Annotated in this window: 105 protein-coding genes, 1 tRNA gene, 1 pseudogene and 1 riboswitch (2 of these 108 only partly in view); of the genes and pseudogenes, 72 read left to right on the top strand and 35 right to left on the bottom strand. The window is 72.2% G+C overall.

Features of this window, described 5'->3' with window-relative positions; translation table 11 throughout:
• Together K8Z49_RS29530 and K8Z49_RS29525 are read left to right on the top strand one after the other, a co-directional pair.
• On the top strand, positions 1–602 hold the 3' portion of the coding sequence (locus K8Z49_RS29530) for an Fpg/Nei family DNA glycosylase (RefSeq protein ID WP_024934700.1). 262 nt of this gene lie to the left of the window's left edge; the window shows 602 of its 864 coding nt (coding positions 263–864); its start codon lies beyond the left edge, outside the window; it ends in the stop codon at positions 600–602.
• 110 nt (positions 603–712) lie between these two features.
• The gene (locus K8Z49_RS29525) at positions 713–1,546 is read left to right on the top strand and encodes a hypothetical protein (RefSeq protein ID WP_412515765.1); all 834 of its coding nucleotides are present in this window, start codon (positions 713–715) and stop codon (positions 1,544–1,546) included.
• Positions 1,547–1,650: 104 nt separating this feature from the next.
• Here the strand turns inward: K8Z49_RS29525 and K8Z49_RS29520 are convergent, their stop codons facing one another.
• Positions 1,651–2,112, bottom strand: a complete 462-nt coding sequence (locus K8Z49_RS29520) for an SSI family serine proteinase inhibitor (protein ID WP_111832801.1) — start codon at positions 2,110–2,112, stop codon at positions 1,651–1,653.
• A gap of 46 nt (positions 2,113–2,158) precedes the next feature.
• On the opposite strand from K8Z49_RS29520, the gene K8Z49_RS29515 reads away from it, so the two are divergent.
• From K8Z49_RS29515 to K8Z49_RS29500, 4 genes are all read left to right on the top strand, one after another.
• The gene (locus tag K8Z49_RS29515; RefSeq protein ID WP_024934702.1) at positions 2,159–2,494 is read left to right on the top strand and encodes a rhodanese-like domain-containing protein; all 336 of its coding nucleotides are present in this window, start codon (positions 2,159–2,161) and stop codon (positions 2,492–2,494) included.
• A gap of 83 nt (positions 2,495–2,577) precedes the next feature.
• Positions 2,578–2,694, top strand: a riboswitch (TPP riboswitch).
• Positions 2,687–4,033 (top strand): purine-cytosine permease family protein, encoded by a 1,347-nt coding sequence (locus K8Z49_RS29510; protein ID WP_412515764.1) that lies wholly within the window; start codon positions 2,687–2,689, stop codon positions 4,031–4,033. It overlaps the preceding riboswitch by 8 nt.
• A gap of 77 nt (positions 4,034–4,110) precedes the next feature.
• Positions 4,111–6,111: a PAS domain-containing protein gene (locus K8Z49_RS29505; RefSeq protein ID WP_412515763.1), complete on the top strand. Its 2,001-nt coding sequence runs from the start codon at positions 4,111–4,113 to the stop codon at positions 6,109–6,111.
• Between the two features lie 368 nt (positions 6,112–6,479).
• Positions 6,480–7,028, top strand: coding sequence for an ATP-binding protein (locus K8Z49_RS29500; RefSeq protein WP_021595916.1), 549 nt, complete (start codon positions 6,480–6,482; stop codon positions 7,026–7,028).
• 169 nt (positions 7,029–7,197) lie between these two features.
• On the opposite strand, the gene K8Z49_RS29495 is transcribed toward K8Z49_RS29500, so the two are convergent.
• The gene (locus tag K8Z49_RS29495) at positions 7,198–8,406 is read right to left on the bottom strand and encodes an arginine deiminase (protein ID WP_412515762.1); all 1,209 of its coding nucleotides are present in this window, start codon (positions 8,404–8,406) and stop codon (positions 7,198–7,200) included.
• Between the two features lie 52 nt (positions 8,407–8,458).
• Here K8Z49_RS29495 and K8Z49_RS29490 point away from each other — a divergent pair, with 52 nt between their 5' ends.
• The 4 genes from K8Z49_RS29490 (at position 8,459) to K8Z49_RS29475 (ending at position 12,836) form a co-directional block, all read left to right on the top strand.
• Positions 8,459–9,727, top strand: coding sequence for an MFS transporter (locus tag K8Z49_RS29490; protein WP_412515761.1), 1,269 nt, complete (start codon positions 8,459–8,461; stop codon positions 9,725–9,727).
• Positions 9,728–10,110: 383 nt separating this feature from the next.
• Complete coding sequence (locus K8Z49_RS29485) at positions 10,111–10,272, top strand: hypothetical protein (RefSeq protein ID WP_412515760.1); 162 nt, start codon at positions 10,111–10,113, stop codon at positions 10,270–10,272.
• Positions 10,273–10,611: 339 nt separating this feature from the next.
• Positions 10,612–11,793 carry an elongation factor Tu gene (tuf, locus tag K8Z49_RS29480; protein ID WP_412515759.1) on the top strand — a complete coding sequence of 394 codons (1,182 nt, stop codon included), beginning with the start codon at positions 10,612–10,614 and terminating at the stop codon, positions 11,791–11,793.
• 161 nt (positions 11,794–11,954) lie between these two features.
• Positions 11,955–12,836 (top strand): endonuclease/exonuclease/phosphatase family protein, encoded by an 882-nt coding sequence (locus tag K8Z49_RS29475; protein ID WP_075022913.1) that lies wholly within the window; start codon positions 11,955–11,957, stop codon positions 12,834–12,836.
• A gap of 221 nt (positions 12,837–13,057) precedes the next feature.
• Here K8Z49_RS29475 and K8Z49_RS29470 read toward each other — a convergent pair whose 3' ends face one another.
• The 3 genes from K8Z49_RS29470 to K8Z49_RS29460 all read right to left on the bottom strand — a co-directional run bounded on the left by K8Z49_RS29470 (position 13,058) and on the right by K8Z49_RS29460 (position 15,509).
• Positions 13,058–14,608 (bottom strand): long-chain-fatty-acid--CoA ligase, encoded by a 1,551-nt coding sequence (locus tag K8Z49_RS29470; protein WP_412515758.1) that lies wholly within the window; start codon positions 14,606–14,608, stop codon positions 13,058–13,060.
• An 88-nt stretch (positions 14,609–14,696) separates the two neighbouring features.
• The gene (locus K8Z49_RS29465; protein WP_021598954.1) at positions 14,697–14,867 is read right to left on the bottom strand and encodes a hypothetical protein; all 171 of its coding nucleotides are present in this window, start codon (positions 14,865–14,867) and stop codon (positions 14,697–14,699) included.
• Positions 14,868–14,918: 51 nt separating this feature from the next.
• Entirely contained in the window at positions 14,919–15,509 is a 591-nt protein-coding gene (locus tag K8Z49_RS29460; protein ID WP_111832805.1) for a hypothetical protein, read from the bottom strand.
• Positions 15,510–15,641: 132 nt separating this feature from the next.
• Here K8Z49_RS29460 and K8Z49_RS29455 point away from each other — a divergent pair, with 132 nt between their 5' ends.
• On the top strand, positions 15,642–16,355 hold the full coding sequence (locus K8Z49_RS29455; RefSeq protein WP_024934708.1) for a response regulator transcription factor: 714 nt from the start codon (positions 15,642–15,644) through the stop codon (positions 16,353–16,355).
• Entirely contained in the window at positions 16,352–17,467 is a 1,116-nt protein-coding gene (locus tag K8Z49_RS29450) for a sensor histidine kinase (RefSeq protein ID WP_024934709.1), read from the top strand. Before K8Z49_RS29455 ends, K8Z49_RS29450 begins: the two co-directional genes overlap by 4 nt.
• 27 nt (positions 17,468–17,494) lie before the next feature.
• On the opposite strand, the gene K8Z49_RS29445 is transcribed toward K8Z49_RS29450, so the two are convergent.
• Positions 17,495–17,848 carry a hypothetical protein gene (locus K8Z49_RS29445; RefSeq protein ID WP_021596906.1) on the bottom strand — a complete coding sequence of 118 codons (354 nt, stop codon included), beginning with the start codon at positions 17,846–17,848 and terminating at the stop codon, positions 17,495–17,497.
• 201 nt (positions 17,849–18,049) lie between these two features.
• On the opposite strand from K8Z49_RS29445, the gene K8Z49_RS29440 reads away from it, so the two are divergent.
• The 3 genes and pseudogenes from K8Z49_RS29440 to mptB all read left to right on the top strand — a co-directional run.
• A complete protein-coding gene (locus K8Z49_RS29440) occupies positions 18,050–18,385 on the top strand; it encodes an STAS domain-containing protein (protein ID WP_024934710.1) in 336 nt (111 codons plus the stop codon).
• 120 nt (positions 18,386–18,505) lie between these two features.
• Complete coding sequence (locus K8Z49_RS29435) at positions 18,506–19,237, top strand: glycosyltransferase family 2 protein (protein ID WP_021596904.1); 732 nt, start codon at positions 18,506–18,508, stop codon at positions 19,235–19,237.
• Positions 19,238–19,527: 290 nt separating this feature from the next.
• Positions 19,528–20,178, top strand: a pseudogene (gene mptB, locus K8Z49_RS29430) (polyprenol phosphomannose-dependent alpha 1,6 mannosyltransferase MptB); the annotation flags it as partial.
• Between the two features lie 427 nt (positions 20,179–20,605).
• Here mptB and K8Z49_RS29425 read toward each other — a convergent pair.
• On the bottom strand, positions 20,606–22,834 hold the full coding sequence (locus K8Z49_RS29425; RefSeq protein WP_033330728.1) for a hypothetical protein: 2,229 nt from the start codon (positions 22,832–22,834) through the stop codon (positions 20,606–20,608).
• 54 nt (positions 22,835–22,888) lie between these two features.
• On the opposite strand from K8Z49_RS29425, the gene K8Z49_RS29420 reads away from it, so the two are divergent.
• From K8Z49_RS29420 to K8Z49_RS29390, 7 genes are all read left to right on the top strand, one after another.
• Positions 22,889–24,220: a glycosyltransferase 87 family protein gene (locus K8Z49_RS29420; RefSeq protein ID WP_244938817.1), complete on the top strand. Its 1,332-nt coding sequence runs from the start codon at positions 22,889–22,891 to the stop codon at positions 24,218–24,220.
• Positions 24,220–24,678: a DUF4446 family protein gene (locus K8Z49_RS29415; protein WP_024934714.1), complete on the top strand. Its 459-nt coding sequence runs from the start codon at positions 24,220–24,222 to the stop codon at positions 24,676–24,678. The genes K8Z49_RS29420 and K8Z49_RS29415 overlap by 1 nt, the downstream gene beginning before the upstream one ends.
• A gap of 78 nt (positions 24,679–24,756) precedes the next feature.
• Positions 24,757–25,695 carry a prephenate dehydratase gene (gene pheA, locus K8Z49_RS29410; RefSeq protein ID WP_021596898.1) on the top strand — a complete coding sequence of 313 codons (939 nt, stop codon included), beginning with the start codon at positions 24,757–24,759 and terminating at the stop codon, positions 25,693–25,695.
• A 78-nt stretch (positions 25,696–25,773) separates the two neighbouring features.
• Positions 25,774–26,487 carry a DsbA family oxidoreductase gene (locus tag K8Z49_RS29405; RefSeq protein ID WP_412515757.1) on the top strand — a complete coding sequence of 238 codons (714 nt, stop codon included), beginning with the start codon at positions 25,774–25,776 and terminating at the stop codon, positions 26,485–26,487.
• A 22-nt stretch (positions 26,488–26,509) separates the two neighbouring features.
• Positions 26,510–27,310, top strand: a complete 801-nt coding sequence (locus K8Z49_RS29400; RefSeq protein ID WP_024934716.1) for a class I SAM-dependent methyltransferase — start codon at positions 26,510–26,512, stop codon at positions 27,308–27,310.
• A gap of 52 nt (positions 27,311–27,362) precedes the next feature.
• On the top strand, positions 27,363–28,622 hold the full coding sequence (gene serS / locus K8Z49_RS29395; RefSeq protein WP_075022910.1) for a serine--tRNA ligase: 1,260 nt from the start codon (positions 27,363–27,365) through the stop codon (positions 28,620–28,622).
• A gap of 63 nt (positions 28,623–28,685) precedes the next feature.
• Complete coding sequence (locus tag K8Z49_RS29390; RefSeq protein ID WP_021596895.1) at positions 28,686–29,489, top strand: Cof-type HAD-IIB family hydrolase; 804 nt, start codon at positions 28,686–28,688, stop codon at positions 29,487–29,489.
• Positions 29,490–29,532: 43 nt separating this feature from the next.
• Here the strand turns inward: K8Z49_RS29390 and K8Z49_RS29385 are convergent, their stop codons facing one another.
• Positions 29,533–30,075: a bacterial proteasome activator family protein gene (locus K8Z49_RS29385; RefSeq protein ID WP_024934717.1), complete on the bottom strand. Its 543-nt coding sequence runs from the start codon at positions 30,073–30,075 to the stop codon at positions 29,533–29,535.
• Between the two features lie 13 nt (positions 30,076–30,088).
• Positions 30,089–31,045 (bottom strand): NAD(P)H-quinone oxidoreductase, encoded by a 957-nt coding sequence (locus K8Z49_RS29380; RefSeq protein WP_021596893.1) that lies wholly within the window; start codon positions 31,043–31,045, stop codon positions 30,089–30,091.
• Positions 31,046–31,217: 172 nt separating this feature from the next.
• Here K8Z49_RS29380 and K8Z49_RS29375 point away from each other — a divergent pair, with 172 nt between their 5' ends.
• From K8Z49_RS29375 to K8Z49_RS29340, 8 genes are all read left to right on the top strand, one after another.
• Positions 31,218–33,422 (top strand): AAA family ATPase, encoded by a 2,205-nt coding sequence (locus K8Z49_RS29375; RefSeq protein ID WP_412515756.1) that lies wholly within the window; start codon positions 31,218–31,220, stop codon positions 33,420–33,422.
• A gap of 115 nt (positions 33,423–33,537) precedes the next feature.
• Positions 33,538–33,999 carry a hypothetical protein gene (locus K8Z49_RS29370; RefSeq protein ID WP_143118644.1) on the top strand — a complete coding sequence of 154 codons (462 nt, stop codon included), beginning with the start codon at positions 33,538–33,540 and terminating at the stop codon, positions 33,997–33,999.
• The gene (locus K8Z49_RS29365; RefSeq protein ID WP_412515755.1) at positions 33,996–34,955 is read left to right on the top strand and encodes a hypothetical protein; all 960 of its coding nucleotides are present in this window, start codon (positions 33,996–33,998) and stop codon (positions 34,953–34,955) included. The genes K8Z49_RS29370 and K8Z49_RS29365 overlap by 4 nt, the downstream gene beginning before the upstream one ends.
• Positions 34,952–35,899: an AAA family ATPase gene (locus tag K8Z49_RS29360; RefSeq protein WP_021599940.1), complete on the top strand. Its 948-nt coding sequence runs from the start codon at positions 34,952–34,954 to the stop codon at positions 35,897–35,899. Before K8Z49_RS29365 ends, K8Z49_RS29360 begins: the two co-directional genes overlap by 4 nt.
• A 2-nt stretch (positions 35,900–35,901) precedes the next feature.
• The gene (locus K8Z49_RS29355) at positions 35,902–37,686 is read left to right on the top strand and encodes a magnesium chelatase (protein WP_177287807.1); all 1,785 of its coding nucleotides are present in this window, start codon (positions 35,902–35,904) and stop codon (positions 37,684–37,686) included.
• Between the two features lie 2 nt (positions 37,687–37,688).
• Complete coding sequence (locus K8Z49_RS29350) at positions 37,689–38,936, top strand: CHAT domain-containing protein (RefSeq protein WP_412521191.1); 1,248 nt, start codon at positions 37,689–37,691, stop codon at positions 38,934–38,936.
• On the top strand, positions 38,933–42,823 hold the full coding sequence (locus tag K8Z49_RS29345) for a tetratricopeptide repeat protein (RefSeq protein ID WP_412515754.1): 3,891 nt from the start codon (positions 38,933–38,935) through the stop codon (positions 42,821–42,823). The genes K8Z49_RS29350 and K8Z49_RS29345 overlap by 4 nt, the downstream gene beginning before the upstream one ends.
• 2 nt (positions 42,824–42,825) lie before the next feature.
• Positions 42,826–43,260 (top strand): hypothetical protein, encoded by a 435-nt coding sequence (locus K8Z49_RS29340; RefSeq protein ID WP_075022905.1) that lies wholly within the window; start codon positions 42,826–42,828, stop codon positions 43,258–43,260.
• Between the two features lie 17 nt (positions 43,261–43,277).
• On the opposite strand, the gene K8Z49_RS29335 is transcribed toward K8Z49_RS29340, so the two are convergent.
• The 5 genes from K8Z49_RS29335 to K8Z49_RS29315 are packed head-to-tail and all read right to left on the bottom strand — an operon-like array spanning position 43,278 to position 50,383.
• Positions 43,278–44,594: a hypothetical protein gene (locus K8Z49_RS29335; protein ID WP_412515753.1), complete on the bottom strand. Its 1,317-nt coding sequence runs from the start codon at positions 44,592–44,594 to the stop codon at positions 43,278–43,280.
• A gap of 4 nt (positions 44,595–44,598) precedes the next feature.
• Complete coding sequence (locus K8Z49_RS29330; protein WP_111832815.1) at positions 44,599–45,408, bottom strand: protein phosphatase 2C domain-containing protein; 810 nt, start codon at positions 45,406–45,408, stop codon at positions 44,599–44,601.
• The gene (locus tag K8Z49_RS29325; RefSeq protein WP_021598241.1) at positions 45,405–46,247 is read right to left on the bottom strand and encodes a hypothetical protein; all 843 of its coding nucleotides are present in this window, start codon (positions 46,245–46,247) and stop codon (positions 45,405–45,407) included. Before K8Z49_RS29325 ends, K8Z49_RS29330 begins: the two co-directional genes overlap by 4 nt.
• 18 nt (positions 46,248–46,265) lie before the next feature.
• Positions 46,266–48,407, bottom strand: coding sequence for a PQQ-binding-like beta-propeller repeat protein (locus K8Z49_RS29320; protein ID WP_412515752.1), 2,142 nt, complete (start codon positions 48,405–48,407; stop codon positions 46,266–46,268).
• Positions 48,404–50,383 (bottom strand): PQQ-binding-like beta-propeller repeat protein, encoded by a 1,980-nt coding sequence (locus K8Z49_RS29315; protein ID WP_412515751.1) that lies wholly within the window; start codon positions 50,381–50,383, stop codon positions 48,404–48,406. The genes K8Z49_RS29320 and K8Z49_RS29315 overlap by 4 nt, the downstream gene beginning before the upstream one ends.
• Positions 50,384–50,664: 281 nt before the next feature.
• On the opposite strand from K8Z49_RS29315, the gene K8Z49_RS29310 reads away from it, so the two are divergent.
• The 3 genes from K8Z49_RS29310 to K8Z49_RS29300 all read left to right on the top strand — a co-directional run bounded on the left by K8Z49_RS29310 (position 50,665) and on the right by K8Z49_RS29300 (position 51,404).
• The gene (locus K8Z49_RS29310; protein WP_181663400.1) at positions 50,665–51,024 is read left to right on the top strand and encodes a signal peptidase I; all 360 of its coding nucleotides are present in this window, start codon (positions 50,665–50,667) and stop codon (positions 51,022–51,024) included.
• Between the two features lie 78 nt (positions 51,025–51,102).
• Positions 51,103–51,194: transfer RNA gene (locus tag K8Z49_RS29305), tRNA-Ser, on the top strand.
• A gap of 45 nt (positions 51,195–51,239) precedes the next feature.
• A complete protein-coding gene (locus K8Z49_RS29300) occupies positions 51,240–51,404 on the top strand; it encodes a hypothetical protein (protein ID WP_021598366.1) in 165 nt (54 codons plus the stop codon).
• Between the two features lie 3 nt (positions 51,405–51,407).
• On the opposite strand, the gene K8Z49_RS29295 is transcribed toward K8Z49_RS29300, so the two are convergent.
• Positions 51,408–52,157, bottom strand: coding sequence for a M15 family metallopeptidase (locus tag K8Z49_RS29295; RefSeq protein ID WP_024934793.1), 750 nt, complete (start codon positions 52,155–52,157; stop codon positions 51,408–51,410).
• A 154-nt stretch (positions 52,158–52,311) separates the two neighbouring features.
• Here K8Z49_RS29295 and K8Z49_RS29290 point away from each other — a divergent pair, with 154 nt between their 5' ends.
• Positions 52,312–52,734, top strand: coding sequence for a hypothetical protein (locus K8Z49_RS29290; RefSeq protein WP_021598364.1), 423 nt, complete (start codon positions 52,312–52,314; stop codon positions 52,732–52,734).
• A 28-nt stretch (positions 52,735–52,762) separates the two neighbouring features.
• On the opposite strand, the gene K8Z49_RS29285 is transcribed toward K8Z49_RS29290, so the two are convergent.
• Complete coding sequence (locus K8Z49_RS29285) at positions 52,763–53,221, bottom strand: MarR family winged helix-turn-helix transcriptional regulator (protein ID WP_021598363.1); 459 nt, start codon at positions 53,219–53,221, stop codon at positions 52,763–52,765.
• A 140-nt stretch (positions 53,222–53,361) separates the two neighbouring features.
• Between K8Z49_RS29285 and K8Z49_RS29280 the strand changes: the two genes are divergently transcribed.
• The 3 genes from K8Z49_RS29280 (at position 53,362) to K8Z49_RS29270 (ending at position 56,318) form a co-directional block, all read left to right on the top strand.
• Positions 53,362–54,372 carry a pirin family protein gene (locus K8Z49_RS29280; protein WP_021598362.1) on the top strand — a complete coding sequence of 337 codons (1,011 nt, stop codon included), beginning with the start codon at positions 53,362–53,364 and terminating at the stop codon, positions 54,370–54,372.
• A 285-nt stretch (positions 54,373–54,657) separates the two neighbouring features.
• Positions 54,658–55,851: an ATP-binding protein gene (locus K8Z49_RS29275; RefSeq protein WP_024934792.1), complete on the top strand. Its 1,194-nt coding sequence runs from the start codon at positions 54,658–54,660 to the stop codon at positions 55,849–55,851.
• Positions 55,852–56,141: 290 nt separating this feature from the next.
• Positions 56,142–56,318: a hypothetical protein gene (locus K8Z49_RS29270; protein ID WP_412515750.1), complete on the top strand. Its 177-nt coding sequence runs from the start codon at positions 56,142–56,144 to the stop codon at positions 56,316–56,318.
• Positions 56,319–56,357: 39 nt separating this feature from the next.
• Here K8Z49_RS29270 and K8Z49_RS29265 read toward each other — a convergent pair whose 3' ends face one another.
• Together K8Z49_RS29265 and K8Z49_RS29260 are read right to left on the bottom strand one after the other, a co-directional pair.
• On the bottom strand, positions 56,358–57,173 hold the full coding sequence (locus K8Z49_RS29265; RefSeq protein WP_021598359.1) for a MauE/DoxX family redox-associated membrane protein: 816 nt from the start codon (positions 57,171–57,173) through the stop codon (positions 56,358–56,360).
• 6 nt (positions 57,174–57,179) lie between these two features.
• Positions 57,180–58,106, bottom strand: a complete 927-nt coding sequence (locus K8Z49_RS29260) for a hypothetical protein (protein WP_024934791.1) — start codon at positions 58,104–58,106, stop codon at positions 57,180–57,182.
• Positions 58,107–58,376: 270 nt separating this feature from the next.
• Here K8Z49_RS29260 and K8Z49_RS29255 point away from each other — a divergent pair, with 270 nt between their 5' ends.
• From K8Z49_RS29255 to K8Z49_RS29245, 3 genes are all read left to right on the top strand, one after another.
• Positions 58,377–58,865, top strand: coding sequence for a SigE family RNA polymerase sigma factor (locus tag K8Z49_RS29255; protein WP_024934790.1), 489 nt, complete (start codon positions 58,377–58,379; stop codon positions 58,863–58,865).
• A 320-nt stretch (positions 58,866–59,185) separates the two neighbouring features.
• Complete coding sequence (locus tag K8Z49_RS29250; RefSeq protein ID WP_412515749.1) at positions 59,186–60,808, top strand: long-chain fatty acid--CoA ligase; 1,623 nt, start codon at positions 59,186–59,188, stop codon at positions 60,806–60,808.
• A gap of 206 nt (positions 60,809–61,014) precedes the next feature.
• The gene (locus tag K8Z49_RS29245) at positions 61,015–62,616 is read left to right on the top strand and encodes an RNA polymerase sigma factor (RefSeq protein WP_412515748.1); all 1,602 of its coding nucleotides are present in this window, start codon (positions 61,015–61,017) and stop codon (positions 62,614–62,616) included.
• Between the two features lie 4 nt (positions 62,617–62,620).
• On the opposite strand, the gene K8Z49_RS29240 is transcribed toward K8Z49_RS29245, so the two are convergent.
• Positions 62,621–63,391, bottom strand: coding sequence for a MerR family transcriptional regulator (locus K8Z49_RS29240; protein ID WP_250359200.1), 771 nt, complete (start codon positions 63,389–63,391; stop codon positions 62,621–62,623).
• Positions 63,392–63,453: 62 nt separating this feature from the next.
• Here K8Z49_RS29240 and K8Z49_RS29235 point away from each other — a divergent pair, with 62 nt between their 5' ends.
• The 3 genes from K8Z49_RS29235 (at position 63,454) to K8Z49_RS29225 (ending at position 66,356) form a co-directional block, all read left to right on the top strand.
• Positions 63,454–64,440, top strand: coding sequence for an adenylate/guanylate cyclase domain-containing protein (locus K8Z49_RS29235; RefSeq protein WP_021593558.1), 987 nt, complete (start codon positions 63,454–63,456; stop codon positions 64,438–64,440).
• A gap of 6 nt (positions 64,441–64,446) precedes the next feature.
• Complete coding sequence (locus K8Z49_RS29230; protein ID WP_075022897.1) at positions 64,447–66,021, top strand: N-acyl-D-amino-acid deacylase family protein; 1,575 nt, start codon at positions 64,447–64,449, stop codon at positions 66,019–66,021.
• A 119-nt stretch (positions 66,022–66,140) separates the two neighbouring features.
• Positions 66,141–66,356 (top strand): hypothetical protein, encoded by a 216-nt coding sequence (locus tag K8Z49_RS29225; protein ID WP_021593555.1) that lies wholly within the window; start codon positions 66,141–66,143, stop codon positions 66,354–66,356.
• Between the two features lie 40 nt (positions 66,357–66,396).
• Here K8Z49_RS29225 and K8Z49_RS29220 read toward each other — a convergent pair whose 3' ends face one another.
• On the bottom strand, positions 66,397–66,855 hold the full coding sequence (locus K8Z49_RS29220; protein WP_075022896.1) for a MarR family winged helix-turn-helix transcriptional regulator: 459 nt from the start codon (positions 66,853–66,855) through the stop codon (positions 66,397–66,399).
• A 119-nt stretch (positions 66,856–66,974) separates the two neighbouring features.
• Between K8Z49_RS29220 and K8Z49_RS29215 the strand changes: the two genes are divergently transcribed.
• Positions 66,975–67,775 (top strand): SAM-dependent methyltransferase, encoded by an 801-nt coding sequence (locus K8Z49_RS29215; protein WP_075022895.1) that lies wholly within the window; start codon positions 66,975–66,977, stop codon positions 67,773–67,775.
• A 30-nt stretch (positions 67,776–67,805) separates the two neighbouring features.
• Here K8Z49_RS29215 and K8Z49_RS29210 read toward each other — a convergent pair whose 3' ends face one another.
• The gene (locus K8Z49_RS29210; protein WP_021593552.1) at positions 67,806–68,402 is read right to left on the bottom strand and encodes a helix-turn-helix domain-containing protein; all 597 of its coding nucleotides are present in this window, start codon (positions 68,400–68,402) and stop codon (positions 67,806–67,808) included.
• 95 nt (positions 68,403–68,497) lie between these two features.
• On the opposite strand from K8Z49_RS29210, the gene K8Z49_RS29205 reads away from it, so the two are divergent.
• A complete protein-coding gene (locus K8Z49_RS29205; protein ID WP_021593551.1) occupies positions 68,498–69,142 on the top strand; it encodes a class I SAM-dependent methyltransferase in 645 nt (214 codons plus the stop codon).
• A 16-nt stretch (positions 69,143–69,158) separates the two neighbouring features.
• A complete protein-coding gene (locus K8Z49_RS29200; RefSeq protein ID WP_075022893.1) occupies positions 69,159–70,742 on the top strand; it encodes an MFS transporter in 1,584 nt (527 codons plus the stop codon).
• A gap of 20 nt (positions 70,743–70,762) precedes the next feature.
• Here the strand turns inward: K8Z49_RS29200 and K8Z49_RS29195 are convergent, their stop codons facing one another.
• The gene (locus tag K8Z49_RS29195) at positions 70,763–71,788 is read right to left on the bottom strand and encodes a saccharopine dehydrogenase family protein (RefSeq protein ID WP_412515747.1); all 1,026 of its coding nucleotides are present in this window, start codon (positions 71,786–71,788) and stop codon (positions 70,763–70,765) included.
• Positions 71,789–71,886: 98 nt separating this feature from the next.
• Here K8Z49_RS29195 and K8Z49_RS29190 point away from each other — a divergent pair, with 98 nt between their 5' ends.
• On the top strand, positions 71,887–72,861 hold the full coding sequence (locus K8Z49_RS29190) for a helix-turn-helix domain-containing protein (protein ID WP_412515746.1): 975 nt from the start codon (positions 71,887–71,889) through the stop codon (positions 72,859–72,861).
• A 104-nt stretch (positions 72,862–72,965) separates the two neighbouring features.
• Positions 72,966–73,934, top strand: coding sequence for a helix-turn-helix domain-containing protein (locus tag K8Z49_RS29185; RefSeq protein ID WP_021593547.1), 969 nt, complete (start codon positions 72,966–72,968; stop codon positions 73,932–73,934).
• Between the two features lies 1 nt (position 73,935).
• On the opposite strand, the gene K8Z49_RS29180 is transcribed toward K8Z49_RS29185, so the two are convergent.
• Complete coding sequence (locus K8Z49_RS29180; RefSeq protein WP_111832824.1) at positions 73,936–74,457, bottom strand: ATP-binding protein; 522 nt, start codon at positions 74,455–74,457, stop codon at positions 73,936–73,938.
• Positions 74,458–74,686: 229 nt separating this feature from the next.
• Here K8Z49_RS29180 and K8Z49_RS29175 point away from each other — a divergent pair, with 229 nt between their 5' ends.
• The 7 genes from K8Z49_RS29175 (at position 74,687) to K8Z49_RS29145 (ending at position 79,757) form a co-directional block, all read left to right on the top strand.
• The gene (locus tag K8Z49_RS29175; RefSeq protein WP_412515745.1) at positions 74,687–75,763 is read left to right on the top strand and encodes a winged helix DNA-binding domain-containing protein; all 1,077 of its coding nucleotides are present in this window, start codon (positions 74,687–74,689) and stop codon (positions 75,761–75,763) included.
• A 96-nt stretch (positions 75,764–75,859) separates the two neighbouring features.
• Positions 75,860–76,858: an RNA polymerase subunit sigma-70 gene (locus K8Z49_RS29170; RefSeq protein ID WP_075022890.1), complete on the top strand. Its 999-nt coding sequence runs from the start codon at positions 75,860–75,862 to the stop codon at positions 76,856–76,858.
• Between the two features lie 4 nt (positions 76,859–76,862).
• The gene (locus K8Z49_RS29165; RefSeq protein WP_412515744.1) at positions 76,863–77,135 is read left to right on the top strand and encodes a hypothetical protein; all 273 of its coding nucleotides are present in this window, start codon (positions 76,863–76,865) and stop codon (positions 77,133–77,135) included.
• Positions 77,132–77,560 (top strand): DUF6069 family protein, encoded by a 429-nt coding sequence (locus K8Z49_RS29160; protein ID WP_412515743.1) that lies wholly within the window; start codon positions 77,132–77,134, stop codon positions 77,558–77,560. The genes K8Z49_RS29165 and K8Z49_RS29160 overlap by 4 nt, the downstream gene beginning before the upstream one ends.
• Before the next feature lie 97 nt (positions 77,561–77,657).
• Positions 77,658–78,377 (top strand): DUF4386 domain-containing protein, encoded by a 720-nt coding sequence (locus K8Z49_RS29155; protein WP_412515742.1) that lies wholly within the window; start codon positions 77,658–77,660, stop codon positions 78,375–78,377.
• A 32-nt stretch (positions 78,378–78,409) separates the two neighbouring features.
• The gene (locus tag K8Z49_RS29150) at positions 78,410–78,796 is read left to right on the top strand and encodes a VOC family protein (RefSeq protein WP_021593540.1); all 387 of its coding nucleotides are present in this window, start codon (positions 78,410–78,412) and stop codon (positions 78,794–78,796) included.
• A gap of 130 nt (positions 78,797–78,926) precedes the next feature.
• Positions 78,927–79,757, top strand: coding sequence for an LLM class flavin-dependent oxidoreductase (locus K8Z49_RS29145; protein ID WP_412515741.1), 831 nt, complete (start codon positions 78,927–78,929; stop codon positions 79,755–79,757).
• Between the two features lie 93 nt (positions 79,758–79,850).
• On the opposite strand, the gene thiL is transcribed toward K8Z49_RS29145, so the two are convergent.
• Both thiL and K8Z49_RS29135 read right to left on the bottom strand, forming a co-directional pair.
• On the bottom strand, positions 79,851–80,918 hold the full coding sequence (thiL, locus tag K8Z49_RS29140; protein WP_412515740.1) for a thiamine-phosphate kinase: 1,068 nt from the start codon (positions 80,916–80,918) through the stop codon (positions 79,851–79,853).
• Between the two features lie 34 nt (positions 80,919–80,952).
• Positions 80,953–81,624 (bottom strand): hypothetical protein, encoded by a 672-nt coding sequence (locus K8Z49_RS29135; protein ID WP_412515739.1) that lies wholly within the window; start codon positions 81,622–81,624, stop codon positions 80,953–80,955.
• Between the two features lie 134 nt (positions 81,625–81,758).
• Between K8Z49_RS29135 and K8Z49_RS29130 the strand changes: the two genes are divergently transcribed.
• Positions 81,759–82,550 carry a hypothetical protein gene (locus tag K8Z49_RS29130; RefSeq protein ID WP_412515738.1) on the top strand — a complete coding sequence of 264 codons (792 nt, stop codon included), beginning with the start codon at positions 81,759–81,761 and terminating at the stop codon, positions 82,548–82,550.
• On the top strand, positions 82,543–83,172 hold the full coding sequence (locus tag K8Z49_RS29125; protein WP_111832827.1) for a class I SAM-dependent methyltransferase: 630 nt from the start codon (positions 82,543–82,545) through the stop codon (positions 83,170–83,172). The genes K8Z49_RS29130 and K8Z49_RS29125 overlap by 8 nt, the downstream gene beginning before the upstream one ends.
• Positions 83,173–83,178: 6 nt before the next feature.
• Here the strand turns inward: K8Z49_RS29125 and K8Z49_RS29120 are convergent, their stop codons facing one another.
• Positions 83,179–83,682: an HIT family protein gene (locus K8Z49_RS29120; RefSeq protein WP_021593534.1), complete on the bottom strand. Its 504-nt coding sequence runs from the start codon at positions 83,680–83,682 to the stop codon at positions 83,179–83,181.
• A 364-nt stretch (positions 83,683–84,046) separates the two neighbouring features.
• Here K8Z49_RS29120 and K8Z49_RS29115 point away from each other — a divergent pair, with 364 nt between their 5' ends.
• Positions 84,047–84,541 carry a MarR family winged helix-turn-helix transcriptional regulator gene (locus K8Z49_RS29115; protein WP_021593533.1) on the top strand — a complete coding sequence of 165 codons (495 nt, stop codon included), beginning with the start codon at positions 84,047–84,049 and terminating at the stop codon, positions 84,539–84,541.
• Between the two features lie 134 nt (positions 84,542–84,675).
• Positions 84,676–85,188 (top strand): SgcJ/EcaC family oxidoreductase, encoded by a 513-nt coding sequence (locus K8Z49_RS29110; RefSeq protein ID WP_161790999.1) that lies wholly within the window; start codon positions 84,676–84,678, stop codon positions 85,186–85,188.
• 4 nt (positions 85,189–85,192) lie between these two features.
• Here K8Z49_RS29110 and K8Z49_RS29105 read toward each other — a convergent pair whose 3' ends face one another.
• A complete protein-coding gene (locus K8Z49_RS29105; protein WP_412515737.1) occupies positions 85,193–86,059 on the bottom strand; it encodes a helix-turn-helix domain-containing protein in 867 nt (288 codons plus the stop codon).
• Positions 86,060–86,162: 103 nt separating this feature from the next.
• Here K8Z49_RS29105 and K8Z49_RS29100 point away from each other — a divergent pair, with 103 nt between their 5' ends.
• Complete coding sequence (locus tag K8Z49_RS29100) at positions 86,163–86,594, top strand: VOC family protein (RefSeq protein ID WP_181663403.1); 432 nt, start codon at positions 86,163–86,165, stop codon at positions 86,592–86,594.
• A gap of 20 nt (positions 86,595–86,614) precedes the next feature.
• On the opposite strand, the gene K8Z49_RS29095 is transcribed toward K8Z49_RS29100, so the two are convergent.
• Positions 86,615–88,159, bottom strand: coding sequence for a hypothetical protein (locus tag K8Z49_RS29095; protein ID WP_412515736.1), 1,545 nt, complete (start codon positions 88,157–88,159; stop codon positions 86,615–86,617).
• Positions 88,160–89,155: 996 nt separating this feature from the next.
• Here K8Z49_RS29095 and K8Z49_RS29090 point away from each other — a divergent pair.
• Complete coding sequence (locus K8Z49_RS29090; RefSeq protein ID WP_021593528.1) at positions 89,156–90,457, top strand: hypothetical protein; 1,302 nt, start codon at positions 89,156–89,158, stop codon at positions 90,455–90,457.
• Between the two features lie 114 nt (positions 90,458–90,571).
• On the opposite strand, the gene K8Z49_RS29085 is transcribed toward K8Z49_RS29090, so the two are convergent.
• Positions 90,572–93,367 carry a BTAD domain-containing putative transcriptional regulator gene (locus K8Z49_RS29085; RefSeq protein WP_412515735.1) on the bottom strand — a complete coding sequence of 932 codons (2,796 nt, stop codon included), beginning with the start codon at positions 93,365–93,367 and terminating at the stop codon, positions 90,572–90,574.
• 133 nt (positions 93,368–93,500) lie between these two features.
• Here K8Z49_RS29085 and K8Z49_RS29080 point away from each other — a divergent pair, with 133 nt between their 5' ends.
• The gene (locus K8Z49_RS29080; RefSeq protein ID WP_021593526.1) at positions 93,501–94,109 is read left to right on the top strand and encodes a dihydrofolate reductase family protein; all 609 of its coding nucleotides are present in this window, start codon (positions 93,501–93,503) and stop codon (positions 94,107–94,109) included.
• A 30-nt stretch (positions 94,110–94,139) separates the two neighbouring features.
• Here the strand turns inward: K8Z49_RS29080 and K8Z49_RS29075 are convergent, their stop codons facing one another.
• On the bottom strand, positions 94,140–94,742 hold the full coding sequence (locus K8Z49_RS29075; RefSeq protein WP_111832834.1) for a response regulator transcription factor: 603 nt from the start codon (positions 94,740–94,742) through the stop codon (positions 94,140–94,142).
• Entirely contained in the window at positions 94,739–95,947 is a 1,209-nt protein-coding gene (locus tag K8Z49_RS29070) for a sensor histidine kinase (protein ID WP_412515734.1), read from the bottom strand. Before K8Z49_RS29070 ends, K8Z49_RS29075 begins: the two co-directional genes overlap by 4 nt.
• Positions 95,948–96,053: 106 nt before the next feature.
• On the opposite strand from K8Z49_RS29070, the gene K8Z49_RS29065 reads away from it, so the two are divergent.
• The 8 genes from K8Z49_RS29065 (at position 96,054) to K8Z49_RS29030 (ending at position 106,476) form a co-directional block, all read left to right on the top strand.
• Positions 96,054–96,473, top strand: coding sequence for a hypothetical protein (locus tag K8Z49_RS29065; protein WP_024934783.1), 420 nt, complete (start codon positions 96,054–96,056; stop codon positions 96,471–96,473).
• Positions 96,466–97,032 carry a hypothetical protein gene (locus K8Z49_RS29060; RefSeq protein ID WP_075022875.1) on the top strand — a complete coding sequence of 189 codons (567 nt, stop codon included), beginning with the start codon at positions 96,466–96,468 and terminating at the stop codon, positions 97,030–97,032. The genes K8Z49_RS29065 and K8Z49_RS29060 overlap by 8 nt, the downstream gene beginning before the upstream one ends.
• 97 nt (positions 97,033–97,129) lie before the next feature.
• Positions 97,130–97,402 carry a hypothetical protein gene (locus K8Z49_RS29055; RefSeq protein ID WP_021593521.1) on the top strand — a complete coding sequence of 91 codons (273 nt, stop codon included), beginning with the start codon at positions 97,130–97,132 and terminating at the stop codon, positions 97,400–97,402.
• A 238-nt stretch (positions 97,403–97,640) separates the two neighbouring features.
• A complete protein-coding gene (locus K8Z49_RS29050; protein ID WP_412515733.1) occupies positions 97,641–98,990 on the top strand; it encodes a carotenoid oxygenase family protein in 1,350 nt (449 codons plus the stop codon).
• Positions 98,991–99,506: 516 nt separating this feature from the next.
• Positions 99,507–103,100: a helix-turn-helix domain-containing protein gene (locus tag K8Z49_RS29045; RefSeq protein ID WP_412515732.1), complete on the top strand. Its 3,594-nt coding sequence runs from the start codon at positions 99,507–99,509 to the stop codon at positions 103,098–103,100.
• 341 nt (positions 103,101–103,441) lie between these two features.
• Entirely contained in the window at positions 103,442–104,812 is a 1,371-nt protein-coding gene (locus tag K8Z49_RS29040; protein ID WP_075022872.1) for an MFS transporter, read from the top strand.
• Positions 104,813–104,887: 75 nt separating this feature from the next.
• Positions 104,888–105,898 carry a cyclase family protein gene (locus K8Z49_RS29035; protein WP_412515731.1) on the top strand — a complete coding sequence of 337 codons (1,011 nt, stop codon included), beginning with the start codon at positions 104,888–104,890 and terminating at the stop codon, positions 105,896–105,898.
• A 152-nt stretch (positions 105,899–106,050) separates the two neighbouring features.
• A complete protein-coding gene (locus K8Z49_RS29030; RefSeq protein ID WP_412515730.1) occupies positions 106,051–106,476 on the top strand; it encodes a hypothetical protein in 426 nt (141 codons plus the stop codon).
• A gap of 59 nt (positions 106,477–106,535) precedes the next feature.
• Here the strand turns inward: K8Z49_RS29030 and K8Z49_RS29025 are convergent, their stop codons facing one another.
• Together K8Z49_RS29025 and K8Z49_RS29020 are read right to left on the bottom strand one after the other, a co-directional pair.
• The gene (locus K8Z49_RS29025; protein ID WP_075022869.1) at positions 106,536–106,751 is read right to left on the bottom strand and encodes a DUF397 domain-containing protein; all 216 of its coding nucleotides are present in this window, start codon (positions 106,749–106,751) and stop codon (positions 106,536–106,538) included.
• Positions 106,752–106,852: 101 nt separating this feature from the next.
• Entirely contained in the window at positions 106,853–107,719 is an 867-nt protein-coding gene (locus K8Z49_RS29020) for a helix-turn-helix domain-containing protein (RefSeq protein ID WP_412515729.1), read from the bottom strand.
• Positions 107,720–108,527: 808 nt separating this feature from the next.
• Between K8Z49_RS29020 and K8Z49_RS29015 the strand changes: the two genes are divergently transcribed.
• Entirely contained in the window at positions 108,528–109,091 is a 564-nt protein-coding gene (locus tag K8Z49_RS29015) for an RNA polymerase sigma factor (RefSeq protein ID WP_021591814.1), read from the top strand.
• Between the two features lie 7 nt (positions 109,092–109,098).
• Here the strand turns inward: K8Z49_RS29015 and K8Z49_RS29010 are convergent, their stop codons facing one another.
• Positions 109,099–109,731, bottom strand: a complete 633-nt coding sequence (locus tag K8Z49_RS29010) for a hypothetical protein (protein ID WP_021591813.1) — start codon at positions 109,729–109,731, stop codon at positions 109,099–109,101.
• Positions 109,732–110,588: 857 nt separating this feature from the next.
• On the opposite strand from K8Z49_RS29010, the gene K8Z49_RS29005 reads away from it, so the two are divergent.
• Positions 110,589–110,843 (top strand): DUF397 domain-containing protein, encoded by a 255-nt coding sequence (locus tag K8Z49_RS29005; RefSeq protein ID WP_021591812.1) that lies wholly within the window; start codon positions 110,589–110,591, stop codon positions 110,841–110,843.
• Between the two features lie 136 nt (positions 110,844–110,979).
• On the opposite strand, the gene K8Z49_RS29000 is transcribed toward K8Z49_RS29005, so the two are convergent.
• Positions 110,980–112,120: the 3' portion of an AMP-binding protein gene (locus K8Z49_RS29000; protein ID WP_412515727.1), read on the bottom strand. The gene runs 380 nt beyond the window's last position; 1,141 of the gene's 1,521 nt are visible here — the last part of the coding sequence; its start codon lies off the right edge, out of view; the stop codon is at positions 110,980–110,982.

Raw genomic sequence — 112,120 nt, 5'->3', positions numbered from 1 at the left:
CCGTCCGGCCCGGCGGCAAGAACCCGCTCGCGCTGCGCGTCCACCTGGACGACGGCTCGGGCTTCGACCTGACCGAGGCCGGGACGAAGAAGGGGCTCGCCGTCTACGTCGTCCGCGACCCGGACGACGTGCCCGGCGTGGCCTCGCTCGGCCCCGACCCGCTGGACGACGCGTTCACCGTCGAGGCGCTCGCCGGGATCGTCGGAGGGAAGCGCAACCAGATCAAGGGCCTGCTGCGCGACCAGAAGGTGATCGCCGGCATCGGCAACGCCTACTCCGACGAGGTCCTGCACGTGGCGAAGATGTCGCCGTTCAAGATGGCGTCGTCGCTCACCGGGGAGGACGTCGCCGTCCTGCACGAGGCGATCGTCACCACGCTGCGGGACGCGGTCGAGCGCTCGCGCGGCCTGGAGGCGCAGGACCTCAAGGGCGAGAAGAAGACCGGCCTGCGGGTGCACGGGAAGGCCGGCCAGAAATGCCCGGTCTGCGGCGACACGATCCGCGAGGTGTCGTTCGCCGACTCGGCGCTCCAGTACTGCCCCACCTGCCAGACGGGCGGCAAGCCGCTCGCCGACCGCCGCATGTCCCGCCTGCTCAAGTAGCCCGCCCGCCGGCCCGCCCCGGCATTCCGCGCGAAGGCCCCATGCCGGGAGAGAACGGCGGCGTATCGTGGCGCGAGACGATCACGCCTCTCGCCGTCCCAGGAGCCGCCATGGGCTACCCGCCCCACCCCGCGCAGCCGGGCCCGGGTGGGCCGTACGCCCCTGGCCACCCGTCCCCTCCCGCCGCCCCCGCGCACCCCTACGCGCCCAGCGCGCCGCCGCCCGCGCACGGGTATCCGCCCGGCGGCCACCCCCAGCAGGGCGGATACCCCCACCAGGGCGGCTACCCGGCACCGCAGGCGCCGCCCGCGCATCCCGGGCCGCCGATGCCCCCGCAGCAGCCCGCCGACCTGTACGGCTCGCCCATCCTCGTCTACGACCAGCCGGCGCAGTTCTTCTCGACCGAGGCGAACTACACGATCTGGAGCCCGCAGGGGCAGCCCGCCGCCTACGTCCGCGAAGAGGGCGTGAGCGGCGCCAAGAAGGCGCTGCGCGTGATGAGCCAGGGCAACCAGAACAAGGCCGAGCGGAAGCTGTCGGTCTTCCGTGCGGACGGCATGCCGTACTTCGCCTTCTACAAGCCGTACGGGTTCATGGGGACGCCCATGATGAAGGTGCTCACGCCGCACGGCGGCCTCTTCGGGCACCTGCGCAAGCGGGCGATGCGCGGGTGGGAGATCCTCGACCCGCACGAGCGGCAGATCGGGTACTACGAGCTGCTCAGCGGCCGGATCACCGACTGGCAGCAGCGGGAGCTGGCCCGCATCCAGCGCGGTTTCGCGGGCATGGGCGAGTACCTGTCGCAGGTGTTCACGGGAGCGGACCGGTACGTCCTGCGCATGCACGTCCAGCTCCAGGAGCCGATGCGGACGCTCGTGCTGGCGTGCCCGCTCGCGTTCGACACGGCCGTCTCCCAGAACCGCAGCATCGGCGGCCTTTTCTAGAACGACCTGTTCGAGAACGGATCAGGGCCCGGCCGGACGGCCGGGCCCTGATCGTTCGTGAACGAGACCGGAACGGGGATGGCTCGTTCGGCGGATGTGTGGTGTCAGCGCACCTTCGGCACGCTGCCGAAGAGCGGGCCGACCTCGGTCCAGCGGTGCAGCTGGCAGCCGTCGGCGCGGGTGAACTGGGTGTCGATCTCCTTCCCCTGCCAGGTGCCCTTGACCGTGGCGATCTCCGGACCGCCGTAGATCTTGGTGCACATCTGGTTCTCGGGGACGGGCTTGAAGGGTTCCTTGACCTTGGTGAGGGCCGCGCAGGCGTCGGCGGCCTTGGGATGGGTGCCACCCGGTGGCTCGCAGGTCAGCTTCCAGGTCTTGGCGGGTGCCTCCTTCGAGGCCTTGACCTCCACGGTGAGTGTGTCCGCCGGCGTGCCGGACGGCTGCACGGACGTCGTGCCCGAAGGCTTGTCGGCGGGGTTTCCGTTGGCCTGTTCGTCGCCGCAGGCGGCCAGAGACAGGAGCGTGGCCAGCCCGGGCGCCGCGAAAAGGAGCGTCCGATACCGCATGCGTGATTCGACGCAGGGGGGCTTCGCGCGGTTCCATGGGGGTGTGATGAATTTCGGGGAAGACGTGCCGGCCGTGGTCGCCGCCGACGTCCCGCAGGACGGTTACCTCGTGGACGTGCGTGAACAGGACGAATGGGACGCGGGTCACGCGCCCGAGGCGGTCCACATCCCCATGGGGCAGCTCGGCGATCGCGCCGGGGAGATCCCGCGCGACCGGGAGGTCTACGTGATCTGCCGCTCCGGCGCGCGGTCCGCGCAGGTCACGGTCGCGCTGAATCAGGCGGGCTGGCTGGCCAGGAACGTCGACGGGGGCATGAAGGGGTGGGCCGAGGCGGGACGCCCGATGGAGGGCTCCGGGAACGGCGAGCCGTACGTCGCCTGATCCGCGGCGCCCGAGCCGGGTCGCGCGATTAAAGCCCTATGCACTCTTTTGGGCGATTGTTGGGGGTTGTACGATCGGGGCCGACCGAAACCCGCGGGAGCTCGGGCCACAGCCGGGCTGAGAGGGCGGCCTTCCAGGCGTCGCCGACCGCATGAACCTGTCCGGGTAATGCCGGCGTAGGGAGTGTGTGCCGTGACGTCCGACGTCGAGAAGCGCTCCGATGGCGCGCGTCCGCAGAACGAGGTCCCCTACACCCTCGACGAACCCGCCCCGAAGGTCCTCGGATTCTGGGACCAGAGCGCCTTCTGGGCCAACCTCGGCGTCAGCCTCCTGGCCTTCTCCGGCGCCTACACCGTCCTCGCGCCGGACGCCGACGGCCGTCCCACCATCTCGATCATGGCGGGCATCGTCGCGATGGCCGCCGGCACGATCCTCGGCGGGCTGATGCTCGGCCTCGCCGCCGTCCCGGGCACCCGCACCGGCCAGCCCGCGATGGTGCTGCTGCGCGGCCTGTTCGGCGCGAAGCTGTCGTACGCGCCGACCGTCCTCAACATCGCCCAGCTGGTCGGCTGGGGGACGTTCGAGCTGATCGTCATCGCGGACGCGGCCCGCGAGCTGTGGGACGGGGTGCCCCGCTGGGGCTACGTCGTCGCCGCCGGCGCGATCACGACGGTGCTGACGGTGTGGCCGCTCGGCTCGGTGCGGCTGCTGCGCCGGTACGTGACGGTCGCCGTGGCGGTCGCGCTCGTCTACTTCTACGTCCAGCTCCTCCGCGAGCCGATCCCCGACCTGACGCAGGGGTCGTGGGGCGGCTTCTGGATCGGCGCGGACGCCGCGCTGGCGGTGTCGATCTCCTGGGTGCCGGTCGCCGCCGACTACACCCGGCACGCCAAGACCGAGCGCGGGGCGTTCGGCGCCGCGGCCGTCGGCTACTCCGTCACGCAGATCGTCGCCTATGTCCTGGGCCTGCTCGCGCTGGCCCTGGTCGCGGGCGACTCCAGCAAGGTGTTCGACCCGTTCCTGGGCGCCACGCTCGGGGTGGTGTTCTTCGCGGTGTTCGTGCTGCGCGAGGCGGACCAGTCGTTCGCCGACACCTACTCCACGGCCGTGTCGATCCAGAACCTGTTCCCGCGCGCGGACCGCCGGGTGCTGAGCGTCGGGCTCGGCGCCGGGATCACCGTCCTCGCGCTCGCCCTGGACATCGGCGACTACGCGGGCTTCCTGTCGCTGATCGGGTCGGTGTTCGTGCCGATGCTCGGCGTCCTCGCCGCCGACTTCTTCCTCGGCCGCCGGGCGCGGGGCGGCTGGGACGTCTCGCGCACGGCGCCGTCCCGCTGGGGCATGATCGCCGCCTGGGCGGCCGGGTTCGTCGTCTACCAGCTCATCAACCCCGGCACGGTCGAGCGCTGGGCCGGCCTCTGGCGGGACGTCCAGGAGGCGCTGCACTTCACGCCGCAGAGCTGGATGAGCGCTTCCCTGCTGTCGTTCCTGGTCGCCGGGCTCGCGGCCCTTCTCATCGGCAGGCTTACCAAACGGTAAGGTTTGCGTGTGTGGAGGGGCGCCGAAGAAACTTTCGGCGCAAGTTGCCCGGCGTCGGGCCGGAGTCCGGTGGCACGATGACAGACGTGTACGAGCACGTCCACGATCCCATCGCGCGCGCGGTCATCGAGAGCGCCGCCGACGCGATCGTGGCCGTGGACCGGCGGCACCGCGTCACGGTGTGGAACCCGGCCGCCGAGCGCATGTTCGGCTGGAGCGCCGCGGACATGGTCGGGCGCGTCCCGCCGATCGTCCCGGACGAGCTGAAGGCCGAGCACAACGCCGTCCAGGAACGGCTCCTCACCCGCCGGGCCGGCGACGGCGGGCAGATCTCGATCGCGACCCGCCGGTTCCACCGCGACGGGCGCCTCATCGACGTGCGCATCGACACCAGCCTGCTGAAAGACCCGGACGGGACGCTGCTCGGCTGGGTCGGGGTGTACCACCCGGTCGAGGACGACGAGATCGTCCAGCACCGCATGACCGAGCGGGCGCGGCTGGTCCGGCGGCTCAACGACATCGTCGCCGACCTCAACGCCGAGCTCGACCTCGGCATCGTGCTCGACCGGATCACCGCCGCGCTGATCGAGCTGACCGGGGCCGACGCGGGCGGGTTCGTCCGGATCGAGGGCGACCGGCTGCGGCTGGTCAGCATGTCCGGGCTGCCGGAGCGGATGCGCGGGCGGTCCGCCGAGCTGCGGCCGAGCCTCGTCGGGGAGCTGCTGCGGTCGGGCAAGACCGTCAAGCTGGCGACGGGCGAGCGGCGCCTCGGCGACCTGATCTGGTCGGAGCTGCCCGGCCTGCACACGATCGCGCTCGGGCTCTCCTACCTGCAGAACCGGCCCTACGGCGCGCTGTACGCGCTGTTCTCCGGGCGCAAGGTCGGGCACACCGAGCTGGAGCTGCTGGAACTGCTCGCCGGGCACGCCGGGGTCGCGGTCGGCAACGCCGTCGCCTACGCGGAGGTCGTCCGGCAGCGGGCGCACGAGCGCGCGGTGATCGACTCCAGCGCGGACGGCATCGCCGTGCTCGACCACGACCTCGTCGTCCGGCACTGGAACCCCGCCGCGCACACCCTGACCGGCATCCCGCCGGAGGAGGCGATCGGGCGCCCGCTGCCGTTCGACATGCCGGCCCTCGGCGAGATGCTGACGTTCCGGCTGGAGTCGGGCACCTGGCTGAACGTGCTGGCCGCCGAGATCGAGGAGACCGGCGAGCTGGTCGTCGACTTCCGCGACGTGTCCGAGGCCAAGGCGCTGGAGGAGGCGAAGGACCTGTTCCTCGCCACCACCAGCCACGAGCTGCGCACCCCGATCACGGTCGTGCAGGGGTTCGCGTCCACGCTGGTCAACCGGTGGGACGAGATGGCCGACGGCGACCGCCGCGCCGCCGTCGCCACCATCGCCGAGCGCGCCCAGTCCCTCGGGCGCCTGGTCGAGCATCTCCTGCTCGGCTCCCGCGCGGGCGCCGACGAGCTGGCCGTGACGATCGAGGCGTTCGACCTGACCCGGGTGCTGGAGGGCGTGGTGGCCGGGTTCCGGTCCCTGTCGCCGCTGCACCGGGTCGAGCTGGACGTCGAGCCGGGCCTGCCGCCCTGCCGGGGGGACGCGATGGCGACCGACATCGTCCTCGGGCAGCTGCTGGAGAACGCGTTCAAGTACTCCCCGGACGGCGGGACGGTCAGCGTCCGCGCCCGCCGCGAGGGCTCCCGCATCGTCGTCACCGTGACCGACGAGGGGATCGGCATCCCGGACGGCGACCACGAGCGGATCTTCGAGCGGTTCGTCCAGGGGGACGCGGGGGACCGCCGCCGGTTCGGCGGGATCGGGCTCGGGCTGTACATCGTCCGGCGGCTGACGGAGGCGCAGGGCGGCACGATCTCCGCCCATCCGGCCGGACGTGAGGCATCTCACACTGAATCCGGGCACGGCGCGATCAACGGGACGGGCGGCGCCGAGCCGCCCGAATTGGACCGCGCCACCCGGCTGCTCCCGGTCGCGGAGCGGCGCGGACCCGCAGGTGGCGCGCGTGCGGGCGAGGGCACGTGCATGCGCCTCGTCCTGCGCGCAGCGGGGTGAGCGGCGGTTACTTACCGTAAGGACACTCCGTCCCGGGTGGCCCGGTGAGACCGGCGTGACCAGGGCTTTCGGCGGTCTCGGCGGATGGCAGGCTGGCCTGGTGCGGGAAAGTGCGGTGTCTTCGGGGTGTGACGGACGAAACGTGTGCGTGAGGAGTAAGTCCGCCGTTGGCTGGATAGATCCATGGATGGTTGCCGTTGGTGACGAAGGTCCGATCCGGGGGTGATCACCGTGACCGGATGGCCGGTGACTCGTTGTGCAGGTGGTGAGCCGAGGCGCCCGGGTTTCCGGACAGGGCCAACAGGGCATTTCGGTCGTATCGGGAGAGCGACGACGGGCCGCGTCCGAGTGAACGGAACCACGGGGAGGTGAGGGCATCGAGCGTCGTACTGCTGCCGCACGCGCCGTCCAGCGTCGCGGTCGCCCGTAAGCGCCTCAGCTCGGAGCTGGCCGACTCGGGGGTCTACGAGTCCATCGTCGACGACGCCAGCGTCATCGTCAGCGAGCTGATCAGCAATGCCCTCCGGCACGCCCGCCCGCTGCCGTCCGGCCAGGTCAGGGTCTGCTGGCTGCGCCGCGGTGACCTGCTCGAACTGGAGGTCAGCGACGGCGGCGCGATGACCGAGCCGCGCCGGGGTCCGGGCACCCTGTCCTCGCTCGGCGGGCGCGGTCTCGGCATCGTCGAGGCCCTGTCCGAAGGGTGGGGGGTGCGTCACGAGGACGGCTCCACCACGGTCTGGGCCGTGCTGCGGGCCCCAAGGTCGCCGGACGCGCACGGTGTGTCCGCCGCCCCCGCGGGCAGCCACTCCGCCATGCCCGATCTCTCCGCTTTCCCGGACCTCCTGGACGACCCGAACGACGACCTCGGCACCGATTCGAGGAATGAAGTAGCTCCAAGTAGGGCATATCCGGCATAGAGCGACCCTGCCTGGAAGGAACCCCGCCCGACCTTGTATGGTCCTCACCAACGCTCGCGGCGCTGTCGTGCCCCCGTCGACACCGCCCCGGCGTTGAGTGGTTCTTTCCGGTGTGCGATGCCCTGCGGCTCGCACACCGGGAAGAACGCAAAGCCCCCTTCGCCCCCGGTCAGGCCGGTGTGTCGCGGAGGATCGGGCACGACATGCAGCGCGGACCGCCCCTCCCGGTACCCAGCTCGCTGCCGCTGATCCTGATGACCTCGATACCGGACGCCTCCAGTTGGGCGTTCGTCTCGATGTTGCGTTCGTAGGCGACGCACAGGCGGGGAGCGACGGCGAGGGTGTTGTTGCCGTCGTCCCACTGCTCGCGCTCGGCGGTCACGGGGTCCAGGCCCGTGTCGATGACCTTCAGGCGGTCCAGGCCCATCGCCTCCGCCGCGGCGTCCAGGAAGGGACGCGGCTCGGTCACGCGCAGGTCGCCGTCCATCAGGGTGACCGTGTGGGCCGTCAGGGAGTGCGCCACCGGCGGGTACATGACGACCGTGTCCACGTCGACCATCGTGCAGACGGTGTCGAGGTGCATGGTGGCGCGCTCCTGCGCGATCGGCACCGCCAGGACGGTGTGGGCGAGACCGGCGCCGATCACCTGGCGGGCCAGCCGCTCCACGCCCGCCGGCGTCGTGCGCTCCCCGGTGCCCACGGCGATCACCCCCGGACAGAGGAGCAGGACGTCCCCGCCCTCCAGATGTTCGAGGGACGGCGTGTACACCGGCTCCACCCCCGCGAACCGCGGATGGTGCGCGTAGACGAGGCCGGTCAGGGCCGACTCGCGCCGGCGGGCCTCCATCGCGAGGCTCGTCACCGCCACGCGGTCGCCGATCCAGGTGCTGTTGTCGCGCGTGAACAGCAGGCCCGGCAGCGGGTCGATGATGAAGTCCTGCGTGTCCATCAGCCGGTAGACCAGGCCGTGCCCGGCCTTCAGCTCCTCGTGCGCGAGCCCGGCGATCAGCGTGTGCGCGAGGTTCTCCGGGTCGAGGCCGCGCAGGTGGTCCGCGACGACGCGGCGGAGCTGGTCGCCGAGGCGCAGGTCGACGACGGCGTCCGCGATCGCCTGCTCCCGGGCGGCCCCGTACTCCAGCGCGTCCTGCAGCAGCTCCGTCACGTACAGGACCTCGACGCCGCGCGACCGCAGCGCCTCGGCGAACGCGTCGTGCTCCTCCTGCGCGCGGCCCGCCCACGGGATCGCGTCGAACAGCAGCTTGTCGCTGTTGCGCGGAGTGAGCCGCTTCAGCTCCGCGCCCGGACGATGCAGCAGGACGGTCCGCAACCGTCCGACCTCGCTGGTGACCCGGTGCTCGTGCGTCTTCGCTGCCGTCACCCTCCGAAGTCTAGGCGGCGAGCGCCCGCACCCGCTGTGCCACCATGCCTAGGTGATCGGCAGATCCGCGGCCCTGCCGCTCCACCTCACGTCGGCCACGATGCTGCGCGTGTCCGCGGAGGGCGTCGCGACCGCGCTGGTCCTGACCGTCGAGGCGCGGACCGGGAACGCCGCCACCGCCGGCTACCTGCAGACCGCGATGACGCTGCCGTACGTCCTCAGCGGCCCGGTCATCGGCGACGCGCTGGACCGGGTGGGACGGCCCCGCCGCGCCGCCGTCGCCCTCGCCGCCTGCTACGCCGTCGCGACCGCCGCCTTGCTGCTGACGGCGGGCCGGTCGCCGCTCGCCCTGGCGCTGCTGATCGCCGCCGTGATCGGCTGCACCGAGCCGATCGTCGTCGCACTCACCAGCCTGCTGCCCCGGTTCGTCCCGGCCGGACGGCTCTCGCGCGCCTACGGCCTGGAGGCGTCCAGCTACAACCTCGCCGGGATCGCGGGTCCGGGGCTGGCCGCCGGGGTGGCCGCGCTGGCCGGAGGCGAGTACGCCGGCACCGCGGTCGTGGCCGTCGGCCTCCTCGGCCTCCTGACCCTCCCGCTGCTCCCGTTCCCGGGCCCCTCCGCGGGCGCGGCCGGCGCCCTCCCGGCCGAGGCCACCGCCGCCACGGGCGCCGCGGCCGTCGGCGCCAAGGCCGGGCCGCGCGCGGCGGGGACGCTCTCGGTGATCACGGGCGGGCTGGTGGTGCTGGCCGGGGGCCGGGTGCTGCGGGCGCTGACGGTGGCGACGACGCTCGCGTGGATGGGCTTCGGCGGGGTCGCGGTCACGGCGGTGCTGCTGGCCGAGCACATCGGCGGCCCGCCCAGCGCGGGCGGCCGGCTGCTGGTGGCGATGGCGGTCGGCTCGCTGATCGGGTCGCTCGCGTCCAGCCGCTGGCTCACCCCGAAGCACGCCGAACCGGTCATGATCGCCGGGCTCGTCGCGTTCGGCGCGTCCCTGGCCGCCCTCGCCGTGACGCCGTCCCTGCCCTGGGCGACCGCGGCGTTCGTCGCGGCGGGCGTCTCCGAGGGACCGGTGTTCGCGGCCACGCTCATGCTCCGCCAGCGCGAGTCCCCGCCCGACCGGCTCGGCCAGGTCAACACGACGGGCGGCAGCCTCAAGATCGGCGCGTCCGCCCTCGGCGCCGCCCTCACCGCCGCGTTCGCCGACGCGGTCGGCCCCGTCGGCCTGGTGCTCGGCATAGCCGCCTTCCAGTTCGCAGGCGCCCTCGCCGGCCTGCTCCTCCTCCGCGTCCCCGCAGGCGAGAAGCCCGCCGAGGACCCGTAAAGCCGACGGACCCACGAGCGCCCGGCCGGACAGGAGGAGGTGACACGCCCACAACCGAGAGGCCACCCCATGCCGCCCCCAACCGCTCCTCGCCCGGCCACGCGAAGAGCCCCGCCGCCTCGCAAGCCTGACGGGGCTCGCGCATCGCGGTGGGCGAGGCCGGGCGACGCTTGCCCGGTGTCCGCGCATCGCCCAGACCTACGGCGTAGCGCACGCCACTGCGGCGCGTGCCGTCCAGGAACTCACGGCGCGCGGTGCAGTGGTCGCGGTACCCGGACGCGGGACGTTCCTGGCGGACGCGGACGAAGGCAAGTAGCCCCGCACTACGGGCCCCAGACACACGAGAGGGCCCAGGCCGTAGCGCGGTCGGCCCGTGCTCGGCGTTGGCTCCGATCGACCGGCCCTACCTCGGCGCTCTGCTCGACCTTCTCGCGGGCCAGGGCGAGGGCGACCGGCAGTGGGAGGCGGCGTCCGACCTGATCGACCGCTTCCTGGGCACCCGCACCGTCATCGCCGGCACGGCCACCCGCCGGGCCCACCGTTGACCACGACCCAGTCCAGCGCCCTGCTGCGCACCGCGATCGTCGACCGGGCGCTCCGCCCCGGCCCGGAGGCGACCCCGTCCGGCTGCTGACCGGACGGAAAATCGGTCGACTTCCACCGGGGGCGACCGTAATGTCCGAGGCATGTTCCTCGCAGCCGGCACCCGGACGCTCGCAGGCCACGGCCTGCTGAGCGCGGTGCCGGCTGCCCTCTCGGCGGCGGCAGCGAACGCGGCCTTCGACGGCCTGCGAAGCTGACCCCTCTCCGTCCCACCCTCCGGAGAACCAGCGGAGGGGGGTGGTCCAGCGGTTCTCACCGGATCCACCAGTGAGGACAAGACCATGGCCAAGCAGCTGTACGAGCGCGACAAGCCCCACCTCAACATCGGCACGATGGGGCACGTCGACCACGGCAAGACGACGCTGACCGCCGCGATCACGAAGGTGCTCGCGGAGCGCGGGCTGGCGTCCGCGGTGCCGTTCGAGCGGATCGACCGCGCCCCGGAGGAGCGCGACCGAGGCATCACGATCAACGTCGCGCACGTCCAGTACGCGACCGCGACCCGGCACTACGCGCACGTCGACATGCCCGGCCATGCCGACTACGTGAAGAACATGATCTCCGGTGCCGCGCAGGTGGACGGGGCCGTCCTCGTGGTGTCCGCGCAGGACGGGGCGATGCCGCAGACGCGGGAGCACATCGTCCTCGCGCGGCAGGTCGGCGTCGGGCACGTCGTGGTGGCGCTGAACAAGGCCGACATGGTCGAGGACACCGAACTCCTCGACCTCGTCGAGCTGGAGGTGCGGGACCTGCTCTCGGAGTACGGGTTCCCCGGCGACGAGATCCCGATCGTCCGCGTGTCCGGGCTCCGGGCGCTGGAGGGCGACCCGTACTGGACGGCCCGCATCGTCGACCTGCTCGACGCGATCGACGCCTACGTGCCCGTTCCGGCGCGGGTGCTCGACCGGCCCTTCCTGATGCCGGTCGAGAGCGTCCTGACGATCACCGGGCGCGGCACCGTCGTGACCGGGGTCGTCGCGCAGGGCTCGATCCGGCTCGGGGAGGCCGTCGAGGTCGTCGGGCTCGGCGAGACCTTCGGCACCGTCGCGACCGGGCTGGAGACGTTCGGCCGCACGATGGACCACGCGGAGGCCGGCGACAACACCGCCATGCTGCTGCGCGGCGTCAAGCGGGACCAGGTCCGGCGCGGCCAGGTGATCAGCGCGCCGGGCGCGATCCGGCCGCACCTGCGGTTCCGGGCGCGGGTCCGGGTGCTGACCGCCGCCGAGGGCGGGCGGTCCAGGCCGTTCTTCCACGGGTACCGGCCGCAGTTCCACTTCCGCACCACGGACGTGGTCGGCGGCATCGACCTCGGCGAGGGCGGCATGGCGCCGCCCGGCGACTCCGTCGAGATGGCGGTCGAGCTGGGCAAGCCGGTCGCGATGACCGAGGGGCTCGGCTTCGCCATCCGCGAGGGCGGCCGGACGGTCGGCGCCGGCACGGTCACGGCGCTGCTCGACTAGCGAGGAGGGCCCGGCGGGATCACCCGCCGGGCCCTTCCGCCGGTCCCGGGTAAATTCTTCCGGCCGCGGTGACCGAGCGGTCGCGAACGGCTGGCGGAAGCGATCTTGATGTGGTGGGATTCCGGCATCACCCCCGCAGATCCCCCATTTCTGGAGAACGTGTGCGATCTCCCCGCGCCCTGATTCCCCTGCTCTCGGTCTGTGCGGCCGCCGCGGTCGTGACCGCCGCCGCCACCGGCGCCAGCATCGAGGGCCTTCCGGGCGGCGGTGGAGGTCCCGCCCACGCCGACGGGGCCGCCCCCCGCCCCGCCGCCGTGACGATCACCGCGATGAGCTGGAACGTCTGCGGCGGGCCCGGCTGCCCGTCCGGCGCCGCGCCCGCCGGGGCCGCGAAGGACATCGTCCAGCGGATGCGGGCGACCGAGGTCGGCGGACGGAAGGTCAGGACGAACGCCGTCCTCCTCCAGGAGGTCTGCGAAGGGCAGCTCCGCACCGTCAAGAAGGCCGTGTCCGGCTGGAGCTGGGCGTTCGCCCCGTCGCCCGGCGGCGGGACGTGCGCGGACGGGCAGGGCGACGTGGGCCTCGCCATCGGCACCGACGCGGAGCTCACCGAGCACGGGCAGACCAAGCTCCCCGCGCCCGCCGGCCACTCCCGCATCGCGCTCTGCGGCGAGGTCCCGTCCTGGAAGACCCGCGTCTGCGTCACCCAGCTCGGCACGTCCGAGGACGCCCAGTGGCGCCGCAAGGAGGCCGGAACCCTGGCCACGCTCGCGGGCAAGGGCCGCGTCCTGATCGGCGGCGACTTCGCCGACGCCCCCGACAGCCCCGCCCTCGACCCCCTGTACGCCGCCTACGCCGAATGCGACCAGACCGGCTCGTCCCGGACGGGCGCCAAGACCCGGCAGAACTGGCAGGGCACCGCGGTCGAGAAGACCGACTACCTCTTCATCGGCAAGTCGGCCTCGGTCTCCTGCACCGTCCCCACCGCCGACACCAAGTCCTCCGACCACCGCCCCCTCTCAGCAGTAATCCGCTACCCCTGACGCACCCACCAGAAATTGGGCAGGCGGGGGCGCACTGACCCCAGCCACCGCCTCAGCCGTCAACGACCCCAAGTGTCGCGATCGCGTCCGAAGGCAGATTCGAGCGAAGCGAGAATCTGATCGCGCAGCGAGCCGCAAGGCGAGCCGGAGCGATGCCGGCGATCGCACGTTTTTGTGGGGGTCGCGGCGCCCCGGGCGCCGCGACCCCCACAAAAACAAAACTAAACAGCCCGGTCCCGGCCCTGCCAGTAGGGGGCGCGGAGGTCGCGCTTGAGGATCTTGCCGGTGGGGTTGCGGGGGATCTCGGTGCGGCGCTCGACCGAGGTGGGGCACTTGAAGTGGGCCAGCCGCTCGCGGCAGTAGTCGATGATCTCCTGGTCGGAGAGGTCGCCGGACACCACGACGATCGCCTTCGGGGTCTCGCCCCACTTGTCGTCGGGGACGCCGATGACGGCGCAGTCGGTGATGTCGGGGTGGCCCATCAGGACGTTCTCGACCTCGGCGGGGTAGATGTTCTCCCCACCGGAGATGATCATGTCCTTGACGCGGTCGTGGATGTAGAGGTAACCGTCCTCGTCGAGGTAGCCGGCGTCGCCCGTCCGGAACCAGTTGTCCTCGGAGAGGGCGGTCGCGGTGGCGTCCGGCATGCCCCAGTAGCCCTTCATGTTCTGCGGCGTCCGGCAGAGGATCTCGCCGACCTGCCCCGGGGGCAGCTCCTCCTGCGTGGCCGGGTCGACGATCTTGAGGGTGGTGGTGGCGTTGGGGAGGCCGGCGCTGCGCAGCCGGTGCGCGTTCGGGCCGCCCGGGTCGTGGTCCTCGGGCGGCAGCATCGTGATCGCGCCGGTGACCTCCGTCAGCCCGTACACCTGCATGAACCGGGTCCCCGGCAGCATCGCCATGGAGCCGCGCAGGACGTCCTCGCTGATCGGGGACGCGCCGTACAGCATGAGCTTCAGGCTGGACAGGTCGCAGGCGGCCACCTCCGGGATCAGCTGCATGAACTGCAGCAGCACCGGAACCAGGAAGATGTGCGTCACGCCGTGCCGCTCGATGCCCTGCGCGATCAGGGTCGGGTCGGGTTCGCGGGCGATGACGCCCGTGAGGCCGTTGTAGACGGTGGAGACGGTGAGCACGTTGCCGGCCACGTGGTACATCGGCATCGCGACCATGAGCACGGACGACTCGTCGATGTCCCACACGTCGGTGGTCACCGCGAGCGCCGCCAGGAAGTTGTCGTGCGTGAGCATGACGCCCTTGGGCAGGCCCGTGGTGCCGGACGAGTAGAGCTGGACGAACACGTCCGCGGTGTCGGGCTCGTGCTCGGGCACGGTCTCGGGGGCCGTGTCGATCCAGGCGGCGTAGTCCTTGTGGGCGTCGGATCCGCCGATGACGACGGTGTGGGCGGTGTGCTCCAGCTTGCCGGCGATCGCGTCCAGGACTGGGACGAACTCGGGCCCGACGATGAAGACCTTCGCCTGCGCGTTGTTGACGATGTAGGCGACCTCGTCGGGCGCGAGCCGGTAGTTCACCGGGACCTGCACGGCGCCGATCCGGGCGGCGCCGAAGAGCTGCTCGGCGTATTCCAGGGAGTTCTTGTCCAGAATGGCGACCCGGTCGCCGGTGCCGACACCCGCGGCGGCCAGCGCGGCGGCGACCCGGTCGACGCGCCGGTCGAAGTCGCCGTAGGTGATCTCGGTGTCGCCCGCGATGTAGGCGACGCGATCGGGATGGGCGAGCGCGCGTTCGCGCAGCACTCCGTCAAGACCTGGCACGGTGGGCCCCTTTGCTGGATGACCGCCTGGTTGTTCCGGCATCATGCGGTGACCGGCGACACCGCGGCAAGGGGATCGGGCCGCTTACCTAGTGGCTTTTGGACATCTTGGACACGGCGGTCACGGCGAGTACCACCACGACGGCGATGAGTCCGATGAAGAAGAAGAACTTCAGCATCGAGAGGATCGCGCCGACGACGGTGAAAAGCAGCCAGACCGCGAGAATGACGCCCACGATGGTCAGAATCGTCTTACCCATGACTCCACCGTAAGCGTTCCTCGCGCGGCGGTCATCACCCTGGGGAACGACCTAGGCCCCACCGTGCGGCGGAGTCCATCCCGGAGGCGCACCAGGGGCGGAACCCTGACCCGGCCCCGGCTGGTACGGCGGCGCCGGAGGCTGTCCCGGGAAGGGCCGATGACCGGGGCCCGGCTGCGGGAAGGGCGCGCGGGTGGGCCCGGTGCCGCCGGCGACCATCGCGACCCGCAGCCCGGCGACGGCACCGGCCACCAGCGGCGCCAGCAGGTCCCACGCGTGGAAGCGCGGTTTCAGCACCGCGGTGATGTAGCCGCCGCTGAAGGAGGCGTTGTGGGTCGCCCCATAGAGAAAGACGCCGAGCCGGGTGCCGACGTAGAGCGCGACGAGCGCGGAGACGGCCGCGACGATCGGGGCGGCCGGGCCGCGGGGGCGGGTGAGGACGAGCCCGGCGGCCGTGAGGACCCCGACGACGACGCAGTGCAGCGCGTAGTAGGCGGTAGACGTTCGGAACTCCGCCAGGAACGGAGACTGGTAGATGCCGGCGAACGTCAGGATCACGCCGATGCCCGTGGCGACCGCGCCGCCCACGAGGACGAGGGCGATGGTGCCGGCGACGGGGGTCGCGGGACGCGTCTGAGACATCGGGCCATTAAACCGGCGATCGGGTGCTCACGCAGGTCAGCAGGTCAGAGCGGCCCCCGGGGCATTCCTTACAGGGTGGTGACGGAATGGGCGGGGCGGGGGGCGGCGCCTTAGCGTGAAGGGGTGAACTCCGTGTCCCATGCCGGCCGCGTCCTGGTGGTCGACGACGACCCGACGGTGGCCGAGGTCGTCGCCCGGTACCTGGCCCGCGACGGGCACGAGGTCGTCTGCGTCGCCGACGGCCGGACCGCCCTGCGCAAGGCCGTCGACCAGCAGCCGGACCTCGTCGTCCTCGACCTGATGCTGCCGGGGATGGACGGCCTGGAGGTGTGCCGGCGGCTCCGCGAGACCTCGACCGTCCCGATCGTGATGCTCACCGCCCTCGGCACGGAGACCGACCGGCTCGTCGGGCTGGAGACCGGCGCCGACGACTACGTGACCAAGCCGTTCAGCCCGCGCGAGCTGGCGCTGCGGGTCCGGTCGGTGCTGCGCCGGGCGCGCGGGGCGCTCGTCCCGACCGGCCCGTCCGGGCCGCTGCACGACGGCGACCTCCTCGTGGACGTCAGCGCCCACGAGGCGCTGCTGCGCGGCGACCGGCTCGCGCTCACGTCCCGCGAGTTCGACCTGCTGGCGTTCCTGATGCGCCACCCGCGGCAGGCGTTCACCCGCGACGAGCTGCTCGAACGCGTGTGGGACTGGACGTTCGGCGACTCGTCCACGGTCACCGTCCACGTCCGCCGGCTCCGCGAGAAGATCGAGGACGACCCGACCACGCCGCGCCGCATCGTCACCGTCTGGGGCGTCGGCTACCGGTACGAGCCCGCGGAGCCCGGAGGCGACCGATGATCCCGTTCGAGGACCTCCTCTGGGTGATCTTCTACGCGGCGGTGGCCGCCCTCGTCGTCGCGGGGCTGGCGCTCGGCGTGCTGTACGCGCTGCGCGGACACTCGGTCGCCACGCAGCTGATCGTGGTCGGCGCCGCGACCGTGCTGGCGACCATCTCCGGCATCCTCGTGATCTCCTTCATGATGCTGCTGAACGATCACGACCGGTCGGTGGTGCTCGCCGTCGTGACGTCCGCCGGGCTGGTCGCGATGGCGGTGTCGGTGCTGCTCGGCCGCCGCCTGGTCGCCGCGAACCGCGTGCTGGTCGAGGCCGTCCGCGCCGGCCGGTTCCGGCGGCCGGCCGCCCACCTCCCGGCCGAGCTGGCCGAGCTGTCCCGCGAGCTGGAGGCCGCCTACGACCGGCTGGCCGCCGCGCACGAACGCGAGCAGGCCCTCGAAGCGAGCCGCCGCGAGCTGGTCGCGTGGGTGAGCCACGACCTGCGCACCCCGCTGGCCGGGCTGCGCGCGATGGCCGAGGCCCTGGAGGACGAGGTCGTCGCCGACCAGCGGACCATCAACCGCTACCACGGCCGCATCCGCGTCGAGGTGGAGCGGCTGACCGAGATGGTGGACGACCTGTTCGAGCTGTCCCGCATCCACGCGGGGGCGCTGCGCCTGTCCCGCCGCCGCGTCGGCCTCGCCGACCTGGTCGCCGAGGCGGTCGCCGGCGCCGAGGCGCTGGCCCGCGCGAAGGGCGTCCGGCTGCACGGCGACGTCCGCGCGGGCCTGCCCGTCCAGGTCGACGCGGGCGAGCTGGGCCGCGCCCTGCGCAACCTCGTCGTCAACGCGATCCGGCACACCCCGAGCGACGGCGCGGTCGAGATCCTCGGCGAGGTCCGCGGCGGCGAGGCCCGGGTGACGGTGGCCGACGCCTGCGGCGGCATCCCGGAGGACGACCTGCCGCGCGTGTTCGACGTCGCCTTCCGCGGCGAGGCGGCCCGCACCCCCGGCGGCGGCGCCGGCCTCGGCCTCGCCATCGCCCGCGGCATCGTCGAGGCCCACGCGGGCGAGATCGGCGTCGCCAACGAGGGCCCCGGCTGCCGCTTCGAAGTCCGCCTCCCCCTGACCGTCTGAGGAACGGCGGAGCGAGGCGGCGCCGGATCAGTGGTCGAGGGCTTCGGAGATGGCTCGGTAGGTGGGGCAGGGCCAGCGGGACATGCAGGCGCGGCAGCGGCGGATGGGGCGGTCGGGGTCACTGGTGATGCCGCCCGCCTCCTGCGGGCGGTGCAGGTCGATGAGGCGCAGGCCGAGGTCGGCGAACGCGATGACCTCCTCGCGGGCCCCGGAGAGGAAGGCGAGGTCCTCGCGCGACAGGCGCGTGCGGACCGGGACGAAGCCGTTCTTGTTCACCAGGCGCGAGAGGACCTGCGTGGACGTCCGCCACGTGCTGGACTTCGCCGAGCGCGCCCGGATCGTCTCCAGGCGTTCGCGGAGTTGGACATGCCGCTGTTGCACCCGCTCAGCCTCTCCTACTCCGGACGTCCGCGCGAGGCGAACCCGCGAGTTCGGCCGAACCGGGGATCACGGCATCACGGTGGGTAGTTCTCAAAGCGTACGGGGCTGGCAAGGCGGCGACACGCCCCGGAATCGCCCACGGGGCAGGGGACTTGGCGAACCGTCTGGCCCCGTGGCCGTGAGCGAGATAGTGTGCCGGACGTGGAGCTAAACGTTTCGACCGCATCTCAGGGAGGTCACGCCGTCGTCACGGCGACCGGTGAACTCGACCTGTACACCGCGCCCAAGCTGCAGGCGGCCCTCGCGGCACTGCTGCGCGAGGAGATCGACCGCATCGTGGTCGACATGAGCGGCGTCGAGTTCTGCGACTCGACCGGCATGAACGTGCTGCTCGCCGCCATGAAGCGGCTCAAGGAGCAGGGCGGCTCGCTGGAGCTCGCCGCGCCGCGCCCGGCCGTGAAGCGCATCCTGCAGGTCACCGGGCTCGACACCGTCTTCACCGTGACCGACGCCGCGCCCGTCCTGGACGCCGGCTGATCCGCGGCCGCCCCGGCGGGTGAACGCCGGGGTTCGCCGCGCGATCCCGCGGGGAAACGGCCCGGATCGTTCCGGGTGCCGTGCGGCATCGCGCGCCCGTCCCCGACTACGATCGCGGATATGCAGGACGTAGCGGTATGCATCCCGGCCAAGGACGAAGCCGACCGCATCGCGGCCACGGTCAAGGCCGCCCAGGAACTGCCCGGAGCCGACCTCGTCGTGGTGATCGACGACGGCTCGTCCGACGGCACCGGGCGGGTGGCGCGCGAGGCGGGCGCCCGGGTCGTGCGGCACAGCCGCAACCGCGGCAAGGGCGCCGCGATGGAGACCGGCGCCGAGGCCGTCCGGCTCCTGGACGAGGGCCGCGACCAGCCCCGCCACCTGCTGTTCCTGGACGCCGACCTCGCCGAGACCGCCGGCGGGGCGGCGCCGCTCGTCGAACCCGTCCGGGCCGGTGAGGCCGACATGACGATCGCGGTGTTCACCACGACGGTGAAGCTCGGCGGGCACGGGTTCGTCGTCCGGCTGTCCCGCGACGGGATCCGCCGCGCCACCGGCTGGGAGGCCACCGCCCCGCTGAACGGGCAGCGCTGCCTGACCCGGGCCGCGTTCGACGCCGCGCTCCCGCTCGCCGCCGGCTTCGGCGTGGAGACCGCGCTGACCGTCGACCTGCTGCGCAAGGGCTTCCGGGTGGCGGAGGTGGAGGTCCCGCTCGCGCACCGCGCCACCGGCACCGACTGGCGCTCCCAGCTGCACCGCGCCCGGCAGTTCCGGGACGTGGCCAGAGCGCTCGCCGTGCGCGAACCGGCGGTGGCCAGGAGGCTGGACCGCCTGCGCGGCAGCCGCCGGTGACCCGTCTCGGAACGGGCGGGCTGTGCGGGCTCGGAACCGGCGTCGCGTGCTTCGCCGTCACCGCCCTGCTCGGCCCGTCGGTGTTCCAGCCCGAGCTCGAGGGCCCCCGCCGCGAGCCGCCGTACGCGCTGGACGTCCACCCGTCCCCGTACCTGGTGATCGGCCTCGTCGTCGCGGGCATCGTGGCGAGCACGGTGGGGCTCGGCCTGTGCTTCGCCGCCGTCCGCCGGGGCTGGCGCGTGCGGCCGCTGCCGCTGGTGCTGGCCGGGATCGCGGCGGCGGTCGCGTTCATGGTCATGCCGCCGGTCGGGTCCACCGACCATCTGAACTACGCCTCGTACGGGCGGATGGCGGCGACCGGCCACGACCCCTACCGGACGAGCGCCGACGACCTGCCGAAGGACCCGGTCGCCGGGGCGCCCGAGGAGTGGCGGACGACGCCGTCGGTGTACGGGCCCATCGCCACGGGCGGGCAGGCGTTCGCCGCGTGGCTCGGCAGCGGCTCGGTGCGGCTGACCGTGTTCGTCCTGTCGGTGCTGAACACGGTCGCGTTCGCGGCGACCTCGCTGATCCTCTACCGGACGTCCAGGAGCGAGGAGCGGCGGCTCCGCACGGCGCTGCTGTGGACGTGCAACCCGCTCGTGCTGTTCCACCTGATCGCGGGCGCGCACAACGACGTCCTCGCCATCGCGCCGATGGTGGCCGCGCTCGCCGTCGCCGGCGGCCGGACGAGCTGGGCGCGCGGTCTCGCGGCCGGCGCGCTGGCCGGCATCGGCACGGCGATCAAGCTGCCCGCCGCGCTCGTCGCGGGCGGCCCCGCCTGGGCGCTGCTCCGCGAGACCTGGACCGAGCGCCGGTGGCGCCCGATCGGGGCGCTGGTCGCGCTCGTGGCGGGCGGCGTGGCCGTCACGGCGCTGTCGTACGTGCTCGCCGGACCGCACGCCCTCGACCAGGTCCGCGAGGCGAGCAATATGGTGTCGTTCGCGACGCCCTGGCATCTGGTGGACGAGTCGCTCGGCCGCGGCTCGCAGCGCGACGTCATCAAGCTAGGCGCGATGCTCCTCGGCCTGGCGCTGTTCCTGCTGCTGTTCCGCGCCCTGCCGAAGGACGACCTGTCGCCGGACGCGGGGGCGACGGCGCAGGACGCCGAGAACCGCCGCGTCGCCGTCGCGATCGTCCTCGCGTGGCTCCTCGCCGCCCCCTACGCGCTGCCCTGGTACGACGGGTTCGGCTGGGCGCTGCTGGCGCTGCTGCCGTGGACGCGGATCGACTGGATCCTGCTCGCGCACACCGCCGCGCTCAGCCTCGCCTACCTGCCCGCCCGCGCGCCCGCCCGGATCCGGCTGCCGGACGACCTGGAGTGGCTGTTCACCGTCGTTCGGCCGACCGTCGTTCCGTGGACGCTGCTGGCGATCCTGACGGCCCTGGTGGCGGCGTGTCTGCGTTCCTCAGGTCGATCTCCAGCGACCGGAGCCCGGCCGCGAGCATCAGCGGGGTCGCCAGGCTGAACGACACCGACAGGATCACCACGCCGGAGTCGTTCACCAGCGTGCCGATGACCCCGACGGTGAGCGCGCAGATCAGCGCCGGGCGCATCGTCAGGCTGTGCTCGTAGGCGCCCTGCAGCAGCGACACCCGCCACCGCGTCGGCCGCGCCAGGACGAAGAACAGGAACACCACCGCGGCGGCGAGCGCCAGCGTGTACGGCCAGTACCCGAGGCTGTTCAGCATCGCGTCGAACTTGCGGGTGACGACGCCCCAGGCGTCCCCGTCCATGAGGTCCTGCCAGAACCGGCCGAGGTGCGTCGGGTTGTCGCTGCGCGCGTTCAGGTAGGAGATGAACAGCACCAGGACCGCGCCGGCCACGAAGAAGACGCCGAGCCGGGGCGCCGAGACGCGCTTGCCGGCGACCATCAGGCCGAGCATCGCGAACGCGGGGACCATGGCCAGCACGCCGCCGAAGTCGCTGCCGAACGCCGGGAGCCCGTCCACCGCGACGGCGAACGCGCCGATCACGGCGACGATCCCGACCGCGACGGCCTTGCGCTCCTTGCGCAGCGGGTACTCCGTCAGCCACGCCGCCGTCAGGATCGAGGCGACGGCGAACAGCGAGAACGCCTGGTTGCCGAAGCCGTAGAACCGTCCGGCGACGAGGGCGGTGTAGCCCATCAGCGTGTTGAGCTGGAGGGACGAGCCAGTCATCACGTCCAGCGCGAGGACCAGCGCCGTCACCCCGGTGATCACCAGCCCGGGGACGACCGCGGAGCGGCGCCACGGGCCCGCGAGCGCCACGCCGGTCAGCAGCCCGGCGAAGCCGAGGACGGTGCAGATCAGCACGGGCGTCGGCGCCTCGGCCCGCCACCACGGCAGCAGCCCGGCGAGGAACGACGCGCCCGGCGCCGCCCCGCCCAGCAGCGCTATCACCCGGGTACCGCCCAGTATCCGCGCCCGCGAGCGGCGGTCGCCGCCGAGGCGGCGCAGCGCGATCACCGCGACCCCGTACAGGACGAGCTGCGTCGCGAACAGCACCCAGTAGAACGACGTCTGGACGGTCCGGATCGCCTGCGCCGCGACATCCTCGTCCATGAGCGCGTCGACCCGCTCGTGCGTGGACGCCTCCGACGGCTGCGACCGCCACGCCGACCCGACGGCCTGCTTCGGCTGCTTCACCCCGAGCAGCTTCAGCGTCGTCGCGGTGAGGTCGGTCAGCGTGACCAGGCCGTCCTGGCGGGTGGCGCCGGAGGTCATGTAGCCGGGCTCGAAGCCGGGCCCCGTGGCGATCGCGACGCGCAGGTGCGGGTCCACGCCGATGTCGGACAGGCCCGCGACGAGGACGTTCGTGCCTTCGGGGAGCCCGGTCACGACCTGGGCGACGCGGCGGTCCGCGGCGGCCGCCGCGGCGGCGCGCTTGCGGTCCGACAGCGGGACCTGGTCGCCCTTGGGGTCGACGCCGGCGTTGATGTAGGCGCGGAACAGGTCGTCGACGTCGACGGCGGCGAGCGGGCACCGCGCCCAGTCGGCCGCGGTGACCTTGCCCGGGGACTCGACGTAGCGGTCCACGCGCCCGCCGCCGTTGCCGGCGCCGAACACCGCGCCGGGCCCGACCGCCGTCGTGCAGCCGCCCGCCTCGTGCACCTCGTCGCCGAGCAGCCCGATCTGGGCGTGGTAGTTGGTGCCCGCGTTGTCGCTCTTGATCGCCGGCCAGCCGGCGGCGATGGCGCCGCCCGGCGGCGGGGCGCCGGTGGGGGAGTCCTGGCCGGGCAGGATCGGCGCGGACGGCAGCGCGCAGTCGCCGTGCGGCAGCCGGGACCGCTGCCCGGCCGACAGCGTCAGCCAGCCGTCCGTCGGGCACGTGTTCACCCGCGTCGTGCGGACGCTGAGGCCCGCACCCGCCCCCTGCGCCGTCAGGCCCCACAGCGCCGGGGTGTTCTCCCGGGTGACGTCGCTCCACATCAGCCCCGGCACCCCGATGATGACCACGCGCCCGGTGGGCGCGGAGCCGGCCTCCGCGTGGGCCGCGGCCGGCCAGATCGCGCCGGTCAGAACGGTGACGAGGGTCGCGAGGAACATTGCGATCTTCGTTCCCCGGGGTGTCATGGCGTTCAGGTTACAAGAGCCCCACCATCGGGTAGGGGTCGTATCCTGCGTGCTGTGGACGGTCTCATGGCGCGCGATGCCGGCGAAACCCGCGGCGAGGCCGCCCCCGCCGCCCCCCGGCGGGGCCCGCTCGATCTGATCATCGTCCTGGCCGGCGTCGTGGTGGCCGTGGCCGCCGTCACGCCGATCGTGGTGCGCTGGCTCGGCAATCCGCCCGACCAGCGGCTCGTCGACCTGGAGGTCTACCGGGAGGGCGGCCGGGCGGTCCTGCGCGGCGCGCCGCTGTACGACTTCCTGACGCAGCCCCCGCAGCTGCTGCCGTTCACCTACCCGCCGATCGCAGCCGTCCTCGCCGTCCCGTTCACCCTGCTGCCCTGGCGTGCCGCGCAGTGGGCGTGGACGGGGCTGATCTACGTGGCCCTCGCGATCGTCGTCTGGTACGCCTTCCGCGACCTCATCCGCCGGACGGGACGCTGGGCGCCGCTCACCGCCGGCGTGCTCTTCGCGGCGATGGCGTGGCTCGACCCCGTCCGCGACCAGGTCCGGTTCGGGCAGGTCGGGCTGTTCCTGCTCGCCATGTGCCTGGCCGACTGCTGCGCCCGCACGGCCCGCTGGCCGCGCGGGGCGCTGGTCGGGCTGGCGCTGGCGATCAAGTTGGTGCCGGGTGTCTTCCTCGTCTACTTCCTGATCACCGGCCGGCGGGAGGCGCTGGCCAACGCGGTGCTCACGGCGGCCGCGGCCACGCTCGCCGGGTTCGCGCTGCTGCCGTCCGACTCGTCCGGCTTCTGGTTCGGCGCGCTGTTGCAGGGCGGTGACCGGACGGGCGCGGTCGACGGCACCACCAACCAGGCGATCCACGGGATCGTCGCCCGGATCCTGGACGAGGGGCCGGCCCGGACGTTCGTGTGGCTGTCGTTCGCCCTGGTCGTCGCCTGCTTCGGGTTCGCGTGGGCCCGCCGCGCGACCCTCGCCGCCGATGCCGCGACCGGGACGGACTCCGCCAGCCTGCTGCTCGCCGGGGTCGCGATCGTCGGGCTGCTGTCCGTCGTCCTGTCCCCTGTGGGGTGGATTCACCACCTTGTCTGGATGATCGCGGTGGTCGGCGCTCTGGCCGGTGATGGGCGGGACACGCGAAGATGTCTGTTCGCGTGCGGGCTCTGGCTCCTCTTCCTGTTCCCGATCCCGTGGTGGGCGCGCGCGCTGATCGGCCCGGACCACTCCATGGTCTCGGTCTTCGCGGGCTCGGTCCTGCGCGACACGTTCGGCATCGCCGCGCTCGTGTCCATCCTGGCGCTCGGCACCTGGCTCGTGAAACGGCTCGATCCGGTCACCAAGCCCGAGGATCCTTCGCAACAGCAGGTCGGGATGGGTACGCTCAGCTCGTGATGCTTGTCGCGGTGGCCGTCGCGGGCCTGGTCGCCGGGGTCGCGGGGCTGTCCATCGCAGTTGTCGCGCACAACCGGGTCAACCAGGTCGTCGACGAGTGCGGGGAAATGCTGAGGCGCCAGCTCCAGGTGGCGAGCGGGTCGGTCGACGAGCGCGCGCTGCGCGATCTCGCCATCGTCCACTACGACGCCCTCAAGGAGATGTCGGGACACCGCTCGTTCTCGCTCGCCCTGATCAACGCGGTCGGGGACGGGGTCATCGTCAGCTCCATCAACGGGCGGACCGAGACGCGCACCTACGCCAAGGCCGTCCAGGCGGGGCACGCCGTCGAGACCCTCTCCCCCGAGGAGAACCAGGTCCTGCGCGCGGCCCGGCTCGGAAAGGGCCCGGTCGTCTCGATGGACGACCCGCTGCCCGACTTCGGCAACGGCGACCGCACCCCCACGGCCCGCGCCTGACCCGCGGCCGAGTACTGGGCTTTACGGACCGGGAAGTAAACTCAGCCATCTCGCGAAACACACCACCCGGGGGACTCCGTGACCGCAGACGGCAGGACAGCGCGCTACGCCTACCTGGGTCCGCGGGGCACCTTTACCGAGGCCGCGCTCCACACCCTCCCGGGCGCCGCGGACGCCGAGCACGTCCCGTGCGCGACCGTTCCGGCCGTCCTCGAAGCCCTCCGCAACGGGGAGGCCGACACCGCGGTCGTCGCGCTGGAGAACTCCGTCGAGGGCTCGGTCCCGACGACCCTCGACGAGCTCGCCACCGGCGAGCCCCTGCAGATCGTCGGCGAGATCCACCTGCCGGTCTCGTTCGCGCTGCTCGTCCGTCCGGGCACCGCGCTGGACGACATCAAGACCGTCGCGTCCCACCCGATCGCGCAGCCGCAGTGCCGCCGCTGGCTGCTGGAGAACGTCCCGGACGCCGAGTGGCGCGCCGCGACGTCCAACGCCGAGGCCGCCCAGCACGTCGCCGACGGCCACTACGACGCCGCCCTCGCCGGCGCGTTCGCGGCCCCCCGCTACGGGCTGTCGATCCTCGCCGAGGACATCCACGACGTCGCCGACGCGGTCACCCGGTTCGTCGTCCTGCACCGCCCCTGCACCCCGCCGCGGCCCACCGGCATGGACAAGACGACCGTCGTCGCGTTCATCGGCGAGGACCACCCGGGCGCGCTGCTGGAGATCCTCACCGAGTTCTCCGTCCGCGGCATCAACCTGACGCTGATCCAGTCCCGCCCCACCGGCGCGGGCCTCGGCTCGTACCTGTTCTGGATGGACTTCGAGGGCCACGTCGCCGACGCCCGCGTCGGGGAGGCCCTGATGGGCCTGCGCCGCGTCTGCTCCGACGTCCGCTTCGTCGGCTCCTACGCCCGCGCCGACCAGGTCCGCCCGGAGATCCGCCGCGGCACCCACGACACCGACTTCACCGAGGCCGCCGCCTGGGTCGACGCCATCCGCACCGGCCACGCCTGAGCCGCCGGAAACAGCCGCCGGAAATCAGACGGCACGGACGCTTGTTGCACGGGGCACGTCCCCGAGAAAGGTGTTCCCGTGCGCGTTGAGATCTGGTCCGACGTCGTGTGCCCCTGGTGCTACCTCGGCAAGCGCCACTTCGAGCGGGCGCTGGAGGGTTTCGAGCACCGCGACCGGGTCGAGGTGATCCACCGGTCCTTCCAGCTCGACCCGTCGTTCCCGCACGGCGAGACCGTGGACGTGGCCGACATGCTGGCGGACAAGTACGGCATGACCCGCGACCGCGCGGTCGAGATGAACCGGCAGATGGAGGAGCGCGCCGCGGCGGCCGGCCTGGAGTACAACCTGGAGGGCGGCCGCGCGGGCAACACCGCCGACGCGCACCGGCTGATCCACCTCGCGGGCGAGCGCGGCGTGCAGGACGCGGTCGTGGAGGCCCTCTTCAAGGCCCACTTCACCGACCGGCGCTCGGTGTTCGACCACGACTCGCTGGTGGAGATCGTGACCGAGGCGGGACTGGACGCCACGGAGGCGCGCGAGGTGCTGACGTCCGGGAAGTTCGCCGAGGAGGTGGACGCCGAGTACCGCGCTGCGCGCGATATCGGAGCGACGGGCGTGCCCTTCTTCGTCGTCGACCGCCGCTACGGCGTCTCGGGCGCCCAGCCCACGGAGACCTTCACGCAGGTCCTGGACCAGGCCTGGGCGGAAGCGAACCCGACCCCGATCATGGTCGGCGACCAGGCCGAAACTTGCACCGACGACACCTGCGCGGTCCCCCCGCCCACCCGGTAAGCCCCTGGGTTACGCTGCGCCGATGGACTTCGATCTCTACGAGCGGGAGTTGTGGGCCGGGCGGGCGCCCGCGTATGAGCGGGGATTCGCGCACGTCACGCGGTACATGGTCGAGCCGCTGCTGGACGCGGCCGGGGTGGCGGGCGGGACGCGGTTCCTCGACGTGGGGACGGGCCCGGGGTTCGTGTCGCGGGAGGCGGTCCGGCGCGGCGCCGAGGTGTCGGCGCTGGACGCGGAGCCGGGCATGGCGGAGACGGCGGCCAGGAACGTTCCCGGGCTGGACGTGCGGGTCGCCGTCCTGCCGGAGGTGCCGTTCGGCGACGGGACGTTCGACGCGGTCGCCGGCAACTTCGTGATCAACCATGTGGGGGATCCCGGCGCGGCGCTCGGTGCGCTGCGGCGGGTGCTGCGCGAGGGCGGGCGGCTGGCGCTGACCTGCTGGGTGATGCCGGGCAGGGGCGCGCTCGCGATCGTCCGGGAGGCGATCGAGGCGGCCGGGGTGCCGTGGCCGGACGACATTCCGGAGCCGCCGTTCCTGCGGTACGGGGAGCCGGCGGCGTTCCGGCGGCTGGTCACCGAGGCGGGGTTCGCCGAGGTCGCCGTCGAGGAGGTGACCTGGGAGCACGTCGTCGACCCCGAGGAGTGGTGGGAGACGGGCGCGCTGTCCCGGGTCGGCACCAACGGCGTCATCGTCGGGCGGCAGGACGCGGCGACCGTCGCCCGCATCAAGACCGAGTACGACCGGATCGTCTCCGCGTACGCGGTGCGGGACGGCGAGGTCGCGCTGCCCGCGCACGCGCTGCTGGCCAGCGGGGTCCGCTGAGACAGCGGATATACGCGCGCGGACGAGGTTCCGGCCCGGTAGCCTCGGGTCTGTGATTGACCTGCGAGCTCTTCGAGAGGATCCCGAGCGGCTGCGCGCCTCGCAGCGCGCCCGCGGTGAGGATGACGCCGTCGTCGGCAAGCTGATCGACCTGGACGGGAGGCGCCGCTCGGCGCTGACGTCGTTCGAGCGGCTGCGCGCGGAGCAGAAGAGTTTCGGCAAGTCCGTGTCCAAGGCGCAGGGCGACGAGCGGCAGGCGCTGCTGACCCGCGCGAAGGAGCTCGCGCAGCAGGTGAAGGAGCGCGAGGCGGAGGCCGACCGGCTCGGCGAGGAGCTGGACGCGCTGCTGAAGAGCGTCCCCAACCTGATCGAGGACGGCGCCCCGCCCGGCGGCGAGCAGGACTTCGTCGTCCTGGAGCACGTCGGCGAGCCGACCACGTTCGACTTCGAGCCCAAAGACCACCTGGAGCTGGGCGAGAGCCTCGGCGCGATCGACATGGAGCGCGGCGCGAAGGTGTCGGGCGCGCGGTTCTACTACCTGACGGGCGTGGGCGCGCGGCTCCAGTACGCGCTGCTGAACCTCGCCATGGAGCAGGCCGTCGCGAGCGGGTTCGTGCCGATGTACCCGCCGGTGCTGGTGAAGCCGGAGGCGATGGAGGGCACCGGGTTCCTCGGCGCGCACGCGGCGGAGGTGTACCACCTGCCGCAGGACGAGCTGTACCTGGTGGGCACGTCGGAGGTCCCGCTCGCCGCGTACCACATGAACGAGATCATCGACGAGCTGCCGCGGCGGTACGTCGCCTGGTCGTCGTGCTTCCGCCGGGAGGCCGGCTCCTACGGCAAGGACACGCGCGGCATCATCCGCGTCCACCAGTTCGACAAGGTGGAGATGTTCTCCTACTGCGACCCGGCCGACGCGCACGCCGAGCACCTGCGGCTGCTGGAGTGGGAGAAGGAGATGCTCGCCAAGGTCGAGATCCCGTACCGGGTGATCGACGTGGCGGCCGGCGACCTCGGCTCCAGCGCGGCCCGCAAGTACGACTGCGAGGCGTGGGTGCCGACGCAGAACACCTACCGCGAGGTCACCTCGACGTCCAACTGCACCGAGTTCCAGGCGCGCCGCCTGGCGGTCCGGCACCGCGACGCGGACGGCCGGAACCAGCCGGTCGCGACGCTGAACGGGACGCTCGCGACGACCCGGTGGATGGTCGCGATCCTGGAGAACCACCAGCGGGCCGACGGGTCGGTGCGGGTGCCGGAGGCGCTGCGCAAGTTCCTCGGGCAGGACGTGCTGGAGCCGGTCAAGCGCTGACCCGCGGGCGGGCGGTCCGCGCGGTGTCGCCTAGGGTGTGTCCCATCTGCCCAGGAAGGTGACATGACCAAGTCCGCACCGCGCGTGATCGCCACCGACCTCGACGGGACGATCGTCCGCTCCGACGGGACGATCTCCGCACGGACCGTCTCCGCCCTCTCCCGCGTCGAGCGCGCCGGCTCGATGCTGGTCATGGTCACCGGCCGGCCGCCGCGCTGGATGACCGACATCGCCGCGGCCGTCGGCCATCGCGGTGTCGCGATCTGCGCGAACGGGGCCGTCCTGTACGACCTGCACACCGAGGCCGTCCTGCGGGCCGACGAGATCCCGCCGGACGTGCTGGCGGAGACGATCGGGCGGCTGCGCGGCATCTCGCCGGAGCTGCGGTTCTCGGTGGAGTACCCGGACGAGTTCGTGTACGAGGCGCGCTACGAGATGGGGCGCTGGGACGCCCGGAAGTTCGGCGGCCGGCCCGTCGACGACGGGGAGCTGGTGAGCCGCGCCGGCACCAAGCTGCTCGCGTTCCACCCGGACGCCGACCCGGACACGTTGTCGGAGAAGGCGACCCAGGCGGTCGGCGACCTCGTGACCGTCACGCACTCGTCGGGGCGCGGGCTGCTGGAGATGAGCGCGATGGGCGTCACCAAGGCCAGCGCCCTCGCGGCCCTGTGCACCGAGCAGGGCATCGCGGCGTCGGACGTCACCGCGTTCGGCGACATGGTCAACGACCTGCCGATGCTGAGCTGGGCGGGCACCTCCTACGCCGTCGCGAACGCGCATCCGCTCGTGCTGGCGGCGGTGACGCACCGGACGTCCCGCAACGACGACGACGGCGTGGCCGAGGTCCTGGAACGCCTCTTCCCATGACGACGGCCGCACCCCCGTTCGCGGGGTGCGGCCGGGGGACGTGTCACAGGTAGGGGCCGGACGACCGAGGACCGGGCTTCTGCTGCTCCTCCTCGCCGCCGGGCATCATCCCGGCGGGCAGGGCGCGGCGCATCTGCTCCAGCTGCGCGCGGGCCGCCATCTGCTGGGCGAACAGCGTCGTCTGGATGCCGTGGAAGAGGCCTTCCAGCCAGCCGACGAGCTGCGCCTGCGCGATCCGCAGCTCCGACTCGCTCGGCACCGTGCCCTCGGTGAACGGCAGCGACAGCCGTTCCAGCTCCTCGACCAGCTCGGGCGCGAGGCCGTCCTCCAGCTCCTTGATGGACGACTTGTGGATCTCCCGCAGCCGGGCCCGGCTCGCCTCGTCCAGCGGGGCGGCCTTGACCTCCTCCAGGAGCTGGCGGATCATCCCGCCGATCCGCATGACCTTCGCCGGCTGCTCGACCATGTCGGTCACCGACTTGCCCTCGGACTCGCCCTCACCGCCGCCCTCGACGGCGATGCCGTTCGGGCCGAGCACGAGCACCTGCGGTTCCTGTCCAGACTTGTTCTTCGAAGGCTCGCTCATAATCCCCCCATACTCACACGGTCAGCAGGATCTTGCCGACGTGACCGCTCTCTTCGAGCAGCCGGTGCGCGCGGGCCGCGTCCGCGATCGGGATCCGCCGGTCGACGACCGGGCGGATCGTCCCGGACTCCAGCAGCGGCCACACGTGCTCCCGGACGCCCGCGACGATCTCCGCCTTCTCCTCCGGCGGACGGGCCCGCAGCGTCGTCGCGTGCACCAGCGCCCGCTTGCGCAGCAGCTTGCCGAGGTCAAGCTCGCCCTTCGCGCCGCCTTGGAGGCCGATCACCATGAGCCGCCCGCCGGTGGCGAGCGCCTCCACGTTCCGCTCCAGGTACTTGGCGCCGACCAGATCGAGGATGACGTCGTAGGGGCCGCTCTCGACGAAGTCCTCCTCGCGGTAGTTGACGGCGACGTCGGCGCCGAGCTCCCGGCACCTCTCCGCCTTCTCCGCGCTGCCCACCGTCGTCACCACCCGGGCGCCGCGGGCCTTCGCGAGCTGGATGGCGAACGTCCCGATGCCGCTGCCGCCGCCGTGCGCGAGGAACGTCTCGCCCTCGCGGAGGCCGCCGAGCATGACCACGTTCGAGAACACCGTGCACGCGACCTCCGGAAGCCCGGCCGCGTCGACGACGTCCACGCCGCGCGGCACCGGGAGGACCTGGCCGGCGGGCACCGTGACCCGTTCGGCGTAGCCGCCGCCGCTGAGCAGCGCGCACACCTCGTCGCCGACGGCCAGGCCGGTCACGTCCGCGCCCAGCTCGGCGATACGGCCGGACACCTCCAGGCCCGGATACGGGGGAGCGCCCGGCGGCGGCGGATAGAAGCCCATCCGCTGCATGACGTCCGCGCGGTTGACGGCGCTCGCCGCCACCTCGATCAGTACCTCGCCCGGCTTCGGCGCCGGGTCCGGTACCGGCGTCCATGCGAGGACGTCCGCGTCTCCCGGCTCCCGGATCACGATGGCATGCATACCGATCACGCTACCGGGCGCGTCCAAGGCGCCCGGAACCTCGAACTTCTTCGCGGCAATGGCGATCTACTCGTGGGATGCGTGGTATTGGCGCACAGGTATCCTGCGTGGGGGCCCAATTTGCCCACCTGCTCCGTGTAATCAACAGAGGCGTGCCCTAGGGGGAAGAACGGTGGCGAGGAACGAGCACGACGGGCGGTCCCTGGAGGAGCGGCTGGCCTCACTGGACGCGATGAGCGGAGAGACGACCGGGCCGTCCCCCGTCCCCGAGGCGGAGAAGGCCCCGGAGGAGAACACCGGCGAGCAGGAGAACGCCCCACCCCCCGCCGAGCCGCCAGCCGAGCAGGCCGAGCAGACCGATCCGAACAGCAGCCCCTGGCTCGCCGCGCCCCCCACGTTCCAGGGTCAGCCGGGTGATGACGCGTTCGGGCCCCCGATGCCTCCGCCGTACGACGGCGGCCCGATGCCGCAGCCGTTCGACGGCGGGATGCTCCCGCCGCCGTACGCGGGCATGGGCGGCTACCAGGGCTACGGGCAGGGCCAGCCGGGCGAGCAGGGGCAGCAGCCGTCGCCGTACGAGGTCAACGGCAACGCGACCCCGCCCCTCGACCAGCTTCCGCCGTACCCGTCCGAGCAGGCCCCGCCGCAGGACGCCGCCGGCCAGCCCTACCAGCCGCCCGTCGACCCCGCCACGGGCCAGCCGTTTCCCCAGGACACGGACGCCTCGGGCCAGCCGTACGTGCCGATCGACCCGAACACGGGCCGTCCCATGCCACCGGACCCGAACGCGCAGCCCTTCCCGCCCGCCGACCCGGCGGCGGCCGGCCGGCGGTTCACGCCCATGGAGCAGCAGCCGTTCCCGTCCGTGGACCCCGTGACGGGTCAGCCGTGGCAGCCCGACCCCAACGCCGGCGCCCAGCCGTACCCGCCCGCCGACCCCTCGACGGGCCAGATGTACCAGCAGGACCCCGGCGCGGTCCCTCAGCCGTACCCGCCGATGGACCCGAACATGGGCCGCCCGTACCCGCCCCCGCCGCCCCCCGGCGCCCAGCCCTACCCACCGGTCGACCCCAACACGGGCCAGCCGTACGCGCCGGTCGACCCGAACACGGGCCAGCCGTACCCGCCGGTCGACCCGAACACGGGCCAGCCGTACCCGCCCGTCGACCCGAACACCGGCCAGCCGTACCCGCCCGTCGACCCGAACACCGGCCAGCCCTATCCGCCCGTCGATCCCAACACCGGCCAGCCGTACCCGCCGGTGGATCCGAACACGGGCCAGCCGTACCCGCCCGTTGACCCCAGCACCGGGCAGCCGTACCCGCAGCCGGGCTACGGGTACCCCGGCGGGTCTCCGCAGGACCAGTCGCAGTACCCGCACACGCTCAACCAGATGATGCAGCCGGACCAGTCCGTCCAGCAGCAGCCGTCCGGACCGCAGAGCACCGAGAACCTCAGCTCCGAGAACCTGCTCGGCGAGCGCAAGATCGCGCCGTCCTCCGGCTGGCGGCGCGCGGTCTACAAGGCGACCGCCGGCAACATCCACCCCGGCGAGTCGCAGAACGACCTGCGCCGCAAGGACCTCGTCGCGCGGGCGCGCACCCCCGTGACGGGCGGGCACCACCGGGTGGCGGTGATGTCGCTGAAGGGCGGCGTCGGCAAGACGACCACGACAACCGGCCTCGGCTCGATGCTGGGGTCGCTGCGCGGTGACCGGGTCATCGCGGTGGACGCCAACCCCGACCGCGGGACCCTGTCGGACAAGGTCCGGCTGGAGACCGCCGCGACCGTCCGCGACCTGCTGAACAACCGCGAGCAGATCCACCGGTACGCCGACGTCCGCGCGTTCACCTCGCAGAACGAGGCGCGCCTGGAGATCCTCGCGTCCGACCGCGACCCGGCGGTCAGCGAGGCGTTCAGCGCCGACGACTACGCCGCCGTCGCCGTCGTCCTGGAGCAGTACTACTCGGTCTGCATCACCGACTGCGGCACCGGCCTGCTGCACTCGGCGATGGCGGGCGTGCTGAGCCTGGCCGACCAGCTCGTCCTGGTCAGCTCCCCGTCGGTGGACGGTGCCCGCTCCGCGAGCGCGACCCTCGACTGGCTGGAGGCGCACGACCACGGCCACCTCGTCCGCAACGGCGTCGTCGTGCTGTCGATGGTCCGCAACCGCACCCGCAGCCAGGTCGACCTGGACAAGCTCCAGTCCCACTTCGAGAGCCGCTGCCGCGCCGTCGTCCGCATCCCCTACGACGACCACCTGGAAGAGGGCGCCGAGGTCGAGCTGGAGCAGCTCGCCCCCGGGACCCGCGAGGCCTACCTGACCCTCGCCGCCGTGGTCGGCGACGGCTTCGCCTACCAGCGCCCGCAGACCTGACCGTCCCGCCACGACCGGTACCGGTCTCCGGTTCTGCGTCCTTTTCCCACGTCCGCGTGCCGGATGGGTGGAAAAGTGGTCGGCCGCAGACGCTGCGTGGTCGAGGGGTGGCGGATTGGACGATCAGGAGTTGAAGGCGGCCCAGTCGAGGGTCGCGACGTTCACGGATCCGGCGGTCCGCGACCGCGTGTCCCTCGACCGGGAGCCGGACGGCGCCGAGATGGAGTACGCCGAGGGCCTCAAGGCCGTCGAGGTGCGCCGCCGCCTGCGCGCCCGGTTCGAGGAGGCGCCCGACCTGACCCGGATCATCCTCGTCCGGGACGGCCGGCGGGTCGCGGTCGCCCCCCGCGAGAAGGTGCTCGCCGCGCCCGCGACCGCCGGGACGCCCGCCGCCGGCCTCGGCGAGTCCGACCGGGCGGGGCTTCCGGGACGCTCCACCCGGTACCGGCTCCTGGTCTACGGCTGCACGCGGCCCGGATGCGGGGAGCGCGCCCACCGGTCCTTCCACGACGAGCGCTTCCCGCCGGAGTGCGCGAGCGGCCACGGCCCGATGGCGTTCACCGGGGCGGTCCGGTGAAGCTCGACGCGGTTCTCAAGGCGCCGTCGGACTCCGGGTTCGGCCGGCGGTTCGTCCTGATCGGCTACTTCCCGGTGTACGCGGCGGCGCTCTGGCTGCTGACGCTGGTGTGGGCGGGCGCGTGGGGGCCGCTGGAGTTCCGCGCGGCGTGGCGGACGGCGGCCGGGCTGGGCCTCGGCGAGGTGGTCCTGCTGGTCCTCGCCCTGACGATCGTGGCCGTCGTCCTCCAGCCGTTCCAGCTCGCGATGATGAGGATGCTCGAAGGCACGGGACCGTGGCTTCCCTTCTCGTCGCTGCTGCTGCGAGGCCAGAAGAGGCGGCGGAACCGCCTTCGCGAGGACGCGGCGCCGTCCGGCCCGGCGCCGGCGCAGGAGGAGATCCAGCGGGCCGGGGAGAAGGGCCACGAGCTGCGCCGCCGCTTCCCGGCACCGGACCACCTCCTGCGGCCGACCGCGCTCGGCAACGCGCTCACCGCCATGGAGGACGGCGCCGGACGCCACTACGGCGTCGACGCGGTCGTGGCGTGGCCGCGGCTGTACCCGCTGCTCGGGGAGCGGGTCCGCGAGCTGGTCGACGACCGCCGCGACGGCCTCGACCTCGCCGCCCGGATGGCGGTGACCCTGGCGGTCACGGCGGTCGCGACGGGCGTCCTGCTGCTGGGCTCGGGCTGGTGGTGGCCGCTGGCGCTCGTCCCGGCGGCGCTGGCCTGGCTGTCCTACCGGGGCGCCGTGCACGCCGCCCTCGCCTACGCCGAGACCGTCTCGGTGGCGTTCGACCTGCACCGTGCGGAACTGTTCGGCGCGTTGCGCGTGAAACTCCCGAAGGACCTGAAGGAGGAGCGCGCCCTGAACGAGGACTGGTGCGACCACTGGCGGCAGGGCGTCCCGCTCGACGAGGCCATGGAGTTCGCCGGCAACCCGAACGAGAGCTACATCGTCCACAAGGAACAGAAGTGACCGATCCGGATCCCGCGTCCACCGTCCTGCCGTACTCGATGATCGTCGGCCAGGAGGAGCTGCGCTCGGCCCTGGAGATCGCCTACGTCGCGGACGCCGTCGGCGGCGTGCTGGCGACCGGGCAGCGCGGCACCGCCAAGACCACCACGGTCCGCGCGTTCACGCTGATGCTGACCGGCGAGCTCCCGGTCACGCTGCCGATCGGCGCCACCGACGACCGGGTGCTCGGCGGCTGGAAGATCGACAAGCTGATGAAGGGAGACCCGGAGCCGCAGGACGGGCTGCTGCTGGAGGCGTCCAGGTCCGAGGCCGGCATCCTCTACATCGACGAGGTCAACCTGCTCGACGACTACCTGGTGAACATCATCCTGGACGTCGTCTCCACGGGCGTGCTCAACGTCGAGCGCGACAACCTCGCGGCGAAGGCCGTTCCCGCGCGGTTCACGCTGGTCGGCACGATGAACCCGGACGAGGGCAGCCTGCGCCCCCAGCTGCTCGACCGGTTCGGGCTGGTCGCCGAGGTGCGGCCGGAGAACGACGCGGACCGCCGCGCCGAGATCATGGACGCGGTGCTGACCTTCCAGGACGACCCGGATTCCGCGCGAGTGGCGGAGGCGAGGCAGCGTGACCTGGAGACGCGGGCCGCGCTGGACGCGGCGAAGCGGCGGGTCGGGAAGGTCCGCTTCGCCGCCGGGGTGCTCGCGGGCTGCGCGCGGGTCGCGAAGGAGTTCGGGCTCGCCGGGCACCGCGGCGAGCTGGTGCTGGCCCGCGCGGCGCGCGCCCGCGCGGCCCTCGACGGCGCGCCGGAGGTCACCGCCGGGCATGTCGCGGAGGTCGCCCGGCCCGCGCTGGTGCACCGCAGGTCGAGCGACCATTCCGGGCGGCTGCCGGACTGGGGCCCGGAGGAGACCGGCCGGGTCGTGGCACGGCTCCGGGGGGCGTGAGGGTGGCCGCGCTCGACCGGGTGCGCACGCTGCTGAGCTGTCTGGCGGCGGACCCCCGGCTGGGCGGTGTGCTGTTCTACGACCTCGACCCCTTCCTGCTGGCCCCGCTCGCGCGGCTGCTCACCGGAGTCCTGCCGGGGTCCCCGGCGACGGTGGTGCTCGGCCCGGGGTCCGCGGACGAGGGCCTGTGGGTCCGGATGCGGCCGGACGGGGACGCGCTGCGCCTCGCGCCGGGGCCGCTCGCAGCCGCCGACGGCGCGGTGGTGCTCGTTCCCGACCTCGGGCAGGCCGACCCGGCGGTGGCGCGGATCGCGGTGACGCTGGCCGGGGCCGACGCCGCCGCGGTGGAGATGCGCGGGTACAGCCGCCGGTGGCGGCCCCGGACGTGGTGGCTCGCCGCCGCGTCCCGCGCCGAGGTCGCGACCGTGTCGCCGCACCTGCTGGACCGGTTCCCTATCCGGGTGGAGGCGGGACGGCTGCTCGCGGAGTGGACGCGGGCGGCGGACGCGGTGCGCCGGACGACCCGGGCGGACGAGGAGTCGGCGCTGTTGCACGCGGTCCCGCCGCTGGAGGCCGCCCCGGACGGTCCGCCGCTCGCGGAGGACGCGCTGCGGCGGGTCCCCGTCCTGCTGCCGCCCGGCCCCGGCAGGCGGCGCGACCTGGCGCTCGCCCGGATCGCGCGGACGGTCGCGGGCTTCGCGGGAGCGGCGCGGACCGGAGCGGCGCACGTCGACGAGGCGGCGGCGCTGCTCGGCATCGCCGTGCCGGGCGGCGGGTCCGGCACCCCTCCGGTCCCGGAGCCGCCGCCGGACGGGCCGGGACCCCTCGCGCCCCGCCGCCCGGAACGGGAACCGACGGGGGCGCGGGCCCGCTCGGAGACGGTCGCGCCCGGGGCCGGCCGGCGGGTGGCGACGCGGACCGGGGAGCCCGTCACGCTGCCGGACGCCGCGGCGGCCGGCCCGTGGCCGTATCCGGAGGACGATCCCGGCGCCCTGCCCCGGCTCGGCGCGCTCCGGCCGCCGCCCGGCCGCCGTACCCGGGCGGGCCGGCTGCGCGGCCGTCCGGTCGGCGTGCGCCCGGCGTCCGGGCCCCGCGACCTCGCGATCGTCGCGACCGTGGTGGAGGCGGCGAAGTTCCAGGCGGTCCGGCGGGCGCACCGGCCGGACGCGCCGCCGGGGCTGCTGATCAGCCCGGCCGACCTGCGGCGCCCGCGGCGCGCCGCCGAGCCGGGGGCGGCGCTCGTTCTCGTCCTCGACCACTCCTGCTGGCGGCACTTCGACCGCGGGCCCGGCCTCGCCGCGTTCCTGCGCGCGGCCCACCGCGACGACGCCGCCGTCACCGTGATCGAGTTCGGCCACCGGGACACGCCCGGGGAACTGGCCGCCGTCCGCTACCGGGCGCGGACGCTGCTGGACCCGCGGCTGCCCGTGTCGCTGCGGCGGCGCCCCGGCCGCGCCACCCCGCTCGCGCACGGGCTGGACCTCGCGGTCGCCGAGCTGCGCCGGCTGCTGCGCCGCGGCCCGGTGCCGGTGTCGCTGGTGGTGGCGACGGACGGCCGGGGCAACGTCCCGCTGGACGGCAGCCTGCTCGGCGAGGTCCGCGGCCCCGTCGGGGATCGCGGCGTGCGGGACGCGCTGCGGGCGGCGGCGCCGGTGCGGTCGCTGCCCGGTGTCCGCACCGCCGTCCTCGCCCCGGACGAAGGCCGCTACGGCAGCCTGCCGTTCGAGCTCGCGGACGCCCTGGGCGGGTCGGTGATCATCGCTCCGCCGCGGGACGGGGGCACGTGACGATGCGGGAGTTCCTGGGCGCCGACGACGGCCGCCCGCCCGAGCCGAGCCCCCGTCCGGACGCGTCCGGCGCCGCGGACGTGCCCGCCGCGAACGTGCTGGGCGAGCGGACCGGGGCGTTCGGCGCCCGGCGGGTGCCGCTCGACCACGAACTCTCGCCCGACGTCGCGCTGCTGTGCGTCAAGGCGAACGCCTACGGCCCGCGCAGCTTCGAGTTGCACTTCCACCACGGGGGCGAGGTGCGGAGCGCCAACGGCCGCGACGCGCTGGACAAGCAGCAGGCCCACCCGGAGCTCGCGCTGAGCAGGCTGAAGGCCGACGTCCCCGACGAGGAGTGGAAGCGGCTCTTCCACTGGATCGGGGAATGGTCGGGCTACCAGTTCGCCCTGAACTGCTGGCTGCGCGACCTGTTGATGAACGCCGGGGCGCAGCTCATCGTGTTCGATGTGACGGGTTACGAGATCCCGTGGGAGCTGTTCCGGTACGAGCCGCCGCCCGGCGCGGCGGGGCCGGACGGCTGGCTCGGCGCGCTCGTCCCCGTCAGCCGCTGGACGAGCCTGCCGCACGACACGCAGGAGTGGCATCTCGGCGCGGCGCCGCGGGAGATGAACGGCGGCCTCCTGATGATGGAGGACGCGGCGATGCGCACGGACGTCGACGTGTACGCCGACTTCGAGGTCGCCGGCCGGGAGCAGGCGATCAAGGACCTGGTCCGGCGGCTGGAGGTGGAGGAGGAGCTGCTCGCCTTCTCCCTGCTCATGATCCGCTGCCACGGGGAGTGGGCGCCGGGCGAGCGCCTCACTTTGAACGGCGTCGTGCTGGAGGAGCTCATCGAGAGGCGGCTGCCCGTGCTGCGGCGCAACGGGGCGGTCGTCCTGCTCAACGCGTGCATCTCCGGCCGTCCGATCACCGACGACCGGGAGCATCTGCGGGCGCCCACCCGCGGCTTCGCGCAGAAGTTCCTCCGGGAGGGCGCGAGCGCCGTCATCGCGACGCTCGGAGATGTCGACCTCGACCACTCGCACGAGTTCGCGGTGGAGTTCGTCGCGGACGCGGCGGCGAGGGACCAGAACCTGGCCCGCTACCTCCGCGATTACCGGGCGGACGTCGCGCGGCGCATGCGGCCGGAGCCCGGCCGGCCGGACACCCGTACTCCGGACGACTACAGGATGTTCTTCTGGAGCTTCATGTACGTCTACTACGGGCATCCGGACACCACCCTCCGGCTGATTCGGGCGGCTTCGCCATGACGGACGCCCCCGCGGTCAGGCTCCGGCCCGTGGTGAGCTGGCCCGCGCGCGTCGAGCCGGGCGGCAGCTACCGCGTGAGCGTCGACCTGGAGACCGAGGGGCCGCCGGACGAGTGGCCGTACCCCGAGGAGGAGTACGCCGTCGGGTGCATGCTCGACGGCGGCACGGGGTTCGCGGTGGAATCGGTCGGCGACACCACCCTCGTGGTGCACCGCTTCGGCGGCACGTACGGTCCGGTCACGTTCGTCGCGCACGCGCTGGACGCGCAGGGCGACGAGCTGTGCCTCACCCTCGTCACCCAGGGCGGGGTCCCCTTCCGCACCATCCCGCTGAACGTCGACCGCTCCGTCCTCATGGACGCCGGGGGCGGGTCCGGGGCCGCCGAGCCCGCGCCTCCCTACTCGCTCGTCCCGTACCCGCCGGAGCCCGAGGAGATCGCGGACCCGTGGAGCCTGCCGCTGAGCAGGGTGCTCGCGGCGGCCAGCCGGTCCATCCCCTTCACCGGACGCGAGGACGAGCTGCTCAGGCTCCGGTCGTGGCGCGACGGGGACGCGGGAACCGTGCTGCTGCTGCACGGGCCGGGCGGGCAGGGCAAGACGAGGCTGGCCGCCGAGTTCGCCCGGCGGTCACGGCAGGACGGCTGGCAGGTGCTCGCGGCCCGGCACGGCGAGCGGTCCGCGCCGGGCGGCGCTCCGCACGCCGCGCCGCCCGGCGAGCCCGATGCCGCGGGCCTGCTGCTCGTCGTGGACTACGCGGAGACGTGGCCGATCGAGGACCTGCTGGACATGCTCGGCGAGAGCGCGTCGGGCAGGTGGGGGACGGTGCGCGTCCTCCTCATCGCCCGTCCCGCGGGCGCCTGGTGGGTGGCGCTGGCGAGCCGGCTCGGGCACGGCGGCGTCGAGACCGCCACGATGGAGCTGGAGTCCCTGCTGGGGGACGGGCGGATGCGGCGCGAGGGGTTCCTGACGGCGGTCGCCTGGTTCGCGGACCTCTTCGGCCGTCCGGACGTCGCGGTGGGCGCCTTCACGCATCCGCTCGCCGACGATCCGGCGTTCGAGCAGGTCCTCGCCGTCCAGATGGCCGCCCTGAGCGCCGTGCTGAATCCCCGCGTGTCCTGGGGAGGGCGGAATCGCCGCTCCGCGGTCCCGGCCACGCTGCTGCGGGCGGAGGAGCGCGACTACTGGGAACGGGAGCTGGCCGACGGCACCATCGGCACCACGGCGAACGTGATGGAGCGGGTCATGTGCGTCGCCTCGCTGATCGGCCCGGTGCCGGAGGACGAGGCCGAGCGCCTGCTCCGGGAGCTGGGGGTTCGCGAGCCCAGTACCGCCCTGCGGGACCACCGGCACTGCTACCCGCCCGCCCGTCCGCACACCGTCCTGCAGCCCGTCTCCCCCGACCGCCTCGCCGAGGACTACCTCGCCCTCATGATCCAGGACGACGTTTGGATGACCGGCGCGCTGCGCACGGTGCTGCACGGCCGCTGGGGCGCCGCCGCGGTCGGCGTGCTGGTGGAGACCGCGCGGCGCTGGCCGTTGATGGCCCGCGTCCTCAACGTCCACCTGCGGGAGAGGCCCGACCCGGCGGTCGAGGCGGGCGGCGCGGTGCTGCTCCGGCTCGCCGAGGCGCCGGACACCGACCCGGCCGTCCTCGCGGCGATCGAGGAGCGGCTGCCGCGCGAGCGCCGCATCGACCTCGACATCGCGGGCGCCGTGCTCGCCGAGCGGCTGTTCGCGGACCGGCTCGCCGCGGCGGCCGGCGACCCGGCCCGGCAGGCGGCCCTGTACGAGCGGCTCAGCGAGCGGCGCGCCAACGTCGGCATGTACGAGGAGGCGCAGCGGGCGTCGGCGTCGGCGGTGGCGCTGCGCCGGACGCTGTCGGCCGAGCGCGGCGACGCCGGCACGGCGGACGCGCTGGCGGAGTCGCTGACCATCTCCTCCGGCCATCTCGGGCGGATGGGCCGGCACGAGGAGGGCCTGCGGCAACTCGTCGAGAGCGTCGAGGTGCTGCGCGGGCGCGCCGCCGACCATCCGGAGGCGTTCGGGGCCCAGCTCGCGTCCGGGCTGAACGCGCAGGCGCTCGCGCTGGCGGAGCTCGGCCGACGCCAGGAGAGCCTGGCCGCCGTCGAGGAGGCGGTGGCGCTCTACCGGGAGCGTCCGGGCGCCTACCGCGCCGAGCTCGCGTCCGCGCTGAACAACCTGTCCGCGCGGCTCGCCGCGCTCGGCCGGCTGGAGGAGGGCCTCGCCGCGGTGGCGGAGGCGGTGGCGATCCACCGGGAGCTGGACGCCGAGGAGCCGGACGCGCACCTGCCGGCGTTGGCCGCCGGGCTGCACAACCTGTCGCTCCGGCAGGCGGAGCTGGGCCTGGCGGAGCAGGCCGCCGAGTCCGCCATGGAGGCCGTGCGGATGCAGCGGCGGCTGACCGCGACCGTGCCCGGCGCGTACGAGGCCAGCCTCGCGGGCGCGCTGGACAACCTGTCCACGCGGCTCGGCGAGCTCGGCCGGTGGGACGAGGCGGCGGCCGCCATCGAGGAGGCCGTCGCCTCCTACCGGACGCTGGCGGAGCAGCGCCCCGAGACCTACCGGGCCGACCTCGCCGCGGCCCTGAACAACTACTCGGTCGAGCTGGGCGAGCTGGGTCGTTCGCGCGAGTCGCTGGCTGCGGTACAGGAGGCGGTGGCCGCCTACCGGTTGCTGGCCGATCAGCGTCCGGACGCCTACCGCCCCGACCTCGCGGCGGCGCTGAACAACCTGTCCGTGCGGCTGGCCGAGCTGGGCGACCACGAGGGCGGACTGGACGTGATCAGGGAGGCCGTCGGGATCCGCCGCCGGCTCGCGGCGGACGACCCGGCGGCGTTCGCGGCGGACCTCGCGATGTCGCTCGCGAACCTGGGAGACCGGCTCAACCAGCTGGGCCGGTTCAGCGAGTCGGTGCGGGTCGTCGAGGAGGCCGTGGCGATCTACCGGGGACTGGCGGAGGACCGTCCGGACGCGTTCCTGCCCGCGCTCGCGGGCAGCCTGGGCAAGTCCGCGATCACGCGCGGGCTGACGGGCGAGATGCCGGGGGCGATCGCCGTCTCCGCCGAGGCCGTCTCGATCTACCGGTGGCTCTGCCGGAAACAGCCGACCGCCTTCCTGGCGCTGCTCGCGCGGAGCCTGCACAACCACTCGACGTTCCTGGGCAACCAGAGCCGGTTCGAGGAGGGCTTGGTGGCCGCGCACGAGGCGGCGAGCATCTACCGGAGTCTGGTCCAGGGCCGTCCCGGCGTGTTCAGCGGTCCCCTGGCCCGGAGCCTTCTCAACCTCGCCAGGCATCAAGCCGTCACCGGGAGGCGAACCGAAGCGGCGGTGAGCGCACGCGACGCCGTGCTCGGTTTCCGTGAGCTGGTCTCCGGGGGGCTGGAGAACCACGAGGAGAACCTCGCGCAGGGCCTGCACTTCCTCGGGGCCTTGCTTTCCGGGAGCGACGAGGGGCTCGCAGCCGTCCAAGAGGCTGTGCAGATCTATAGCGGGCTCAGCGGACGCCGCCTGTCCGCCCCCGCCGGTCCGGCGGCGGCGCTGGAGGATCTCGCCCGCCGCCTCGGCGACCGCGGCCGGCTGGACGAGGCGGCCGAGCGCGCTCGTGCGGCGGTGGCCCTGTACCGCGGGCTCGAAGAAGGGCCGCCGCGCGAGTACGCGGTGCCGCTGGCGAGTTGCCTGGTGGACCTCGCCCGTTTCCTGGAGCTGAGCGGCCGGGCGCCGGAGGCGAGGGAGGCCGCGACCGAGGCCGCCGGGCTCGCACGCGTCCACCGGACCGGGCCGATGGCGGACCTGCGCGCCGCCGCGGAGGAGATGCTGGACCGGCTGGACGGCGCGTACGGTGGAAGCGCCGAGGAGGGCGGGAGCTGATCATGGACGCACTGGCCGCGACGCTGGGCAGGGCCCTGCTCGACGCCATGACCATGGACGTCTGGCACCAGGTGCTCCGCGTCTTCGCCGAGTCCCTGGCCGAGGACGATCCCGAGGCCGCCGCGGCGTTGAAGGCCGACCTGCGTGCGACGCAGAGGCGGCTGAGGGAAGACCCCGACTATGGCGCGCCGCACGTCGAGACCGAGTACCTGGAGGCCGTGACCGCCCGGGTGCGCGGGCTGCTCGGCGAGAAGCCCGAGCTGGAACCGGTGCTGACACGCATCCTCGACCGGGGGATCTTCTCCGAGTCGCCGACCGGGAACCCGATGCGGGGCGAGAGCAGCGGAATCACCATCGGCTTCGCCGATGTCGCCGGGCAGGTCGTCACCGGCGGGATGACGCAGAACATCAACCGCGACCAGGTCCGCGACGCCTGACTCGGCCGCCCGGCCGGTCAGAAGATGAGGAAGAGCACGAGGATCACCACGGCCGCGATGAGGCACACGGCCACGGCGACGCCTCCCCCTCCGCTCGACTTCGCCGGTGTCCCGCCCACCGTGTATCCGTGCCGCAGATGTTCCCCGGTGTCGTCCGCGAGCGGATCGACCGGCAGGGGGGTCGCCTCCGGCTCCTGGACCGGGCTCTCCGCGGCCGGACGTCCCGCGCCGTGCTCAATGCCGTGCTCAACGCCGTGCTCTGTGGCGGGCCCGCCCGGCACGGCGGTGCCGGGAACGTCCTGGAACACCGGTGTCCCGTCCGCCGCGGTGACGTCCGGAGAGGCCGGCGTCCACGGCACCTGCTGCCCGGCGGTCCGCATCCACACCGGGAGCCCGGCCACCCTCGGCACCGGACCGGCGAGGTCCAGCGGGCTGAGGGACGGGATGAGCTCGGGGTCGGTCGTGAGGTCCCGCAGCAGCTGCGCGGTCTCCGCGCGGACCCACGGGTCGCCGCTGCCGCGCAGCAGGCGGAGCGCCTCGGACCGTTCCGGCTCGGCGAAGTCGGTGTTCCGCAGGATCAGGTACTCGCCGTCGGTCTCGTGCAGGCGGTCCCACAGCCCCGGGTCGGCGGCGACCGCGCGGATCCCGAGCCGGATGACCCGGGCGGAGAACCGGTCGGCGGCCGGGCCGAAGTAGCCGCGCTCTCCCCGGTCCGGCGGCTGGTAGTGCGGCACGCCGCACTCCGGCATCCGGAACCCCTTCAGCGCCGGGACGTACATGCCGTCGTAGTCGACGAGCCGGATCCGGTCGCCCGCGACGACGATGATGTTGCCGTGCTGGAGGTCGCCGTGCGCGATCCCCGCCCGCTCCAGCGACCCGATCACGTTCGTGAACTCCAACGCCATCCGCCGCAGCGCCGCGGCGTCCCCGAGCCTGTCCTCCAGCCAGGGGATCAGCCGGGTCCCGTTGACCCAGGTCATCTTCAGCACCGGCACCCACCGGTTCTCCGGCAGGTGGAACAGCCCCTCCGGGTCGTAGCCGAACCCGACCTTCCAGTAGTCGCCGACGTCCGCGAGCCGCGCCTCGATCGCCCGGTACCGGTCGGACAGCTCCGCCGTCGGGCGCAGGAAGCACTTGACCGCCCAGCTCTTGCGGCCGTCCGCAGAGACGACCCGGAAGACGCTGGCGAACCCGCCGCCGTCCATCGGCCGCAGCGGGCCGCCGTGCGGGCGCTCCACCCGTCCCGCCCGCAGCTCCGGGTCGCGCAGGTACCGCTCCGGCTTCTGGAACGACGCGATGTACGACGTCGCGCTGAAGAATGAGTCGCCGTTCATCGGTCTACTTCAGGACCAGCCGGATCACGCTGACGTCGTCGTCGCGCATGGCGCCCGCCGTGCGCCGCTCCGCCACCCACCGCGCGAACTCGCCCGCGTCGGCGTCCCCCGCGTCGACCGCCTCGTCGAGTTCCCGCCACGGGTCGCCGTGGCGGGCGTGCCGCTGGAGCGCCCACTCGGCGAGCGCGTCGGAGGCCAGGAAGAACCGGTCGCCGGACCTCCACGACCCTTGGTGCAGCCGGATGTTCCGCCGCACGGTCGCCCAGTCGGTGTCGGCGCTCGCGACCGTCGGGGGAGCCGAGTCGAAGCCGCCGGCGTCGTCCAGCGGGAACGCACGGGCGGCGCGGCCGTCGCGGCTCACGTGGAAGACGCACGTGTCGCCCAGCGCCGCCGCGGTCCACACTCCGTCGCCGCAGACGCAGACGACGAGGACGGTGGCCGCCGAACCGGCCCGCAGCTTCCGCTTCTCCCACCACGGCAGGCGGCGCCCCTCCCGCTCGTCCCGCACGTAGCCGCGCAGCCGCGGCGCCCACGCCGCGCACTGCCGCCGCAGCACCTCGGCGAACTCGGCGGGATCGGTGGTGGCGCGCAGCGGGGCGCGCGTCCCGAACGCCCGGACGAGGTCGCGCGCCCACGGTCCCGGCCGGTAGCTGTCGGACACCCCGTCGGCGAGGGCGAGCCGCACGACCGGGCCCGCCGCGGACACCGGCTCCGGCGGCCAGCACGCGTCCTCGATGCCCTCCGCGTCCCGGGCGCCCTTCGCGACGCCGAGGACGGACACCCGCCCCTCGACGGCGGTGACCGTGCCGGTCACGCCGCGCCGTTCCGGTGGTAGACGGGCCGCGTTCCGACGTCCAGGAAATGGATGATGGACGCGATGTCGGCGTTGTAGACGAACCCGCGGCTGCCCTGGCTGACCTCCAGGCCGAGCTCCGCGTCGGCGTACAGCCGCATCCGCTCCGGCAGCCTGCTCGACATCCCGAACAGGCGGCGCCCGCTCTTCGGGAGGCCGCCGTCGGCGGCGGGGAACCGCACCGGGTCGAGCTCCTTCGACGAGATGTGCAGGTTGAACAGCAGCGCGCCGCCGTCGTGGGTGGTGAGGGAGCGGATCCGCTCGCCCGCCCGGGCCGGGTCCCCGTCCGTCGCCTCCCCGTCGGTCATGTTGAGGACGATCGGCGGGTAGCTGCGCGGATTCTCGTCCACCCACGCCTTCAGCAGGTCGTGGGTCTGCTCCAGCGCCCGCGTCATCGGCGTCAGGCCCTCCGCCGCCGCGTCCACCCAGATGGGCACCTCCTCGTCGTACTCGTAGAAGCCGCCACCGTTGCCCGGCCTGCGGATCCGTCGGTTCTCCACCCGCAGCGGATGGTGGGCCAGCTCGCTTGAGGTGACGAGCCGGCCGCCGCCGAGCGCGCCGCCGAGCGCGGGCCCGACCGTCCGGCCGTAGGAGATCACCCCGATGTGGAAGAAGTCGTAGATGTCGCCCTGCCGGACGCAGCGGTTGATCAGCTCGCCGAGCAGATGGTTGAGCGAGTCCGCGACGACCTGCTGCTTCGCCTCGGAGCCCCCGCCGATCCGCGCCTTCATCGAGGCGGACTGATCGAGCAGGAACACCATGCAGGTCGGTGTCGCCCGGTTGATCTCGGCTTCGTACATGTCGCTCCCGATTCGATGTCACAGTTCCAGCCGGACGTCGAGTTCCGGCGGCGGCGCGGCGATCCCCTGCCCGGTGCGCAGGTCGACCGCGTGCAGGTGGCCGCCGGCGGTTCCGGCGTAGACCAGGCCGTCGCCGGCGGCGGGCGCGCACCGGTTGATCCAGCCGCCCGCGTCGAACCGCCAGCCGACGCTCCCGGTGGCCCGCGCGACGCGGTACAGGCGCCCGTCCCGGCTGCCGAGGTACACCGAGTCGCCCCGCACGGTCGCCCCGCCCGTCACCGGCCCGCCGGTGGGCAGCCGCCACAGCACCCGGCCCGACGCCGCCTTGATCGCGTACAGGCAGTGGTCGCGGCTGCCCGCGTACACGACGCCGCCGGACACGGCGGGGCGGCCCACCGGCGGGCCCCCGGTGCCGAGCGACCAGCGGACCCGTCCCGTCCCGGCGTCCAGGGCGAGCACCTCGCCGGCCGCCGTGCCGATGTGGACGGTCCCGTCCGCCGCGGCGGGATCGCAGCCGCCGGTGTCGCCCACCGCCCACACGCGCGCCTTGCCGGTGGCCCGGTCCACCGCGAGCACGCCCCCGGACGTGCCCGCGTACGCCCGCCCCCCGGCCAGCGCGGGGGACGAGTCGACGATGTCGTGCGCGGCGGCCCGGTGCCGGACCCGCAGATCGTGCTCCAGGACGACGAGGTCGCCGTCCCCGGTGCCGACGCAGAGCGAGTCGCCGTCCACGGCCGGGGTGGAGCCGAGCATGTCGCCGACGCGGCGGCTGCGCAGGAGGGTGCCGTCCGCGGGATCGAGGGCGCGCAGCACCCCGTCGCGCCCGCCGAGGTAGACGACGTCCCCGTGCGGGGCGGGCCCCGACTCGATCATGTCGTCGGTCTCGTACCGCCAGCGGAGCCGCCCGGTCGCCGCGTCGAGCGCGTAGAGGACCCCGTCGAGGCTCGTGACCAGGACCAGGCCCCGCATGAGGACGGGCGACGCGTCGATCATGCCGCCGGTCATGAAGATCCAGGACCGGCGGCCGGGCACCGCCTCACCGTCGTCGGACACGGTGAGGGCGGGACCGATCGCCGGACGGTAGACGACCGGCGGCTCGGGGGAGTCCGCGCCGCCCGGCCGGGACGGCCGCGGATCCGGGTCGCGCGACGCCGGGCCCGGACCGGGCCCGAGGGCGGGCAGGGACGCCGCCGGGCGACCGGGCGCGGACGCCCGTGCCGGTTGCGCGGTGTGCGCCGGCTCCGCGGGCGGCGAGGCCGGCGCGGCGCCGGCGTGCGGTCCCGGAGGCGCGGGCCGTCCCGTCCGATCGGAGCCGGCCCGCCGGGACCGGAGCCGGGACCGCCCCCGGGACCGCCCCGCCCTGGCCGCGACGCGCGCCGCGTCCGGCCGGTAGAACGGCGGGCGGAGGCACCGGTTGATCAGCTTGCGGGACCGGGCGGGCAGCCGCGCCTCGACGGGCGACACGTCGCGCAGCACCCGCGCCGCGGTGGCCAGCATGTCGAGGTCTCCGTAAGGGCGGTCGCCCGTCGACGCGTACAGCAGCACGAGGCCGAGCGAGTAGACGTCGTCCCAGGGACGCCCGCGCCCCCCGTCGGACACGACCTCCGGCGACATGTACGCGGGGTCGCCGCGCAGCGTGTGCCCGGCCGGAAGGTTCCCGAACCGTGCGGCCCCACGTGCCAGCAGCGGCAGCAGCCCGTGCTCGGTGAGCGCCACGCGGCCCTCCTCGGTCAGCAGGACGGCGCCCGGCTCCAGGGCGCCGTGCGGCAGGGAGTGCCGGTGCAGCACCGCCAGCCCGGCCGCCATCTGGTGCGCGAGCCGGAGCACCTGCCGCTCCGGCATCGGCCCGCCGTCGGGGATCAGCCGGTCCAGCCGGGTCCCGCGGACGTCCTCGGTGGTCAGCCACCAGCCCTCGCCGTCCACCCCGCCGGCGAAGGTCGTGGCGACGGACAGGCTCCGGACGGCGCACATCCGCTCCACCGTCCGCAGGAACGGCTCCTCCGACGGCCAGCCTCGCGTCCAGTGCCGGTGCAGCCGGGTGAACACGACCTCGTCGCCGGTCGCCATCTCCACGGCGCGGAAGCGCTCCCCGAGCGTCCCGGACCCCAGCGGCTCCAGCAGGTCGAACCGGTAGTCCTCGTCCGGGCGGCCCGCGCTCATGCCGTCCGCCCGGCGCCGAGCGACCGCATCTCGATCGCGGTGATGTGGCGCTCCCAGTCGCCGGTGAAGAGGGCGGCGCCGTCCGTCACGGGCGAGGAGTCGAGCCAACCGGCGGCGGTGAACCGTCCCCGCTCCAGGCCCGACCGCGCGTCCACCGCGTACAAGTGGTGGTCGCGGCTGCCGAAGTACACCGCGCCGCCGTGCACGAGGGGCGACGAGCGGACCGCGCCGCCCGTGCCGAACGTCCAGATGCCGAGCCCGTCCGCGACGTCGATCGCGTAGAGGTGCTGATCGTCGGAGCCGACGTAGACGACGTCCCCGGACACCGCCGGGGCGGAGTGCACCGCCTTCTCCGTCTGGAACGTCCAGCGGCGGCGGCCCCGGACGGTGTCGGCGGCGTGCACCGCTCCGTCGAGCGTCCCGCACAGCACCAGGCCGCCGGACGCGGCGGGCGGAGAGCTGATCGCGGCTTCGGCGTCGTACCGCCAGACCTCCTCGCCGCTGTCGGCGCGCAGGGCGTAGACGTGATGGTCCCAGGAAGCGACGTACACCAGCCCTCCGAGGACGGCGGGCGGCCCCTCCACGGCGTCCTCGGCCCGGAACCGCCACCGCTCGGCGCCGGAGGCCAGGTCCAGGGCGCGCACGGCGCCGTTGTGGTCGCCGACGACCAGGACGCCCCCTTCCACGGCGACCGCGGGAGCGGACCCGGCCGCCGGCGCGAGCACGACCCGCCACCGGACGCTGCCGTCGCGCGTGTTCAGGGCCCACACGTCCCCGGACGCGGTCGAGAAGTACACGCTCGCCTGATGGACCGCGGGTGTCCGGTCGACACGGCCGTGGGGACCGGACCGCCACAGCTCGCGCCCGTCCGCCGCGTCGAGCGCCCGGACCAGCCCGTCCTGGCCGCCCGCGAGCACCGCGCCGCCCGCCGCGAGCACCGGCGAGGCGTAGTAGCCGTTGCCGCCGAGCCGGACCCGCCACCGCGGCTCCACCGCGCCCGCCGGCGGCGACGGCACCCGGTGCGGCACCGTCACGTCCGGCAGCTGCAGCGCCTGCGGCCGGGCCTCGGTGGCCTGTTCGGCGTACTCGCCCAGCACCTTGCCCGCCCGGCTCGGCAGCGCGGTCAGCGCGCCGCGGCGCCGCTCGGTGTCGCCCGCCTCGCCGGCGGGCGTGTGCGGGCCGTCCTCCGTCGCGGCCGCGATGATCCCCTCCGCGGTGATCCGCTCGCTCGCCCGCTGGTGCGTGCAGTGCGCGACCAGGCCGGCCAGCTCGGCGGGCAGCCCGGTGAAGACGGCCCGCCCGGCCGCGTCCCGGGCGATCATGTCGTTGGCCCCGAGCTGCGGATGGCGGCCGGTGGCGGTGAACGCGATCGTCACCCCGAGCGAGTAGATGTCGGTGGCGTGCGTGAGGGCCGCCCCGCCGATCGCCTGCTCCGGCGACATGTAGCCGGGCGTCCCCTTGCGGCCGCTGGTGAACGCCGGCGACCTGCCCAGCTCCTTCGCGATGCCGAAGTCGATGAGCTTCGGCCCGGACGCGTCCATGATGATGTTGCTCGGCTTGATGTCCCGGTGGACGATCGACAGGTCGCGCAGGGCCAGCAGTGTCGTCGCCAGCCGCACCGCCATCCAGCGCACCGTCCGGACGGGCAGCGCCCCCTCCCGCGCGACGAGCTCCTGCAGCGTCGGCGCCTTCAGGTAGTCGATCGCCAGCCAGGGCGGATCGTCGGTCACGTCGCACGCCTGGACGGCCGCGGTGTGCTCGGGGCCGACCCGCATGCACGACTGGATCTCCTGGTGGAGCCGGTGGCGGGCCTCGTCGTTCCGCAGCCGCGGATTGGTCAGGATCTTCACGGCGGCCGGCGTCCCGCTGCTGACGTGCCGGCCCAGGAAGACCTTCCCCATGCCCCCGGCGCCGAGCACCTTGAGCAGCCGGAACTTGCCGAGTTGGACGGGGTCGCCCGGGTCGAGTTCGCGCACGGCGCCCCTATGCGGGCTCTGCGGGAGAGACGGCGAAGATCATGGGGCCCCCGTTCCGAATCGCTGCGACCTGGCAGGACGCCCGAGCATCGCACCGCGGCCCCACGCGCTTAGCGTCATACGGCACAGATGGCCACATCGGGTCACGGAACGTGATCAAGTGCAACCGGATCGTGGTCACGCGCGTCCCGGGCCGCACACGCGCAACCCCGTCCGCGATGAACCCCGTCCGCGATGAGTCCTGTCCGCGACAAATCCGGTCCGCGCTAACGTTGCGGTCCGTGGACGGTGTGTACGTGGGGAAGGCGGGGCCGGACGCGGCCGGCGACCGCGGATGGCTGCTCGGTCACTTCAAGCCGTCCGGCGACCTCCGGCACAGCGAGGAGGTCGAGATCAAGTGGGGCGTGCATCCTCAAGGTGAGCGCCGCGCCGAATGGACGAACGGCGAGAAGCGCACCGCCCTCCTGGTCCTCATCAGCGGTCGCTTCCGCCTGGAGTTCCCCGAACGCGACGTCGTCCTCAAGGAACAGGGCGACTACGTCGTATGGGGACGCGGCGTCGACCACTCCTGGGAGGCCGAGGAGGAGTCGATCGTGATGACCGTCCGCTGGCCGTCGATCCCCGGATACCGCGTCCCCTAGGAATCGCCCGCGGCATGAAGTCGGGATATGCGGTCGAAGGCAGCAGGGCGCGCCCGCTATCGTTGGCGGTGGTCACCAGGAGAGTTCGCATAGTGGACTAGTGCAGGCGCCTTGAAAGCGCCCAGGGCTGGGGACAGTCCTCGTGGGTTCGAATCCCACACTCTCCGCCATATAGCGCCCGTCTGGGATGGAAGGCATCCGTTACCCTCTTCGGCATGTCGCAGACACCGCAGGATCCGGCAGGTACGACGCACCAGTTCCAGAACTTCGCCAATCAGGCGCAGCCGGAGAAGTCCGGCCCCAACGTCGGCATGATCGTCGGCATCGTCGCCGTGGTCGCCGTCGTCGCGATCCTCGCGGTCGCGCTCATGATGATGTGACGCTCAGCGTCCCGAGTCGGAGAAGTGCTGGTAGTCCTTGGCGCCGCTCCACTCGCCGCCCCACCCCCAGCCGATCGAGGCGAACGCCTTGACGACCTTGTCGTCGGCGTGGATCACGCCCGGGTCGTCGTTCTTTCGGTTCTTGTACTTGGCGCAGTCCTTGTGGGCGGTGCGCCCGTCCGCGTAGACGTAGGGGTTCTCGCACGGGTTGATGTCCACCGCGAGGCCGTACGCGTGCTGGGAGAACGAGCTCGACCCGGTCGCCTGGCGGCAGTTGAACGCCGAGGTGTTGTCGGCCTCGATGGAGTCGAAGTCGCTGCCCTTGTACTTGTCGACCGGCTCCATGCGCTTGATCGGGTAGCGCATCGTGTAGAGCTTCTTGAACACCTTGACGAGGTCGTCGGCCGCCCTGGCGTTGACGACGAGGCGCCCGCCGGTGTGCGGCCTGTCGTCCATCCCCCAGTAGGTCATCTCGATCATGCGGAGGCCGGACGGCGCCACCGGGCAGCCCTTGCGCCAGGAGTGCTTCAGGTCCCCGGCGGTCACCTTCTTGACGGTGGCCTGGAAGCCCTGCTTCGTCGGGGACGGGGAGGGCGGGGCCGCGGAGGTGGCGGACGCGGTCGGCGGCGTCGCGGGCGGTGCCGTGTCGTCGCCGCCGTCGTCGGAGCCGCGGCCACATCCGGCCGCGACGATGGGCACGGCCAGCAGCGCGGTCAGGAAGGTCGCGGTTCGAACGGGGCCTCTACCTGGCATCTTTGCAGCATACGCAGTCGGCGGAGGGGCGAGGATTTCGCTACCGTGCGTTTGAAGGCGCGCCCGCCGGAAAGGGGCCGGGACGGACGGGCCGTGATCCACAACCTGCCGCCGGGCATGGCGTCCGGCGGCGTCCGGTCCCAAGGGAGCCGGGATGGCGGAACCTCAGGAGAGGGACCTCCCAAGCCTCGAAGACGAGATCTTCGCGGTGGCGCACAGCGTGGAGGTCGAGCCGGCGGCGCACGCGCAGCCGCGGCTGCGGACGGACAAGGCGCAGGACCTCGCCGAGCGGGCGCGGGCGTACCTCGGCAGGGACGTCAAGGCGCTCGCGGCGGGCTTCGGCATGTTCGTGTTCGTCGACGCCGTGATGATGTACGCGCCGCTGATGATGAGCCGTCGGCCGAGCCTGCTGCCGCAGTTCATCACGCTGCTGGTGCTGGCCTTCGGGCTGGGCGGCCTGCTCGTGTGGAAGGTCGGCGGGCGGTGGCGGACGTTCGGCATCGGCATGATGCTCGCCTGGACGTTCCTGACCCTGGTGTCCGTCGGCTTCCTGACCGGGGTGACCGTGCCGCTCTAGGAGGTGGCCGGCCGCTCTAGGGGCCGCTCTAGGAGGGGCCGAGCCGCTTGAGCACGACGCTGAACGCACGCCCGATGGCCTCAAGGTCCTCGGGTTCGATGACGTCGATGAAGAACGTCCGGACGGTCTCGACGTGGTCGCGGGCGGCGCGTTCGAGCGCGGCGAAGCCCTCGTCGGTCAGCTGGGCGAAGACGCCGCGCTTGTCGTTGGGGCAGCTGTCCCGCTTGACCAGGCCCTTGTTCTCCAGGCGGGAGCAGGTGTGCGACAGGCGGCTGCGCGACTGGCTGGCGTTCTCGGCGAGCTCGGCCATCCGCAGCCGGCGGTGGGGCGCCTCCGACAGCCGGACGAGGATCTCGTACTCCGAGACCGACAGCCCGTGCTTGGCCTTCAGGTCGCGGTCCATGATCTCGGTGAGCCGGACGCTGCCGTCCACGTACGCCCGCCAGTCGCGCTGCTGGGCGGCATCGAGCCAGCGAGGTTCGCTCATGTCGGAAGTATAGAACACATGTTGAACTTTCAACTAAGCCAGGCTATTTTTACGGTATCAGGACGCCGCGCACCCGTCCGCGGAAATAGTTGAAGCATCAACTACGTTGCCCGGGGCAGACCCTACGAGGGAGGACCCCAATGCCCGCCGTGATCGCCGACCCGCTGACCCTGCCCCGCCTCCCGCTGCTGCCCGAGGGCGGCACCGGCTGGCGCCGCGTGGCGAGGGTCGTGACCGCCAAACGCCATCTCGAAGGCGAGGGTTTCGAGGTCAGGCGCCCGTTCCCGGGCATCGACCTGTCCCTGGCCGACCCGTTCCTGCTCCTCGACCACATGGGCGCCGTCGAGTACGCGCCGGGCGAGGCGAAGGGCACCCCGTGGCATCCGCACCGCGGGTTCGAGACCGTCACCTACATCATCGACGGGGCGTTCCAGCACCAGGACACCACCGGCGGCGGCGGCCTCATCGCCGACGGCGCCACCCAGTGGATGACGGCCGCGTCGGGCATCCAGCACATCGAGCAGCCGCCGCCCGAACTCGTCGCCAAGGGCGGCCTGTTCCACGGAATCCAGCTCTGGGTGAACCTGCCGCGCGCCCAGAAGTGGGTCCCGCCGCGCTACCAGGACATCGAGGCCCGCGACGTCAAGCTGCTGGCCTCCGACGACGGGTCGTCCCTGATCCGCGTCATCGCGGGGTCCCTCGCCGGATACGACGGCCCCGGCGTGACCTACACGCCGATCAACTACCTGCACGCGACCGTGGCGCCCGGCGCGCGTCTGGCGCTGCCGTGGCCGCGCGACTTCAACGCGCTGGTCTACGTCCTCTCCGGGCGCGGGACGGCCGGCGTCGAGGAGGCGGGCCTTGACGAAGGGCAGCTGGCCGTCTTCGCCGGTTCGCACCACAAGGGCGACGGTGACGGCATCGTCGTCCGCGCCGCCGACGGCCAGCCGCTCGCCGGCGCGAACGGGTGGGAGATCCTCGTCCTCGGCGGCCTCCCGATCCGGGAGCCGATCGCCCGGTACGGCCCGTTCGTGATGAACACGCGCGACGAGATCGTCCAGGCCTTCGAGGACTTCCAGGCCGGACGCATGGGCACGGTCCCCGCCGACAAGGTGCCCCACCGGTCGTCGGAGGACGAGCCGCTCGCCTGAGCGGCTCCGCGCTCCCGGTCGCGGCGGTGGTGCCCGCGACCGGGTCCCGCTTCCCGGGTTCGCGTGACGGGGGAGAAGGCATGCGCTAGTGTGTTCGAATAGTCGAACAGAGATTCGATGACGATGTTCGGACGCGCTCGCCCGGGAGGCGGCATGGTGGCGACGGCCATGAGGGGAGCCGAGGCTCCCGCGCGCTGCGGGCGTCGCCGGGAGCCCGCGACACGCCGCAGTGTTTTCTACGCAAATCTACGGCCGCAGCTATATCGCCTCATAGAGTCCGAGAGCGTGGACCCCGTGCGCAATCCCTATGCCCCTGGCGCCGGGCAGCGCCCTCCCGAGCTGGCCGGCCGCGACCGCGAGCTCCGGCAGTTCGAGGTGGTGCTCGAACGCGTGGCCCGGGGCCGTCCCGAGCGCAGCATGATCGTCACCGGGCTGCGCGGGGTGGGCAAGACCGTGCTGCTCAACGCGTTCCGGTCGATGGCCATCCAGCGGCTGTGGGGGACGGGCAAGATCGAGGCCCGGCCCGACCAGTCGATCCGGCGGCCGGTCGCGTCGGCGCTGCACCGCGCCGTCCGGGAGCTGGCGCCGCGGCACCGCGCGCCCGACCGCATCGAGGAGTTCCTCGGCGTGCTCAAGGCGTTCGCGCAGGCCGAGCCGGAGCCGTCCGGCAAGGGCAAGGCGCGGGTGCACCGCTGGCAGCCCGGCATCGACGTGCCCGCCACGCGGGGCCGCGCCGACTCCGGCGACCTGGAGATCGACCTCACCGAGCTGTTCGTGGACGCCGCGTCCGTCGCCACCGACGTCGGCGTCGGCATCGCCCTGTTCGTGGACGAGATGCAGGACATACCCGCCGACGACGTGTCCGCCCTGTGCGCCGCGTGCCACGAGCTGTCGCAGGTCGGCGGCCCGCTGATCGTGGTGGGGGCGGGGCTGCCGCACCTGCCGGCCGTCCTGTCCGCCAGCAAGTCCTACTCCGAGCGGCTCTTCCGGTACGCCCGCATCGACCGGCTCGACCGCGAGTCGGCCGACGTCGCGCTGCTCGCCCCGGCCGAGCGCGAGGATGTCACCTTCACCAAGGACGCCCTCGACGCGCTGTACGGCGCGGCCGACGGGTACCCGTACTTCGTCCAGGCGTACGCCAAGGTCGTCTGGGACGTCGCGCCCGACACCCCGATCACCGCCGACGACATCAAGGTCGCCGCGCCCGAGGCGGAGAGCGAGCTCGCCGTCGGCTTCTTCGGCAGCCGGTACGAGCGCGCCACCCCCGCCGAGCGCGACTACATGCGCGCCATGGCCATGCTCGGCGACGACCCGGTGCCCACCGCGTCCGTCGCGGACGAGCTGGGCCGCAAACCGTCCAGCCTGTCGCCCGCCCGCGACGGGCTCATCAAGAAGGGCCTCATCTACAGCGCCGAGCGCGGCCTGGTGGCGTTCACCGTCCCGCACTTCGGCAAGTTCCTCCGCTCCCAGCCCGCCTGACCTACCGTCCTACCGCCCTATCGAGTCTCTCTAGCGGAAATGCTAGAGAGCGGTAGAAAGTCGCATCGACCCCGGTCGTCCGGTGAATATCCGGCTCTCTAGCGACCGCCCTAGAAAGCCGTAGATTCCGCTCGCCTGCCGTCTGCCTATCTCTAAGTCTTTCTAGACTATTTCCTAGAGAGCGCTAGAAAATTCCAGAGAGTCGAGCTCGTGCCCTAGGTGTCGCTGGACGAGGAGGGGTAGGACCCGGTCGTGTGCCCCATGAGCGGGCACGGATGTCGGGGGGAACCATGGCAGACCGATTCCGCGGCCAGGACCTGAACCGCGAGTTCACCAGCGAAGACGAGAACACCGTCTGGGACGAGCACGACGAACCGCCGATGCAGGACGAGCAGGGCGGCCAAGCCGAGCGACCGGAGACCGACTTCCTGCCCGAGGACGAGGAGTTCGGCGGCGACTGGCAATGAGGAATGTCTAACCGGCTATTGGACGTGTCCAAGAAACCGCTAGACGGCCGCAGAGACCTCGGGCCGCGCGACCCCCGACCGGACGACCCGGTCGCGCCCGGCGGTCGACACCGCGAACACGATCTCCGCGTCCCGCTCGTCCACCCGGGCCGGGAAGACCACGAACCGCCAGCAGCCCTCCCGCCACACCTCCAGCGGCACGGCGCTCGCGATCACGTTCTCGTGCTCGGCCCACGCGGGGCTCGCGTGGAGCGTCGCGTACGTCTCCCTCATCGGGCTCCGGCGCCGCTCGCACGGGACGGCCGCGCGCTGCCCGAGCCCGGCCAGCTCCGCCAGCTCGGGGGACAGCGCCGCGAACAGGGCCAGTTCCACCGCGAACACCAGCCCGACCTGCACCTCGACGTTCCGGAGCACGTCCACGCCGGCCAGCGGCGCGCCGAGCGACGCGATCGCCGCGCACGTGAACAGCACTGCCCGCAGCACGCTGCGGCGGTCGACCCTCTTGCCGCTCAGCGCGCCGAAGCAGCCGCACCCGGCGTCCGGCCGCCCCACCCGCAGCTCCCCGACGACCCACGTCGCCGCGGCGAAGGCCACCGTCGTCGCGAGCCGGACCGACAGGTGCGACGTCGCCAACAGCGCCAGCCCGAGCAGTCCCTCGCCGACACCGAGCCCGACCGTCATCCCCCGGCTGCGCCGCAGCGCCGTCAGCCGGGCGGCCCCGGCGGGCACCGGCACGCCGTGCACGTGGTCCGGCGCGTCCGCGGCCCGCTCCCGGACCGTCAGCTTCGCCAGGCACGCGGCGATCAGCACCGCCGCCAGCAGCAGCACCTGCGTGTTCTGGAACGCCGTCACCATGGCGCCTCAACTCCCCCGTGGCACGTGCGGCCGGACGGCCGCGTTGAAACAGCCGGCCTCCAGCTCGCCGCCGAGCCCGGCGAACGCGGCCGGCGTCAGCTCGACGATCCGGCCGCGCGGCGACGCGGCGCACTCCACGCACCGGTCGCAGAACCGCGCCGCCGCGCACCCGCACTCGATCACCGGCAGGGTCGCGGACCGCCCGCCGCACTCGTTGCGGACGGTCACCTCCCCGCCGAGCGACAGGTACGGGAACGGCACGCAGCCGGACGGGGCGTCCGCGCATCCCCCGGCGTCCCCCTCGGAGTCGACCGCCGGGTAGGACGCCCCGTCCCGCACCTCCCCCTCCGTGGTGCCGAACCACGTCGCCGTCCCGTGCAGGACGTCCGGCACGGGCCTCCCCGCCTCGGGCGCGGCGAGGTCGTCCACCCGGTACCCCGGCTGCGACGTGCCCGGCCGCACCGCCAGCGGCCCGCCCGGCGACCGGACGCAGATCACGTCGATCAGGTATCCGGGCTCCAGCCGCGGATGCCGGACGAGCACCCGCTCGCGGGCGTGCGGGGGGATCACCACATGGGCGCGCCCCCGGTGGGGGCCCATGTCCACCTCCACGGTGTCCCGCCCGCACGCCAGGATCGTGCCCCCGACCCGCCCGATGCCGACCCACACCTTCTCGGCGACGGACGAGCTCCGGCGGACGACCACCGGACGGCCCGGCCGCAGCGCGGCGAGGCCCCCGCGCCCGCCGTGCCAGACCGCCGTGCTCTCGCTCATCGCGAGCCGCACCTCCGCCCCGTCCGCGTGCAGCACCAGCAGGTGCGGGCTCGCGTCCAGGACGATCCCGCTCAGCCCCCGCTCCGGCCGCCCCGCGTCCGGACGCGGGGCCGCGCCGAACACCGCCTCGCGGCGGCGGTGACGCTGGGAAGGCGACATCGCGACTCTCCGGAATCGATCATCGTCACGCTGGGCGACCGGTGTTAGGACAGTGAGTCAAGAGTCGCCGGGTCATGACTGGGCTGTCGACGGATTTGTCGCCATAAGTCAGCCCGCGGAGGACGTCTGATCTACCTGGGTTGAAGATTATGCACTGGTTGACCCGGAAATATCTTTTCTGTAGACCCGGAATTACGATCGCCCTGCGATCGTCGTGAATACCGGGAGTCGCGCACGGCCGGGAGCGCGCGCTCCACAACCCCTGGTCCGGTGGTGGTGGTGAACGGGACGCGGCACGAGGAGTTCCGTACGTACGTCGCGGAGCGCGGACCCGTGCTGCTGCGCGCCGCGACCCAGCTGACGAGCGACCGCGCCGAAGCCGAAGACCTCCTCCAGGCGGCCCTCGCCAAGACCTACCTGGCCTGGGACCGCATCGAGGACCGCTCCGCCGTGGACGGCTACGTCCGCCGGGCCATGGTCAACACCCAGATCTCCTGGTGGCGCCGCCGCAAGCTGGACGTCTACCCGACCGACCAGCTCCCCGACCGCCCCGTCGAGGACCACACCGCCCGCAGCGAGACCCGCGACGCCCTGACCCGTGCCCTCCGCCGCCTCCCCGAACGCCAGCGCCTGGCCGTGATGCTCCGCTACTACGAAGACATGTCCGAACGAGAGATCGCCGAAGTCCTGGGCGTCAGCGTAGGCACCGTCAAATCCACAGTCTCAAGAGCCATGGCCCGCCTAAGAGAGCTGTACTAACCGTGTCTACCCCCCGGGGGCGAGCCCCCGGGAACCCCCTTTACGAGCCGGTCGATTCTCACGCCACGGTGCTGCTGGGCTGTGACCGTGCGGGTGGTGGCGTGTCGCTGCGGTCGCCCGGCTCGGCGGGCATGCGCGCACCGCTCGCTCCACGCGCCTGCCCGTGCCTCCGGCTGAGCCTCAGACCTAAGAGCGCTCTTGGTGGTGCACAGTGCTGGGGCCCACTTTGTGGGGGTTCTTAGTGGGGTGGAGGGGGTCGTCAGGGTGGGGCGGCGCTGCGAGAATCCGGCTTAGGCGGCTGTTTTGGTTGGAGGCGTGTCGTGTACAGCACCATGCAGGATTTTCCGCTGACCATTACGACGATCATGAAGTTCGGGGCCGAGGTCTTCGGGGCGGCCGAGGTCGCGACGTGGACGGGGGACGGGGCGCGGCGGCGGACGTACGCCGAGGTCGGGGAGCGTGCGGCCCGGCTGGCGGGGGCGCTGCGCGGGCTCGGGGTGGACGGTGACCAGCGGGTCGCCACGTTCATGTGGAACAACGCCGAGCATCTGGAGGCGTATCTCGCGGTCCCGTCGATGGGTGCCGTGCTGCACACGCTGAACCTGCGGCTGTTCCCCGATCAGCTGGTCTACATCGCGAATCACGCCGAGGACCGGGTGGTCCTCGTGGACGGGTCGCTCATCCCGCTGCTGGCGCCGGTGCTGCCGCAGTTCAAGACGGTCCAGCACGTGGTCGTGGTCGGCGGGGGCGACACCGGGCCGCTGGAGGAGGCCGGCAAGGAGCTGCACGACTACGAGGAGCTGCTCGCCGCGGCGCCCGCGGAGTTCGCGTGGCCGGACGTCGACGAGCAGTGGGCCGCGGCGATGTGCTACACGAGCGGGACGACCGGGAACCCGAAGGGCGTCGTGTACTCGCACCGGTCGGCGTACCTGCACTCGATGGCGACGTGCACGGGGAACGCGATCGGGCTGAGCGCGTCCGACGTCGTGATGCCGGTGGTGCCGATGTTCCACGCGAACGCGTGGGGCCTGCCGTACGCGGCGCTGATGGCGGGGGCGTCGCTGGTCATGCCCGACCGGTTCCTGCAGGCGGACCCGCTCGTCCGGATGATCGAGGCGGAGCGTCCGACGGTGGCGGGCGCGGTGCCGACGATCTGGTCGGACGTGCTGCGCCACACGAGGGAGCACGGGTCGGACCTGAGCTCGCTGCGGCTGGTGCCGTGCGGCGGGTCGGCGGTGCCCGAGTCGCTGATGCGGGGGTTCGACGAGATCGGCGTCCGGATCGTGCAGGCGTGGGGGATGACGGAGACGTCGCCGGTCGCCACGGTCGCGCATCCGCCTGTGAAGGCGGCGGACGAGGACGTCTGGCGGGTGCGGCTCAGCCAGGGCCGCGTCCTCGCGGGGCTGGAGATGCGGGTCGTCGGGGACGGCGACGTCGTGCTGCCGAACGACGGGGAGTCGGTCGGGGAGGTGGAGATCCGCGGGCCGTGGATCACCGGCGCCTACCACCTGGACGAGGATCCCGCGAAGTTCCACGACGGCTGGCTGCGCACGGGCGATGTGGGGACGCTGTCGCCGGACGGCCACCTGCTCCTCACCGACCGGGCGAAGGACGTGATCAAGTCCGGCGGGGAGTGGATCTCCTCGGTGGAGCTGGAGAACCATCTGATGGCGCACCCGGACGTGGTCGAGGCGGCCGTGGTCGGGGTTCCGGACGACCGATGGCAGGAGCGGCCGCTCGCGTCCGTCGTCGTCCGGGAGGGGGCGCAGGTCACGGCGGAGCAGCTCAAGGAATTTCTCGCTGGGCGGATCGCGAAATGGCAGCTCCCGGAGCGCTGGGCGTTCATCGCGGAGGTGCCGAAGACGAGTGTCGGCAAGTTCGACAAGAAGGTGCTGCGCCGCAGGTACGCGGAGGGTGAGCTGGAGGTCCGGCGGGCCGACTGATCCCGGCGCGGCCCTGACCGGATTCTGACGCGCAGTCATTCCGCACGTGGTCACGCAGAGATGCCGACTCTCTCCAAGGTGTTACCTTAAAGGGGATTTCGGCGGATGAGTGGTGCGGATGGGGTTCGTGGGTGTATCCAAGGTGGGCTGAATGTCCGGATGGCCCTCAGTGGGGCCGGCCCCGCACGCCGCTGCCGGGAGCGTGAATGCCCAGGTTGTCGACCTCTGCGCACTCAGCCGACCGCACGCTGGTCAAAGGGCTGAGTGACGGCGACGAGGCTGCGCTGGCCGCACTCTATGACGAGTACGGTGAGCGCCTATACGATTACGCGCTGTCGATGTCGGGAGACGGGAAAACCGCCGCCGACATCGTGCATGACACGTTCATCGACGCGTGCCGCCGCGCCCCCCGGATGCGCGACCACCTGTACCTGAGTTCCTGGCTTTACGGTGCGGCGCGGCGGCGGTGCGTCCGGCGGGGCCGCGCGAAGGTGCTGTTCTGGGATCGGGACGCCGAGTTCTCCGAGATCCCGTTTCTGGACCGTGCCGAACCGGACGGCCCGGTGCCGGAGTGGCCGCCGGCGGAGGAGCTGCACGAGCTGCTGCGCGGGTCCCTGGCCCGGCTGGCGCCCGTCGACCAGGAGGTGGTGCTCCTGGCGTTCCGGCACGGGCTGCGTCCCGCCCGGCTCGGCGCGACGCTCGGCCTGTCGTCGCGGCGGGCCGCGATGCGGGTGCGCCGGGGCCGGGCGGAGCTGGAGGCCGCGCTCCAGCGGGAGCTCGATCGTGCCGGGCGGGCGTGCGCCGAGGGCCGTCCGGAGGAGGAGGTCCCGGCCACGGCGATCCCGGTCCTCGCCGCCCGCGGGGCGGTGGTGCGGGAGGAGGAGCCGCCCGCCCCGGCGAAGGCGGCGGGCAGGGGGCGCAGGCGCGGGTTCCGGCGGCGCGGGGAGGACTCCCCCGCCGACCCGTCCGCCGACCTGCACGCCGCCGGGTGCGCCGCCTGCCGGCGCCGGGCCCGGGTGACCGCCGCCGCGCTGCTGCGCCGGGCGCCCGCGCCGATCCTGCCGGCGGCGCTGCGGCACCGCGTCATGCACACCGCGACGGACCCCGAGCTGGCCGGCTACCGCGCCGACATCGCGGCGCGCGGCGGGACGCTCACCCCGTCCGGCCTGCCGAGCCAGCCGGACGTGCCGTCGCCGTTCACCCGCCGGTGGATGTTCACCGGGGGAGGGATGGCGGGCGCGCTGGCCGCCGCCCTGGTGGCGGTGTTCGTGATGGGGCCCGGCATCAGCGGGAACACGCTGTCGTGGCCGCCGTTCCGCACGCATCCGCAGCCGTCGATCACGCAGGAGAAGCCGCACGACGGCCCGTCCCGCGGCAAGGACGGGCCGGAGGGCTCGGGCGGCGCCGCGCAGGGGCGCCCCGGCCAGGTGCCGCCGAACCCGCAGACCGATGGGGAGCCGGGGCAGTCGCGGGGGCCGTCGCCGTCCCCGACGCAGCCGACGCGGCCGCCCGAGAAGCGCGGGGTCCTCGTGGTGAACCCGGCGAAGGTGGAGCTGTACGGGACGAAGACGGCGAAGGTCGACCTGGCGGCGGAGCAGGGGCCGGTGACGTGGACGGCGATGACGTCGTCCAACCAGCTGATCCTGTCCGAGATGCAGGGCGGGATGCCGGAGGACGGCACGACGCGGCTGACGCTCACCCTGCGGACGGCGCTGATCGGCCTGCCCGGCCAGGGGACGATCACGTTCACCGACTCCGAGGGCGCGTCGCACGAGGTGAAGGTGGTCTGGGGCGCGACGATCCTGTGACGGTTCAGCCGTCCGCGGCGGGCCGCTCCCCCAGGTGATCCCTGATCGTTTCGAGGTGCTCGCCGAGCGAGGCCTGGACGCGGGCCTCCATGGCCCGCGCGATGAACGGCTCGACGACCATCTTCACGAGGGGCCGCATCCGGCGCACCACGGCGGCGATCTCGCGGGTCTCGTCGCCGTCCGGGACGGGCTGCTCCTTCAGCCGGTCGAACACGTGCTCCTCGACGAGGCCGACGAACCGGCCGGCGATCACGTCGCAGTCGTCGCGGATCTGCCCGGCGATGTCGAGGACGGCGCCGAGCGGGATGCCCGCGGCGACGAGCTCCGCGCCGACGTGCAGCAGCCGCGGGCTCGGCACCCGGAACGCCTCGCCCTCCGGTTCGATCAGGCCGAGCTCGACGGTGCGCTCGAGCATCCGGGCGACCTCGTCCTCGTCCAGCCCGGCGCCGAACTTCCCGACGAGCTCCTCGTAGGTGGCGGTGCCGGGGATCTCGTCCGACCACGGGTCGGTGAGGACCTTCTCCAGCCCGAGGACCTCGCCGACGTCCTTGCCGGTCTCCCACGCGGACAGCAGGTCCTTGATGATCGCGAAGGTGTAGCCGCGGCCGAGCAGCTTGCCGATCAGCCGGAGCCGCGCCAGGTGGGAGTCGTCGTAGAGGCCGACCCGGCCGGCGAGGCGGGGCGGCGGCAGCAGCCCGCGGTCCTGGTACGCGCGGATGTTGCGCACCGTGCTGCCGGCCAGCCGCGCCAGCTCGTCGATTCGGTACTCGGTCATGACAGGCGCGATCTTACTCCCGCGCCATTGTGACATTGATCGATGGCACATAGGGTCGGCGCATGACGGACGACGCGGACGACATCGAGGAGACCCTCCTCGGCGGGCCCCTGCGCTACACGCGCAAGGAGGTCGAGAACCTCTCGGGCGTCCCGGACGAGTACGCGCGCCGCATCTGGCAGGCGTTGGGGTTCCCGGCGCCCCCCGACGACGAGGTCGCCTTCACCGACGGCGACGTGGCCGCGCTCCGCGAGATCCGGGACCTGCTCGGCCACGCGATGGTGGACGAGGAGATGGTCCTGCAGCTCGCCCGCGCCGTCGGGCAGACGATGGGGCGGCTGGCGAGCTGGCTCGGCGACGTCTGGTTGCGGCGGCTCGGGGAGCAGCCGTCCGGCGAGCCCATCACGCCCGAGGTGGTCACCGCCGCGCTCGCCGCGACCGAGGAGCTGCGGCCGGCGTTCGAGCGGCTGCTGCTGCACGGCTGGCGCCGCCAGCTCACCGCCGCCGGGATGCGCGCCGCGGCGACGACGGCGTCCGCGCGGTCCGACCCCGCGGCGGGCATCGCGCAGCTCGCCGTCGGGTTCGCCGACGTGGTGTCGTTCACCCGGCTGAGCCGCCGCCTGGACGGGGACGCGCTGGCCGCGTTCGTCGAGCGCTTCGAGTCGTCCGCCGCGGAGATCGTCGCCGACCACGGCGGCCGGGTGGTGAAGACGCTCGGGGACGAGGTGCTGTTCGTCGCGTCCGACCCGTCCGCCGCCGCCGAGATCGGGCTGCGCATCGCCGAGCGGTTCGGTGAGCCCGACAGCCCGAAGGTGCGGGTGGGGCTCGCGTACGGCGAGGTCATCCAGCGGCTGGGCGACGTCTTCGGGACCCCGGTCAACCTGGCCGCCCGCCTGACCTCCACCGCCTACCCGGGAACGGTCCTGGCCGACGCCGGCCTGGTCTCGGCCCTGCCGTCCGGCGGGTATGACGTCTCCGGGCTGCGCCCTCGTCCTCTGCAGGGTCTGGGCCGGGTCAAGCCGTACCTTCTGCGGCACAACGGTGGATGAGGTCACATGTACGAACTGGTGGTTCGCGGCGGAACCGTCCTGGACGGGACGGGGGCCGCCGCGCGGCGCGCCGACGTGGCCGTCGCCGGAGGACGCATCGCCGCCGTGGACGTCCTGGACGGCGTCCGGGCGGCCACGGAGATCGACGCGACCGGCCGGCACGTCATGCCGGGCTTCATCGACGCCCACGTGCACGGCGAGGCGGCCGTGTTCGACCCGGACGTGCAGCTCGCCGCCCTCCGCCAGGGCGTCACCACCTTCGTCCTGGGGCAGGACGGCATCTCCTACGCCCCGGCAGGCACCGCCACGCTCCGGTACGTCAGCCGCTACTTCGCGCCGGTGAACGGCACCCATCCGGGACTGGACGGCGGCCCGGTCTCGGTCGCAGAGCTTCTCGCCGGCTACGACCGGGCGGTCCCGCTGAATACCGTCTATCTCATGCCGCACGGGACGATCCGGCACGGCGTCCTCGGCACGGCGCGGCGCGCCCCGGAGCCCGGCGAGCTGGCCGCCATGCGGGATCAGGTCGAGCGCGGCCTGGCGGACGGCGCGGCCGGGCTGTCCACGGGCCTTGAGTACGTGCCCGGCTCGTACGCCGACGCCGCCGAGATCGGGGCGCTGTGCGCGCCGGTCGGCGCGGCCGGGCTGCCCTACGTCACGCACATGCGCGGGTACGAGTCGGCGGCCGTGACGGCGATGGCCGAGGTCCTGGAGATCGCCCGGACCGGACGCGTCGCCCCGCACGTCTCGCACTACCACGGGCCGCGGGACGAGCTGATCGCGCTCGTGGACGGCGCCCGCGCCGAGGGCATCGACCTGACCTTCGACAGCTACCCCTACCTGCGGGGATGCAGCACGCTGACGCTCGTCACGCTCCCGGACCGGCTCCCGATCGCCGACCTGGACGCCACGCTCGACGCGCTCGCCGACCCGTCCGTCCGGGAGTGGCTGCACCGCGACTGGTTCGCCCACCGTGCCGAGGTGTGGCCGCGCATCGTGCTGTCGCACGTCCCGTCCGGCGAGTACCGGTGGGCCGAGGGGATGAGCCTGCCGGACGCGGCGCAGCGGGCGGGGTCGAGCCCCGGCGAGTTCTGCTGCGACCTGCTCGTCGCGACGCGGCTGGAGGCGGGCTGCGTGTTCGGGCAGCCGAACACCAACAGCGACGAATCGATGCGGGCGCTGCTGCGGCATCCCGTCCACATGGCCGGGTCCGACGCCGTCTACCAGGGCGGGCACCCGCATCCGCGGGGGTGGGGCGCGTTCGCCCGGCTGCTCGCCCGGCACGTCCGCGACCTCGGCGACTGGACGTGGGAGGAGGCCGCCGTGCACCTGGCCGGACGGGCCGCCGACCGGTTCCGCCTCGCGGACCGCGGCCGGGTCGAGGCGGGCCGCGCCGCCGACCTCGTCGTCGTGGATCCCGCCGCCGTCACCGATCGCGCCACCTACGAGGCCCCGAGAACGCCCGCGGAGGGCATCGACCACGTGATCGTCAACGGCGTCCCCGTCCTCGCCGGAGGTGCTCTGACGGCGAACGCCGTCCCGCCGGGGCGAGCGCTGAAGCCGGATGGTCGGGCATCATGAGTGGCATGAACCCGCCGAACGGCGACTGGATCACGGTCGTGACGTACGAGAACCTTCCGCGCTGCCCGCGGCCGGTGGCCGCGCTGCTGGGTTGACTGCGCGACCGCGGCATCGACTGGATGCCGTTCCAGGACGATGACATCCTGATCGACCTCGTTTGCGGGCCGGGCGACGACGGCCACTGGCGCGGCTGGTTCGGCGTCCGGGTGCGGGCGGACGCCCTGCGGCGGCTCGGGCTGCATCCCGACCAGCCGCTGTCGCGCCGGATCGGCCCGTCCCCGCCCGGCTGGTGGCACGCCGCCGCGGAGCGCGCCTTCCGGGAAGGGCGCCGTTAGGCGGCGCCCACCGTCATGGGCCCGCCGTCAAGGGACGCCGTCAGGCGGCGGACGCGGCGGCCGCGTCGAGGTGCTCGGTCATGCGCCGCAGGGTCCCGCGGAGGTCGGCCAGCTCGGCCGGGCCGAGGCCGGTCGAGCCGAGCATCCGCCGCGGCACGTCCAGCGCCCGCGACCGCAGGGCCGCGCCCTCGGCGGTGAGGTGCACCGACACCGAGCGCTCGTCCTCCCGGTTCCGGCGGCGTTCCACGAGCCCGGCGGCCTCCAGCCGCTTGAGCAGCGGCGACAGGGTGCCGGAGTCGAGGCGGAGGCGCTCGCCCAGCCGCTTGACGGTGAGCCCGTCGGTCTCCCAGAGGACGAGCATCGCCAGGTACTGCGGATAGGTGAGGCCCAGGTCGCGCAGGACCGCGCGGTAGAGCGCGTCGAACGCCCGTGACGTCGCGTGCAGGGCGAAGCAGACCTGCATGTCCAGCTTCAGGTGATCGTCGAGCGTCCCGGTCATGCCCCCAGTCTACGGTTGCGCCGATCGAGTTGCCCGCAACCGAAACCGGGCCGGACGGAGCGCGGCCGATCTTGGACAAGGATCTACAGAGCCGCCCGGCGGCTCGTTAGGCTCTCACCATGGTCGCCGGCATCGACGATTCGGTTCCGCATTCCGCCCGCATCTGGAACCACTGGATCGGCGGCAAGGACAACTATCCGATCGACCGGGAGATGGGCGACCGGATCGCGGAGAGCTACCCGCAGATCAAGAAGCAGGCGGTCGCCGACCGCGCGTTCATCGGCCGCGCCGTCCGGTACCTCGCGCAGGACGAAGGCGTCCGGGACTTCCTCGACATCGGCACCGGCCTGCCCACCGTCGACAACACGCACGAGGTCGCGCAGCGCGTCGCGCCCGAGTCGCGGATCATGTACGTCGACAACGACCCCCTGGTGCTGACGCACGCCCGCGCCCTGCTGACGAGCACCAAGGCGGGCCGCTGCGAGTACCTCGACGCCGACGTGCACGACACGGACGCCATCCTCGCCGCGGCCCGCCGGATGCTGGACTTCACCCGGCCGGTCGCGATCATGCTGGTCGGCATCCTCCACCACGTCGGGGACACCGAGGAGTCCCACCGCATCGTCCGGCGGCTGGCGGACGCGCTGCCGAGCGGCGGCTTCCTGGTGATCAACCACGCCACCTACGCCGTCTTCGGCGAGGCCTCCGAGAACGCCGCCCGGCAGTACAACGACGCCGGCGGCAGGCCCCCGGTCACCCTGCGGTCCCCCGAGGAGATCCTCCGCTACTTCGACGGCCTGGACCTCGTCGAACCGGGCCTCGTGAGCTGCGCCCACTGGCGCCCCGACCCCATGGACATCGCCACCTGGGGCGCCCCGGACGAGGTCGACGAGTTCGCCGGCATCGCCCGCAAACCCTGAGCTCCGGCACGTCCCGGGCCGGCCGCGGGCCTATTCGGCGGGACGGGCCTTCGGCGCCGCGCGGACGTGGGCGCGTTCCCCCTGCCGCCCGACGAGGCTGAGGAACTCCACCGGGCCGGCGCTCGTGGCCCCGAACCAGTGCGGGATGCGCGTGTCGAACTCCGCGGCCTCCCCGGGTTCGAGCAGGAGGTCGTGCTCGCCGAGGACCAGGCGCAGCGTGCCGTTGAGGACGTAGGCCCAGTCGTAGCCCTCATGGGTGCGCAGGTCGGGCACGGCGTCGTCGTCCCCGGCCGGGAGGACGAACTTGTAGGCCTGGATGCCGCCCGGCCTCCGGGTCAGCGGCAGGATGACCGATCCGTCGCGGTAGGAGATCGGACGCAGGTTGATGCGCGGGTCACCGGTGGGCGGCGGGTCGACTAGCTCGTCGAGGGTGACCCCGTAGGCGCGGGCGAGCGGCAGGAGCTGCTCCAGCGTGGGGCGCCGCAGGCCGGCTTCGAGCCGGGAGAGCGTGCTGGCGGAGATGCCCGTCTCGCCGGCGAGGTCGGCCAGGGTGATGTCGCGGCGCCGCCGTAGCTGCTTCAGCCTCGGCCCGAAGGCGTCGAGCGTCCGGTCCTCTGCATTGCCCATGCCGTCAGTTTGCCATTCGGCAACAGGCTTTGCCGCTTCGCCCTCGCGCCGGTCACCATCGCTGGACCTGCTGAGACGAACGGGGAGGACGAACGATGGAGCACGAGTTCGACAAGGACTACTGGGAGCGGCACTGGCAGGACGAAAGCGGCCCCGCGTCCATGGCCGGGCACTCGCCGAACCCCTACCTGGCCCGTGAGGCCGGCGATCTGGTGCCGGGCACGGCGCTCGACGCCGGGTGCGGTGCCGGTGCCGAGGCGATCTGGCTCGCCTCCCGCGGGTGGCGGGTGACCGCGGCCGACATCTCGTCCGCGGCCCTCGCCCGTGCCGCCGAGCGCGCGGCGGCGAGCGGGACGGCGAGCGGCGCGTCCGAGCGGCTGCGGTGGGTCGAGGCGGACCTGGGCGTCTGGACCCCGGACACCCGCTTCGACCTGGTCACGACCCACTACGCCCACCCGGCGATGCCGCAGCTCGACTTCTACGCCCGCATCGCCGGATGGGTGGCCCCCGGCGGCACGCTGCTGATCGTCGGCCACCTCCACCGCCACGGCCACGACGAGGGGTCCGGGCACTTTCCGCCCGCCGAAGCGTCGGCCACCGCCGCGGCCATCACGGCACGGCTGGACCGGACCGCCTGGGACGTCGTCACCGCCGAGGAGACCGATCGGACGCTGACCGGCCACGGGGGCGGGGAGACCGTCCTCCACGACGTCGTCGTGCGCGCCGTCCGCCGCCCCTAGCACTGAAGGAGCTTCCATGAAGTCGCCCCCGCCCGCGCACGGCGCCGACCCGACCATCCGGGACCCGCGCCGGCGCCGCACGATCCTGATCGCGGTCTGCGTCGCCCTCATGGCCGTCATCGCCTCGGTGACCGGCCTGAACGTCGCCCAGCCGCAGCTGGCCGTCGAGTTCGACGCCGCGCAGGACACCGTCCTGTGGATGATCAACATCTACACGCTCGGCCTCGCCGCGCTACTGCTCCCGCTCGGCGCGGTCGGCGACCGGTGGGGCCGCAAGCCGGTGCTCCTCGCCGGCCTCGCGGTGTTCGGGGTGGCGAGCGCCGCCGCGGGCCTGGCCCCGTCCACGGAGGTCATGCTCGCCGCGCGCCTCCTCGCCGGGGCGGGCGCGGCGATGATCATGCCGGTCACCCTCGCCGTCATCACCTCGACCTTCCCCGACGAGGAGCGCTCCAGGGCGATCGGCGTCTGGACGGGCGTCGCCGGCGGTGGCGGCATCCTGGGCATGTACCTGTCGGCCCTCCTGGTCGACCTGGCGAACTGGCGGTGGCTGTTCGTCCTGCCGGTCGCGCTCGTCCTGGCCGCCGCCGCCCTGACGCTCCGGTCGGTGCCGAACTCGCGCGAGCCGGCGGAGCACGGGTTCGACGCCATCGGCTCGCTGACCTCGGCCGTGGCCGTGCTCGGGCTCATCTTCGTCCTCCACGAAGGCCCCGAGCGGGGCTGGACCGCGCCCGGGACGCTGCTGAGCCTCCTCGCCGGAGCCGCCGCCGCGATCGGCTTCGTTGCGTGGGAACTGCGCCGGGAGGCGCCCCTCCTCGACGTCCGGCTGTTCCGCCGCCGCGACCTGGCCGGCGGCTCGGTGTCGCTCCTGGGCGTGTTCGGCGTGCAGGCCGGCATCTTCGTCGTGCTCTTCCCGTACTTCCAGGCCGTGCTGGGCTGGTCCGGGCTGCGCTCCACGCTGGCGCTGATGCCGACGGCACTGCTGATGATGGCCGCCTCCGGCCTCGCGCCGCGGGTGGCGGCGCGCATCGGCGGCCGGTGGACGATGGCGTCCGGCATCCTCCTCGGCGGTGCCGGCCTGGCCCTGATGGCCGCGTTCGTCTCCGTCGAGGGCGGCTACCTTTCGGTGCTGCCCGGCATGCTGGCCATGGGGCTCGGCATGGGCCTGTCGATGACCCCGTCCACCGAGGCCATCACCACGGCGCTGCCGCGCGAGCGGCAGGGCGTCGCGTCCGCGCTGAACGACGTGACCAGGGAGTTCGGCACCGCGCTCGGCGTGGCCCTGCTCGGCGCGGTCCTGTCGGCCGGTTACCGCGACGCCATCGACTCCCGGCTCCACGGGGTACCCGAAGGGGCCGCCGACCCGGCCCGCAGCGGTGTCGCCAACGCCCTGGAGGCCGCCGAGAACGCCGGGCCCGAGGCCGACACGCTCGTCCGCGCCGCCCAGCAGTCCTTCGTGGACGGGTGGCAGGAGGCGATGTGGGCGGGCTTCACCGTCATGGCGGTCCTGTTCGTCTACGTTCTCGTCCGCGGGCCCGAGCGCCGTCCTGCCGAGCCGGTCACCGCGCCGGAGGCCGCCGAGACCAGAACCCGCACGCCGTAGCGTGCGTCGTCCCTGCGCGGCTACAACTCCACGGAAATGTGCGGGGACAGCGCCCGGAGGAAGTCCGGGGCGTCGAAGATCTCGCCCGCGGAGGCGACCCCGGCGGCGCGGGTCCGCCCGGTGAGGATGCGGTCGACCGCTTCCACGACGAGCGGGGCGGTGACGGCGTAGATGTCCTGGCCGCTCGCCACGGCGCGCCGTTCACGGCCCCCCGAGCGCAGGACGACGTCGACGAGGAAGGTCTGCGCGGACCGCCCCCGCTCGTCGACCGCGGCCGGCCCCGGCGTGTCCGGGGCCGACAGGTCCCTGGCCGCCTCGATCGCCATGTAGGTGCACACCTCGGGGATGGCCAGGTGGCCGGGAACGGTGACGACGTCGGCCATCGAGAACTCCCCGATGACCGCCCGCCTGCCCATCGGGGCGGGGAAGGGCCACTCCAGGGTGGGCGGGCTGTCGTCGCGGTACTCCAGATGCCCGTTCACGTAGCGGACGCGCCCGCCGTCGCGCCGCTCGCGGGACACCTCGCCCGCCGCGCGCGTCCCGTCCGTGGGGTTCCAGCCGCTCAGCCCGTACGCGATGTGCGCCTCGTCGGCCGCCGTCCAGTCGCCCATCGCCGCGGTGGCCAGCAGGTCGCCGAGCCCGCCGAAGAAGGCCATCGCGGGGACGATCACGGCGCCGGCGTCCCGGGCGCGGCCCGCGAAGTGCGCGAACGTGTCGGCGTTGGCCTCGATCTCCGCCGCCACGTCCACGTACGGGATCCCGGCCCGCAGGGCCGCCTCGATCACCGGGGCGGCCGTCGTGGCGAAGGGCCCGGCACAGTTGACCACCGCCGCCGCACCGGCCAGCGCGCGGTCGAGCGAGCCCGGGTCGTCCACCGAGGCCTGGCGAGCCTCCAGCCCGGGATGGGACGCCGCCAGCGCCCGCAGCTTCCCGGCGTCGCGGCCGGACAGGACGGGGACGTATCCGCGCTCCCGCAACTCCGCAACCACGAACCGCCCGGTGTGGCCGTACGCGCCGAACACCGCCACCCTCTGTTCCGATCCCATGGGCACCCCCCCGCTCGAACGAACCGATGCGGCGATCATGCCGGGGCCCGGTCGCACCGGCGAGTGTCTGGAACGCCATGACTCATACAATTCCGGACATGCCTTCAGTCGCCTTGGCCGTCACCGACGGGATGCTGCACTTCGAGCTGTCCCTGGCGTACGAGGTCTTCGCCTTCGCCCCGGACGGCGTGACGGTCCCCTGGTACGACGTCGCCGTCTGCGGGCCGGTCGCCCTGCGCGTGGGCCTGTTCCGGCTCGAACCGGACTTCGGGCTCGACCACCTCCGGCACGCCGGGACCGTGATCGTCCCGGCCTGGGGCGACGCCGACGAGGAGCCGCCGGCCGAACTGGTCGACGCGGTCCGCGCGGCCCACGAGGCGGGCGCCCGCGTCGTCTCCCTCTGCACGGGCGCGTTCGTGCTGGCCGCGGCCGGCCTGCTGGACGGGAGACGCGCGACCACCCACTGGGCGCACACCGAGGCCCTGGCCGTCCGCCATCCCCGTGTGGAGGTCGACCCGGACGTCCTCTACGTGGACAACGGAAGCGTGCTCACCTCCGCCGGCAAGGCCGCCGCCCTGGACCTCTGCCTGCACCTCGTCCGCCTCGACCACGGCTCGTCGGTCGCCAACGCCGTCGCCCGCCGCCTGGTCGTCCCGCCGCACCGGGCCGGCGGCCAGGCCCAGTTCGTCCCCGCCCCGGTGCCCGCGCAGGACGACCACCCGCTCGCCGCCCTGCTCCCCTGGGTGATCGAGCGGCTGGACCAGCCGCTGACTGTGGAGGACCTCGCCCGCCAGGCGCGGATGAGCTCCCGCCATCTGGGACGCCACTTCAAGGCGGTGACCGGAACCACCCCGCTGCGATGGCTGCTGACCCAGCGGATCCGCCACGCCCAAGAACTGCTGGAGAAGACCGACGACGGCATCGACGCCATCGCGGCGTCCACCGGCATGGGCACCGCCACGACACTGCGCCGCCACTTCAACCGCACGCTCGGCGTGCCTCCCGACACTTACCGCCGCACTTTCCGCACCCGATCCGGCGTGCGGGAGCCCGCCGGACCCGCTTTGCCATAATGCTTGCATTTGGCAAAAGTCTGCGCGCGGATCGTTGAATTCGGTCAGCTCACAGCGACGAACACGTCTTGTAAATCTCGTTCTGACCAGCATAAAGTCAAGACATGGGACGGGTGTTCTCCACCGACCAGGTCCCGCCGCAGGAGCGACTCGCCTATTGGCACGAGGTCATCTGCAGAACCTTCATCCAGCTCGATGACGAACAGGCCGGCGGCGGAGCCTTCCGTGGCCAGGTGCGCGACCGTGACATCGGACCCCTCCAGGCGACCCGCATCCTCACCGACCCGATGACCGCCGAACGCGGGAGCCGGCACCCGCGGTCCCTGGAAGAGCCCCTATGCCTGCTCGCCGTGCAGCTGCACGGCAGGACCATCGCGCAACAGGACGGCCGCCAGGCCATTCTGCTGCCCGGCGACCTGACCCTGTTCGACGGCACCCGCCCCTACCGGGTGGACTTCCAGGGGCGCCATTTCGATCACCTGGTGCTGCGGTTCCCGCGCACGGCCCTCGAAGAACGGGGCATCGACACGGGCGCGGTCACCGTCCGGCGGATCGCGTTGGACTCCGCGCTCGGCCGGCTGGTCACGCCCTTCCTGCTCAACGTCGTGCAGGCCGCGGACACCGTCGATCCGGAGACCGGGGAACGGCTCGCCGGAATGTCGCTGGACCTCATCGCGACCGCCCTCGCCTCCGTTTCCGGCGTCGAGCGGCCGCCCGCCTCACCGGGGGAGGAACTGCTGCGCCGCGTCCGGCTCTACATCGGCCTGCATCTGTCCGACCCGCAGCTCGCGCCGCCGAAGGTCGCCGCGGCCCACAACATCTCGCTGCGCCAGCTGCACCGGCTGTTCGCGCGCGCGGGCACCACCTTCGGCCGGTGGGTGCGGGAGGAGCGGCTGAACCGGTGCCGCGAGGAGCTCGGCGACCCGCGGCTCGCCGGGCTGCCCATCGCCGAGATCGGCGCGCGGTGGGGCTTCCCGGACGCGTCCTCCCTCAGCCGCTCGTTCCGCGCCCGATACGGCGTCAGCCCCCGCGAACACCGCCGCGCGGCGGCCGTCGACCTTTCGTCCACCTAGGTCATCCCGCGTACTCGAACCACACCGTCGAGCCCGCCGGGCCGGGGATGACGCCCCAGCGGGCGGCGAGGGCGTCGACGACCATCAGCCCGCGCCCGTGTTCGGCGGACGGGTCGTCCATCACATGCGGCGCGCTGCGCCCATCGCCGTCATCGGTCACCTCGACCCGGACGCGGTCGCCGTTCACGCCGATGGCGACGGTGACCTGGCCGCCGTCCCCGCTGGACGAGTGGCACACGGCGTTGGCGACCAGCTCGCTGACGCACAACTCCACCGTGTCGGCCGACGCGCTCGTTCCGAGGACCTCGCGCACGAACGCGCGTGCACGCCCCGCCGAGCGGCTGACACCGGGGAAGGTGGCCACCCCGGACAGCTCGCGGCAGATCGCGGCCGTCTCACGGCGGCCGGGCGTCGCGGCGTCCCGAACGCTCCGGTGCTCTTTCGGGCCGATCTCGTGGGCCGTCTCCACGGCCCCGCATGACGGAAGCTCGATGAAGAGGGCGGCGTGCTCGTTGGCTGGCATATCGATCACTCGCAGGGACGGTGTTCGCGCTGGGACAGTGTTCGCGTAGGGACGGGTGTTCGCTCGCTGGTTCGCGGCGGAGCCGTGCGTCCAACGCTACGGAGCGGGCGCGACTTGGGAAGCCCTTTGCGCGGTGCGTCAACAGGCCTGGCACGGAGTGCCAATCCGGGCGGCCCGAGCGTGCTTGGCTAGGCTGGTCCCCGGTTCGCGTCCGGAGGGCGGTGGCGTGATGCGGGACGTCGACGTTGCCCGCTGGCGGCTGCGCAGCCAGCACCTGGTTCGGCCCCATGCCGGGTCGGCCGGTGAGGTGGTGGGGTCGCTGCTGGCCGTCCAGGCGGAGAATCCCGGTCAGGCGGCGTGGGCGGTGGCCGCGCGCACGCGGAACCCCGACCAGGCCGATCTGGCGACCCTCCTCGACGACGGCTCCGTCGTGCGTACGCACGTGCTGCGCCCGACGTGGCACTACGTGCAAGCCGAGGACGTCGGCTGGCTGCTCGATCTGACCGGCCCGCGCGTACGCCGCCTCACCGGCCGGCAGCTGCGCAATGCGCACGGCCTCGACGAAAGCTCCATCGACCAGGCGGTCGCCGCCGTCCTGGGGGCCTTGGAGAGCCGGGGGCACCTCACCCGCGCGCAACTGGCCGAGGAACTGAGCGAGCGCGGTGTCCTGGGCGGCGGGCAGATGCTGATGATCCTGCTGGCCCACGCCGAGCTGGACGGGCTGATCTGCAGCGGACGAGTCGCCGACGGCGAACACACCTACGCGCTCATGGACGAGCGCGTGCCGGCACCGCGGCGGCTCTCCCGGACCGAGGCCCTGGCCGAACTCGCGCTGCGCTACTACACCGGGCACGGCCCGGCGACCGAACGGGACCTGGCCTACTGGGCGACGCTCACCCTCACCGACGTGCGCGCCGGCCTGCACGAGGTGCGTGATCGGTTGGACTCGTTCGAGCACGACGGGCGCACGTTCTGGCACGCCCCCGGAGAACCTCCCGGCGAGCCGCAGGACCCCGCGGGCCATCTCCTGCAGATCCTCGACGAGACCTACCGCGGCTACCAGGACTCCCGCTGGGTGCTGGACGCCGCCGGCGACGTCCCGCGCGCCAGGGAGGCCGCGACCGGGATGGCCCTGGTCGACGCGCAGCTCGCCGCCTCCATGCGGCGCACCATCGGCCGCGACCGCGTGCGGTTCGACCTGCGGCCCTACCGGGCCCTGACGCGTCCACAGCTCGAAGCCCTCGACCAGGCCGCCGGACGGTACGGCGAATACCTGCGGCTCAAGACCGAAGTCACCCTTCCGTAACCGCGACGCGGCACATCACGACCGACCCGGTGATGAGTTCTCGCGCCCGCACCCGTCACACATACGACGGACACGACAAGTGGGAAGGATGACGTGATGGGTGCGGACAGGCAGTTGGAGGAGCTGGGCGTGAGCGGTCTGGCCGACGTCGACGAGCCGGCGTTCACCGGGCTGGCGGAGCGGCACCGGCGAGAGCTGCACGTGCACTGCTACCGGATGCTCGGGTCGTTCGAGGACGCCGAGGACGCCGTCCAGGAGACGTTCCTGCGCGCCTGGCGGCGGAGGGAGACCTTCGAGGGGCGGTCGACGTTCCGCGCCTGGCTGTACCGGATCGCCACCAACGCCTGCCTGGACCTGCTCGCCAAGCGCCGTCCCGAGCCCGCGACCGGCGGCGAGGTGCTGTGGCTCCAGCCCTACCCGGACCGGCTGCTCGACGAGCTTCCCGCGGGCGACGCGGACGAGCCGGAGGCGGTCGCCGTCGCGCGGGAGACGATCGAGCTCGCATACCTGGTAGCGGTCCAGCACCTCGCGCCGCGCCCGCGGGCCGTGCTGATCCTGCGGGACGTGCTCGGCTGGCCGGCCAAGGACGTCGCGGAGCTCCTCGGCGACTCCGTCAACTCCGTGAACAGCGCGCTGCAGCGGGCCCGCGCCGGGATGCGCGAGCACCTGCCCCCCGAGCGGCAGGACTGGACCGGCGGCGAGGAGGACGCCGGGACGCGCGAGGTGGTCCGCCGCTACACCGACGCCAGCGTGGCAACCGACATCGACGCGCTCGCGGCGCTGCTCCGCGACGACGTCCGGTGCTCGATGCCGCCCACCCCGGGCCTGTACATCGGCCGCGACGCCGTGGTGAACGACTGGGTCGAGAGCGGCTTCGGGGACATGACGGGCCTGCGCGCCGTCCCCACCTCCGTCAACCGGCAGCCCGCCGTCGCCTTCTACGAGAAGCGGGAGAGCGGGGGCCCGTACCTCCCGCTGACGATCGACGTCCTGCGCGTCACCGGCGGGGCGATCACCGAGATCACCACCTTCCACGACGACCAGTTCCCGCGGCTCGGGCTGCCGGAGGAGCTGCCGGCGGACGGCACGGAGTAGTCCCGTGCGGACGCTCGCGCTGCGAGGTGGCGCGCGTGTCGCGGTCGTCGCGGCCGAATGGTCGGACGCGTTCGGCGTCGTCGCCCGCGGGCGGGTGCAGCTGGAGCTGCGCGACGGCGAACCCGGACCGGTCCTCGGCCGCGGCGCCGGGTTCTGGCTGCGCGGCACCGGCGTCCGCGCCCTGCAGAACCCCGGCCGCTGCACGGCGACGGTGCACATCGTCACCCCCGGAACCCTCACACGCCGGTCACCACACCCCCCGTGGAGGACGACATGAACGGCACGGACGCTTCGTTCACCCACCCCCGCCGACTCCGCGGGCTGATCGGCACCGGCCTGGCGGGCGCGCTCGCGGCGACGGCGGCCACCACCCTCGCCGCCGCGCTCGCCCAAACCGCAGGCGTCGACTTCGAGGTCCCCGACGGCGAAGAGTCGATCCCGTTGTCCGGGATCGCCGTGGTGACCGGGTTCTTCTCGCTCGTCGGCATCGTCATCGCCGCCGCGCTCCTTCGCTGGAGCGCGCGCCCCGCCGCACGGTTCGTGTGGACGGCGGTGTCGCTGACCGCGATCTCGTTGGTCCCGCCCTTCCTTTCCGGGGCCAACGCCGCCACCATCACCGCCCTCCTCGCGCTGCACCTCGTCGCCGCGGCGGTGATGATCCCCACCCTGACGCGAAGCCTCCGCACCCGGACCGCGGCTTGATCCGGCCACCGGAGGGTGCGGACAGCGCCCGTTCAGCGTGGTTCCCTACGACTATCCCGGCAGTCGGGCGGGGTGGATCGAAGCCTGGGAGCGTCGCGTGGACACGATCGAAGCCCGGATGCCGGAAGCCCCGGCGGACGCCGTTCAGCGGACCGCCAGGATCGCCGGCGTCTGGTTCGTCCTCACCTTCGCCTTCTCGATCCCGGCGGTGTTCCTGTACGACCCGGTGATCAACGACGCGAACTACATCCTGGGAGCGGGCGCGGACACCCAGGTGCGGTTCGGAGCCTTCCTTGAGGTTCTGACCGCCGTCGCGAACATCGCCACCGCGGTCGTGCTGTTCCCGGTTCTGAAGCGGCAGAGCGAGAGCATCGCCCTCGGCTACGTCACCCTGCGCGTCGTCGAGTCGACTCTCATCCTGGTGGGCGTCGTCAGCGTCCTCGCCGTCGTGGTGCTGCGGCAGGACGTGGCGGGCGGCGGGGCCGATGCCGCGCTGATCGGCCAGTCACTGGTGGCGGTGAAAGACCAGACGTTCCTGCTCGGTCCCGCCTTCTGCGCGGGCTTCGGCAACGGCCTGTTGCTGGGCTTCCTGATGTACCGGTCGGGCCTGGTGCCACGTCCGATGGCACTCATCGGGCTCATCGGAGGCCCGATCGCCTGCGCCACCGCGACCGCCGTCCTGTTCGGCGCCTACGAGCAGCAGTCCCCCGTGAATTTCCTGTTCACGGCACCGGAAATCGTCTGGGAAGCGTCCCTGGGCATCTGGCTCATCACCAAGGGCTTCCGTTCAACCGCGTTCGATGGACAGGGACCGTAAGGACCGACCAGGCGCTCCCTAGACTCGTTCTCGTGCTCAGACTCGGATTCCCGGTGATCGGCGTGACCGACATGCCCCGCGCCGTGGCCTTCTGGACGTCCGCGCTGGATCTGGTCGCCGTGCCGGAGTGGGAGAGCCCGAACTGGAGGACGCTGCATCACGCGGACGGATCCGGCCGGGCATTGGGCCTGATGCGCAGCGAGTCGCCGATCGAACCTCATCCCCGTCTACACCTCGACCTGTTCGTGGACACCACGGACGAGCAGACGTCCGAGGTCGCACGCCTGATCGACCTCGGAGCCACCAGGGCCGACTGGGACCTGTACCCGCCGGATCCGGACTTCGTCGTCCTCGCCGACCCCGACGGAAACGTCTTCTGCGTCGTGGACCTGAGCCGGGCACCGTCCGGCTCAGGCTGACGAACCCGCAAAATCTCGCCAGAGATTCCGGAAGCGATGTCGAATCGGGGCGTCGGCGTTCGTAGCGAGGGTGAGACACCGACCAGGGTGCTCGACGAGCCCCGACCCTACGAACGATCAGGACAGGACGATGACCGACTCGACGGCGACCAGCGGAACCAGGCCCTTCCGATTCGGGGTCGTTGCCCCGCTCACAACCGACCTGCCGACGTGGCGAGACCGGGTGCGCCGCATCGCCGGCAGCGGCTACTCCACGCTCCTGATGCCCGACGTCCCCCGTTGGCAGCCGGCGCCGGCCCCCACGCTGGCCCTCGCGGCCTCCATCACCGACCTGCGGGTGGGCACATGGGTGTACGCCTCGCCCCTGCGTCCGGCCTGGAGCACCGCATGGGAGGCGCACTCGCTGTCGGTGCTCACCGACGGCCGCTTCGAGCTGGGCATCGGCACCGGCAGGCCCGGCATCGAAGAGGAACTCCGCGAACGGGGACTGCCCGCCCCGCCACCGAGCGAGCGGCTGTCCCAGGTGCGTGACACCGTGACGGAGCTGCGAGACCTCGACGGTCCCGACGTGCGCACGCCGGTGGTGATGGCCGTGCGCGGGCCTAAGGCGCTGGCGCTGGCGGCCGACATCGCGGACACGGTCGCCATCGCGCTGATGCCGGGAGACGAGCGGGACGAGATCACCCGGGTGGTCCGCGACTTCCGCCCCACACGAGACCTCGAACTCGCCCAGCACGTCGCGGTGATCGGCGATTCCGTCGCACCGTTCATGGCGTCCCCCGACACCGACCCCGCCGCGCTTCACGCGGCGGACTCGCTGGCGGTGCTCCCGGAAGACCCCGCGGCGGCCGCCGAGGAGATCCAGCGCCGACGCGAAGAGCTCGGCTTCTCCTACTTCGTCTTCGGCGCCAACGCCGCCGAAACCCTCGCCCCCGTCGTAGCCCGACTGGCAGGACACTAGGCAGCCGCCGCGCGGAACCGGCCCGCCGTTCGGAACCTGGGGGCGGAAGTCCCACCGGTCATACTCGTGGACGCGGCACGGACCTTGATCGGCTCAGGTGGCGTGGCGCCAGGGAACCCCGGGCAGCTCCTGCTCTCGGCCGTCCGCGCCCCTGAGCCGAACCTGCCGCTCCTCGGTGGCGTGGCCGATGTCGGAGAACTGAAGGCCCGCGTCCGCGAAGACTTTGGAGAGCCGCGGTACATCGTCGGCCGCGACGGTGAAGACCAGTTGGAAGTCCACCGAGTCGCCCAGGATGACCGAGGTCAGATCGCCATCGGTGAGCCGTGCGACCTCGGCGACGATGCCGGCGACGGGGAGCGCGCTCTCCTCGACCACGAAGCCGACACCGCTGGCGCCCGCCAGCGACTGGACGCCGGCCTTCAGGCCGTCGGAGGTGTCCTGGCAGCTCGTCACCACACCGCTGGTGCTCAGGCAGCGTCCATGATGGACGAGCGCCTGGGGACGCCGCCATGCGGATAGCAGCGCTTCCTCCTCGGCGGGCCGGAGCTTGGCCGAGCCGGGGCGGCCGAAGTAGCGCTGGGCCGATGCCGCCACCCCCGTCGGCCCCGTGACGCAAAGGCGATCTCCCGGACGGGCACCGGTCCGCAGCAGTGATCCGCCTTGCTCGACGATGCCCACGGCCGACGCGGACAGGATGATCCTCTCCGCGCTGCCGATATCGCCTCCGACGTTCGGCGCGCCCACCTGCCGGCAGGCGTCGCGGATCCCTTCCATGAGGGACGTGAAGTCGTCATCCGGGAGTGACCGCGGATAGCGGACGACGGTGAGGAGCGCGATCGGGAGCGCGCCCATGGCGGCGATATCGCTGAGATTGGCCATCGCCAGGTAGTAGCCGATGTCGTAATTCGACAGGTAGCCGAGTTCGTAGAGCTGGAATTTCGGCCCGCGGACGTAGTCGGATCCCACGACGATTTCCATGGGTCCGTCGATCCCGAATACCGCGCAGTCGTCCTGGGCGTCGGCGCCCGCGACGAGCGCGGCCTGAACCCCGTTGTGGAGCCGCTGCGACCATCCCGACTGCCCGCCGAACATGGGCGCGACGATGTCGGCCAGCCGAGTCGGCTCATCGGAGGCGGTGCAGGCGCCCTGCATGGAACCCATCCGATCTTCCACCTTCCCGCGGGGTGTCAATGGCTCAGGGTAACGAGAGCCTCCAGTGCGCGGTCTCTTTCATCGTCGTCACTAAAACGTCTTTTCGGACAACCACGGCGTAGTCCCACTCCGGGTCTGCGAGACCCAGAATTCTCCCCGCCACCGATCTCAGATATTGGCGAGGCCTTGCCTGCACCGCAGCGTACACCTGGTGTTCGTCGGCGTCTCCGCAATAGAAATATGGGAGATCGTCATGCCCGAACCGTTCTAGATCGGCGAGGCCGCCCAGGGTGGTCGGCGCCAGGCCGTCCCGCGCCATCAGCGTGTTGACCTGCTCGAACGGCAGAGGAAGCAGATGGATATGAGCGTGCGTGACGCATGCGGATCCGTCCATCCGCATTGTGGAGCCGTGCTCAAGGAAGACGGGTTCGCCGAAACTTGCCGTGTAAGGCAGGACTATCTGCTTGAGTGCCGTTGCCACCTCTTCGGCGTGGTCGCACATCACGGCGCCAAAGCTGACATAGTGGGCATTGGGCACCAGGAGAAGATGTCCCCAGGTCAGCGGCGACATATCCGCGAGCAACGTGAGGGTGCTGCCGCGTCCGATGATCCTTCCCGGTGCGGACGCGCCGTAGATGCGATGGAAGGTGACGTCCTCGGCCCCGGCGAGCTCCCGGCAGAAGTCGGAGCCGACGCAAGAGTCTCGTTCGGTCACGGATCACCTCGACCGCAATTCGGACTGGCTTTGTTCGCCTCATTTGGCGGGCCGAAATATGACCTGGCGAAGTCGGCAGCATTATTGTTACTCGCCCCGGGTACGGTCTGGCAAGTCTGGGGCGGGATTGCGGTGTGCCGAACGGGGATGAGCGGCAGATGAAAATGTCGGCGGCGCGTGCCATAGACCGTTTGATCGTGCTGGCGGCGACGGTGACGCTTGCCAGCAAGCAGTACGGCTTCCCTTCGGACGAGTTGTGGAAGGATGTCGAGCACGAAAACTCGTACGTCCTGGTCGCCTTGATTATGATCGCCGGCTTCTTCGGCGTCGCGGCCCCTGTCGAGTCATGGTCTCGGCGTCTGCGCATCGAGCGCCGTCTGGTCATGCGCAGGCATGTCCTCACGGCCTTCGGGCAACTGATCGAGGTCTGCGCGGCCGTGACCCCGGCGGTCGAGGTCAGTGATCTAGGGCTGCATATCTGGCAGCGGAAACGCAATCACCGGCATCCGCTCCGCGGTGAGCTCACGCGCGTGGCCACCTACCGTCTCGGCGCGTCACCGGCGACCCGCAGAATACGTCCGACGATGGGTGTCGGCGTTGTGGGCTTATGTTGGAAGCTGGATCAGGAAGTGAGCGTCGATGTGGCGAGCCTGGCCCGGGTGCTGGTCGACGAAGACGCATTCAGCTCATACCGGGCACAGGAAGGCTCGGATGCCGTGATGGGCTTCTCCTGGGAGGAGTTCCAGCGCTACCGTCATCGCGGCGCGGTCTTCGCCACACCGATCAGAAATGGTCGTTCCAAGTTCGTCGGCTGCGTCAGCTTCGATGTCTCGTACGGCCACGATGCGCTCAACGTGCAGCGCATCTGGCATATCCTCAATTCATTGACCATCGTGGTCGGGGAGGACGGGTTCGAGAATGTCTGAGGTGGGCGGGATCACCCGCGAGACCTGTGGTTGCTACGACGCCAATGCGCACTCCTATGGTGAAGCCTCCGAGGATTACGGCAGGTTTCCAGGATTGCGTGCGGAGGTCGTCGAGTTCGCGCGGCTCGCTCCTCGCCCGCTGCCCGTCCTGGACCTTGGATGCGGCGGTGGCCGGGACGCCCGGCTGCTGGCGTCGCTCGGCCGCACGGTGATCGCGGGTGACTACGCGCCCGCCATGCTCGAATGGGCCCGTGGCCGGACCCGGGAGGAGGGACGCACGCTCGGTTTCCTGCGGCTGGACGCCCTGACGCTCCCGCTCCGGGACGCGGCGGTGGCCGGGGTGTGGGCCTCGGGGAGCCTGCTCCACATCCCTTCGGCCGGGATGGAACGTGCGCTGGCGGAGGTGCATCGCGTTCTGGCCCCGGCGGGCATCGCGGCGATCAGCATGCGGATCGGGGACGGCGAGGGCTGGCAGAACGGCGGGTCGCTGGACGGGCGGCGCTGGTTCACGTTCGTCGATCCGGGAGCGTTCACGGGCTGCCTGGAGGCGGCCGGTTTCGCCGACGTCCGGATTCGCTTCGCCGGCCGTGCGGGCTGGTTCGTCGCGATCGGCAGGCGATAGCCGACGTCATTGCCAGGCGTCCGGGTCGGAGTTGGGAGCGGCCCGGCGAATGCCCCCGCGGGGGTCATCGACATCGCCCTGGTGCCGGGGGATCAGATGGATGTGCAGATGATCGATGCTTCGCCCGGCCGCCTTGCCGTCGTTGATACCGATCGTGTACGCCTCGGGGAAGTACTTCTCGTTGATGAGAGCCCGTGCCCTGCGCATCAAGGTGTAGGCGCTGAGGACCTCGTGATCCTTCAGGTCGAAGAACGAGACGACATGCCTTCTGGGAACTATCTCAATATGCCCGGGGTTGGCGGGGTAATTATCAAAGCGCGCATAGAATAACTCGTTCTCGCAGAGGATCCTGTTGAGGGACGGGTCATCCGCTTGGCAGAAGATGCAGTCGGTTGTGAGGGATCTGGACTCGGAGTCGCCCTCTTCATGTCGACGGCGCCCCAGGAGTAGATCGATCAGGAGTCGAAGTCCCCGACCGGGTCCTTCTGGCGACGTATGCCCGATGAGCATTTTACCTGAATTCTCCTTATTGCCCTGGATGTAGGGGCATGCGGAAACCGGTGATCAATGGTGTGGCGAGGTGCGCACGATCGTGACTTCGCAGATGGTAGCGGCTGACATGGCCGTGCGAAGGTGAATGGTCACAGGCGTCAGCGGGGCCACGGTAGATCCTGACGGTCGATTGCGTCGCAAATGCCGTATCCGCCCACTAGAACACGTTACGACTCTTGAGTTTCGAAATGCAAGGGTTCTTGCTCTGCGGAATTCCGTCCCGTCGGCCGGGAGAGCCTGGGGAGCGCACTGCTGCGGGGCGGGGCGGGGGTCGTTACCGTCGGGGCGGACGGTGTGGCTCGGGCGAGGGGTGTGGCGAACGGTGAGCGAGCGCGAGGAGCTGATCGAGGCATTGGTCGAGGAGATGCCGTGGTACATCTCGACGCTGGTTCGCTTCCAGGTCGCGGTCGCCCACCAGATCGGCATCCCGGTGACCGATCTCCATGCCCTGGCCGCCCTGCTGGAGACCGGGCCGGTGGGGGCCGGTCGCCTCGCCGAGCTGATGGGGATGACGTCCGGGGCCGTCACCCGCATGGTCGACCGGCTCGAACGCGGCGGATTCGTGCGCCGCGGGCCGGATCCTGAAGATCGGCGGCGCGTGGTGGTGAGCGTCGTCCCGGAGCGGGTGGCCGAGATCGCGCGCTTCTACGAGCCCATGGGCGTCGAGTGGCGGGGCCACGTCGACCAGATCTCCGACGACAACCTGCGTTTCCTGCTGGGGTTCCTGCGGCGCGAGCGCGAGCAGACCCAGGCCGAGACCGCCCGGCTCCGCACCGCTGGACGGCCGCACGGCACCCGGCGCCGCAAGTCTCAGTAGGCCGTGGGGGTGGCTTCAGGGGTCGTCCTGGGGCCAACCCGAGTATTTGCTTCAAGCACTATCTGCTTGAAGCAAATTAATTTAGAGTCGCCGCACCGAGATCTTGACGTCCGGCATGAAAGGTGTGGATGACCATGAAGAACGCGCGTCTCACTCAGGCGGCCCTGGGGGTGGCCTCGCTCGTCCTCGTCCTGGTCGGCTGCGGTTCGGGGAGCGGGGACGAGACGAGCCCGGCCGCCTCGGCCTCTTCGCCGTCCCCGGGCGGGACGGGCACCGCGGCGGACGAGGCCGAGGTCCGCGGCCTGCTGGACAAGATCAACCATGCGTGGGCGCGGGGCGACGCCGCGGCCTACGCCTCGTTCCACACGCCCGACGCCGACCTCATCGATTTCCGCGGCACCCATGCCCGGGGCCGGCAGGCGATCATCGGCCTGCTCCAGCCGGCCTTCGACGGCGTCCTCGAGAACACCCGGGTCCAGGCGCGCATCATCGGGTTCCGTTTCCTGTCGCCCCAGGTGGCGATCTTCCACACCGAGGGAAAGATCGTTCCCACCGGCGCGGACTCGATCCAGACCTTCGTGGCCACCAAGGGCGACCGAGGCTGGTTGATCGCGGCGTTCCAGAACACCCGCTCCGAGACCTCCTGACAGGTCAGCCGCGGGTGGAGCCGGGCGCGCCCGAGAGGAGGGCGAGGCGGAGCTTCGTCTCGTCCTCGCTGCCCGGTTCGGCCGTCAGCATGACGACCTTCCGGTCCGCTTCGCCATCGGTCAGGACGTCGCAGTCGACCGTGATCGGGCCGACCGAGGGATGGTCGACGATCTTGCGGTCCTCCTGGTGCGCGCCGACCACCGCGGAGGCCCACAGCCCGGCGAAGCGTTCGCTGCCCGCGGTGAGGTCCCGGATCAGGGCGGTCAGCCGGTCGCTGTGCGGGAAGCGTCCGGTGGCGCGGCGGAGGTCGGACACGATGGCGGAGTCGACGGCGTCCTGGGCGAGCGACGTCACGGGCCAGTGCGACAGGTGAGGGCCCCCACCATCGGTCGGGAAGGTGTCGCGGGCGAAGTTGCGGAGCCTCGGCGGCTTGGCCGACGGATCGCCCAGCAGCGCGGCCCAGACCCGGTTCCACCAGATCAGCTGCCAGTCCGCCGCGAAGACGGCGGCGGCCGCGGTGTCGCCCAGCCGGTCGAGGAGGCGGTGCAGGCCGGGAGGGATGTGGTCGGAGATCTCCCCGCCCGACGGGGGAACGAGGCCGGCCAGCCGGTAGAGATGGTCCCGCTCGGGGCCGGTGAGCCGCAGCGCGCGGGCGAGTGCGGCGGCCACCTGCGCCGAGGGTGTGGTGGATCGGCCCTGCTCCAGCCGGACCACGTAGTCGACGGAGATCCCCGCAAGCTCGGCGAGGTCCTCCCGGCGCAGTCCCTTCGCCCGGCGGCCACGCTTGGTGGGCAGCCCCGCCGCCTCCGGAGCGATGCGCTCGCGCCACGCACGCAGCGTCGCGCCCAACGTCGTCCCATCAGTGGCCATACGGTCGATTCTCGCTCGTCACCAGCGATGTTGGGTGGTACCGGTTTTCCTACGGCCGGCCCATCTCTGGCCGAGGCCTCGCCGGTTGGCGAACGTGGGGCGCATGAGCATTTCCTTCTCTCACGACCATGTCGGCCTCAGCGTGACCGCTGAGGATCTCGACGCCACCGTCCAGTGGTACGCGACCAAGCTCGGCTTCACCGTCGACCGGCGATTCGACATTCACGGCACGACGTTCGTCTTCATGGTCCGCGGTGACGTCAAGATCGAGCTGATGGCGGGCGCGTCGAGCCGCCAGGCCCCGACCGAGAACGTGCTGGCGAGCATGGACCCCTCGCGCCTGCACCATTTCTGCCTGGCCGTCGAAGATCTCGACGCCGCCGTCTCCGAGCTGGCTGGACGAGGGGTGGACCTCATCGGCGGGCCCATGGACGTGGCGGACATCGGTCAGCGCATCGCGTTCATCACCGACAACCTCGGCACCATCATCGAGCTCGCCGAGCCCGGCACCTGGCCCGCGGGTCGGCGGACCTGATCGCCACCGTAAATCGAAGCTCAGGCGGGAGTGCCCCGATTCTGCTTCAGCTCTTCCAGGGACCAGGTGCCGCGGCCTCCGGTGACCTGGAGGAGTGCATGGGAACGGAGTCGGATCTCCGTGTCGCCGTCCGGGAGAGCGAGTGTCCGGGTAGGGGTCAGAGTGGCGTCGAGGTGCAGGAGGCCGAAGGTGTCTCCGCCACGGAACAGCACGCGTCCCGGCGGGCCCAGGTAGCGCACCACCGCGGGCCGGTGGCCCGCTATGGAGTGCTCGAACGGACGGACGTGGCCGGCGGGCGGCACGGTCACGGCGTCCCGCTCTCCGGCTCGGGCAGGGGCGCCCGCGTCGGCCTGTTCCAGGGGCGTCACGTCGATCCGCCAGTCCGCCCCGGCGGTTCTCACCTGGAGTACCGCCTGCGCCGGGACGGCGAACGTGCTCCGGGTCGGCGAGGGCTCGCCCCCAGGCGGCCGGCTGAGCATGAGGGTTGACGCGACCGGATCGCAGCCGGGCAGCGGGTCCAGGTTCGGCCCGTACAGGCGGACCTGGTGGGGTTGTCCATCCGGGCATGTCACGACGGCGATTCCAGCCGGTCCCTGGTAGGCGAGCACTTCTGGTCCGCGGCCCGTGGTGGAGCCGGTGAACTCGCGTGCGCGCTCCGGTCCGCTGATCGTGACTCTCCACCGCCCCTCGGACTCGACGTACAGGAACCTCTTCGTGAGCGCCTTGTCGGACAGCAGTCGGTCGTGCAGGACGGTCGTGGCGGGCGGGGCTCCGGGGCCGCACACCGCGACCGGGGTCCCCCCGCCGAACTCGGTGCGTCGAAGCCAGGCCCGCAGCGTCCCGTCGCCCTCGTTCACGATCTCGGCCAGCACCGGCTGGGGGAGCCGTCCCTTGATCTTGACGCGAGTCCCGCCGACGCCGCGGTGCGTGCGGACCGTGCCGTAATGGGCGTGATCGACCGGCGTGAACTGCGGCGGGAGCCCCTCGCTTTCCCCCAGCCAGCGGTCGAGGTCGGTGGCCACCCTGCGCGGCTCTTTCACCCGAAGGCACAATTGGCGGACCTGGCGCCCCCGCTGAGGCATGCTCGTCTGCGGGATTCGGTCTTTGAGAGCCAGTACGACCCAGAACCAATTTCCACACCGCAGCCGGCGCGCGGGAAGAGTGATGTCGTCCCGCATCCGCAGGACGAGGTTGAGTTCTTCCCGGAACGGCGTCAATTGGGCCACGTCCTCCTCGACCTGGCACATCAACGGCTCGCCGTAATGGATCGCCGCGAGCGCGGTGCGCGGGATCCGGAGCACCTTCCAGAGCAGTAGCCCGTCCCAGATGACGATCTCATCGTCGGTCACCCACATCCGGGGCCGCACCAGCACGAGCCTGAGCGTCTGGATCGCGACGCCCACGAGGACGACCGCGAAGATCGGTGCCCACGAGGCCGCGGCCACCTCGGTCAGGGTGGTCTCCTCGTTGAACTCGATCCAGATCAGACCGAACGAGAGCAGCATCACCACCAGTAAGAGCAGGACGCCCACCCCGGCCAGGGTCCACCCCTTGGACCTGGCCACCTTCACCTTGATCGTGGAAGAGCCGGGCCGCGCTGACCAGCCCCAGCGGGCTCGGTCGGAGAGGCTGCGCAGCACGGAGCCCTTACGTTCCCTCGCCACCCGTCTGCGCGAAGCTGGAGAACTCCGTGCCCGGTGAACGCCCCGCAGCGCCAAGGCGTTCACCAACAGCCCGACGCCTCCGGTGTAGGCGGCAAAGATCGCGGCGCCGAACGACGGCAACCACTCCGGCCGCCCGCCCTCCATGTGGACGAAGTCTCGTGAACCGACATCGCGAGCGGGAACCTTCTGGAAAGCGTGAACGGAATGGCCGGAGTCCCCCCTCAACTCGACTCTCTCGTGGGTCGGGTCGGAGAGGTTGCCTGTCGTGAAGACGCCGTACCAGGAACATCCGCCTCGACCGCACACCTCCGATTGCGCGATGAACGTTCCCGGAACCCCTTCGCCTCTCGCGGCGCGCCCCGCGGCCGAGGCCTCCCCGACCATGGCGCCCAACACGAAGGGCCAGATCATCAGCATCCCGGCGCCAATCAGGACCTGGCAGATGGCGAAATGCCCGCGGTCCTTGGCGCCGTACTTCCTCGAGGCCCAGTCGACCTCGCGTCTCCTGCCCATCCCGCCCGCCCCGTCCAGACCGCCGCCGAACCCGAACCGGACGGCACCTGCGCGAACTCAAGGATCACATGCCAGGACCGGAGGGTCGAGTGCGTGAACGATGCCGCCGATCAAGTACCCCGACCATCGTCACCACAGGTGATCAGCACGACACTCGGTCGCCGTCCACGGCCGACACCCGGACCTCGACCTATAGCGCGTCCCAATTGTTCTTGATCGATCTACAGGATCGGCTTGCCTCCCGCGAGAGCAGGGCAGGCGAATGCCGTGACCCAGAGATCTCCACACCCTGCGGACGCCGGTAGCCGACCACCGCGGCGCGGCGCGGACGAGCACGAGGACGCCGGAATAGATACGTCCTCGCCGCAAGCCGGGCGGCACCGGATGTTCAAGCCGGAGCGTCGTCCCTCCAAGCCCCGCCGGCTGGTGCGGTTCGCCGAGGCGTCGACGTCCGGCCTACGGGACCGACGCTGGGCGCGGGCGGCGGCACTCGTCGTCATCGCGGGTCTCCTCGGTTCCGGTCTGTGGATGCTGAGATGGTCGGGCGGCGGCTCGACCGCCACGCCGGACACCTTCTGGTACGCGCGGGACGCCCTGCGGTACGCGGGCCACTCGCCGGCCGAGGCGGACCGCACCGCCGCGGAGATCACGTGCGGAGCCATGAAACGAGACCGGGCGCGCTGGCGCCTGACCTACACAGAATGCCTGCGGTACCGCACGCGGCTACCTGCAAAGGCGCCGGTCCGCTTCCAGCGCATCTTCACCTCGCGGCCGGGCTACCCGCTGCTCGCGGTCCCGTTCGTCCGTGTGATGGGCACGACCGGTTTCGCCGCGGCGACGGCCGCGCTGGGGGTGGCGTGCGGCATCGCGGTCGTTCTGCTGGCGCTGGCCATCGGGTTGCGTCCCGTCCAGGCGCTGATCGCGGAGACGCTGTTCTACCTGCTCCCGACAGGTTTGTGGGGCAGCCGCCTGCTGGCCGAGGCGCCCATGATGCTCTGCCTGCTGGTCGCTCTGATCGGAACGGTCCTGCTGCTGCGCGGACGCAACGCAAAGACGGCGGTCGGGCTGCTGGCATGCGGGCTGGCCCTACTGTGCGCCGTCAAGCCGGCCAACGGCGTCGCCCTGGCCGCCGCGCTGGCCGCGGGCGCCGTGCTGTCGCTCCCCTTCGCCACGTCGCGCCGGACGTCCCTGGCGGTCACCGGTATCGCGACGCTCGTCCTGGCGGGCAATCTCTGGATCAGTTCCGCCCTTCACCTACCCGGAGTTCACGAAACTCTCCAGGACACTTTCACCCGCCATTTCCGCCTTCCCGATGTGACCGATCCGTGGCAGCGCCTCGCCGACGCGTCACAGTCCCTGTGGACGGACGCGATAGCTCAGCGAATGCTGGAAGCCCCGCTCATCCCGGCGGCCTTCCTGTTCGCGGCGGTCGGCCTGTTCGCCCGCCTCCGCTGGGACGCGGCGTGGCCACTGGCCCTCGCGGGTCTGACCGGGGCGTTGGTGGCCTCCATGCACCCGCTCGTCTACGAGCTCGATCGGCTGTCGGTGGTCACGTGGATCCCAGTCGCCTTCGGCCTGGCCGCCCTGACAACCCACCACCCCCGCAAGGGCGCTGCTCCACACGATCTCTGCTCCACTCAGGAACAACGGCCGCCAATAGGCAGTACCTCACACACAATCTGGTAGCTGACACATCGTGTGGAGGATCGCCCAGGTGGGCGCGCCCAACAGGCCATCCGCGCCACTCTGGCCACCCGCCGCGCCGCCACCGCGTATACCCGCCGAGCCCGGCACGCCGAGTCACCGGCGTCGGCGGAAGGCATCGGCGGCGGACGGGTCGATGATCGTCAGCTGGGTGTGGATGTGGTCGGTGGTGGCAGGGGCGAGGCCGCTGAGGAGGGTGTGGGCCCGGTGCCAGTGCTCGTGCGCCGCCGCGTGACCGCCTGCGAGGTGATGGCACGCGCCGAGGTGGGCAAGGGTGCTGGCCTCGCCGTACAGGTCGCCCAATTCCCGGAACAGGTCGAGGGCCTCGCGGTAGCGGGGAATCGCCCCGGCGGGGTCGCCCATGCCGAGGTGGGTGTCGGCGAGGCATGACAGCGTATGGGTCTCTCCGGAACGGTTGCCGACCTTCTGATGCAGGACGAGTGCCCGCTCGCACAGGTCGAGAGCCTGGCCGTGGTTTCCCAGGCGGCCGTGATGCCAACCGACGTTGGTGAGCGCGGAAGCCTGGCCGACCTGGTCGCCCAGCCGCTCGAAAAGATCGTGGGCGCGACGGGCGGCGTCGAGCGCGTCGGACTCCCGGCCCTGGATGGTGAAGACGATGTCCCGGTGGTGATGCGTCCACGCCCGGCCGGCGGGGTCGTCGCGTGACCGTTCCACAGCGGCATCGAGGTGGTGGTGGGCGCCGTCGAAGTGCCCGAGGTCGGCCAGCGTCCAGGCCAGGTTGCGGTGCGCGCGGGCCTGTTCCGCGGGGTCGCCCGACCGGCGGGCCGCGGCCAGCGCGGCCCGCCCGGTCTCGGCCTGGTCGTGCCAGCGGCCCTGCCGGTGCAGGAAGACGAACAACGCCCGCGCCAAATGGCAGACGTGCCGGTCGAGCATGAGTTCGGCGGCGAGCTTCAGGGCGGCGAGGAGCGCGGCGCGCTCGGCCGTGGACCAGGCCAGCGCCTGGTCGGGTGCGGCGAATCCGGTGATGGACACACCCGGGCCGGGCGCGCCGGGCGGCACGGTCTCGATGTGCCCGTGGAGGTGCAGCGCGGCGGCGTACGCGGTGTGCACGTAGTGGTCGACGACGCGGTGCCGCGCGGCCTCCCGGTCGGCGTCGACGGCCTCGCAGAGTTCGGCCGCGTAGGCGCGCAGCAGGTCGTGGCAGGAGTAGCGGCCCGGGGCGTGCTCGGTCAGCAGGTTGGCACGGGTCAGGTCGGCCAGCGGAACCCGCACCCGCGAGGCCGGGACGCCCGCGAGGCTGGCGGCGGCGCCGATCGTGCTATCGGGGCCGGGATGCAGCCCGGCCACCAGCCGGAACAGCCGCGCCGCCGCCTCGTCGAGCGTGTCGTACGACCATGAGAAGATCGCCCGTACATCGGCGGCGGGCTCCAGTGCGCCGAGGGTGTCCCGGAGCTCGCCGGCCATCGCACCGAGCGGATGCTCGGGATGGATCGCGGCGCGCGCGGCGACGATCGCCAGCGCCAGCGGCAGCCCGGCGCAGCAGCGGACGATCTCTTCGGCGGCGACGGGCTCGGCGCCGAGTCGATCGCGGCCGATCCTGGCGGCCAGCAAGCGCTTCGCCTCCTCCGGCGGCAGCAGGCCGAGGGTGAGCGGATGCGCGCCGTACGTCAGCACCAGCCCCGCGAGATGGTCCCGGCTGGTGACCACCACCAGGCAGCCGGGCGCTCCGGGCAGCAGCGGGGCGACCTGGTCGGCATCGCGGGCGTTGTCCAGCAGCACCAGCATGCGCCGCCCGGCCAGCAGGCTGCGATAGAGACCGGCCCGCGCGGCCTCGCCGTCCGGGATCCGGTGCGGCGGCACCTGCAACGCGCCGAGGAGCTCCAGGACGGCCGCCTCCGGTCGCACGGCCTCGGCCGACGGGTCGTATCCGCGCAGGTTGACGTAGAGCTGACCGTCCGGAAAACGATCGGCGACCCCGTGTGCCCAGCGCACGGCGAGCGTGGTCTTCCCGACTCCGGCCGTGCCGGCGATCACCGTGATCAGCGGCGACCGGAACCTTGTCTCGCCCCGGGGGCCGAGCAGCGCGTCCAGCGCCGCCAGTTCGGCCTCCCGCCCGATGAAGCCGTCGACGGCGGCGGGCAGCTGCCTGGGCACCGCGCCGGCGCCGGGCCCGTCAGCGGTGGCAACGCCTCCGGCGAGCATTTCGGCGTGGAGCAGCCGCAGCTCGGGGCTGGGATCGGCACCGAGTTCCTCGGCAAGCCGACGCCGAATCGTCTCGTACCGCTCCAGCGCCTCGGCGGGGCGGCCCGCCGACTCCAGGACCCGCAGCAGCCGCACCCAGAGGGACTCCCGCAGCGGATGCCGCTCGGCGAGCTCGGTCAGCTCGGCCGGGTCGGTCAGCTCGGCCGGGTCGGAAGGCGATCGGTTCACGAGATCCAGATCGACCCGCCGCTCCAGCGCGGCCAGGTACCGCTCCTGCAGCCCCGGGGCCACGGACTGCTCCAGCCAGTCCGACCGGATCCCCTCGAAAGGCGTGCCGCGCCACAGCGCCAGCGCGGCGGCCAGCCGGGACCGCTCGCGCGCCGGGTCCGGCACCGCCCCGGCCTCATCGAGCAGGCGGCCGAAGCGCAGCGCGTCCACCTGATCCGGCTCGGCCGCCAGCAGGTAGCCGCCCGCCCTGGCGGCGATCAGCTGCCCTGCGGCGGGTCCCAGAGCGCGGCGCAGCCGCTTGACGTTCGTACGGACGTTGACCCGCGGGTCGCCGTTCGTGTCCGTGCCCCACATCGCGATCGCCAGCCGGTCCGTCGGGACGGTACGGCCTGCCGACATCGCCAGCACCGCCAGCAACGCGCGCAGCCGCCCGCGCGGCAGCTCGACCGCCAGCCCGTCCACCGAAACGCGCAGCGGCCCGAGCACCTCGACGACCAGCACGTGCTCGCCCCTCCCCGCTCGGCGACCTGTTTCACCCGACTGACACAACTCTGCCACCGCTGTCCGCCAAGCTGACGATCACTACGCGGTCGGGGCCACCAGAGCCACCTTTTCGACCTGACAGGAGACACATATGAGCAGGGTCGTCTGCGACCAGACCATCACGGCCGACGGCTACTCGGCCGGGGCCGGCCAGACCGAGAAGCGACCGTTCGGCGACGACGGCGGCGACGGCTGGGGCAACAGGCTGCACGCCTGGATGTTCGACGACCCCGAGGAGAACCGGGCCGAGGTCGAGAAGATCAACGCCGCCGGAGCGGTCATCATGGGCCGGAACATGTTCGGCCCGGTGCGCGGCGACTGGGACCGGCCGTGGAAGGGCTGGTGGGGTGACAATCCGCCGTTCCACGCCCCTGTCTTCGTACTCACCCACCACCCGCGCGACCCGCAGCCGATGGACGGCGGCACCACGTATCACTTCGTCACCGACGGGATCGAGTCGGCACTGACCCAGGCGCGCGAGGCGGCCGGGGACGGCGATGTCTCGATCCATGGCGGCGCGGCCACCATCAACCAGTATCTCGCCGCCGGGCTGGTCGACGAGCTGCGGCTGCACATCGTGCCGTTCACGCTCGGGGCCGGCGCTCGGCTGTTCGACGGTGTCCCGCCCCTGAACCTCGAACAGGTGGAGTCGCGGCCGGCGAGCTCGGTCACGCACGTGACCTATCGCGTGCTGTCCTGACCCGAGGGGCGCGTGCCGCCCACGGACGGGTCAGATCCAGCCTTCTTCCCAGGCGTGGTGTGCGGCGGCGTGCCGGGAGCTCGCGCCCAGTTTCGCCATGGCGGACGACAGGTAGTTGCGGACGGTTCCGGGAGCGAGGTGCACCTCGGCGGCGATCTCGTTGACCGAGGCCCCCGTCCGGGACGCGCGCAGGACCTCCAGTTCCCGGGCGGTGAGCGGGCAGTCGTCCTCGGTGAGCGCGGACGCGGCGATGTCGGGGTCGACGTAGCGGCGGCCCGCGGCGACGTCCCGGACGATCTCGGCGAGCCGCGTCGACGGCGTGGTCTTCGGCACGAACCCGCTCACCCCGGCGGCCAGCGCGCGGCGCAGCACCCCGGGCCGGGCGTGCCGGGTGACCAGGATGATCCGGGTGGGCAGCTCGGCGCGGATCTGCTCGGCGGCGTGCAGCCCGTCCGCGGGCGGCATCTCCAGGTCGAGGACCGCGATGTCGGGACGGTGCTCGCGCGCCAGCCGGACGGCCTCGGTGCCGGTGGACGCCTGCGCCGCCACGGTCAGGTCGTCCTCCAGGTCCAGCAGCGCGGCCAGAGCGCCGCGGAGCAGGTCCTCGTCGTCGGCGATCAGCAGCTTGATCATCGGGCGCGCGCCTCCGCGGGGAGTGGCAGGGAGCCGGTCAGCTCGAACCACTCGTCGTCGTGTTCCCAGGTCAATGTCCCTCCGGCCTGCTCCAGCCGCTCGGTGAGGGCGCGCAGGCCGGTGCCCGTCCCCGAGCCGGGGGCGTCCACGGCACCGTCGTTGCGCACGCGGAGCCGGGCCGAGCCGTCCGCGACCCGGTAGTCGATGGTGGCGCGGCCGGCCTGGCCGTGCCGCAGGATGTTGGTGGTCGCCTCCCGCATAACCAGGCCGAGCAGGTGCCGGAGGGCGTCGGGAAGCGCGTCGGTTCCCTCGTCCGACTCCACGCGGGTGTCGATGCCGGCGGCGGTCAGCACCTTGGCGGCATTGGCCAGCTCCTCCTCCAGCGTCGTGCGCCGGTACCCCTGGACCACCGCCCGCGTGTCGCGCAGCGCACCGACCGCCAGCTCGTGCACCTCGGTCATCTCCGCCGCCGCCCGCCGGGAATCGGTCCCGGCCAGCCGCGCGGCCAGCTCGCTCTTGAGCGCGATGACCTGCAGATGGTGGCCCTGGATGTCATGCAGGTCGGCGGCGAAGCGCAGCCGCTCGTTCTTGACCGCCAGCTCGGCGGCCATCCCCCGGGCCCGGTTCAGCCGGTCGGCGATGTCCCACGCCCACAGCGTCCCGAGCATCGTCCACGCGGTGAAGGCGACCATCCCGGCGGGGAACGCCGTCGCGAACCGCAAGCCGTCGCCGGTGAGCCCGCCCGCGGTCCCGCCGATCACCGCGGCGGCCACGATCGCGGCGGCGATGAGGACGCGGCGCCGCTCCGGCGGCAGGAACATCGCGGTCAGCGACACCATCACCGCGGGCGCGAGCGACCACAGCCGCTGGCCGGGCAGCGTCAGCGGGATCACCCCGAGCACCGCCGCCGCCGCGCCTCCGGCGGCCAGCCACGCCACCGGCGACCGGACCGCCGTGCCGGCGGGCGGCAGCCGCCGGCCGAGCAGCACCACCAACGCCGCGCACAGGACCAGGAGCGCCGCCGCGGCCAGGGCGCGGCCCCAGACGGCCACCTCGGGGTGCATGATCCAGTCCTCGGCGAACAGCACCACGAACAGCGCGAACGTTCCGGCGAGGGACCACTGGACGTGCCGCCGGAAGCGCTCCAGGCTCCGCTCCCGCCCAGGGTCGCCGGGAGGCGCATGACGAATGTCATCCGATCCCATGACGACTCCCCGTCCTCCCGTGCGGTTCCGGCACTGCCGGCGGCCACCGGCGGCCAGCACCATGGAAGCCGAACATACCCCACCCCCGTACTGAAGGGACATGGTCATGACAGCGAGGACCGGTCGCCCTCGAACGACCGACTGGCGGCACTTCCTGCGCCACTACCTGGAGATGATCGCCGCGATGCTCGTCGGGATGGCGGTCTTCGGCCTCGCCGTCCAGGGCGTCCTGGCCCTGACGGCACTGGACGCGCCCGCCGCCGAGGAGTGGGCCTCCCTGGAGATGGCCGCCGAGATGTCCGCCGGCATGGTCATCTGGATGCGCTACCGCGGCCACGGCTGGGCGGCCTCCCTGGAGATGACGGGCGCCATGTTCGCACCGCTGGCCGCGCTGTTCCCGCTGCTGTGGCTCGGCGTGCTCCCGGCCGGGTCCCTGATGCTTCTGGAGCACCTCGTCATGCTGCCGGCGATGTTCGCGGTGATGCTCCGCCGCCGCGCCGAGTACGGAGGCGCGGCCCATGTCTGAGACCATCGCAGCGGCCTCCCGGCCCGCCGCCGCACGCCGTCTCTGGCCCGCGGCCCTCGCCGTCGCGATGAGCGCCGCAAGCTGGGGCGGAAGCGAGACCGGCGAGGGCGTCGCGTCCCTGGCCTCGGCACTGCTGCTCCTGCCGCTCCTGTACCTGCTGGTCGAGACGTTCCAGTGGCGCCGGGCGACATGGGGAGTGCTCGCCGCCCTGATCGTCGCCTTCACCGCCCTCAAGGCCGTGGACGTCGTCGAACCGGCCGCGGTCGTGGCCGGTGTGGCGCTGGCCGCCCTCGTCCGGGGCGCGGTCAAGGGGCGGCTGTCCCGGTCGGGTGTACTGCAGGCCCAGGCAATGGCCATGATCGGGTTCGGTGCCGTCGCGCTGACCGGGCTCGTCGTCGCTCCCGACACGGGCCGCTACATCGTGGCGGCCGGCTGGTTCGCGCACGGCATCTGGGACCTCGTCCACCTGAAGCTCGACAAGGTCGTCCTCCGCTCCTACGCCCAATGGTGCGCCGTGGTCGACGTCATCATCGCCGCCCAGCTCGCCTTCGCTCTGTGACCTCGCGGGTCGACACCGTCCTGCGCGCCGGAGGCGGGCGACGACAATGCCATCATGCTCATACAAACCGGCCGCAGCTCGCACCCAAGAGGTTCAGATGCTCTACCAGAGCCCTGCTGACTTCTGCGTCGAGTACGCCAAAGCGCACAGCCGCACAAGAAGCGATCTATTCGGCGCCGTTTCCACACTCGAAGAGGTGACCGTCGTCAGCGAGACCCCGGATACGGCGCGAGTCGAGGCGCTCTGGTTCACGTATGGCCACGAACCGGAGTCCGGGTATTACGACGTTCTTGAGCGCACCGCCTTCGTCCTGGTCAAGCGGTACGACGGTTGGCGCCTGCACTCCGAAGAAGATGTCGGCTACGAGTGACAACTGGTACGGCGCCGCTCCGACAGTGCCCCGGCCCCCGGCCCAGGCAGGCTCGCCGATGTCGAAGCGCACCAAGATCGTCTCGCCCGAACCGCGGGGCCATGCCCAGGTTTCCTGCGCCGCCCTCACCTGGGCTCTCTTCCGTCGGCTGAGGCGGACGGAAAGAACAAGACTGTTGTCCGTCGTCTTTTGCGTGCACGGTTGTCGGCGTCCCCCACTTGCCGACAGGAGTTCCCACGTGTCCGAAACCGTGCCGCTGCACCTGGCGGGCAATAACGCGCCGGTCCCCGAAGAGGTGACCCTGGAGCCGTCCGACGTCGTCGGCGAGATCCCGGCCGAGCTGAGCGGGCAGTTCTTCCGCAACGGGCCCAACCCGCGTACCGGCTGGTCACCGCACTCCTTCGCGGGTGACGGCATGATCCACACCATCGCGCTCGACGGCGGCAGGGCGCGCTGGTACCGCAACCGGTACGTGCGCACGCCGCTGTACGAGCACCCCGGCGAGTCGCGGTTCGCCCTCGCCCTCGACCAGGGGACGGGCCGGATCGACTACCGCGTCACCACCGCCAACACCCACCTGATCACGCACGCGGGCCGACTGTTCGCCCTGGAGGAGGGCGGTTTCCCGTACGAGGTGACGCCCGACCTCGCCACGATCGGGGCGCACACCTTCGACGGGGCCCTTCGGACCCCGATGACCGCGCACCCGAAGACCTGCCCGATCACGGGAGAACTGCTGTTCTTCGGCTACCGGTTGCGCCCGCCGTACCTGACCTACTATCGCGCCTCGGCCGGCGGCGAACTGGTGCAGACGCGGGTCGTGGACGTGCCGCGGGCGACGATGATGCACGACTTCGCCATCACCCGCAATCACGTGGTCTTCATGGACCTGCCGGTCGTCTTCGACGCCGCCCGGGCTGCGGCGGGCGGGCCGCCGTGGCACTGGGACGACGCGCACCGCGCCCGCTTCGGCGTCCTGGCTCGTACGGCCGGCGACGACGCGCCCGTACGCTGGTTCGACGTCGCCCCCTGCTACGTGTGGCACACCATGAACGCCTTCGAGGACCCCGAAGGCGACACGATCACCGTCACCGGCACCCGCGTCCCCACGCTGTGGCGCAGCGGCGCCGACGACCTGGAGGGCGGGCTCCCGGTCGTGTACCGCTGGACGCTGGATCTGAGGGCGGGCGTGGTCACCGAGGAACCGCTCGACGACGCGCCCAGCGAATACCCCCGGGTGGCCGACTCGATGCTCGGGCTCCCGCACCGCTACGGCTACACGACGAGCTTCTGCCTGGACGCCGAGCCCGATCGGTCGGAGATCTACGCCTACGACCTCACCAGCGGCGGCGTACGGGCGACGCACCGCCTGCCCGCGGGCCACACCTGCGGCGAGGCCGTCTTCGTGCCCCGGGCGGGGACCGGCGAGAACGAGGGCTATCTGATGACGTTCGCCCACGACCGCGGCGCCGGTACGAGTTACCTGGCCATTCTGGACGCCGCCGACCTCGCCGCGCCCCCGATCGCCGAGGTGCACGTCCCGGTGCGCATTCCCGCGGGCTTCCACGGCAACTGGATCCCAGTCTGAGCAGGGCCGCCCCGACGTCTCCGGCGCGCTGCATTACCAGTCTGACCGAACGGCCGGCAGCACGACATTGCGACTCGCCGCTATCCGGCGGGTCGGGGGTTGCCGGATGGCTGGTGGTGGGTGGTCAGTGCGTGGAACGGCGGCGGACTGGACGGCGGCGCGCAGGGCGGCGCGGGTCAGTTGCCGCCGTTGGATCCGGTGTAACTGCTCTTCCGCCACTTGGCGTTTCCAGGTCCATCTTTCTTGGACCACTTTTCTGATCAGCTCGCGTGACATCTCCTCGGTGAGTGCCCGTGAACGAAGGGCGCCTGCCGCGCATGCAGGAGAGCGACACGATCAGCGAGGCGGGCGCCCAGCCTGTTAGGTCCTGAGACGGCCGCCATCGGCCAGGCGGAGGAATATCTCAGAACCGTAGTACAGGCATGACCTGCCTGGATATTCCGATCACGCCGTGGCCAGTATTTGCCCTCGACAGGGCCGAAGGGCTTCGTTTTTCTGGATGGAAAAGGGGGGCCGATGTCGAATATCTCGCCGGATAAGATCACGAGCCGTGCGGAGTTCTCTGCCGAGCTGACGCGGGCGCGCGAACTCGCGGGGCTCACCGTCCGGGACTTGGCGCACCGGACGGGCATTCCGCACAGCACGCTCGGCGGGTACTTCAGCGGCCGGCACTTACCGCCGGTGGGCAGGCCCGAGCTGCTGGAGAGCGTCCTGCGGTGTTGCGGGATCGGCGCGGCCGACGTCGAGGGGTGGCGGCGTGCGCTGGTCCGCGTGCGGCACGCACCTGGGCGGGCGCCCGCCGGGGGCCCGGTGCCCTACCGCGGACTGGAGGCGTTCCAGGTCGAGGACGCGGAATGGTATTTCGGCCGGGACGGGGCGACGGCCGAGCTGCTGAACGCGGTCCTGAAGCTGGCCGAGGAGGGCGGCGGGATGCTCCCGCTCGTCGGAGCGTCCGGATCCGGGAAGTCCTCGCTGCTGCGGGCCGGACTGGTCCCGGCGCTGGAAGCGCGGGGGACGCCGGCGAAGGTGTGCACCCCGGGCGAGCCGGCGCCGGGGGACGGGCGGGTCCTGGTCGTCGACCAGTTCGAGGAGGTGTTCGCGCTCGGCGAGGGCGGACGCGTCGTGGACGAGCTGTGCGCGGCGGGCGGCGTCGCGGTGCTGGGCCTGCGCGCCGACTTCTACGCCGCGGCGCTCGCCGACCCCCGGCTCGCCGACGCGCTGCGCGGGCAGCAGGTGATCCTGCGGCCGATGCTCGCGGAGGAGATCCGCGAGGCGGTCCTCGGGCCGGCGGCCAAGGCCGGGCTGGAGGTCGACGACGGGCTCGTCGACCTGCTGCTGCGCGACCTCGGCGAGGGGGACCTGCCGCTGCTGTCGCACACGCTGGCGGCCATGTGGGAGAGGGGCGGGCGGCGGCGGCTGACGCTGCGGGACTACCGGGAGAGCGGCGGCGTCCACGGTTCCGTGGCGGCGACGGCCGAGGAGGTGTACCTCAGCCTGGACGAAACGGGCCGGGAGATGACCCGGCGGCTTTTCCTCAGCATGGTCCACCTGAGCGAGGGCACCGAGACGTCCCGGCGGCGGGTGGCCGCGGAACTCTACGAGGAGTTCGGCGACGTCGGGGAACTGCTCCAGCGGTTCATCCGGGAACGGCTGATCACCGCCCAGATGGACACCGTCCAGATCAGCCACGAGGCGCTCCCGCGCGCGTGGCCGAGGCTGCGCGGCTGGATCGACGCCGACCGCGCCGGGCTCATGTTCGAGCAGGAGCTGTCCCAGGCCGCCGAGCTCTGGGACCGGCAGGGACGCGCGCCGGCGGCGCTGCTGCACGGGGCCAGGCTGGCGGCCGCGCGGGAACGGGCGAACCGGGCGCCGGTCGTCCGGGACTACGTGGCCGCGAGCCTGCGCTGGAACCGGCGCAGGATCCGCCGGCTCTACCAGGTCATCACCGCGCTGGTCGCGCTGACGGTACTGGCGGCGGCGCTGACCCTCTACGCGTTCCAGCAGCGCAACGCCGCCGAGGGGGCGCGGGCGCTGGCGCTGTCCCGGCTCGCCGCGGGCCAGGCCGACCGGCTGCGCGGCGCCGACACGGCGCTGGCCGCGCAGCTGGCGCTGGCCGCGTTCCGGCTGGCGCCGACGGCGGAGGCGCGCAGCGCGCTGCTCAACACCTCCGCATCGCCTCTCGCGACGCGGCTCGACAGCGGAACGCGGGAGCTGCACGCGGTGGCCTTCAGCCCTGACGGGCGCACCCTCGCCGGGATCGGCGCCGACCAGCGGGTCAGGCTGTGGGACACCGCGTCCGCGACGAAGGCGCCCGTCGAACGCGGAGCGCCCGCGGCGACGCTCACCTCCACCGAGCTGAGCCTTTCGTCGGTGGCCTTCAGCCCGGACGGGCGCCTGCTCGCGGCGGGCGGGGCCGGGCCGTCCGTGGCGCTGTGGGACACCGGAGACCCGGCGAACCCGCGGTCACTGCCGCCGTTGCGCGGGCCGGTCGACGGCATGCACGCGGTCGCCTTCAGCCCGGACGGGCACCGGCTCGCCGCCGCCAGCTCCAAGCGGGACGTCTGGGTGTGGGATCTGCGCCGACCGGGAGAGCCGCGGCGCTACCCGGGCTTACGCGGCGCCGCCCAGGCGGTGGCGTTCAGCCCGGACGGGCGGACCCTCGCCGCGGGCGGCGCAGGCAAGGCCGTCCGGCTGTGGGACGCCGCCGGCCGGCCGGGACCTCTGCTGGAAGGCGCGGAAAGCGACATCACCACGCTGTCCTTCGACGGCGACGGGCGGACGCTGGCCGTCGGAGGCCGCGACCGGGCCGTCCGGCTGTGGGACCTGCGCGACCCCGGACGCCCGAAGGCGCTCGGCGGACCGCTCACCGGCCCGACCAGCTACGTGTACGGGACCGCGTTCGGCCCGGACGGGCGCACGCTCGCCGTGGCCTGCGCCGACGACAAGGTCCGGGTGTGGGACACGGCGACGCGGCGGATCACCGCGGTGCTCCCCCATCCGGAGCCGGTGACGTCGGTGGCCTTCCGCGCCGACGGGACGCTCGCGTCGGCGTCCACCGACGGGGCCGCCCGGCTGTGGCGGCTGCCGGGCCCGGTCCTCCGCCAGCCGGAAGGGCACGTCTACTCGCTGGCGTACCGGCCCGACGGCCGCGTCCTCGCCGGCGGCGGAGAGGACGGCCGGATCCGGCTGTGGGACCCGGTGACGCGCACGCCGCTCACCGAGCCGGTCGTCTCGTCCGCCGCCTTCGTGATCTCGGTGGCGTTCGCTCCGGACGGGCGGACGCTCGCGGCGGGCGGCGGGGACCGCTCCGTCTGGCTCTGGGACCTGGCCGACCCGGCGCGGCCGGTCCGGCTCGGCCGCCCGCTGACCGGCGCCGCTGATTGGATCGAGTCCGTGCTGTTCAGCCCGGACGGCCGGACGCTCGCCGCGGCCGGAGACGACCGGATCGTCCGGCTCTGGGATGTCACCGACCGGCGTCATCCGCGCCAGACCGGCCGCCTCACGGACGCGACCGGCGGGCTGTTCATGCTGGCCTACAGCCCCGACGGCAAACTGCTCGCCGGGGCGAGCACCGACCGTGCCGTGCACCTGTGGAGCACGGGCGACCGGCCCCGCCTGCTACAGACCTTGCCCGTTCCAGAGGGGTCGGTCTACTCGGTGGCGTTCAGCCCGGATTCGCGCACGCTCGCCGTCGGCAGCACGGGGAAGACCGTGCGGCTGTGGGACGCGTCCCGGCCGGGACGCGCCGTCCCGTACGGGCCCGCGTTCACGGGGCCGAACGGGTACGTCTACTCCGTCGCCTTCGACCGCTCCGGCCGCCGGCTCCTCGCCGCCGGGACGGACCGGACCGTCCGGCTGTGGGACGTCGCCGACCGGCGGAACCCACGCCCGCTCGCGACCCTCACCGGTCCGGACGACGCGATCCTCCCGGCGGTGTTCGCGCCGGACGGCACCGGGGTGGCCGCCGGCGGTCTCGACCGAACGGTCCGGCTCTGGGACATCGACCTCGCACGCGTCGCCGCACGAGTGTGCGCGATGGTGGGCCGGGACATCAGCGAGACGGAATGGCGGCTGTACATCCCGGGCGCGCGGTACCAGCCGCCCTGCTAGCCAAGCCCCATTCAGCGACGGGCTGTCGGAGCAGGTCGTGCCACGGGCCGGCCGCCGGTTTTCCGGCGACCTCGGCCGGGTATGGCGGTGTGCCGCGCGGGCTTCGGCCGGCCCGCATGCGGCGGGGGCGGAGGCCGCCGGCCCCCGCGGGTCGCGCCGCGGCCGGCGCGAAAAGTCAAGGTGCCCGAAGGCCCTCCACCCGACCGGCGCCGGCGCCGGGACGAGGGCAAAGTCCAGGTCGCCGAGGTACCTGAGTGTTGACATGACCCACGTCACAGAGCACAATCGGTGAAACAAAGCGAGCGATCACTTTTCCTGACTCGAGAGAGAGGATCGGCTCCATGGCGGCGTCCGAGACCGGCCCCAGAAAGATGCGGCTGATCGCGAGTGCGAGCAGCATCGGCACCGTGATCGAGTTGTACGACTTCGTGATCTTCGCGTCCGTCGCGGCGCTCGTCTTCCCGAAGATCTTCTTCCCCGCGCTGGGATCGGCCGCCGGCACGGTCGCCTCGTTCGCGACGCTCGGCGTGGCCTTCGTGGCCCGCCCTGTCGGCTCCATCCTCTTCGGGCACTTCGGCGACCGGCTCGGACGCAAGCGGACGCTCGTGTCCACGTTGCTGCTCATGGGCATCGCGACCGTCCTCGTCGGCGCGATGCCGACAGCGGACCAGATCGGCGTGGCCGCGCCGCTCCTCGTCGTCGCCATGCGGATCCTGCAGGGCATCGCGGTCGGCGGCGAGTGGACGGGGGCGACGCTGATGGCGGCGGAATACGCGCCGAAGCCGCGGCGCGGATTCTGGTCGATGTTCGCCTCACTGGGCGGCGCCATCGGGTCGGCTCTCGCCCTCGCGACCCTCCTGGTCACGCGCATGACCATGAGCGACGCCGCGTTCCTGTCCTACGGCTGGCGGATCCCGTTCCTCGCCAGCGTCCTCCTGCTCCTGGTGGGCCTCTATATCCGGGGCTCGATCGAGGAGACGCCGGTGTTCAAAGAAGAGATCGCGCGCCGCGGCGCCGCGTCGGCACCGCTCCTGGAGGCCATCAAGCACCAGCCGCGCGAGGTCCTGTTCGGCTCCGGCGTCCTCCTGACGGTGTTCGCCTTCATCTACATGGTGCTCGGCTACATGATCAGCTACGGGACGGCGGAGCTCGGGCTCAGCGAGACCACCGTCCTCGCGATCACCATCCTCGCCAGCGTCGTCATCGCGCCGGCCATCGTGCTCGGCGGCGCCCTGTCCGACCGCATCGGACGGCGGACCGTGATCATCGGCGGGAACGCCGTCGCGGTCTTCTGGGCGCTGGCGCTGTTCCCCGTCCTCGGCTCGGCGTCCGCCGCGACCTTCGCCGTCGGAGCGTGCGTCACGATGATCATCGCCGGTGTCACGTACGGGCCGGTGGGCGCCTTCATGCCCGAGCTGTTCCACACCCGCTACCGCTACAGCGCGACCGGATTCTCCTACAACATCGCCGGCGTGCTCGGCGGGGCGGTCCCCGGGGTCGTGGCGGCCGCGACGATCGACACCTACGGCTCCCTCGCCTTTGGAGCGTTCCTGGCGGTGCTCTGCCTGATCGGCCTGGGCTGCACCGTCGCGCTGGGCGAAACGAAGGACGCGGAGATGGGGTCAGGCGACGGATACGGCCACCGGAGCCACCGACGTCACCGCCGGCTCGTCAAGGACGAGAACGCCCTGCCCGCGCACCGCCTGCGCTAGGACCCGCCGGGCTCGCGCCCGCACCACTCCCTTCGCGATCGACGGCCACGACCCGGCCGGCACTTTGGAGGCGATATGTCCGCCGAGAAGCACTTTCCGACCTACGCAGAGCTGCTCGCTCGCACTGACGCCCCGGCAGGATCGGCCTGGGGTCTCTTCGGCCCCGACGACGAGCTCGGCACCCTGAACCACCTCACCCCCGAGCGGGTGCGCGAGGCGGTCGGCGTCGTCCGCACCGGCGAGGTCGTCAACCTGAACCTGGCTTTGGAGACGTTCGACCCGCCGGTGAGCCCCTTCCGCAAGAGCCTTCAGCACAACATCTATGCGAACAACCCGTCCCACCGGGACGAGTACCTCGACAGCTTCTATCCGCAGGCGAGCACCCAGCTGGACGGGTTCCGCCATATCGGCCACCCCGAGTTCGGCTTCTACAACGGGGCCGATCCCGACCGCTTCCAGCCGCGCGACCCTTTCCTCGGGATCAACCGCTTCGTCGAGCACGGCATCGTCGGTCGCGGGGTACTGGTCGACGTGGACCGCTTCCGCCGGGCGCAGGGCCGACCAATCGACCACGCCGCGGCCGAGGCGATCCCGATCACCGATGTCGCGGACGCGGCGGCGGAGCAGGGCGTCGAGTTCCGTCCCGGCGACCTGCTTCTCGTCCGGACGGGCTGGGTGCACCACCACCTTTACGAGCTGACCCCCGAGCAGCGCCACGAAGCCAAGAACCCGCTGCGGGCGTCGGGCCTGCTCGCGAGCCACGACACCGTCGCCTGGCTCTGGGACCACCGGTTCTCGTTGCTCGCTGCCGACAACTTCGGGGTGGAGGAGTTCCCCGCACCGGCGGACTCCCCGTTCCTCACGGAGGCCGAACGCCGCGGCGACGTGCCGCGCACCGTGTACTCGGGCGTCATGCACGGCGTCCTCATCGGCCTGCTGGGATTCGTGCTCGGCGAGCTCTGGGACCTGGACGGTCTCGCGGAGCGTTGCGCCCGTGACGGGAAGTGGGACTGCCTGGTCGTGTCCAGCCCGCTCAACCTGACCGGAGGGTCGGGCTCTCCCGCGAACGCCGTCGCGATCCGATGAGCACGGGGGCTCACGGCGAGCCCCATCAGGGCCGAGGCGTCCTGTGACAAGGAATCATCCATCCGCCCGCCTCCGTGGAACGGCACCCGCCGGCAGCCGCCGCCGGGTGCGCCACGGGGCGGAGCCGATGGTGGCGACCTAGAGGTGTCTCCATGACGATCGATGCACCCGGCCGCCCCCAAAGCGGCTTCCACCAACATGACGATCCGATGCGAGCGAGGGAGCCTGAGTTGAGTGCCGTGCGTCCGTACTCGGTGGCGGTCGCGCTGGCCGGTGACGACACCTCCGCCTTCCTGAGGGTCGTCGCAACCCTGCACCGCCGAGGCGTCCCCGTGACCGAAGCAGCACTGACCCGGCCGACGTCAGACCGCCGCACGTTCGCCGCGACATTCGTAGCCACAGAACGCCAGGCGCAGGTCGCCGCCGCCTCCTTGCGCAGGCTGGTCGACGTCGTCGACGTAGACGTCTACGAACCGACGGAGACCCCGGACGACCCCGGATCGCACGGCTCGTGCTGCGTGCTCCACGCTCATCCAATCACGAGCCATGGACTCCCTCCGCACATCGACGCTCAGTGATCCGCAACACGGTCTGATCGGGTGCATGGCCTCCGCGAGTGTTTCGCAAGTACGAGGCGTTAGTAGCCGGACATATCGAGGCCGCCGGTTCTCGCGGACTCGAGCATCGCCACCCATTGCCCAACTTCGAGTACCACGGCACCCCCTGAGGGGTGGCGGGAGTCACGGATCAGAACAGACCGGCCAGAAAAAGCAACCTCGACACACTCTTCCTGTCTGCTGGCGCTGCTCTTAATCCATACGAGCGTGGAGGACGGTTTCGGTAGCGCGACCATCCGACAGCCCTCAATTCCTTGGGATGACTTCCTCAGTCAGAGTGTAGGCTGATCTGCCGTCCTGAGCCTATGCCGCATGACGCAGTATCTCCCCTCCGCGCTCAACCTGACATCTCGTCCGCGATCTGCTCGATGAGCGTGAGTGACTCCTCCGAAGGAAGGGCCTCGGCCCGCAGTTGCTCGAAGGCGGCCCGATAGGCGGCTATGCGCGGGTCCTCACCGGTGATCGTCTCGCTCGTTCCGGAGCCTTCCAGGTAGAGGATGTCTCCGAGGTCTCCATCGAACTCCAGGAGTGTGAAAGGCCCCTTCATGCCGGGGTGCGCCCCTGCCCCGAAGGGGATCACCGCGATCTCGACATGCCCGTCACGCCCCTCCTCCACCAGTTTTCGCAACTGCGTCGGCATGATCTCCCGGTCGACCTTGATCCCGACATGGCGCCGGATGACGGCCTCGTCGAGAAGGAACGACTGCCGCGGCGGCCGGGTGCGGTGGTTGAGCTCATCCTGGCGCCGCAGCCGGAATTTGACCACCAGTTCTGAATCAACGCTCTCGAAGACCTCGCTGGAATACATTCGCGCATAATCTTCGGTTTGCAGCAGTCCTGGTACCGCAGAGTCCTGGACCTGTCGAATGAATGAGGCCCCGGCCTCGTAGCCGATATATGCGAGGTAGTTGTCGGATATCTCATGCCGATACGCCTGCCACCAGGCGGACCGCCGCGCATCCCGGGCGAGATTCTGCAGCCGCTCCACCTCCGAGGCCTCCACCACGCCATACTGTGCGAGCAAAACCTGCAAATCCGTCTTGCTCAGTGGACTCCGCCCTCCCTCAATTCTTATGAGCTTCGCCGACGACCATTCGAGTTCGTGGGCGACCTGCTCCTGGGTGAGTCCCCTTTTCTTGCGGTGGCGCACGAGTGCGTTACGGAGAAGAAGGCTCTGGACGACGGGACTTACTTCGTTGTTCATGGTGAGACCTCGTGTTATCGGTAGCTCGGAGCGGCGGTTTCGGCGGCGGTCACGTGTGCGGCGTGCGTCGGCGCCGGGCGGTCGACTCGTACCGCTCACGCGTGCCTGCACAGTGTGCGGAAACTCCTACTTAGTGTGATCTATGGTATACGGCTTGGTGTTACCCGACATGGTGTCACATGGCATACTGACATCCGACGCGGAGCCTGCGGGACCGGGGGTGGGGTTTCACCGGACCCCCGGGCATCCATGGCCGCACCAACGATTGAGCGAGCGAAACACATGACTGACTTCAGTCCTGCTGTCCAGAGTCCACTCCTGCGACGCGCGCTTGCGCGGCTTCGCCGGCGCTGGGGACTCACGCAGGGCGGCTGGACCACCTTCCGGGCGCGCGGGCCGGGCATGGGCCCGCCACGCCGGACCGGCGTGAGGCCGCTCGGGAACGTTCGACTCACGAGGTGAACCGCCCGGTACCAACGGGCCTTCACGCAGATCCCGCATATCCGGTCACTGACCGGGCGAGGTGGCAGCAGACCAGGATCCCGGCAGCACTCGCGGCGCACCCGCCCCGTGGAAGGAAGACACCGATGCCAAGCGTCACAACGCGGGTCGCCCATTGCCTGCGGGACACCGCTGACCCCCTCCGGCTCGCCGATCGTCGGGCGGGCATGGAGGGCACGAGTTCGTAGCACCATCAGGCCCATCCCCGACCTCGATCCCGACACTCGACACCCCGAGCCATGTGACCAGCCCGTCCCCTCTCGAGGGCACATGGAGCCGCCGCAGGTGGTGCGAGGAGGAAACTCGAATGGAACCTTCGGACCACGACAAGCTCCGCAGGGACCTCTTCCGCCACGCGCGGGCGATGATGCGCCGGCTCGGCTCACAGGAGGCGGAGGACGCCGTCCAAGAGACGTTCTACCGTGGACTCAAAGAGGTGGGGGAGTTGACCGGCTGCGACCATGAGCCACGCTGCACTCGCCCCTTCGACTGCACGACGGTGTTTCCTCAATGGGCGTCCGGGACGCTTAAGAACGTGGTGCGAGAGGCATTCCGGCAGCACGAAAGGCAACGGAGGCTGCAAGCGAGACTGGAAGTCAGGGAGAGTATGGACGCCCAATGCGAGATGTCCGATGAGGAAGTACGCCAGGTACTTGAGGAGATACTGGTCTCGAGAAACGGGCGAGGCCAACGGCAATACGAGGCTTTCTGCCTTCGGCAACTGGACGGTCTCGACCGGACGGCGGTCGCCAAGAAGATGGGCATCTCTCCGAAGACGGTCGACAACCTCTTCGCGCGGGCGAAGAAGAAGCTGCTCGACGCCCTTAAGCACTACCGCGATCTGGGTGACTGGCCGGGAAAGGACCAGTGATCTCCCGTCAGGGCAGGCCGCCGGCCCGCCGGCCATCCTGGATGTCGCCGCGCGGGTTCTCCGGTCGGCTGCCGTGGACCGCCCACCCGCTCGGCAGGTGGGAGGCTCCGGAGACGAAGCCCGGCGCGGACTCTTCGCGGCGGCGGAACCGTCCCGGTGGCTGACCGCCCGGAGCGGAGCGGGACTTCGCGCCCTGGCCGGCCAGGGCTCCGATCAGGTCATGGGCCAGATCGAGGTCGCCCTCGATGGCGGCGGGATCGGCCGGGTCCGGGTGCTCCCGGACGATCCAGGCGAGGGCCGCCTGGGCGATCTCCGCCGCCCGCACGTCCGCGACCCCCTGGGCGCAGGCGAACTCTTCCAGTCGCGGACGCACCGACCAGTCGAGGAACTCCACCAACTCGCCGGTCTCCCGGAAGAACGTCACCGTACCCGCCGGGCCCGCGGCAGCCTGGGTCAGAGTTCGGGAAGAGGCGAATCTCGTCCTGAACTCCGGCGTTCCCATGAGGCGTTCGAGTTCGTCGCGGTGGCGTCGGCGGAGTACGGCCGAAGCCAGGAGATCGCGGGTGGCGTCCGCCTCGTCCAAGGCGTCCGCCCCGGTGACCTCTTCCGGCTCCCGGGATTCCCTGCCCCGCTCCGGCATCGAAGACCCCACCCTCTCAAACTGACCGGTCGGTAGGGATGGTACGACAAATGAGTAACTCACGGCCATCCCTTGACGAGTCTTCATATGCGTTCGGCCCTCGGCGAAACATGAAAGCATCTGACGAAATCAGCGCAAATGGATGAATATCCACCGGTCGACGTGCGGGAGGCTCTCCTCCCGCCTTCGCATTAGACAGCGGACCAGAGGCGGCAGCTGTGCCGCCGGTCACAGTTCTATGGAGACCCTGTCGAGTAGCGCCTCATTTGTCGTCACAGAAGCGTCATCTCGGCGGCTCCGCATCGGTCGACATGCCGGCGGGCGCCCTGTCGCGGGTTCGGCGGCGTGCGGACGCCTGTCGAAGTGCCACGGATCGTAGTACATCCAGGTGAACCCGGAAAGCGCATCCTTCACCGATCAGGGCATGTGAACCGTCGGCCTCGCAGGTCGTCGCGCGGCCTCATCCGGCCAGACCGATGCCCGGCCCAGGCGCTCACCGCCACCCCGGGTGTGACACAGGACACAGCCACCTCCATAGGGATCTCGGGCCGCGCCCGTCATTAGAAGGCATACGTGCAACCGAGCCACCAGGCCGGAGCGCGGCCCTCCGTCCATAGACGGCATCGATCAAAGGAGCCCGATGCGTTGGGAAGGAAGACACGGTCCAAGAAGGAACGCCGGCGGCGCGACGCTCGCCTCGGCAACCAGGACAAGGCCCTCCAGAGCCTGTCACGGGAACTGAGGCCCAGGGGCGGCCGGAAGCGGGACGGCTCCAGGCGCCGGTTCGTCGGTCGGCCGGTGAACATCATCCTTACTCCATCAAACGGCGGCACGCCGGAAGAAGGGACTTCGAGCAGATGAGCGGGATCGAGAAGGCGGACGGAGGCCGGGAGGGTCGTGCGCATGCGACCCGGCGTCCGGCCCCGCGGTGGGGCAAGAGCAGTTACTGCGCCTCCGACTCGTACTGCGTCGAGGTGGCCCGGCTCTCGCCGGGGCGGGCCGGTGTGCGTGACGCCAAGAACCCGGCAGAGGCGCCGTTCCTCACGTTCGGCTCGATCGCGTGGGGCGAGTTTCTCGCTCGGGTGAAGGAGAACCGCTACGACGTGAGGTGAGCACGCCTGCGCGCTCATAGAGACCTCCTGCCCCTCGTCGTCCTCTTGGCGAGGGGCAGGAGGTCGTTCGTCCTCGGGCGGTGCACGACCGACCTGGTAGGTGACTTCCTACCTGCCCGGGGCGTCGGTGGGAGGGTCAGGGGGAGGGGGTGCGTTCTGCTACGAGGGAGGATCGGCGTAGTTTGCCGGCTTCGTCGCGTGGGATGCGGGCGACCAGCTCGTAGGTCTTCGGGAGCTTGTACGCCGCCAGCTGGCCTCGCATGAAGTCGCTCAGTGCCTCGACGGTGAGGGACGAGCCGTCGACGAGCTGCACCACAGCGTGGACGGTCTGGCCCCATTCGGGGTGCGGCAGGCCGATGACGGCGGCGTCCGAGACCTCGGGGTGCTCCAGCACCGCCCCTTCCACCTCGGCGGGGAAGATGTTCGCGCCGCCGGAGATGATGAGGTCGACCCGCCGGTCGGCGATGTAGAGGTAGCCGTCGTCGTCGACGTAACCGAAGTCGCCCACGGTGATGAAGCCGTCGGGGGTGGAGGGAGCCGGTTCGCTGCCGCGGTACTCGTAGGTCGGGCCCCGGTGGCGGGGACGCATGTAGATCATGCCCACCTCTCCGGTCGGCACCTCGCGCTGGTCGTCGTCGAGGATGCGCAGGTCACACCCGAGAGGTCTGCCTACGCTGCCCTCCCGCCGGAGCCATTCGTCGCCCCTGATCGCGCTGGCTCCGATGGCCTCGGTGGCGCCGTACAGCTCGTTGACCCGGGTCGGTCCGAGCAGGTCGATCCACTGCTTCTTCAGCCACCGGGGGCAGGACGCGGCGCCGTGGAAGAGTGACTCGACGCTGGACCAGTCACGATCGGTGACACCGTCCAACCGCATCATCCGCATCATCATCGTCGGGACGGCGAACATGAAGTTCACGCCGTACCGTTCGACGCAGTCGACCGCCACTTCTGCCGTGAACCTTTCCAGGACCACGAGGTGATGGCCGAAGAACAAGCCCCAGTACCCCCAGCCGAACGGCGCGTTGTGGTAGAGCGGGCCGGAGACCAGCTGGGTCTGGTCGTGCCTGAACCCGAGGGCCTGCGCGAGCGGCTCCAGCGCGTGGCCCTCGGCGGTTCCGACCACGGCTCCAGGGTTTCCCCAGGGCAACGGGTCGACGATGAGCTTGGGCACCCCGGTCGAGCCTCCGGAGCACACGGCTTTGCCCGGCTGTGCGTCGGCGAGGCGCCAGCCTGGGTCCTGCATCGTCTCGATCTGCGCGGGGGTGACGCACTGGTGG

Origin of the sequence: Actinomadura madurae (genome assembly GCF_047130825.1) — a bacterium.
In the GTDB taxonomy this organism is placed as follows: Bacteria; Actinomycetota; Actinomycetes; order Streptosporangiales; family Streptosporangiaceae; genus Spirillospora; species Spirillospora madurae.
Note: the sequence above shows the minus strand (reverse complement) of the source record. Positions and strands in the feature narration are given on the sequence as shown.

Coding starts and splice junctions, on each gene's coding strand:
- K8Z49_RS29210 (WP_021593552.1), bottom strand. CDS start 68,402: ATGGGCAATGCAGAGGACCGGACGCTCGACGCCTTCGGGCCGAGGCTG.
- K8Z49_RS29005 (WP_021591812.1), top strand. CDS start 110,589: ATGAGCGGGATCGAGAAGGCGGACGGAGGCCGGGAGGGTCGTGCGCAT.
- tuf (WP_412515759.1), top strand. CDS start 10,612: ATGGCCAAGCAGCTGTACGAGCGCGACAAGCCCCACCTCAACATCGGC.
- K8Z49_RS29465 (WP_021598954.1), bottom strand. CDS start 14,867: ATGGGTAAGACGATTCTGACCATCGTGGGCGTCATTCTCGCGGTCTGG.
- K8Z49_RS29260 (WP_024934791.1), bottom strand. CDS start 58,106: ATGTCGCCTTCCCAGCGTCACCGCCGCCGCGAGGCGGTGTTCGGCGCG.
- K8Z49_RS29350 (WP_412521191.1), top strand. CDS start 37,689: ATGCGGGAGTTCCTGGGCGCCGACGACGGCCGCCCGCCCGAGCCGAGC.
- K8Z49_RS29205 (WP_021593551.1), top strand. CDS start 68,498: ATGGAGCACGAGTTCGACAAGGACTACTGGGAGCGGCACTGGCAGGAC.
- K8Z49_RS29045 (WP_412515732.1), top strand. CDS start 99,507: ATGTCGAATATCTCGCCGGATAAGATCACGAGCCGTGCGGAGTTCTCT.
- K8Z49_RS29160 (WP_412515743.1), top strand. CDS start 77,132: ATGAACGGCACGGACGCTTCGTTCACCCACCCCCGCCGACTCCGCGGG.
- K8Z49_RS29010 (WP_021591813.1), bottom strand. CDS start 109,731: ATGCCGGAGCGGGGCAGGGAATCCCGGGAGCCGGAAGAGGTCACCGGG.
- K8Z49_RS29190 (WP_412515746.1), top strand. CDS start 71,887: ATGCCTTCAGTCGCCTTGGCCGTCACCGACGGGATGCTGCACTTCGAG.
- K8Z49_RS29270 (WP_412515750.1), top strand. CDS start 56,142: ATGGCAGACCGATTCCGCGGCCAGGACCTGAACCGCGAGTTCACCAGC.
- K8Z49_RS29230 (WP_075022897.1), top strand. CDS start 64,447: ATGTACGAACTGGTGGTTCGCGGCGGAACCGTCCTGGACGGGACGGGG.
- K8Z49_RS29080 (WP_021593526.1), top strand. CDS start 93,501: ATGAGCAGGGTCGTCTGCGACCAGACCATCACGGCCGACGGCTACTCG.
- K8Z49_RS29435 (WP_021596904.1), top strand. CDS start 18,506: ATGCAGGACGTAGCGGTATGCATCCCGGCCAAGGACGAAGCCGACCGC.
- K8Z49_RS29125 (WP_111832827.1), top strand. CDS start 82,543: ATGTCTGAGGTGGGCGGGATCACCCGCGAGACCTGTGGTTGCTACGAC.
- K8Z49_RS29320 (WP_412515752.1), bottom strand. CDS start 48,407: ATGAGCGCGGGCCGCCCGGACGAGGACTACCGGTTCGACCTGCTGGAG.
- K8Z49_RS29060 (WP_075022875.1), top strand. CDS start 96,466: ATGTCTGAGACCATCGCAGCGGCCTCCCGGCCCGCCGCCGCACGCCGT.
- K8Z49_RS29035 (WP_412515731.1), top strand. CDS start 104,888: ATGTCCGCCGAGAAGCACTTTCCGACCTACGCAGAGCTGCTCGCTCGC.
- K8Z49_RS29415 (WP_024934714.1), top strand. CDS start 24,220: ATGCTTGTCGCGGTGGCCGTCGCGGGCCTGGTCGCCGGGGTCGCGGGG.
- K8Z49_RS29340 (WP_075022905.1), top strand. CDS start 42,826: ATGGACGCACTGGCCGCGACGCTGGGCAGGGCCCTGCTCGACGCCATG.
- K8Z49_RS29295 (WP_024934793.1), bottom strand. CDS start 52,157: ATGCCAGGTAGAGGCCCCGTTCGAACCGCGACCTTCCTGACCGCGCTG.
- K8Z49_RS29450 (WP_024934709.1), top strand. CDS start 16,352: ATGATCCCGTTCGAGGACCTCCTCTGGGTGATCTTCTACGCGGCGGTG.
- K8Z49_RS29390 (WP_021596895.1), top strand. CDS start 28,686: ATGACCAAGTCCGCACCGCGCGTGATCGCCACCGACCTCGACGGGACG.
- K8Z49_RS29290 (WP_021598364.1), top strand. CDS start 52,312: ATGGCGGAACCTCAGGAGAGGGACCTCCCAAGCCTCGAAGACGAGATC.
- K8Z49_RS29215 (WP_075022895.1), top strand. CDS start 66,975: ATGGTCGCCGGCATCGACGATTCGGTTCCGCATTCCGCCCGCATCTGG.
- K8Z49_RS29175 (WP_412515745.1), top strand. CDS start 74,687: ATGCGGGACGTCGACGTTGCCCGCTGGCGGCTGCGCAGCCAGCACCTG.
- K8Z49_RS29345 (WP_412515754.1), top strand. CDS start 38,933: ATGACGGACGCCCCCGCGGTCAGGCTCCGGCCCGTGGTGAGCTGGCCC.
- thiL (WP_412515740.1), bottom strand. CDS start 80,918: ATGGGTTCCATGCAGGGCGCCTGCACCGCCTCCGATGAGCCGACTCGG.
- K8Z49_RS29065 (WP_024934783.1), top strand. CDS start 96,054: ATGACAGCGAGGACCGGTCGCCCTCGAACGACCGACTGGCGGCACTTC.
- K8Z49_RS29220 (WP_075022896.1), bottom strand. CDS start 66,855: ATGACCGGGACGCTCGACGATCACCTGAAGCTGGACATGCAGGTCTGC.
- K8Z49_RS29515 (WP_024934702.1), top strand. CDS start 2,159: ATGAATTTCGGGGAAGACGTGCCGGCCGTGGTCGCCGCCGACGTCCCG.
- K8Z49_RS29015 (WP_021591814.1), top strand. CDS start 108,528: ATGGAACCTTCGGACCACGACAAGCTCCGCAGGGACCTCTTCCGCCAC.
- K8Z49_RS29180 (WP_111832824.1), bottom strand. CDS start 74,457: ATGCCAGCCAACGAGCACGCCGCCCTCTTCATCGAGCTTCCGTCATGC.
- K8Z49_RS29505 (WP_412515763.1), top strand. CDS start 4,111: ATGACAGACGTGTACGAGCACGTCCACGATCCCATCGCGCGCGCGGTC.
- K8Z49_RS29400 (WP_024934716.1), top strand. CDS start 26,510: ATGGACTTCGATCTCTACGAGCGGGAGTTGTGGGCCGGGCGGGCGCCC.
- K8Z49_RS29030 (WP_412515730.1), top strand. CDS start 106,051: ATGACGATCGATGCACCCGGCCGCCCCCAAAGCGGCTTCCACCAACAT.
- K8Z49_RS29040 (WP_075022872.1), top strand. CDS start 103,442: ATGGCGGCGTCCGAGACCGGCCCCAGAAAGATGCGGCTGATCGCGAGT.
- K8Z49_RS29070 (WP_412515734.1), bottom strand. CDS start 95,947: ATGGGATCGGATGACATTCGTCATGCGCCTCCCGGCGACCCTGGGCGG.
- K8Z49_RS29200 (WP_075022893.1), top strand. CDS start 69,159: ATGAAGTCGCCCCCGCCCGCGCACGGCGCCGACCCGACCATCCGGGAC.
- K8Z49_RS29385 (WP_024934717.1), bottom strand. CDS start 30,075: ATGAGCGAGCCTTCGAAGAACAAGTCTGGACAGGAACCGCAGGTGCTC.
- K8Z49_RS29280 (WP_021598362.1), top strand. CDS start 53,362: ATGCCCGCCGTGATCGCCGACCCGCTGACCCTGCCCCGCCTCCCGCTG.
- K8Z49_RS29325 (WP_021598241.1), bottom strand. CDS start 46,247: ATGTACGAAGCCGAGATCAACCGGGCGACACCGACCTGCATGGTGTTC.
- K8Z49_RS29075 (WP_111832834.1), bottom strand. CDS start 94,742: ATGATCAAGCTGCTGATCGCCGACGACGAGGACCTGCTCCGCGGCGCT.
- K8Z49_RS29525 (WP_412515765.1), top strand. CDS start 713: ATGGGCTACCCGCCCCACCCCGCGCAGCCGGGCCCGGGTGGGCCGTAC.
- K8Z49_RS29240 (WP_250359200.1), bottom strand. CDS start 63,391: ATGACCGAGTACCGAATCGACGAGCTGGCGCGGCTGGCCGGCAGCACG.
- K8Z49_RS29460 (WP_111832805.1), bottom strand. CDS start 15,509: ATGTCTCAGACGCGTCCCGCGACCCCCGTCGCCGGCACCATCGCCCTC.
- K8Z49_RS29335 (WP_412515753.1), bottom strand. CDS start 44,594: ATGAACGGCGACTCATTCTTCAGCGCGACGTCGTACATCGCGTCGTTC.
- K8Z49_RS29020 (WP_412515729.1), bottom strand. CDS start 107,719: ATGAACAACGAAGTAAGTCCCGTCGTCCAGAGCCTTCTTCTCCGTAAC.
- K8Z49_RS29285 (WP_021598363.1), bottom strand. CDS start 53,221: ATGAGCGAACCTCGCTGGCTCGATGCCGCCCAGCAGCGCGACTGGCGG.
- K8Z49_RS29145 (WP_412515741.1), top strand. CDS start 78,927: ATGACCGACTCGACGGCGACCAGCGGAACCAGGCCCTTCCGATTCGGG.
- K8Z49_RS29110 (WP_161790999.1), top strand. CDS start 84,676: ATGAAGAACGCGCGTCTCACTCAGGCGGCCCTGGGGGTGGCCTCGCTC.
- K8Z49_RS29300 (WP_021598366.1), top strand. CDS start 51,240: ATGTCGCAGACACCGCAGGATCCGGCAGGTACGACGCACCAGTTCCAG.
- K8Z49_RS29225 (WP_021593555.1), top strand. CDS start 66,141: ATGCCGTTCCAGGACGATGACATCCTGATCGACCTCGTTTGCGGGCCG.
- K8Z49_RS29235 (WP_021593558.1), top strand. CDS start 63,454: ATGACGGACGACGCGGACGACATCGAGGAGACCCTCCTCGGCGGGCCC.
- K8Z49_RS29195 (WP_412515747.1), bottom strand. CDS start 71,788: ATGGGATCGGAACAGAGGGTGGCGGTGTTCGGCGCGTACGGCCACACC.
- K8Z49_RS29100 (WP_181663403.1), top strand. CDS start 86,163: ATGAGCATTTCCTTCTCTCACGACCATGTCGGCCTCAGCGTGACCGCT.
- K8Z49_RS29380 (WP_021596893.1), bottom strand. CDS start 31,045: ATGCATGCCATCGTGATCCGGGAGCCGGGAGACGCGGACGTCCTCGCA.
- K8Z49_RS29055 (WP_021593521.1), top strand. CDS start 97,130: ATGCTCTACCAGAGCCCTGCTGACTTCTGCGTCGAGTACGCCAAAGCG.
- K8Z49_RS29520 (WP_111832801.1), bottom strand. CDS start 2,112: ATGCGGTATCGGACGCTCCTTTTCGCGGCGCCCGGGCTGGCCACGCTC.
- K8Z49_RS29025 (WP_075022869.1), bottom strand. CDS start 106,751: ATGGTCGCGCTACCGAAACCGTCCTCCACGCTCGTATGGATTAAGAGC.
- K8Z49_RS29185 (WP_021593547.1), top strand. CDS start 72,966: ATGGGACGGGTGTTCTCCACCGACCAGGTCCCGCCGCAGGAGCGACTC.
- K8Z49_RS29245 (WP_412515748.1), top strand. CDS start 61,015: ATGCCCAGGTTGTCGACCTCTGCGCACTCAGCCGACCGCACGCTGGTC.
- K8Z49_RS29265 (WP_021598359.1), bottom strand. CDS start 57,173: ATGGTGACGGCGTTCCAGAACACGCAGGTGCTGCTGCTGGCGGCGGTG.
- K8Z49_RS29105 (WP_412515737.1), bottom strand. CDS start 86,059: ATGGCCACTGATGGGACGACGTTGGGCGCGACGCTGCGTGCGTGGCGC.
- K8Z49_RS29090 (WP_021593528.1), top strand. CDS start 89,156: ATGTTCAAGCCGGAGCGTCGTCCCTCCAAGCCCCGCCGGCTGGTGCGG.
- K8Z49_RS29120 (WP_021593534.1), bottom strand. CDS start 83,682: ATGCTCATCGGGCATACGTCGCCAGAAGGACCCGGTCGGGGACTTCGA.
- K8Z49_RS29170 (WP_075022890.1), top strand. CDS start 75,860: ATGGGTGCGGACAGGCAGTTGGAGGAGCTGGGCGTGAGCGGTCTGGCC.
- K8Z49_RS29425 (WP_033330728.1), bottom strand. CDS start 22,834: ATGACACCCCGGGGAACGAAGATCGCAATGTTCCTCGCGACCCTCGTC.